Below are 115,343 nucleotides of genomic sequence, written 5' to 3' on the forward strand. Positions count from 1 at the left end.
ATTTATCTACCTGCGAGCGGTGCTGATTTCTGAAGGACTATCGTTTATAATTATAAATAATTATTTTGAATCTACAACCGACAATTTACGTATGAAATGTCGCTTAAACAACAATATAATACCAATATGTTGTTTAAGTATAGAAAATTAAACGAGGAGAAGAAAAATGTCTATTAAAAATACAAATGATCCACGTGTAAAGCGAACGAGACAACTCATTCAGGATGCTTTTGTCGCTTTAGTAGGCGAAAAAGGCTTTGAAAATGTAACTGTTCAACATATTGCAGAACGCGCTCCTGTAAATCGCGCTACATTTTATAGCCATTACCATGATAAATATGACCTATTAGACAAAAGTATTGAAGAAATGTTAGAGAAGCTAGCAGAAGTAATTAAACCGAAAAATAGAAATAAAGAAGATTTTCAACTTACATTCGATTCACCTCACCCTACATTTTTGGCTTTATTCGAACATATCGCAGAAAATGTAAACTTTTATAACGTTATGCTTGGGGATAAAGCTGCCGGAAACTACTCTTATAAAATGATGAAAACAATACAAGTGCATTTAACATTAAGCTTGTCTATTTCACAACCAGATGATGAAGATCTTATGGTTCCTCGTGATATTTTGATTAGTTATGTGACAGGGGCTCACATCGGAATGATTATGTCATGGTTAAAAAGAGGAATGATATATACTCCGCATTTTATGGCGATGCAATTAACTCGTTTAATTATTTTAGGCGCTCATACTGCAGCAGGATTAGAACGGCCTTTTTAAAACATAAAAAAGCGAAGGAGAATCTCCTTCGCTTTTTCTATTAATTAAATGTAATGTTATGTACAGCCTCTTTATCAAGACGTTTAATAACTTCTACAATTAACTTCACTGCATTTTCATAATCATCACGGTGTAACATTGCCGCATGAGAATGGATATAGCGCGTTGCAATTGTAATTGCCATAGAAGGAATACCATTTATAGCAATGTGAATCGCACCCGCATCCGTTCCTCCGCCCGCTACCGAATCATATTGATACGGGATTTGTAATTCATCAGCAACATCAACTACGAAATCACGTAAACCTGTATGTCCAATAACAGAAGCATCATATAAAATGATTTGTGGTCCATCGCCCATTTTACTTTGCGCTTCTTTTGACGTTACACCTGGTGTATCTCCAGCGATACCAACATCTACTGCGAACGCGATATCTGGTTTAATATAATTCGCAGATGTTTTTGCGCCACGAAGACCGACTTCTTCTTGTACAGTTCCAACGCCGTATACAACGTTTGGATGCTTTTCATCTTTTAATTGTTTTAATACGTCAATTGCAATTGCACAACCGATTCGGTTATCCCATGCTTTTGCAAGTAACATTTTTTCATTCTTCATCACTTGGAATTCAAAGTAAGGTACAACTTGATCTCCTGGTCGTACGCCCCACTCCATCGCTTCTTCTTGGCTAGAAGCACCGATATCGATGAACATGTCTTTAATTTCAACTGGCTTTTTACGAGCTTCTGGAGGTAAGATGTGCGGTGGTTTTGAACCAATTACACCTGTTACATCTCCTTTACGCGTTACAATCGTCACGCGTTGCGCAAGCATAACTTGTGACCACCAGCCACCAACCGTTTGGAAGCGAAGGAAACCTTTGTCATCGATTTGTGTAATCATAAATCCAACTTCATCTAAATGACCTGCAACCATAATTTTCGGGCCGTTTTCTTCCCCTACTTTTTTCGCAACTAAACTCCCTAAATTATCAGTAGAAAGTTCGTCCGCAAACGGCTCGATATATTTCTTCATTACTTCACGTGGTTCACGTTCGTTACCAGCAATACCACGTGCATCCGTTAATTCTTTTAGCATTGTCAATGTCGCGTCTAATTTTGTCATTGCCAACACCCTCCTTTTTCTTCAGTCAATTCATTATACAATAATTAAATTGAAATATTCAAAAATTAAATTAGTATCCTTGTGTTTGACGCTGATGATTTACTTCATTTTTATCTAAATATGCTTTTTCAATCTCTTCTTGCTCAAATTCAAGTGCTTGTCCGAGTCGAAGGTAGCTCGTAAATAATTCAATATAGTTTGTAATAGATGGTTGATCTGTAAAACGAATTACTTTCGCATATGTGTCTAAGAAAATTTCCACTTGTGTTTTATTCGTTTGTGCACATTTATAGAATAGGAAGTTTTTATCAATACCTAAATCAATGCCGATTGATAAAATAAAATGCAAACCATCTACGTATTCTTCTAATATTACTTCACGTTCCGAAGCTGGTTTGTTGCTCCAATATTTAAAACAACGTGTTTCATTTGCAAGTTCTCCAATTTCTACAAGAAGAGCTAACATTTTTTCTTTTAACAATTTTTTCGGTTGTAAGTCATGTTCTTTTGCAATACGGTCATCTAATTCTTTTTGTAATTTAAATAGTTGTAGTAAGTCCATTCTATTGTCCTCCTCCAACATCGCATTTTACGCAACAATGTTGTTTCATCTCAAAGTTCATTATTATGTTTCAGTTCTTATGAATAAGTCAGCTATCTACCTCTTTATAAAATAGCTTGTCCTTAATTTACAAATACGTTTCAGTCATCACTCTTAAATTGTTCATCTGATGAAAGTTCCATATCATCTTTCCATTATAGCAGTGTCGTTTCGGCTAGGAAAGATACTCTTCTTTCCAAACGAGCAGAATTGAAAAAAGCCAGGAGTATTCTCCTGACTTCATATGTATATTCTTCTATACTGCTATAACTTTTATATTGATTTTGTCATATTGATAACGACATAGCCGTTAATCTTTAGAATTTCTTTCACTTCTAACTTCTATTTGAATACAAATAAAAAAACCTTAGAAGAAAATTCTTCTAAGGTTTCAACTAATTAATTAGTTAATGTTGTTTTTTGCAACTGTTGCTAATTCAGCGAAAGCTTTTTCGTCATGAACAGCTAAGTCAGCAAGCATCTTGCGGTTAACTTCGATGCCAGCATTTTTAAGACCGTGCATTAAGCGGCTGTAAGAAAGACCATTCATACGAGCTGCTGCGTTGATACGTGTAATCCATAATTTACGGAAGTCACGTTTCTTTTGACGGCGGTCACGGAATGCATACATTAGAGATTTCATAACCTGTTGGTTAGCAACCTTGAATAATGTATTTTTTGAACCGTAGTAACCTTTTGCTAATTTAATTACTTTTTTACGACGTTGACGAGTAACTGTACCACCTTTTACTCTTGGCATAATATTACCTCCTAATTGTTCTATATATCAGCCGAACTTATTTTAAGTTGTCAAGCATTTGACGAATGCGTTTGAAGTCACCAGCGCTTACTACACCAGCTTTACGTAGTTTACGTTTAGCTTTTGTAGATTTGTTAGCGAATAAATGGCTTGTGTAAGCGTGAGAACGTTTCAGTTTACCTGATCCAGTCTTTTTGAAACGCTTTGCAGCGCCGCGATGAGTTTTTTGTTTAGGCATAGGTATTTCCTCCTCTATCTATTACTTATCGTTTTTCGGTGCTAAAACTAAGAACATACTGCGTCCTTCCATTTTAGGCTTAGATTCAACTGTACTAACTTCAGCACAAGCTTCTGAGAAGCGATCTAAAACACGTTGACCGATTTCTTTATGAGTAATGGCACGTCCTTTAAAGCGAATTGACGCTTTAACCTTGTCGCCTTTCTCTAAAAACTTGATAGCATTACGAAGTTTTGTGTTAAAGTCGTGTTCATCAATTGTTGGACTTAAACGAACTTCTTTCATGCTAATTACTTTTTGATTTTTGCGCTGCTCTTTTTCTTTCTTCTGTTGCTCAAAGCGGAATTTACCGTAGTCCATAATGCGGCATACTGGCGGTTTCGCATTTGGAGCAACTAATACTAAATCAAGATTAAGATTTGCAGCTAAGTCTAAAGCGTCATTACGAGACTTGATTCCAAGTTGATCGCCATTTGCGCCAACTAAACGTACTTCACGTGCACGAATTTGCTCGTTAATCATCATATCCTTGCTAATAGTAAGCCACCTCCAAGGTTTTCTCAGAACATATTTTGTAGTCATAGAACCCGAACAAAAAAAGTGCGGGCATACGACACCCACACTTGTAAAATCTTAAGTAAGAAATACATTTACCTGTTAACTGCGAATGCGTCCATCAGGTGAGAAGCGGGTGCTTCTACTTGTTCCACAAAACAATATTCTATTATCCTTGATGAGTTTATCATAGGACATGACGTCTGTCAAGAAGACGCGATGTGTTTTACTAACAACAAGAAACATTGTAACAAACAACTAACATACTTGCAATACTTTTTTATGATAAGTGTTACATGGTTATTTTTTCTAATTTTTCTCAAGTATATTACATAAAAAAGCCGCGGTATACCGCGGCTTTTTCTTATCGTTTTCCTTCTACTTTAATCATGTCAACAAAAGCATCTAATGCGATTGTTTCTGATTTTTGTTCACCATATTTACGTACGTTTACGCCGTTTTCAGTTACTTCATTGTCACCTACTACAAGCATGTACGGAATTTTTTGCATTTGTGCTTCACGGATTTTGTAACCGATCTTCTCTTCACGAGTGTCTAATTCAACACGGATACCAGCACGACGCAATTCGTCTTGTACTTTCTTCGCATAGTCTAAATGTACTTGCGGAGAAACTGGAATTACTTGTACTTGAACTGGAGCTAACCATGTTGGGAATGCACCTTTGTATTCTTCAATTAAGAAGGCTACAAAACGTTCCATAGTTGATACAACACCACGGTGAATTACAACTGGACGATGTTGTTTACCGTCTTCACCAACGTATGATAATTCAAAGCGTTCTGGAAGTAAGAAGTCTAATTGTACAGTTGAAAGTGTTTCGTCTTTTCCAAGAGCAGTACGAACTTGAACATCAAGTTTTGGACCGTAGAATGCCGCTTCACCTTCAGCTTCATAGTAATCAAGACCCATTTCATCCATAGCTTCTTTTAACATACCTTGTGCTTTTTCCCACATCTCATCATCCGCATAATACTTTTTAGTATCTGCTGGGTCGCGGTAAGATAGACGGAATGAGTAGTTCTCTAAACCGAAATCTTTGTACACTTCTAGAGTTAAGTTTACAACACGTTTTAACTCTTCTTTAATTTGATCTGGACGAACGAAAATGTGCGCATCGTTTAAAGTCATTCCGCGTACACGTTGCAATCCAGATAACGCACCTGACATTTCATAACGGTGCATTGTTCCAAGTTCTGCAATACGGATTGGTAATTCACGGTAGCTGTGAATATCATTTTTATAAACCATCATATGATGAGGACAGTTCATTGGACGAAGAACTAATTCTTCGTTATCCATTTCCATTGATGGGAACATGCCATCACGGTAGTGGTTCCAGTGACCAGAAGTTTCATAAAGCTCTCTGCTTCCTAGTACTGGAGTATATACGTGATCATAGCCTAAGCTTGCTTCTTTATCAACGATGTAACGCTCGATAATGCGGCGGATTGTTGCACCTTTTGGTAACCAAAGTGGTAAACCTTGTCCTACTTTTTGGCTATTAGTAAATAGTTTTAATTCTTTACCTAATTTACGGTGATCGCGCTCTTTCGCTTCTTCAAGCATACGTAAGTGCTCATCTAATTCTGCTTTCTTAACGAATGCAGTACCGTAAATACGTTGTAGCATTTTATTATTGCTATCGCCGCGCCAGTAAGCACCTGCAACGCTTAATAATTTAAACACTTTAATTTTTCCTGTAGATGGAAGGTGAACACCACGACAAAGGTCGAAGAATTCGCCTTGCTCATAGATTGAAATAACTGCATCTTCTGGAAGATCGTTAATTAAATCTAATTTTAACTCATCGCCGATTTCTTCAAAGCGACGAATTGCTTCTGCACGTGGTACTTCATGACGAACGATTTCTAAGTTCTCGTTCACGATTTTTTGCATTTCTTTTTCGATTTTCTTGAAGTCTTCAACTGTAATTGCTTCTTCCATATCAATATCGTAGTAGAAGCCATTTTCAATTACTGGACCAATGCCAAGCTCAACCTTAACATCTTTATATAAACGTTTTAACGCTTGTGCTAAAAGGTGGGCTGTTGAATGGCGTAAAATATATAGGCCATCTTCAGAATCTAATGTAATGATAGAAACTGCACCATCTTCTTCGATTGGTGTAACAAGATCGATCATCTCATCATTTAATTTTCCAGCTACAGCTTTTTTCTTTAAGCCTGGGCTAATAGAAGCTGCGATTTCTTCAGTTGTTACGCCTTTTGGAAACTCCTTCACAGCTCCATCAGGGAAAGTAATTTTAACTACATCTGCCATCACTGGTCACTCCTCTTTTTCTCAAAATAAAAAACACTCATCCCGTAAAAAGGGACGAGTGTTGAATTCGTGGTTCCACCCTTGTTCCAATTAACATAATTGTTAATTGCTCAAGTTCAACATAACGGTGTTGTCCGTTAGCAATTACTAGAAAAACCGTTCACTGCTAAAGTTTAGAGGTGGTAAGTAATAATCCCGTACTAGGAAGCTCACACCCTAAGGCTTCCCTCTCTGAAAATCGTAGAAAACTACTCATGTCCTCATCATGACATTTCAATATATTTCATTTATGTAGGTAATTATATGCTCAAAAACTTAGAAAATCAAGGGCGTTACCTTTATTTTTTAAATTTTTCACATTGCGCTCAAAATCATGTAATCCATGTAATTGGACCCGTTCTTGGAACACATTTCGCAAAGTAATAATCATATTATGATCTTGTTCTTTCGTATATAAATAAATCTTTTTGGGCGAAATAGAAAGAAGCGGCGCAATTACTTTCGTATCAATATATACATCATTTTGCTTTAACAATTCCTCATCTATATATTGGACCAACTTCTCCTGTTTTAAACGTCTACCTTTATCATCATAAAAGATAAAGCTTTCATCAAAAATAAGATGCACACAAGACAAACGTGATTTACGGCTGCTTACTTGTTGCCGAAGCGTCTCAATGAACATTTGGTATTCTTGCTCCATCTTATATTCATCAATTGCCACTTCCGCAAGTTTAGCCACCATTTCCCTATATGTACGAAGACGAAAACGGATATATGATGAAAACGAGAATGAGAGCGGATCACAAAGCCAATTGTTTAAAGAAGACTTAATATATGACTCAAATGCGTTACGCGTTAAATCCTGAGCTACACCTTTTCTTCTTCCCTTTAAAATCTCATGTGCCATGTGCAATATTTGATGACACTCTTCTTGTTCTTCATAAAAAAACTTTTCTTTTAAAATCGTATAAATCCACTCATTTTGTTTCACATTCACAATGAAATACACCATTACTGGCAATAAGATCTTTTCAATATAATTCGATTCACGTACTGGTATGTGAATCACCACTTTTTGCTCCTGTAAATACACACTCGTTTCCTTATATAATACTTCCGCTCTTTTCAGCAATTGTCTATATACGTGCATAGCATCATTTTTTTCTTCGAAGCAAATTTCAATCACTTTTGTCCCCCCTTTTATCCCCGCTCTAAAGGACTGTATCTATACGTTACAAATCCTATAAGAGTCCGTCCCGCGTGAAGTTCACTCTTAGTAGAATCACATTTCCTATTGTTAGAAAATCCACTCAATATGGCTTGCTAATTTTATATATATTAAGGGAGGGAGAAAAAAATGATACAAGCTACTATGAATTTTTATTGTATACTTTACTTATCAATAAAATTATGCATCTGAATGATTGAATATAAATTCGTAAAAGTCGAATTACATTGGGGGCACTCGCTCAAAACCAGCTGAAGACTACCAAGAAATTATTCAAGAACATGCTAGAGATGGCTGGAGGTTCGTACAGATTGTTGCCCCTACGATTGGCAGTTCTGGACAACCTGAATATTTCGACCTCATATTTGAAAAGAAAATATCACTATAATACAAAAGAGCAAGCTTCTCAGCTTGCTCTTTTACTTATGACGACGGTTTTTCCCACCAATTGGAATTGGTTTCGCTAAATATTTAATTCGCTCCATAATACGTGCTGCCTTCATTTCTTCAGCCTCACCACGCTGCGTATACGTTAAATGGTGTTCCAGTTGTTTAAAATCAAAATTAGACGTAAAGAACGTCGGTAAGTTTTCTAACATACGGAATTGCAAGATTGCACCAAGCACATCGTCACGCACAAAGCTTGACATCGCTTCTGCCCCGATATCGTCTAACATTAAAACTTGTACGCGTTTAACCGCATCAATCTTTTCACCAATCGAATTATCTTGAATTGAACTTTTAATTTCACGTAAAAATTCCGGGAAGTATACGAGCATCGAACTTATTTTCTTTCGAGCAAGCTCGTTCGCTATTGCTCCTAAAAGGTACGTTTTTCCTACACCAAATTTACCGTACAAATATAAACCTTGTGCTTTTTTACCTGGTTCATATGTACTTAAAAATTCATTCGCTGCACCAATCGCATCGATACGTGCATTTAAATCAGAAGGGTCTAAGTTTTCCATAGTTGCCTGTAAAATATCCGTTGGCATATATACACTTTGAACGAGTTTTTCATATTTCTTTCTCTCGTCATGCGCTACTTTTCTAACGCAGCGATCGTATTGAATATCAATCATCTTCCCTTGAATAACAAGCTTTGGCTCGTAACCTTGCAGCATATTTTTACATGAACCTAAATCCGGACAATCCACGCAACCTACACTTTGTCCAATATATTCATATAACTTCACAAGACTGCGCTCAATCATAGAAGTCGTTACTTCACCCTTATGTTCGTCTATAAATTCTTTCACACGCGGATGCGCCATTACTTCTGCCTTTAATACTTCATATCTATTTTTAAAGTTTTCATTTTCCATTAATTTTGCAAATGAATTTTGAATATGCTCCATTTTCTCACCTCAAAGAGCGTTCATTCTCTTCTATTAATCACGCTTATATTTTTTTAACACTTCTTCTAGTCGTTTTCGTTCATCTTCTAGCGTACTTGCATCTTTTTCTACACTTACATCTTTCTTCACTGTTTCTTTCTCTTGTTCTTTCGGCTCTTCTTCCTTAAGCCAATCTGGTACCATTTCTTTCCGCACCGTTTTCTTCACCGTACGGCCTTTTTTCTTCGTCTCAGCCCACTCTTGATATTGACGGTTCTCTTCTTTCGCTAACGCCATCGCTTCCGCTACTGTCCCGACCTTTTTACGTGCCCAATGCCCAGCAATCTTCTCGACATACGTTTTCGCAAGTTTCATATCTGAGCGTAGCATAACGTAATAAATAAGTACATTCACAACTCCTGGTGTCAATTTTTGATTAATCATGACATCTTCAACGATCTGCAAATCCGCTTTCGTTGCCTCTGCACCACCAGAAATCTCTTTCAATAGTTGTTTTGGCGAGATTTCCTCTAGCTGCTTTATTAGCATCTCCTCTTGCGATGAAGGCTCTTTCTCTTTCATCGTACGTGCAGCATGAGGCTGTACTCTTTCACTTAATACCGGTAATGCTTGACCATTTTCAAATTGATACCAATCGCGCGCTCCTTTTCTAAGCCTTTCCATATCAATTGTTTGCATCTCTGTCACTGCACCAAGAACGATATTTTGCATCGATAACACATCTACACCATACACGTAAGCAAGTGTTATAACGCAGTCTCTCACTTGATCTGTAATCGCCTTTTTAGGAACAAGAGCGGACAATCCATCTACAAATAAAGAGAAATCAAAGAAATCATTCCAAACTTTCGGAGCGTCTCCCTTCTCGTTACTTGGCATAGTTGTCGTTTTTGGAATACGAAGGTCTTCTTGCGCATGCTCAAGCTGTCCTGGATTAAACGAACCAAACACATCATTGAAAGAACGCGTAACATTTTCATAAGAAGCAAAATCAAATTCTTCTTCTAAGAAATATTGCTTTACTTGATTATATTTTGTCCGGCTCAATCGATTATATAAAAAGATACTTAAAACAATATCATCAAAAAACTGCTTCGGAGATAAAGGTGGTTGCAACTCATATATGAACATTCGAATATCTTTTTCTTTCTTAATATAAACCTTCAATAGCCCAATTGCCTCTAACTTTACTCGTTCCTCATATATTTCAGGAAGTTGCATTTGCATAGTCACCATAAGGGAATGATGCGTATTCTCTTTTCCAAATACACGATCTTGCTCTAGCTCTCCCCATAGTGTCATGTATAAGCTAAAAGCTCTACTACCTATTAACGGCTGATACAACATCGTTAACACTTTTCGGTCGTAATTGTGCAGTAGCCCTTTCGCACTTACTTTATAACGATCAATCGGCAATAGCTCCATCCATGACTGTTTTTCCATTCTTGCTTTTCCTTTCTCTCATCCAATCTATCCTCTACTTCATTCGTTCTATCTTCATTATATAAATTCTTAGTGAAAAAGAGCTATTAGCTTGCGCTTCTAGCTCTCTTATCCTATTACTTACGGTATGTAAAGAGAATAAAATACAACTTCTACTCTCTTTCTTTTTGCAGTATATCTTTTAATTCTTCAATAAATACATTTAAATCTTTAAATTGACGATATACAGAAGCAAAACGTACGTAAGCAACATCATCAATATCGCGCAGTTCTTCCATAACAATTTCACCAATCATATCACTTTTCACTTCTGATATACCTAAATTACGCAGTTCACGTTCCACGCTTTGTGTTACTTCTTCTAATTGTCTTAAAGATACTGGTCTTTTTTCACACGCTTTAATTAAACCGCGTAAAATCTTTTCTTTATTAAACTCTTCTCGTGTGCCTTCTTTTTTTACAACGATAAGAGGTGACTCTTCTACCCTTTCAAAGGTCGTAAAGCGACTTAAGCAGCTTTCACACTCTCTCCTTCTTCGAATAGAGCGCCCCTCGTCTACCGGACGCGAATCTAACACTCTTGTACCATTATGAGAACAGGATGGACAACGCAATTCATTCACTCCTTTACACTATACTCTTTATTTTTCTCTACTCACTTCACCTAAAATATATATACAATATTATATAACTCATTCTAACTCTCTTACCACTTTAAGTTTCAGCGCATCATTTTATCATCTCATCCTTAAAAATAAGATGGTATATAGAGAGCACTACCTCATTTGCAAGAGTCCAATTTATTCAACTAACGATTACGTTATATTTTTCCTTTTTTATAAACTAAAAAAGAGGTGCATTATACACCTCTTTACATTTTAAATCAATTATGTTCTTTTTTAAAGAGCTTTTGTTTCTCTCTGCTTAATTTCGAAGCTACCAGTGCCTCGAGGAAGCTCGATGCTCTCACGCGTTTTCGCGTTTAAACCTTCTGCAATATATTCTGCAGCAACATTTGGATCAATACGATCCCCACAAGTATAAACATCAATACTCGCGTAACCGTGCTCCGGAAAGCTATGAATTGTTAAATGTGATTCTGAGATAATTACTACTCCACTTACACCTTGTGGTGCAAATTTATGGAAAGCAACCTCACGCACTTCAGCACCAGCTCTTAGTGCTGCATCCACAAATAATTGTTCAATATACGGCATGTCATTAAGCTTGTCGAAATCGCAATCCCAAAGTTCAGCGATCACGTGACGACCCATCGTATCCATAGTATCCATTCTACAGTTCCCCCTTGTAAATTTATTCTAACTGTTCGAATTGAAAACTAATTTGCAATTTGGCTTGCTCCACTACCACGGGGGAAAGTTAGTCCAGAGAGGTCCTAACCCTTTAAGTAGTGACTACGTACCTCAGCTCTTAAGTTTACGAGTGTTAGTATACTTTGTTTATTTTCATTTTGCAACAACAGTTTTTTCGATTTTCTGTCATATTTTCCTCTTTACTTTTCCCTAAAAAAAATAAACGATTCACAAATGCAGTAATCACAACGTTTCGTGGTATGTCCACTTTTTAAAATATACTCATATAATTTTTTTCCTTTTCAGAAAAAAATAAAAAAAGAGGGCAAATATTGCCTTGCCCTCTCCTCCCTTATTCACTTAAATGTGTTGCACATTTTCTTGTTTCGCTAACTCTTCAACAACTAACGTTACAAGATCTACAACACGACGAGAGTAGCCCCACTCGTTATCATACCAAGCAAGTACTTTCACTTTACGATCACCCATTACCATTGTAGATAAACCATCGATAATAGCTGAATGCGTATTTGTATTAAAGTCGATAGATACTAAAGGCTCTTCGCTGAATTCTACAATACCTTTTAAAGCACCGTTTGCAACAGTTTTGAATGCATCGTTAATAGCTTCAACTGTCACATCGCGTTTTACATCTACTACTAAGTCAACAAGAGACACGTTTGGTGTTGGTACACGAAGTGCCATACCATGAAGTTTTCCGTTTAAATGCGGAAGAACTTTTGCTAGCGCTTTCGCAGCACCTGTCGTTGTCGGAATGATTGATTGTCCGCAAGCACGTGCTCTTCTTAAATCTTTATGTGGGTTATCAATATTTTTTTGGTCATTTGTATAAGCGTGAACTGTCGTCATTAAACCGTTTTCAATTCCAAACTGCTCATCTAACACCTTCACAACAGGCGCTAAACAGTTTGTTGTACAAGATGCATTTGAAATAACAGTATGTTTTGTAATATCTAATTGGTCTTCGTTCACACCAACTACAATTGTTACATCTTCATTTTTACCAGGCGCCGTTAAAATAACTTTTTTCGCTCCAGCTTCAACGTGAAGAATTGCTTTTTCTTTTGAATTAAATTTACCAGTTGCTTCAATTACAACTTCAACACCTAAATCTGTCCAAGGCAATTCCTTTGGATCGCGGTTGTTTAAAAGGCGAATCATTTTTCCATCAACTAATAAGTGATCTTCAAATGCTTCTACTGTTCCGTCAAACTTGCCATGAACTGTATCATATTTAATTAAGTGTGCTAACGTTTCAGATGGATAGCTTGCATTGATTGCTACAATTTCGAATGCGCTTTCTTTTATTGCTTGACGAAATACCATTCTCCCAATACGTCCAAATCCATTAATTGCCACACGAGTCATAATATGTTATCCCCCTTGAATGCGTTATACTATTTATCTCCAATCCCAATAATAGTATAACACAAAAAGGAGATATGTCACTAAGCATTTTCATTAATTTCACAATTTTTTAGTCAATAATGTTCCACTTCTTTAAAATTACCTGCAATTGTGTTTTCGTTCCCATAATTGTGCCATCATTATTTATCACTTCATCTGCATTTTTCACTTTTTCTTCTAACGGCATTTGAGATTGAATACGAACTGTTGCTTCTTCTTCTGAAAAGTTATTTCGTTTCATTAAACGCTCTAATTGCGTATGCGGCTTAACCGCTACAACTAAAATGCGGTCAACGAGACTTGTTAATTTACTTTCAAATAAGAGAGGAATATCTAACACAACCGCTTGCATACCTTCTTCTATGTACATTTCCTTTTTCCTATTCATTTCCTCACGCACTGCAGGATGAACAATTTTATTTAACTGCAATCGTTTTTCTTCATTATAGAAAACGACACTTCCTATTTTTGGACGATTTAGTTCTCCATCTTCTTGTAAAACTTCCGTTCCAAATACTTCTACTATTTTGTTATATGCTGGTTTTCCTCGCTCTACAACTTCTCGTGCAATAATATCTGCATCAATAACTGGTATACTGAGCTCGCGAAACATTTGAGATACTGTACTTTTTCCGCTTGCAATGCCTCCTGTTAATCCAATTACTACTGTCATCATAATCCTCCTCATAATAAAAGGCGCGAAACTAATGTTCCACGCCCATACTTACATTTTCCAAATTCCAATAATAATGAGTAATACTCCAGGCAGGAATGTAAATTTTTGTAACCACTTCATATTCGATAAAACCGTTCCAAGTTTCATTCCAATAAATAAAAACAAAGAACTCATAACTGCAACTAATATCGCCATCATAGCGGGTGCATACCCTAATAAAGATGCACCAATTCCGGCACCAAATGAGTCTACAGAAAGAGCGATACCAAGAAGCAATGCTTCTCCTGCAGAAATGGTGCCTGATTTATCAAAATCTGCTACAGTCGGTTTCCGTAAAATTTGAATCACTAGCCCTAGCGAGGCAATCTCTAATTTCCAGACCTTCTCCTCTTGCTTCGGTTCTTCTTTTTTCTCACTTCGAAAAAATTGATATAATACCCAAATCCCTATTCCAATAAGAACAAGCCCACCGATACGCGTTGCGATAACAGGTGAAAATACTTTCGCGATCATATGTCCAATTCCCATTGAAACAAGCATAACAGCCGCTGAACACATTCCGATAATTATTATTGATCTTAGTGGTATTCTTACGCTTCTTAAACCATATGTTAGCCCTACACTACAGCTGTCTAAGCTTAATGTAAAAGCTAATAAAATAAGAGATAAATAAAGGTACATCGGTAAGCTCCTCCCTTATACATAGCTCTGCTGTATGTATATGACAAATGCCTATCCGATGTTATCTCTTTTCTATATTCTAGGCTGACAAATCGGGCAGTAATGCGTTCCTCGCCCGCCAACAACTGTTTTTTCTAATATCGTGCCACAAGTTACGCACGGCTCTCCTTTTTTCCCATATACATTTAGGAGTTCTTGGAACGAACCAATTTGCCCTTGTGAGTTGATATACGTCCGAATTGTACTTCCGCCACGCTTTACTGCTTCACCTAGCGTGGTAACTGTAGCCTCATAAATTCGCTCAATTTCTTCTACTGTTAAAGACGAAGCTTCTCGTTCCGGATGAATTTGAGAACGGAATAAAACTTCATCTACATATATGTTTCCAAGCCCTACTAAAAGACGCTGGTCCAGTAGCACAACTTTTATTTTACGATTTGTCTTTTGCAATCTTTCTTGCAAATACTGCGGTGTCATTTCAGCATCAAATGGCTCCGGACCTAAGTCAGCAAGAGGCATTTGGTTCATTTCTTCACCTTTCTTAAAGAGATGCATCGTACCAAACTTTCTCACATCTTTATAATGTAATTCCGTTCCATCTGTAAATAAGAAACGGACGTGCGTATGTTTATCAATTGGCTCATCCTCTTGATGTAGTAAAAACTTACCTTCCATACGCAAATGTGAAACAATGACATAATTCGTTACATATAAAAGCAAAAACTTTCCTCTTCGCTTTATATTTTCAATCTTCTCGCCTTTTAGCGTTTCTTTAAAGATTTCTGCATCATCCGGTCTTTTCACTATTTTTGGATAAGTAACAATAACATCTTCAATCGTTTTTCCTGTTACAAGATTTTCAAGTGTCCGTCTGACGTTTTCAACCTCTGGTAATTCAGGCATTTCATCACTTCCTTATTTTGCGTCGTACCAAGTTGGACCGTAAGAATAATCAACTTTCAGCGGAACTGCAAGTTCAATTGCATGTTCCATTACTTCAGGTACAAGCTGCTCTAATTTTTGAATCTCTTCTTTTGGTGCTTCAAATATTAATTCATCGTGTACTTGCAGAAGAAGACGCGCTTGTAATCCTTCTTCTTCTAAACGATCTGCCATAATAATCATCGCTTTTTTAATAATATCTGCTGCAGTACCTTGAATTGGTGTATTCATCGCTGTACGTTCAGCGAAGCTACGCAAGTTGAAATTACGACTCGTAATTTCTGGAATATAACGGCGACGATTTAATAATGTAGCCACATACCCTTTTTGTTTCGCATCTTTTACGATGTCCTCCATGTATTCTTGTACACCAGGGAAACTTTCTAAATACTTTTCAATAAATTCCGCTGCTGCTTTTCTTGTAATTCCTAAGTTTTGCGAAAGACCATAATCACTAATACCATACACAATTCCGAAGTTAACAGCTTTCGCTTGTCGTCTCATATTTGAAGTTACTTCATCTTTTTCAACGCCAAATACATCCATAGCTGTTTTCGTATGAATATCCATGTCATGTTGGAACGCTTCAACTAGCCCTTTATCATTTGCAATATGAGCTAATACACGCAGTTCGATTTGTGAATAATCAGCTGCATACATAATCCATCCTTCTTCTGATGGAACAAATGCCTGACGAATCTTTCTTCCTTCTTCTAATCGAATCGGGATATTTTGCAAGTTCGGATCCGTTGAACTTAATCGACCTGTTTGCGTTAACACTTGATTAAAGCGCGTATGAATTTTAGATGAATCTTCATGTACAACTTTCAGTAAACCTTCAATGTAAGTTGAATTTAGCTTCCCTAATTGACGATAATGTAAAATATTTGGAATAATTTCATGGTGATTCATAAGCTTATCTAGTACATCAGCTGACGTAGAATAGCCTGTTTTCGTCTTTTTAATAACCGGTAAGTTTAAGTTCTCAAACAAAATAACACCAAGCTGTTTCGGTGAATTAATATTAAATTCTGTTCCCGCAAGCTTATAAATTTCCTGTTCCATTTCCTTTAATCTACCCGCAAGTTCTTCCCCCATATTACGAAGACGATCTGTATCAACTTTTACACCCTTTACTTCCATATCAGCTAATACACGCGCAAGCGGCAATTCTAACTCTGTAAACAGTTCATATTGCTCATTCTTCTTTAACTCTTCCACAAATGTTTGCTTTATATCATATAATACATGCACTTTACGAGCCACATGCTCCGCTACTACCTCTAACTCTGGAACAGCACGCTTCGCACCTTTTCCGTAAACTTCTTCATCTGATTTCACAGCATGCGTTTCTTTCATTTTCGCTACAGTACGGAAATCTTTATCTGTATCAGCCGGGTCAAGTAAATAAGCAGCGATTAATAGATCGAAGTCAATCCCTTGCATATCTATCCCATTCCATTTCAGTGCAACGATTGCACGCTTCGCATCAAATGTATGCTTTCTCATTTCTCCATCTGCAAGCCACTCTTTAAAAGCATCTGACTTAAGAGCAATGTCTGTCTGAATAAAGTAACATCCATTTTCATTTTGAATACCGAAACCTTGAATGTCTGCTTTATGATAATTATCTTCTTGTACTTCAACGATAAGCGCACTATCTTGCTGAAGCATTTCTTCTGTAACTTCTTCCACAATATCAAATGTAATATCATCTAATTCAGCTGGAGCTGTTTCTTCTGGCGTAACGCCTAATTTATTTAAAAGAGATGTAAATCCTAAACTCTCGAACATTGGAATGACATCACTTGCTTCATATCCTTTATACGCCATATCATCCACATGAACTGTAATCGGCGCATCTGTAATAATAGTTGCAAGATCCTTACTCATAAGAGCTTGTTCTTTATTTTCTTCCAGTTTTTCTTTTAATTTCTTCCCACTTACTTGATCTATATTTTCATACACCGCTTCAACCGTTCCAAACTGTGTTAACAATTTAATTGCCGTTTTTTCACCAACTCCTGGTACACCCGGTATATTATCTGACTGGTCTCCCATTAAACCTTTCATATCGATAATTTGCTTTGGTGATAAGCTGTATTTTTCAAATAAAGCTTCTTTCGTATATTCATCCACTTCTGTAATCCCTTTTCGCGGAATACATACAAGCGTGTTATCAGAAACGAGTTGAAGTAAATCTTTATCTCCTGAAATAACTTTTACACTTGCCCCTTGCTCACTTGCTTCTTTCGCTAACGTTCCCATGATGTCATCCGCTTCATAATTTTCTAATTCATAACGCGGTACATTGAACGCATCCAGCATCTCACGAATAAACGGGAACTGCTCTGATAATTCAGGTGGAGTCTTTTGACGTCCTCCTTTATACTCACTATACGTTTTATGACGGAACGTTGTTTTGCCTGCATCAAATGCCACTAACATATGAGTTGGCTTTTCTTCCTCTAATATTCTCATTAACATCATTGTAAAACCGTAAATTGCGTTCGTATGTATACCTTTGTCGTTATTTAAAAGCGGTAGTGCAAAGAAAGCACGATACGCGATATTATTACCATCTACTAATACGACCTTTTTTTCCAAAATTGAAACCTCCCCATACAAATTTGAAATGATTTTTTTCACAGAAAAAAACCGTTCCTTTCCTCTCTCTATATTAACATGACTAATAGAGAGAAGAAAAATAACGGCTATTTTCTTTCATATATAAAACAGACTTATATTGGCATAAAGGGAAGTGACGAGAACAGCTTAACTATTCTCGTCCAAAATTACTCCTTGGATGAAGGGGTTTTCATGTATTATATTAACAGAGCTTTATTAATATTTAATTAAGCCATTGTTAATATATTGTAAACATCCTTCATCCTATTTTTCAGTTGCTGATTTCGGTAAAACAACTGTAAACGTTGTCCCTTCTCCAACTTCACTATCTACTGTAATCGTACCTTGATGCGCCTCAACTAAATGCTTTACGATCGACAATCCAAGGCCGGTACCACCAGTATTTCTACTTCTTGCTTTATCCACCCGGTAGAAACGTTCAAAAATACGCGGAATTTCCTCTTTACTAATACCAATTCCAGTATCCGATACTTTTATATAAGCATTATATTTATCTTCCGCTAACTCTACTGAAACAACGCCTCCAGCCGGTGTATATACGATTGCGTTATTAATTAAATTAATAAAGATTTGTTTCAAACGACTTGGATCTCCAATAACAGAGGCTCGTTTTAATACATTCACTTGTAAAGAGATTTCTTTCTCTCCCGCTTTATTATCAAGCACCATATGAATATCTTCAAGCAGCCCCTTCATGTCAACAGTTCCCATATTTAATTTAAATCCTTGTTGTTCGATCTTTGACAAATCTAATAAATCTTCTATTAATCCTTGCATGCGCTCACTTTCTTTTAAAATAATGTGCAAGAAATGTTCGCAGAATTTTTTATTATCCATCGCTCCGTCTAAGAGTGTTTCTGAAAAACCTTTAATAGAAGTAATCGGTGTCTTTAATTCATGAGAAACATTCGCTAAAAAGTCTTTTCTCATTTGTTCTAATTTCTTTAACTCTGTTATATCATGGAATACGAGAACAATCCCTTTCCATTCATGGTTTGTCCCGATAATAGGCGCTCCATATACTTCGAAATGCTTCCGTTCAATTCCAAGTGGCAATAACATTTGTTTACGCACTTTCACTTCTGTCATAAAGATTTCTTCTACAAGCTCAATAATTTCTGTATGATGAAACGATTCATAATATAAGCGATCTAAATATTCTTCATCTGTTACGTGGAAGGTTTCCTTATAAGAGCGGTTTACAAGGTTTATATATCCTCGGCTATCAATTAAAATCATTCCGCTTCCCATATTTTCAATTAACGTATGCAGACGATCTTGCTGCATTTCTTGTTCAAGTGTCATCTCTTGTAAATTTCGAGCTAAAATATTAATCGCTTTACTCAGCATTCCTGTTTCATCCGAATGACTTTCGTATGCACGTGCTTTATAATTACCCTTTGCCAATTCAATTGCAACTTTCGTAACCGATTCAATTGGCCTAATATATTGCCCTGTAATTTTCATACCTAAAAATACAACTACGAGACAAGCAATGACAAATCCGATAATTAATAATCCCCACGTTTTTTGGTGAACATCTTTCAAAGGCTCAATTGTGCTTTTCACCAAAATGTATCCTTGTTTTCCTTCTACATCTTGAACGAACACCGCATGATAAAATTCATTCTTTCGATCCGTTTCTTTCGTAATCACTTTACTTCGTTGTTTTGCCACTTCCGAAGAAAGTTCTTTAATCGTCTCTGGACTAAATGCCAATTCTTGTCCTTTTCTATATTGAACTTTCTTTTTTTCATCCAAAAATACGATAGAAGCTGGTATTTTTTCTTCTATCTTTTCAAATACGTATGGATTCTTTAAGACATTATCAAAACCTTGCTCTTCTGCTAACGTCGCAACATACTCCGTCTCTTTTACCATTCTCTCTTTAGCATGATCTATATAGTAGTTTTCAAACACAGTTTCTAGTAATAAACCTAGTCCAACTAAAATAAATACAATAAGAGAAACAAATGTAAAAAGAAGCCTGGAACGAAATTTATTCATTCCCTTTTGGCTCCTCTAATTTATATCCTAAACCACGTATCGTTTTAATGTACGTCGGTTTTTTCGTATTTTGTTCAATTTTATCGCGCAAATGGCTAATATGAACATCAACAATTCGTGTATCACCAGCAAAATCGTAATTCCATACAGCACTTAATAATTGATCACGTGTCAACACGCGACTTTTATTTTTCGCAAGATACACAAGTAGTTCAAATTCTTTTGGTGTTAATTCAAGCTTTCTTCCTTGGAAATAAGCCTCATAAAACTCCGGTAAAATTTTAAGTTCTGCAATTGTGATGCTATCTTCATCTGGCGCTTCTGCAACTTGTTCTTCTTGTTGTAATTTCGTACGGCGCAAAATCGCCTTCACACGAGCAACAACTTCTCTTGGACTAAATGGCTTCGTCATATAATCATCTGCCCCAAGTTCAAGGCCTAGCACCTTATCAAACTCATCATCTTTTGCCGTTAACATTAAAATCGGCGTCATAACGCGCTGCAATCGTAATTCTTTACACACTTCCATACCATCCATTTTCGGAAGCATTAAATCTAATATAATTAAATCTGGGCGTTCTGTTGTCGCTTTTTGAAGCGCCATTTCTCCATCCATCGCTGTTATAACTTCAAACCCAGCTTGTTGTAAATTAAATTCAATTAAAGTTAAGATAAATTCCTCATCATCAACTACTAAAATACGATTGTTCATTCTTTTCCTCCAAGTTATAGACTTGAAACCTTCTTCATCCTAGTATTTTCCCCGTTATTCTCATCATACTAGAAAATAAGGTCCCTCTCAATATAATTGTCTATTCATGGAGATCGTTTGTGTAGAATTGAGAAAATAGACGTAATTACGCTTCACCTGCAACTACACAGGATTTTGCCAAACTTTATAGATTGCTCTCTCTTCTTTAAAGCTCACTTCCGTATGAACTATAAAATCTTGATTTTGTGCTAGAAAAAACGAAAGAGCATACGCTATTTTATAATCTGGTGTTTCATATCCATCAAATACTCTCCCGTACATTTCATTCGCAACCCCGTCTGCCCACACTTCAGCTTCTCTTACCGTTTCAAAGATCACACCTTCTCTTTTCCACCTCATCTTAAAGAATCACTCCTTCCATTGACTTAAATTATCAAATTATAATATAGTGAATATTGTTAATTTGATAATTCGAATATAAAAGATAAGGAGTTTCTATTATGCGACTATTACTACCTATTTTAACTTTAGTAGTAACATGTTTCCTTACTTTTAACGTACCGAGCTGGGATACGATTAAAACGGGGTGCTCAGAATTTGCTGAAGGGTTCAAAGAAGGATTCTTCAACTAAAAATAGCGCTATCATCCTTATTAAAGGTATGCTAGCGCTATTCATACTTTCATCTTTTAAAAATTATCTAATGCTTTTTCCATAATAGAGACTGATTTAAAAGGTGGCGTTACTGTTAATGAACCTTTCACAACAGTTTCTCCTTTTTCATCATGAGCAGATACAAGCATATCAATTGTATGTTCCTCCTCAGAAACAGCCACAACTTCAAAGTGGATTTGTAACGTTTCATAATGGTGAACATGTTTCACGAATGTAAGGTCCTTTCTCGTAATATGACTTCCTGGACCCGGTAAATATTTCGTAACCGCCGTTGTAATCATTCCCGTTAGCATAATGCTTGGTACAATCGGCTTTTCATACGGAGTTTGGGATGCGTAATCATGCTGAATATATAATGGATTGGCATCATTCGTTAACCCTAAGTACAATAACAAATCTTTATCCTCAATTTTTTCAGTGATAGATAATTTCTCTCCTACTGTAATTTCATCCATTTTACGACCAATTTGAACTTTTTTCTTTAACATGTTACAACCCCCTCCGATTTTTTCACCTTATTATCCTACTAAAAGCGATACCTTATCCGAAATTTACTATGATGAGGGCAATGTATAGTATAAATCTACAGTTTCATTATAGGATATTACAAATGATAGCGTTTTCATATTATTTCAAAAAAACAATTCGGTAAATAGTAGAAAAAGATTCGGAATCCCGAATCTTTTTCACTACTATTCAATTATTAAACAAGAACTTTCATTACGTTACGTACAGATTCTACAGAGCGATCTAACGCTTCTTTTTCATCTGCAAGAAGTTCTAATTCAATAATTTTTTCAATTCCGTTACCACCTAGAATTACTGGTACCCCTAAGTAAAGGTCACTATAACCATACTCACCTTCAAGGTACGCAATAGCTGGTAATACACGGCGTTGATCTTTTAAAATCGCTTCTGTCATTTCAACTAAAGAAGCTGCTGGTGCGTAATATGCACTACCGTTTCCTAATAAGCCTACAATCTCACCGCCACCTTTACGTGTACGTTCTACAATTGCTTCTAAACGCTCTTTCGGAATTAACGTTTCTAACGGAATACCGCCTGCATAAGAATAACGCACAAGAGGTACCATGTCGTCACCGTGTCCGCCAAGAACAAATCCTGTAATGTCTTTTACAGAAAGATTTAATTCTTGTGCGATGAATGTACGGAAACGAGCTGTATCTAATACACCCGATTGGCCGATTACACGCTCTTTCGGGAATCCTGCTTCTTTAAATACAGAATATGTCATTGCATCAACTGGATTTGTTAACACAACAATAATTGCATTTGGTGAATGTTTTGCAATGTCGCGCGTAATACTTTTCATAATTTTAGAGTTTGTTGCTACTAAGTCATCACGGCTCATACCAGGCTTACGTGCAATACCTGCTGTAATAACGACAACGTCAGAATCAGCAGTATCTGCGTAATCAGATGTTCCAATAATGTTAGCATCAAAACCTTGTACTGGGCTCGCTTCTAACATATCTAACGCTTTCCCTTTTGTTGGATTTTCCAGTTGTGGAATGTCCACTAATACAACATCTGCAAGTTCTTTTTGTGCTAATAAGAACGCCGTTGTTGCTCCTGTAAATCCCGCACCGATGACTGAAACCTTCTTGCGTTTGATTGTCATAATTTACCCCCCCTTTAATTATGCGTTTTTGATTATCGCTACATCCATGTTTTTAATAAGTTCATTAGCGAACTCAGAACATTTCACTTCTGTTGCACCTTCCATTAAGCGTGCGAAATCATAAGTTACTACTTTTGAAGCAATTGTTTTCTCAACAGAAGCAGTTACTAATTTCGCAGCTTCGTTCCATCCTAAGTGTTCTAATAATAATACACCTGAAAGAAGAACAGAAGATGGGTTTACTTTATCTAAACCTGCATATTTTGGAGCTGTACCGTGTGTAGCTTCAAAGATAGCATGTCCAGTCACATAGTTAATGTTTGCACCAGGTGCAATACCAATTCCACCTACTTGTGCAGCAAGTGCATCAGAGATATAGTCACCATTTAAGTTCATTGTTGCAACAACATCGAACTCACGTGGACGAGTTAAAATTTGTTGTAAGAAGATGTCTGCAATAGAATCTTTTACGATGATTTTTCCAGCCACTTCAGCGTCTGCCATCGCTTTATTCGCTGCATCTTTACCATCTTTTTCAACAATACGATCGTATTCAGCCCAAGTAAATACTTTGTCGCCGAATTCTTGTTCCGCTACTTCGTAACCCCAGTTTTTGAAAGCACCTTCTGTAAATTTCATAATGTTTCCTTTATGAACTAATGTAACAGAAGAGCGTTTTTCGTTAATTGCATATTGAATTGCAGCACGAACAAGACGCTTTGTCCCTTCTTCTGAAATCGGCTTAATACCAATACCAGATGTTTCTGGGAAGCGGATTTTATTAACACCCATTGCTTCTTTTAAGAAAGCAAGAATTTTTTCTGCTTCTGGAGATCCTTGTGCATATTCAATTCCAGCATAAATGTCTTCTGTATTTTCACGGAAAATAACCATATCAGTATCTTCCGGACGTTTTACAGGTGAAGGAACACCTTCAAAATAACGAACTGGACGTAGACATACATATAAATCTAATTCTTGACGAAGTGCTACGTTTAGAGAACGAATACCACCGCCAACTGGAGTTGTAAGTGGACCTTTAATCGCGATTAAATATTCACGAATTAAGTTTAAAGTTTCTTCTGGTAACCACTCGCCTGTTTGGTTGAATGCTTTTTCCCCTGCAAGCACTTCTTTCCAAACGATTTTCTTCTCACCATCATAAGCTTTTTCAACTGCTGCTTCTAGTACGCGAGATGCAGCTGCCCAAATATCAGGACCAATTCCATCTCCCTCGATAAATGGAATAATCGGATTGTTTGGTACATTCATAACACCATTAGTTACAGTAATTTTTTCACCTGTCGTCAATGTGATAACCCCCATGTTTGAAATTTCATATGTATGAAACTGAGGGAATAACCCCTCAGTTCAAACCGTTAGTCAAATTAAAATATTCTAATCATTACATCTTTCCGAAAAAATCAGACTTTTGAAAGCGTATTTTCACTATCAAAATAGTGTTATTCGCTTATCGTTGTGCAATTGGAACATACACTTGATGCGTTGGTCCATTATAATCAGCACGCGGACGAATTAAACGGTTGTTTTCATATTGTTCTAGAATATGAGCTAACCAGCCTGACATACGGCTAATTGCAAAAATAGGTGTAAATAAGTCATGGTCAATTCCTAAACAATGGTATACAGAAGCTGAATAGAAATCAACATTTGGTGGAAGACCTTTTTCTTTTGTTACAATGTCTTCAATTTTGATAGACATATTATACCATTTCTCTTCTCCTAAAAGCACGCATAATCTCTTAGACATTTCACGTAAGTGTTTTGCACGTGGATCACCCTGCTCATACACACGGTGGCCAAAGCCCATGATTTTCACTTTATTTTGAAGAGCATTATGAATATATGACTCTACATTTTCTTCTTCACCAATCTCAGTTAACATCTTCATTACATTTTCATTTGCCCCACCGTGAAGAGGACCTTTTAATGCACCGATTGCTGCTGTAATACCAGAATATACATCTGAAAGTGTAGCTACGCAAACACGTGCAGTAAATGTAGAAGCGTTTAACTCATGATCTGCATGAAGTACAAGCGCCTTATCAAAAGCTTCAATTTCAACTTCATTTGGCTCGCGATCATTTAACATGTACAAGAAGTTTGCAGCTAATGATAAATCCTTTCTTGGCTCAACAATATCTAAACCTTTACGGATTCTCGCGTAAGCAGCAACTAAAGTTCCGACTTGCGCCTGTAATTTAACCGCTTTCAAATAATTGGACTTTTCATCCATAATTTCAGCGCTCTCATCGTATAATGATAGCATGGAAATTGCAGTTCGTAAAACAGACATCGGATGTGCAACTTTTAAATCTACTTGTTTTAAATATGTTAAAATCTCACTTGGAACTTTATAGTATTCAGATACAATTTCATTAAATTCCGCTAGTTCTTTTTCATTAGGAAGCTTGCGGTGCCATAATAAGTACACTACTTCTTCAAACGTAGCATTCTCAGCTAAATCATCAATATTATACCCAACATAAGTTAATGTATCATCAATAATAGAGCTCACAGATGATGTTGTTGCTACTACCCCTTCTAAACCTCGAATAACAGTCATGACATTCTCTCCTTTTCCTGAAAATTCTCCCAACCTTGCTCCTTATATCTATTTGCTCCCCCTATGAATTATGAACGCCCGTTCACTCTTTAGGCAAGCAAAATGCACGATCATGCAAATTTGTTGCGATGTTCCCCTCTTATTGTCCATTGTCTACATGGAAAGCATGAGCGTGAATGTCTCCCCGAATCCTCACGCTCAAAACAACAAGTTAGTGAGGAAAATACATTCCGAAGAGTTTTATGATAAAAACAACATAAAACAATATCATTATAAAATTGTTTTATGTTGTTTTTATTTTATCTGGTGTAAAGTCTCTGCTGTTATGTAACTTTTCAAAGTTTCTAATCCTATTATAAACAATTATCTGACTTTTGTGAACAGAAAGAATTCAAAAATTTTATATTACTATAAAATTCCTTATTTAAACATTTGTATAATACTCATAACCGCATAGGCAATTCCAGCCCCAATTAACGGACCAACAGCAACCCCATTAAATAGCGCAACCGCTATAATTGTCCCAAAAACAAGCGCAGTTGTAATGTGAGGATCCGTTGTCAACAATTGTACGCCGCCTTTCGCTAACAAAGCGACTGCTACACCTGAAGCTAAAGCAATCCACGCATAATAAGATTTCGCCGCTTCTCCAAGTTGTTTAAAACCTATTTCCCCCGTCGCAATCGGTACGAGCACCGCTATTGTAATGACCGTTACACCTAGATTAATTCCTTTCGTTTGTAAATAAGGAAAGACCTTATCTCCTAAAAATGTAAACTTCAATAAAAATAACACACCAATAGCTACAGTAAGCGATTGGTTTTTAGCAATAAGTCCGATAATAAGTAGTATGAATAAAAATAACGTTGACTGACTAATCATGTTTGCACTTCCTTTCTGAAAATAATGAACTCATTTCCAAACAAAAATACCTTTAAACCTATCGTTATACATGATATATCGATGCCTATTCAACATGAATCACTTCATTTTTTATGTATTTTAAAATGACAAACTGAGACTTTCACCATCAAAATTTAAGCATGTATACATTTTTAAAAACGGGCGTCTCTTCTTTCTTTTCTAATTAGAAACAGGTAAAATAAAAAGAAGAGAAAATGAAGTTTTTACCATATAGTAGAAGCATCAACACCAAGCTTTCACAGTCACTCACATACTGAAAAAGCAGGAAAAATCCATCATTCCACTATAACATAAAGTGAAACTTTAATCAGTGGGGCATTTTCCACTGATTATTAGTTGAACCAATCGGGCTTTTACGGGCAGTTTATCGCCATCTAACTCCTTTGATCCAGCCGCACTTTTGATAGGAGCTTTACTGCCCGTTAATGCGGGGTAAAGTGAAACTTTAATCAGTGGGGCACACTCGTTATAAGTTGAACGAATTAGGATAATCCAAATCGGAATGGGAGGTATACATCTTTGAACCGAAACTTACTATATATGATATTACGACTCATATTTGTCATTGTAGCAACGGTAGCTGGGTTCTATGTATTACTATACATATCAGGGCTTATCTATCCTTTTATTATCGCTTTTGCATTTGCTTATTTGATTAATCCTGTCGTCAATTTCCTTAATCAAAAACTACAATTTCCTCGCGCACTAGCAGTACTCGTTAGCTTAATTCTCGTATTTGGAGCTATCGTTGGACTTGTTACATATCTTGTGACTGAAGCAATATCTGCCACAACATACTTACTACAACTTGTTACAGTAAAGTTTCCAGATATCGTTACATTCGCTCAGCAATTTGCACTTAATCATATTATGCCTCTCTACGATGATTTAATCTCTAAATTTAATCATCTTGGAGAACCACAGCGCTATACAATTACACAAAACATTCAAAACTTAGGAACAGAAGCGACAACACAAATGAAAGAACTTTTAACCACCATTATAAGCGGGTTAACGAATTTCATTAGTGCACTGCCAACAACTTTAACTGTCCTTGTATTCATTTTATTAGCCACTTTCTTCATTAGTTACGATTGGCACCGTCTTGCTCAGAAAGCAAGAAAATTGCTACCGAATCGTGTACATGGCTATGGAAAAACTATTTTTGTCGACTTAAGAAAAGCTTTGTTTGGTTTTGTGAAAGCACAACTTACACTCGTATCTATGACAACTGTCATTGTACTAATCGGGCTTTTAATATTACGCGTACCATACGCCATTACTATCGCGATTATTACAGGGGTTGTAGATTTACTACCATATTTAGGAACAGGCGCAGTCTTTGTTCCATGGGTTATATACGTATTTTTCACTGGCGATACCGCATTCGCCATTGGTCTTCTCATTTTATACATCGTCGTGATTGTCCAAAGACAAATTATGGAGCCGAAAGTACTTTCATCTAACATCGGTCTCGATCCATTAGCAACACTCGTCGCTCTATTTGTCGGCTTTAAACTTTTTGGCTTTTTAGGGTTAATCATCGGTCCAGTCACCTTAGTACTACTTAATACATTACACAAAGCTAATGTCTTCCATGACTTGTGGAAATATATTAAAGGTTCACCTTCAAAATAATAGTTTCTAATTCATACACAACAAAAAACTTACATGTAATCAGTGGGAAATTCCCACTGATTATTCCTTGTACTTATTTTTCATACTCATTACATAAAACAAGAGAATTGCACTCAAAAAAGATAATTCTCTTATTTTTTTGCATAAAAAACGCATATTTCGTGGTGTTTTTACATATTTATTCTATTTATTTTATAATTATTATTTACATTTATTACCTTTTATGTAAATGAATAAATATACAAAACAGCATAAAATAAGAATTCAACTAACAATTTACGCCTTTTTATATGAATTCTTTACACCAATCGTCCCTTTATATACAAAAGCAAAACTTTAATTTAACAGCACTCCCCTCCATCTTATTCATCTAAATAAATAGCACTAAAAAATCACAAGTTTAATCGAAGTACAACAAGAGTTCAAACGAAAATTATATAACAAATATAATAAGCGGACGTTTTGTTCATCCCCACTCATCATTCACCCCACATCAGACACTTACAAGCAGCCCAGCTTTGAGGTAGAAATCCCCCACAAATAGCGAGGTAAAGCAAAGCTTCAATCAAAAAGTTCTTCTCCTCTTACAAGACAAGAAATAGCACTTAGATTTCTACAATCTAAGTGCTATTTCTGAATGATAATAGTAGAGTTCTTTCTAAATTTCCATTCCATCCACTTCATAACAAGAGGCTTCAATAAAGCTCTCGTAATAGGAATCACGCAGATAAACCCTAGCACATCTGTCACATACCCAGGAAGCACCAAGAGAACGCCTCCTACAAATACAAAAATACCATCTAGTACTGCCTCACCTGGCATTTCCCCTCTATTCAACTTAGATTGAATCTCTCTAAGCACTTTAAACCCTTGTCTTTTCGCCAAATACACACCTACAACACCTGTAAATACAATCATAGCGAACGTAGACCATAAACCTATTACATGGCTTGATCCAATTAAGACCGTAATCTCAATCGCCGGTATTAAAATAAACAAGAATAGTAACCACTTCATAGTTCTACACCTCTCTCACAACTCACTTTTAATGCCCTCACAACGCCTACATACATCATATGAAATATAGATACCCTTTCATATTAAAACCCATAACAAACAGCTTTTAAAAGCAATCCTAGGCGCTTTAAGCTAATTCTATCTCGTTTTTGTGTAAAAAAAAGAGAAGGACTCCGATCCTTCTCTCTGTATTACTTATAGCACTTCCGCATGTCCATTATAAACAATTCCGCGTGCTGCATCAACTGTTACTTCTTGGCCATTTTTTAAAGTTGCTGTTACGCCGTTTACACCAACGATAACAGGAATACCGATTGATACGCCTACAACAGCTGCATGGCTTGTTAAGCCACCTTCTTCTACAACTAAAGCCGCAGCTTTTTCGATGGCAGGAATCATATCTTTATCAGTGCTTGTTGTAACAAGGATATCACCTTCGTTTACGTTCGCTACAGCTTCAGCAGCTGTTTTTGCTACAACCACTTTACCTTTTGCAGCTTTACGACCGATTCCTTGTCCTTTAGCAATTTCTTCACCAACAACGTGGATTTTCATTAAGTTTGTTGTACCAGTTTCAGCAACTGGTACACCAGCAGTAATCACTACAGTATCTCCAAGTCCGATTAGACCTGCATCCATACCTGTTTGAATTGCTGTATCTAACATTTCGTCAGTTGAAGCCGCGCGCTCCTCAGCCATAAATGCTTGTACACCCCAAACAAGTGCAAGACGACGTCCTACTTGCTCGTCAGATGTTACAGCTACGATTGGAGATTTTGGACGGTATTTAGAGATCATTTTTGCAGTATATCCACTTTCTGTTGGAGCTACGATTGCAGCTACATCAAGAGCAAGTGCTGTATGCGCAACAGATTGGCTAATTGCATCTGTAATTGTTGGAGTGAACTCTTTAATACGTTTTTTGAACATATCTTCATATTGTAATGATTTTTCAACACGTACCGCAATGTTAGCCATCATTGTTACTGCTTCTACTGGGTATTGTCCAGCAGCTGTTTCACCTGAAAGCATGATTGCATCTGTACCATCAAAGATTGCGTTAGCTACGTCACTTGCTTCCGCACGAGTTGGACGTGGGTTACGTTGCATAGAATCTAACATTTGTGTTGCAGTAATAACCGGTTTACCTAACACGTTACATTTTTTAATTAGACGTTTTTGTACTAATGGTACTTCTTCTGGTGGAATTTCCACACCCATGTCACCACGAGCTACCATTAAACCGTCAGAAACTTCTAAGATTGAATCGATGTTGTCGATACCTTCTTGGTTTTCGATTTTTGGTACGATTTGGATGTATTGAGCGTTATGCTCTTCTAATAATTCACGGATTTCTAATACGTCAGACGCTTTACGTACGAATGAAGCTGCGATGAAATCAACTTTTTGCTCGATACCGAAGATGATATCTTTTACGTCTTTTTCAGTGATACCAGGAAGCTTAATGCTTACGTTTGGTACGTTAACACCTTTTTTATTTTTTACAGTTCCGCTGTTAAGAACTTTTGTACGGATGTTTCCGTCAGCTTTTTCGATTACTTCTAGTTCGATAAGACCGTCATCGATTAGAATGCGAGAACCTGGGTCTACATCGTCATAAAGACCAGCATAAGATACAGAGAACTTCTCTGCAGTACCTAATACTTGCTCAGTAGAAAGAACTACTTCTGCACCTGTTACAAGCTCAGCTTGTCCGTCTACGAAGTCGTGAGTACGGATTTCTGGACCTTTTGTATCAAGTAAGATACCAACTGTTTTACCAGTTTTCTTTGAAGCTTCACGAATGTTTTTAATACGAGCTCCGTGCTCTTCATGGCTACCATGAGAGAAGTTTAAACGAGCAACGTTCATACCTGCTTCGATTAATTGCTCTAATTTTTCAATACTTTCACTAGCAGGACCTATAGTACATACAATTTTAGTTTTACGCATATTGCACCTCCGAAAATTATGAAACCGTTCCCAAATATCTGACATTACGCCGATTAGATGGATAATTCTTTAGATAATTGATACATATCTTTATCGATTGTATGCTTTTGAGCTAACGCTTCGATAATGTCATGATCAACAAGTTTGTTATCTTGAATACCTACACAACGTCCGCCTTTACCAGCAATCAATAATTCAACTGCTCTTGCGCCAAGACGACTTGCTAATACACGGTCTTGTGCACTTGGCGATCCACCACGTTGTACGTGACCTAATACAGTTACACGAGTATCAAAGTTTGTTGCTTCTTCAATGTGCTTACCGATGTCAATTGCACTTCCAACACCCTCAGCTACAACGATAATACTGTGTTTTTTACCACGTTCACTACCACGCTTCAGACGAGCGATAACATCATCCATGTCATACTCTTCTTCTGGAATTAAGATTGTTTCCGCACCATCAGCTAAACCAGCCCATAATGCAATATCACCAGCATGACGTCCCATTACTTCGATAACATATGTACGTTCATGAGATGTAGCTGTGTCACGAATTTTATCAATTGCATCAATAACAGTGTTTAAAGCTGTATCGAAACCAATTGTGAAGTCTGTTCCAGGGATATCATTGTCGATTGTACCTGGTACACCAACACATGGGAATCCTTGTTCAGTTAATTTTTTAGCGCCTTGGTAAGAACCATCTCCACCAATAACAACAAGTCCTTCGATACCGTGTTTCTTTAATTGCTCGATACCTTTTAGTCGTACTTCTGGATCTTTAAACTCAGGACATCTTGCTGTATATAATTTTGTACCACCGCGGTGGATAATATCGCCAACAGAACCAAGTTCTAATTTTTCAATGTGACCAGAAATTAATCCAGCGTATCCATGGTAAATACCATATACTTCAATATCATGGAAAATCGCTTTACGAACAACTGCACGAATGGCAGCATTCATACCAGGTGAATCTCCACCACTTGTTAATACACCAATACGTTTCATTTGTACTCACCTCATAAAGATTATTTGCCTTATAATAAAATAACACGAAAAAATATAAAAATACAATGGAGAAGATGTGTCTTTTCATAATAAAAACGTGCATTCGCGAAGTGGAACGCACGCTTTTCTTATTTTATCCAAATGGAAGCGTTTGAAAACGAAACTTGCCCAATTTTCATATATTTTTCATAACGTTTCTCGATTAATTCATCTTTCGAAATTCCGTTTAATTGTTCAAAAGTTTTCCGAATCATTAAGTCTATATTTTCTGACTGTTTCAAAATATTACGGTGAGCTCCACCTCTTGTTTCTGGAATAATTTCGTCAATTACACCTAATTCTTTCAAATCTGCTGCTGTAATTTTCATTGCCTCTGCAGCTTCCTTTGCTTTTCCTGCATCTTTCCAAAGAATTGCCGCTGCACCCTCTGGTGTAATAACAGAATAAGTGGAATTTTCTAGCATATGAATGTAATCTCCAACTCCAAGGCCTAACGCACCACCACTACCACCTTCGCCGATAACGATACAAATAACAGGTACCGTTAAACCTGCCATTTCAAATAAATTGCGGGCGATAGCTTCACTTTGACCACGTTCTTCAGCAGCCTTACCAGGATAAGCTCCTTTTGTATCAATAAAACAAATAATAGGACGATTGAACTTTTCCGCCTGCTTCATTAAACGTAATGCTTTTCGATATCCTTCTGGATGAGGCATTCCAAAGTTACGGCGAATATTTTCTTTCGTATCTTTTCCGCGCTGATGCCCAATTACAGTTACAGGCATCCCTTTATATTTCGCAATGCCGCCGACAATCGCTGCATCATCGCCAAATAGACGATCTCCATGACATTCGAAAAAATCAGTAAATAAGTGCTCAATATAATCGAGCGTTGTCGGTCGTTCTGCATGACGAGCAATTTGAACACGGTCCCATACTTTCAGATTGCCGTATATATCTTCCTCTAAATTTTCTAGCTTTTCTTCCAAAATACGAATCTCCTCACTGAAGTCCATCTGGCTGTTTTTCGTATAGTCTTTCAGTTCACGAATCTTATTTCTTAGCTCAACAACTGGTTTTTCAAATTCTAGCTCTGCCATACAGCCATTTCCCCTCCTTGATGAACTTCTAAAATCTTGCGAAGTGATTCTCTCATATCATCACGATGCACCACCGCATCTAATTGACCATGATCTAGTAAGAATTCTGCTGTTTGGAAATCTTCTGGTAGTTTCTCACGCACCGTTTGTTCAATTACACGTCTACCAGCAAATCCGATAAGTGCACCTGGTTCTGCAAGATTATAATCACCAAGTGAAGCGAAACTCGCTGAAACCCCGCCCGTCGTTGGGTGAGTCATAACAGAAATAAATAATCCTCCTGCATTACTATGCTTTTTCAAAGCTACGCTTGTTTTTGCCATTTGCATTAAACTTAATATACCTTCTTGCATACGGGCACCACCCGAAGCAGTAAAGATAATAAATGGAACTTGTAAGTCGTACGCCTTTTCAACCGCACGGGCGATTTTTTCTCCTACCACAGAGCCCATGCTCCCCATTCGAAAACGAGAATCCATTACTGCAACAACAACAAGCATGTCATCAATTGTTCCTTCACCAGTTACAACCGCTTCGTTCAATTCAGTCTTCTTACGATCGCTCTCTAGTTTCTCTTCATAACCTGGAAACTCGAGTGGATTTAATGAAACCATTTCTTTGTCATACTCACGGAATGACCCTTCGTCCAATATACTATCAAGACGTTCCCATGCATTCATAGGATGATGATATCCACAATTCACACATACTTTTAAATTTTTTAGAAGTTCTTTCGTATACATGATTTTTTTACATTCCGGACATTTTGTCATAACGCCATCTGGTACATCTTTTCGTACTTGTTCTGAAGGTATTGCAGCGTACTTTTTCTTTTTCACGAATAAATCTCTTAGCACAATTTGACCCCCTTCGTTGAGAGCTAAGGTTAGCGTAAGAAGAAAATGGGGCTAACACCAAAGTTTGATGTTAGCCTTATCTTCTCAATCTGTCTAATAACCTCACTCTTTACGTTTAACTTTAACCGCTATGCGGTAGAATGTTTGTCATAACGTGTCATGGTCATTTCGACAAATTTTATACATTACGAGTGAAACTGTATATTCTCTACTAATTCATCGTAAATTTTTAGTGCATCATTTTCTTGTTTTTCTTCCAAAGTAGCATAAAGCTTTCTATACATATTGATAGAATCTCTTGAAACTTTACAAGAAAGAGTTGCTACGTAATCATTTACGATCATCCAAATGCGATATAGTAAATAATTATCGACTTGTTCAATAAGGGTTTTAAAGAACGTTTGATGAAGCGTTGGGATTGAGCTTTCATTTCCTTCAAGTACTTGGTGTAATCTACTTAGTACTTTAGAAAACATTTCTTTCGGTAAATTACATACAATTCGAATCATATCTTTCTCAAGTAATCGTTTCGTTTGTAATAGATCACGAATTGTTTTCTCATCTTGCAATAAGAACGGAGCAATTAATTGTACAAGACCGTTATCATAAAAGTTTCGAATAAACGTCCCTTCACCACGTCTCGTTTCAATCAATCCTACCAGTTCTAAAGCACGCAATGCTTCTCTTACAGAGGAACGTCCTACGTTTAAGCGTGAACTTAACTCACGCTCAGACGGCAAACGATCCCCCGCTACCAAACCATCCTCTTCCATAATGGAACGGATTTTTTTTACAATTTCGAGATATACTTTTGTATTTGATGATGTCAATGGAAATTCCTCGCTTATTCTTTACCAATCAGCGCTAATTGTTTTGTTTTTTCAGCGATCTCATTTGGATCTACTTGACGGCGAGCTACTCCTGTCTCCATTGCTGCTTTTGCAACGTAAGCCGCTACTTGAGGCGCTACACGCGCGTCAAATGGCGCCGGAATGATATAGTCTGCATTTAACTCATCTTCTGCTACAAGCTCAGCAATAGCCTGTACAGCTGCCATCTTCATTTCTTCGTTAATTTGTGTCGCATGTACGTCAAGTGCACCGCGGAAAATACCAGGGAACGCTAGTACATTATTTACTTGGTTCGGGAAGTCAGAACGACCTGTTCCAACAACAGCTGCGCCCGCTGCTTTTGCCAATTCTGGCATAATTTCTGGAACTGGATTCGCCATTGCAAAAATAATCGCATCGTCATTCATTGTACGAACCATCTCTTCTGTTAATGCACCTTCTGCAGACACACCAATGAATACGTCCGCACCTTGTACAACATCAGCTAAAGAACCTTCTATACGATTCTTATTTGTATATTTTGCAACTTCATCCTTCACCGGATTCATACCTGTAGGACGACCATCATAGATTGCGCCTTTACGGTCACACATAATAATGTCGCGTACACCATAGCGATATAAAAGTTTAATAATTGCAATACCTGCTGCACCTGCGCCATTTGCGACAACTTTAATGTCAGACATTTTCTTTCCAACTAATTTCAGTGCATTTACAAGACCTGCTACTGTTACGATAGCTGTTCCGTGTTGATCATCATGGAAGATAGGAATATTTGTTTCTTTTTTCAAACGCTCTTCAATAATGAAGCAGTTTGGTGCTGCGATATCTTCTAAGTTAACGCCGCCAAAAGTTGGTTCCATTAATTTTACAGTTTCAACAATTTTATCTACATCGTTTGTATTTAAGGCAATTGGGAATGCATCTACACCAGCAAAGCTCTTGAATAATACAGCTTTACCTTCCATTACTGGAAGAGATGCTTCAGGTCCAATGTTACCAAGACCAAGTACAGCTGTTCCATCTGTCACAACTGCTACCATATTTCCCTTCATCGTATATTCATATACCTTACTTTTATCGTCATAAATTTCTTTACAAGGTTCTGCAACCCCTGGAGAATATGCAAGACTTAAATCTTTTGCATTTTCTACTTTTACTTTTGATACAGTTTCTAATTTTCCTTGATGCACTTTATGCATGTGAAGTGCTTCTTCACGAAGTGTTGACAAACTATCCACTCTCCTCAAATTATTCTTGCTGATATCAATTTCTCCAAGTGGTCTGACCACGAACACTACTACTATAATAATCGAAGTGTAGGGAAATTGTCCATTATATTTTCACAACTACATTTTCTTCCCCGACAATTTCACGAAGTGCTCCTAAACATTCTTCACTTGGATGAATCGATAAACTCCGAGATAATTGTACCATTTTATGTTCCTTTTCATAATAAATTAGTACTTTCGCAAAACCTGAATAGTCGAACAATATTTTCGTAACCTGATTTAAAAGCTTTTTCTCATACTGAGATGGCAATTTCACGTAAACAGATGCGTCTTTCTTTTCTTCATAAACATCCATTTCCTCTAGCGGATATAGTCCATTTACAATCCATTGCAGCTTATGATTTCTTAGCTCAATCGTACCGTCAACTAAAACAATTGCTCCTTCTTGCAACTTATCCGAGAAATGTATATACGTTTCCGGGAAGAGGACCGCTTCCATTTCATCATTTTGATCACAGAATGTAATAAATGCCATCTTTTGAAACTTTTTCGTACGAATCACTCTCACACTTGTTATATACACAATCGCTCTTTGTACTTTTTTCTTGTTTCGCATCGCCTGAGCGAGAGATGGAATTTCTAATTCTTTTGCTAACTTCACATACTGCGCTGTTGGATAACTTGATAAATAAAAGCCAAGTGCTTCCTTCTCTTTATTTAGTTGTTCAATAAAAGATAACTCTTCTCCTTGTACATATTTCGATTTTGGAACAGCATCTCCTAAATCACGTGCGAGATTCGCGTACTCTAACGCCCCTTTAATACTTTTCCATAAATTCGTTCTCGAAACACCAAAATCGTCAAAACATCCCGACCAGACGAAAGCTTCTAAATTACGCTCCGTTACGAACTTTGACGGCATACGGAGACAAAACTCAAATAAATCTTCGAACATTTTTTTCTCTCGTTCTTCTAATAATGCCGTCACTGTAGCCATTCCAATATTTCGGATTGAAAGTAAACTGTAACGTATCGCATTCCCTTCTATTTGGAAGTTGTAACCACTCCTCTGAAGAGACGGCGGCAAAACGTGAAAACCTTTCCGCTTCGTTTCTCGTATATACTGTACAATCTTATCTTCATTTCCAATTGCGCTTGATAATAATGCCGTCATAAATTCCAGCGTATAATTCGCTTTCAAATAGGCAAGCTGATATCCAATCATACTGTAAGCTACAGCGTGACTTCGGTTAAAACCGTAATTCGCAAATCTTACAATTAAATCATAAATTTTCTCTGCGGATGTCTCATCGTATCCATTTCGCAAACATCCTTGGACGAAATGCTTACGTTCCTGATCTAAAATATCACGATTTTTTTTACTCACCGCACGGCGCAGTAAATCTGCTTCTCCGAGCGAAAAACCTGCTAACTTCGATGCAATTTGCATAATTTGTTCTTGGTATACAATGACGCCGTATGTTCTTTCTAAAATTGGCTTTAAATCCGGATGTAAATATTCAATTTTTCTTTTTCCATGTTTCGATTCAATAAAAGTCGGTATCTGTTCCATCGGTCCTGGTCTGTATAACGAGTTAACAGCTACGATATCTTCAAACTCATTCGGTTTTAACCCGCGAAGTACATTTCGCATACCACCTGACTCAAGCTGGAATACACCTGTTGTATCCCCTCTCCCTAATAATTGGAACGTCTTTTCATCTTGAAGAGGTAAGTTTCTTATATCGATTTCTTTCCCTGTTTTGTTCGCGATAAATTTTATAATATTTTCAAGTAACGTTAAATTACGTAATCCTAAAAAGTCCATCTTAAGCAACCCAAGTTCTTCTAGCGCATCGGCTGGATATTGCGTAACATAAACATCGTTATGTCCTTCTTGAATTGCTACACTGCCTGTTAGCGGTTCTTGACTCATAATAACACCAGCCGCATGAATAGACGTATGACGTGGTAAACCTTCTACACGTTTTGCGATTTCAAACACACGCTCATGTAGAAGATTCCCTTGTATAAACTCACGAAGTGATTGTGATTCTTCATATGCATCTTTTAACGTTATACCGAGCTTTGATGGGATAAGTTTTGAAAATATATCAATATCTCGCGGCGGAAGCCCCATTACGCGGGCAATGTCTCTAATTGCCGCTTTTGCTGCAAGCGTACCAAACGTTACAATTTGCGCAACACGGAGCTGACCGTATTTATCTTTCACATAGCGAATCATCTCATCACGTCTTACGTCTGGAAAATCAATATCAATATCAGGAAGCGTCACACGTTCAGGATTTAAAAACCTTTCAAATAATAGATCGTATTCAATTGGATCAATATCTGTAATTTCTAATACGTATGAAACGAGTGAACCAGCTGCCGATCCACGACCTGGTCCTGTTAGAATATGATTTTCATGTGCATACTTCATAAAATCCCATACGATGAGGAAATAATCACTAAATCCCATACGAGAAATAACATTTAATTCATGATCCAAACGCTTTATATGCACTTCTTTCGGAGCACCATATCGTTTCCGCAAACCTTCTTCACAAACACGACGCAAGTATATATCACTCGTTTCATTAGACGGAACAGGAAACTTCGGAAGTTGATTTACATGGAACGGTATTTCTACTTGGCAACGCTCTGCAATTTTTATTGTATTTTTGATTGCTTCCGGCGCATGGGAAAATAGTGCTTCCATTTCATCCGATGACTTTAAATAATACTGATCTGTTTTCAGCCTCGGCCTATCTGGATCAGTCATTTTCGTTCCACTTTCAACAGATAGTAAACATTCATGAACAAGCGCGTCACTTTGATTGATATAGCGCACATCATTTGTTGCAACGACCGGAATATTAACCCTACTAATAAATTCAGGTAGTTTCTCTTGTAAAAGCAACTCATCTTGAATCGCATGATGCTGCAAACTCATATAAAAATGGCCGAACATATTTTGATATGTGCGAGCTACTTCTTCAGCCTGACTCTCATTGTCTTCTAGTAATAATTGCTCAATTTCGCCATCTTTACCTGGTGAAATTGCAATTAATCCTTTCGCATAATGCGCAAGCCACTTCTTAGGAATACCTTCTTTGGACTTTGTCATAATACTGCTAGAAATCTTTAATAAATTTTGGTAGCCTATTTCATTCTCAGCAAGTAATACAAGCGGATAAGACCTTTCTTCTTCTTCACTAAAAATAGAAGCGGTTAATCCAATAACAGGCTGTATACCATGTTTCTTACATGCTTTATAAAACGGAATAACGCCATACATAACATTTTCATCCGTAATAGCCAGCGATGAAAAACCGAGTTCTTTCGCCCTGACTACAAGCTCATCAATTTTACAAGCACTTTTTAATAAACTAAAAACGGTTTGACATTGTAAATGCACAAACTTCACTGTTGTACCCTCTCTTTACCTATTTGACTACTTTTATTATAGGTGATGAGGAAAGCGGAAATCAAAACATACTTCTTATACTTTGTCCATATATATGAAGAAGAAAGGGGAATGACGATGGATGTAAGAGAACATACTTTTTTCTCTCTGCTTATTATTAGTTATTTTATTGCCTTTGGGGTTATACTTGGCGGTTCATTAATTGGTGGATTTGGTGCGTTTCTTATCGGAAAACCAGCTCTAACTTACATTAATCAATTCGCCCAAAATTTAAGAATTTGGGCACTCGTTGCAGCAATCGGTGGAACATTCGATACCTTTTATAGCTTTGAAAGAAGTTTCTTTGGCGGAGATATGAAAGATATCGTAAAACAAATTCTCCTTATTTTTTTCGCAACTGGTGGTATGCAAACAGGTCTCATTATTATTAAATGGCTAACGCAGGAACATGTATGAGAGTACCAAGTGCCAATACAGCAAAAAGATGGTACTTAGTATTAGCTGGTGCTGCTGTTGGAGGCGTGTTGAGCTGGTTTATTTTTTTGTACATATACGGTGTTTTTCAAGAAGAACAAGCTAGTAAAATAGCAGAACAAAGAGAAATTATAGAAAAACAAGAAGCAAAGCTCCACGTCCTTCTCGAAGATCAAGAAAAATTGAACACTGAAAATAAACGACTCTTAACCATTCAAGAGATTAAAATAAAACTTATCAATCGAGAAAAATACGATTTAGACAATCTTACACTCGAAAATATGACTACATCTATCCATAATGATCTCCAGCATCTTTTAACGAAAAACATTCAAAGTATCGCAAAAAATAAAGACCTGCTAAAAAAGGTAATCGAAAATAAAACGTACAAACATTACGATCGGCTATACCGTTTTAAAGTCGATACAATATCTTTTGATACAGTGCTTGAAATTAGCATAACTATAGAGAAAGAAAAATAAAGAAGGAGGGCTTTAGCGCCGCTCCTTCTTTTCGTTCTAACATATAGTCTCTTATTTACAAATCTCACGTAAATCAGCAAAAAGACGATCCGCTTCTTCCCAAGAAGATGCCTTGGCACCAGAAGCCATCGGATGCCCTCCGCCGTTATATTGCATTGCCAATTTGTTTATAACTGGTCCTTTTGAACGAAGACGAACACGAATTACGTCGTCTTCCTCTAAAAATAGAACCCACGCCTTTAATCCATCAATATTGCCAAGCGCTCCAACAACACCAGATGCTTCAGAAGGAAGTACATCAAACTCTTCTAATACTTCTTTCGTTAATTTAATGTAAGCTGCTCCTTCTTCTACCATCGTAAAGTTTTGTAAAATATAACCGTTTAAACGAGCAATTTTTTCTTTTGTCTTATACATTTCATTGTATAAATCTGTGAATTTCACACCCATGTCAACAAGCTCACTTACGTAACGAAGTGTTTTTGCTGTCGTATTTGGGAATAAGAAACGACCTGTATCTCCAACAATTCCTGCTAAAATAAGGCGGGCTGCTTCTTTTGTTATTTTTAACCCCTTATCTTTTCCATAGTTATAAAACTCATAAATCATTTCACTTGTAGAACTCGCTGTCGTATCTACCCACGTAATATCTCCATATGGATCTTCGTTTGGATGATGATCAATTTTAATTAACATCTTCCCTTTTGTATAGCGTTGATCGTCAACACGTTCTTGATTCGCAGTATCACAAACAATAACAAGCGCATTTTCGTATACACTATCTTCAATATCATCCATTACTCGTAAGTATGCTAGTGACGGTTCATTGTACCCAATCGTATAAATATTTTTCTCTGGAAACGATTCTTGTAGAATTGTACCAAGACCACCCTGTGAACCTAACGCATCTGGATCCGGACGCACGTGGCGATGAATAATAATTGTATCAAACTCTTTAATTGCTCCTAAAATTTGCTCATGCATATGTATAATCTCCTTTTTAATCAACTTCTTCACTTTAACGTGCAGTAAAAGCCCAATGGATGGGGCTAATCATTAGCGCATGGAAACATCCCCACACTAATTAAAGTTTCACTTTATCCTCCATTATAACGGAAAGTATTTCATACATGCGAACAATTGCTTTATAATAAAAGTTAGAAAGTTTAGATATTTCTTTTTCTTTTCTATTATTTTTCACAAAGCGATGGGAGTGTTCATTATGCCAGTATTAGTCTTCTGTATTATCGTCTCATTTATGTTGTACATCTTTTACAAAACAAAATACTTTCGTACAAACCGCCCAATGGAAAAAGGTTGGCTCTCAGGAAAATCCGCAATGGCACTCGGTTCATTCGTTTTATTTTTCGGGATAAACCAATTCTTTTTAGAACTTTCAACCGCTCGTATTATCGTTGGTGTTTTATTCATTCTATTTGGTAGTGCAAGTGTATTTAATGGATTTCGCCAATACAAACATTTCTTGCCATTAGCAGTTAAAGAAGCCGAAGTCTATGAAGCAACATAAAAAAGCATCAATATTGTGATGCTTTTTTACGTCCCCTAACTTTCAAAATCATATATGCAACAAACGCAGATGGTATATTAAATGGGTTACCTTGTACGTGAAAATGTAATTGTTCTTCTCCAAAAGACATTTTTTCATATAGCTCTCGCTGAGATAATCCTGTCTTTTCCTTTTTTTCATGTAAACCTTGTAAGTATAAATATTGGATCGGTATCATTACAAGAAAGTAAAATAGTGCGATACTACAAAAAAAGAGTACGGCTGACGACATAATGCATACCACCTTTCAGAAATCCATTTTCTTACAATATAATCATAACACAATATACGACGGAATTGAATTACTATTCTGTCTTTTATCACGTTACTTTTCCACTCCATCCCATACATATTCCACTAAAACTCCCATCTAAAATCATGCCTTTCAAATGTAAAACAGCAAAAAAGATGGAACAAATCAAAACGATTTGTCCCATCTTTTTATTTATCGATTAACTGAACCATAAGTAATGCTTTTCCAACAACATTACCTTCATGATGCACCTCTACATCGACCTTACCAAATTTACGCCCAATTTCTAATACTTTCGGATGAACGGATACAACATTATCAATTTGAACCGGCTTTACGAAATAAATCGTTAAGTTTTCAACAATTAAATCGCTTTTCTTTTGCGCACGAATGACGCGATTTGTCGCTTCTGTCACAATTGTTGCAAATACACCGTACGATAACGTTCCGATTGAGTTCGTCATTTGTGGCGTCACCGAAAATTGATATAGATGCTCATTCCTCGCTTCTTTTGGCGTCATAAATTGATTCGTTACAATATCATCAATTGTTTCTCCAACTTGTGGCTGACGTTGAATCATTTGCAGTGCCTGAAGTACATCTTGACGGCTAATAATACCTTGCAGCTTATTTCCTTCCTCAACGACAGGAAGTAATTCAATTCCTTCCCACACCATCATACGTGCCGCAGCCGCGACAGACATTTTACCGTTCACTGTAATTGGGTGTTTTGTCATTACTTTATCAATTGGTGTTTCTTTCGCTACACCGATCATATCTTTTGAAGTTACGATTCCTAGCACTTTGTTATTTTCATCGACGATTGGATATCTTCCGTGCATTGTCTCTTCGTTATACGCATGCCATTGCTGTACTGTATCACTCGGCCTTAAATATAACGTTTCTTCAATTGGCGTTAAAATATCTTCAACGAGTACAATTTCTTTCTTAATAAGTTGGTCATAAATTGCACGGTTAATTAACGTTGCAACCGTAAATGTATCGTAGCTACTTGAAATAATCGGCAGCTTTAATTCGTCTGCTAATTTCTTTACATGATCTTCCGTATCAAACCCGCCCGTAATTAATACAGCAGCTCCAGTTTCTAGCGCTAATTCATGTGCATTCGTACGGTTACCAATAATGAGTAAATTCCCAGCTTCTGTATAGCGCATCATCGCTTCTAATTTCATAGCTCCGATTACGAATTTATTTAATGTTTTATGTAGTCCTTCTCTGCCCCCAAGTACTTGACCATCGACAATGTTAACGACTTCTGCATATGTCAGTTTTTCGATATTTTCTTTCTTCTTTTGTTCAATTCGAATTGTTCCGACACGTTCAATTGTACTAACATATCCTTTATTTTCTGCATCTTTAATTGCACGGTAAGCGGTCCCTTCACTTACACTCAAATCTTTCGCAATTTGTCTTACAGAAATTTTATGGCCTACTGGCAGGCTATTAATATGTTCTAAAATTTGGTTATGCTTGGTAGCCAAATGGTTTCACCATACTTTCTTTTCCCTAAATTCTTCATGTGTTGTACTTTTAGTATACTATATTTTCAAAACTGTTACACTCTCTCTTTGCATACCTGTACTATTTTTTTTATAACAAAATGACTCTTACATTCCACCAGTCATTCTATTACAACAATGTAATGCTATCGTCATCTCATTCGATAGTTCGTACACTTGATTACCTATACAATTAAGACAAGAAATAAAACAAAGGAGCGAACACATGATGAAAAAATTTTTAGAGGTTGTAGGTGCTGTATTTTTAGCTTTCGTAGATGGGAAAAAGGTTGCAATAGAATTGAATGAAACACCTGAACAACCACTTACCAAAAGAAAAGAATCACCAAAACAAATACAAGCATTAAAAGCTGTCCTACACACGTAAAAAACCCTTCACTTTTCTTTTCAAATGAAGGGTTTCTTTTCTATAGTGTAATACTTTCTCCAGCTTCTAATACTTTCCCTGTACAATTTTGTAGCTTTTCTACAAATTGATATGGATCTTGTTCAATAACTGGGAACGTATTGTAATGCATCGGTACAACAGTTTTCGCATTAATCCATTTTGCCGCTAGTACAGCATCTTCTGGTCCCATTGTGAAATTATCACCAATTGGTAAAAATGCTAGATCAACTTTATTTAATTCCCCAATTAACTTCATGTCAGAGAATAGTGCAGTATCTCCTGCGTGGTATACAGTTTTCTCTTCTGCTGTAAATAAAATACCTGCTGGCATACCTGTATATGTAATCGTCTTATTTTCTTCATCAATATAACTAGAGCCGTGGAATGCTTGTGTAAACTTCACTTTTCCGAAGTCAAATTCATGTGAACCACCAATATGCATCGGGTGTGTATTTACACCTTGCCAACTTAAAAATGTTGCTAATTCAAATGGCGCTACAACAACTGCATTATTTTTCTTCGCAAGCTCTACTGTATCTCCAACATGATCACCGTGTCCATGCGATAAAAGAATTGCATCCACTTTTACATCTTCAGCTTTTAAATCTGTTTTCGGATTACCTGTTAAAAACGGGTCAATTAAAATAACTTTTCCATTCGCCTCAATTTTCACAACTGAATGTCCATGATAAGATACTTTCATTATTACATTCCTCCCCTATTCACATTCTCACTTTTTATTCTACATGATTTTTGAATCCCCTGTCTTTTCTAACATCTATTTACTTGTCATAACGCTTTCTTCCGAGTTAAAGTTATATTTGTAATTAAATATCTCGGGGGTGCCAATCGATGAATGCTAGATTAGAAAATTTAATGCAATGGCTAAAAGAAAAAAACATAGAAGCTGCGTTCTTAACTTCTACACCGAACGTTTTCTACATGACAAACTTCCACTGTGAACCACATGAAAGATTACTTGGTATGTTTGTATTCCAAGAAAAAGAACCTATTTTAATTTGTCCTAAAATGGAAGAAGGTCAAGCTCGTAACGCTGGCTGGGCACATGAAATTATCGGATTCACTGACACTGATCGACCATGGGATATGATTGCAAAAGCAATTAAAGACCGCGGCATCAATGCAAATGCAGTTGCAATTGAAAAAGAACATTTAAACGTAGAACGCTACGAAGAATTAACAAAACTATTCCCAAATGCAGCTTTCAAATCAGCTGAAGAGAAAGTTCGTGAACTTCGTTTAATTAAAGATGAAAAAGAGCTTTCTATTTTACGCGAAGCAGCTAAAATGGCGGACTATGCTGTTGAAGTTGGTGTAAATGCAATTAAAGAAAACCGCAGCGAGCTAGAAGTATTAGCAATTATTGAACACGAATTAAAAACAAAAGGCATACATAAAATGTCATTTGATACGATGGTATTAGCAGGTGCGAACTCAGCTCTTCCACACGGTATTCCTGGCGCAAACAAAATGAAACGCGGCGATTTCGTACTATTTGATTTAGGCGTAATCATTGATGGTTATTGCTCTGATATTACACGTACAGTGGCATTCGGTGGGATTTCTGAAGAGCACACTCGTATTTACAACACTGTACTTGCTGGACAACTACAAGCAGTTGAAGCATGTAAACCAGGTGTTACACTTGGCGCAATCGACAATGCTGCTCGTTCTGTTATCGCAGATGCAGGTTACGGTGACTTCTTCCCGCACCGCCTTGGTCACGGACTTGGAATTAGCGTACACGAATATCCAGATGTAAAAGCTAGTAACGAGTCTCCATTAAAAGAAGGTATGGTCTTCACAATCGAGCCAGGTATTTACGTACCAAACGTAGGTGGCGTTCGTATTGAAGATGATATTTACATCACAAAAGACGGATCAGAAATTTTAACGAAGTTCCCGAAAGAATTACAATTTGTAAAATAAGAAAAAAGGCAGCTTGGTTGCTGCCTTTTTCTATTTCTCTACTATTTCAAATTTCTCTACAATCATTTTTGCTGGATAACTTTCAAGCATTTGAGAAGACCATAATTTTATTTTATCCCCTGTTTTTAATTGATTATATGCACGTTTATCCTTAAAGCTCAAAACTATATGTGATGGATACTCTTTATTCATTTGTTGTTCTATATAATTTTGTAACTCTATTTTTGTTTCAAACGTTTTATCACTGACGAAAAATACCGTGTCATTTCTTACTATGACATACCCTTCTTCAGGTACTTTTTTTACCTCTACTTGTTTTGTGGTGCACGCTGATAATATGATTAGAAATACATTTATAAACATTAATTTTTTCATATGCCTATTCATTTTTAACTCCTTACTCTAGGCTATTTCAAATTTAACACCATCTTCTCCTCATACTTATCATCCCATTTAATCACAACCTCTATCGGTTCATCTTTAGATAAAGGCGCACAACTTACACAAGATGATTTCATTTCAATCTTTGCTCCTTTATGACTTTCTGACGTTTGTGTCATTGTGCTAAAGGCTCCATTAATAGCAATCTCTAAATTTTTAAATTCTGTATTCCCATCTCCGCCTTTGTACTGAAACGTAAACACTCCATCTTCACTGTCGTCCTTAATATGGCCCTTATATTGTCCCGTCCAACTTTTGCTCTCGCTAGAAAAAGTAACATACCAAATCGAACAACTCCCTAAAAAGAAAATACTAATGAAAAAGAATAATGCTCTCTTCATCATGCCCCTCCATTCAAAAGCATTTATTTATTGTCTATTTCTTCCTCTTATTATACTATAAAAATACAGAATTTTCTAAAATAGGAGGTTTATATGTTACAACAACAGTTAGAAGAAATTTGTAATAATAATTACGTAATCAATAATGTCCTCAATATCGATCCTTTAAGTTCCAGTATGCTGGAGCATATTGGGGATACTGATAGTTATTTAAGAGATAAACTTATCTACTCTACTTTTTATCACCTAATCAAGAAGGACTATATTTCACACACACACTTACAGAAACTATTATCAGAAAGCATCAGTGACAAATATTTATTGTATAAAATTCATTCGGATGACGAAGATGCGGTATTTACCCGCGCCTTTACAACATTATTAATTACACTCATTATTGATGCCGATACAAACCATAATTTCTTATCACAGGCTGATCTTTTACATGTAAAAGATCAATTAGTTCTATATATGAACAACGAGCATGATTTCCGCGGATATGTGCAAGACCACGGCTGGGCACATAGTATCGCTCACGCTTCTGATACATTTGAGGCGCTTATTCGTAGTCCTAAACTGGAAACTTTATATTACGAGGAAATATTACAAACTTTATTAAACAAAGTTTGCGTCCATTCTATTTACTACAAATATGAGGAAGATGAACGTCTCGTTTATCCGATTGTCGCAATGCTCCAAAGTGGTCTAAAAGAAGAAGTACTCATATTAGCCCTTCATGATTTAGTAGCTCAATTACCCGTCAAAAAACAAACATTACATATTGAATCGTACGAGTATCTATACGGAAATATAAAATCTTTCTTACGTAGCTTATTTTTCAGATTACGTACAATGTCTATATGTAAAGAAACTGAATGCGAAATTGAAAAATTGCTACAAGAACTTCGAAAATATTATTAAAAAAAGAAGGCCACTTAGAAAGTGCCTTCTTCTATTTCACTAATATTTAATTGAAATTTCACGATCCAAACTGAGAAAAGGTGGACAAGAAGCGCAAACGCCATACATGCTCCGCTTAAAAAAGTTAGTATAGGATGCGAATACACGTGCCCTAATCCATAGGATATCGCCACGAAAAACATTGTTATGTAAATATAAATTGCTCCATGTATTTGCCTCATATAAACCTCCTTTTCACATAGTATACCATAAATTTTCTGATTATTCACATTAATAGACTGTAATTAATATTTCTCAACTGTTACACCTCTTACAGCAGCCTTAATATACGGTGACCCTTGTAAACTTTGTAAATCCTCTGTTTTCCCTGTTACGACTACACCGTATATTGGTAAGTCTTTTGGTTTGGTGTTTTTTATTTCTTTATAATATTGTTCAAAATAATCACTTGGTATACCTTCACTATTTTTTGCTAAATGCTTCATTTGGTACAGAAACTCTTTTGAGTTTATTGTTAAATCGTTTTTCACATCTTCTTTTACTTTTGCATAACTTCCTTCAAATCCAAAAACATTTCTAGCCATTTCCGCATTTAATATTGCGCCATTTTTAGGATCTTTTAACCCTACATAAGAATCACTTTTCTTTTCATTATATGTATCTACCCAAAACCAAACTGGCTGTACACTTTTCGGAAGCATATCAGTAATTTGTTCAGCTGTATACGATTTATCAAAAGATAAGGCTACTTCTGCAACTTTATTTTGCAAATCTCCAATATTTTTCAGGTCATCCACATAATTTTTATAAGTAACGAAAGGTAAATAAAACCTCATTTCCCTCTGCATTGTTTGCACATTATAATCTGGTATCGTAACAGCCTCTTCACCCCTTTTTTCCTCATCTAGACTAACAAGTTCACCATTGTAATGCTTCATACTATAACTCCATATACCAGATTCGTATATATCATTTACCCATTTCACTGGTTGACCAGCTATATTTTTATAAGAGTTATATATTACTGTACTTCCTGTCATACCAAGACTTAAATACATACTTCCGCTGAAACGGATATTAGGCCCTTGAACCATATGTAGTGCATTCATTTCTCTTTCCATTTTTCTAAATGTTTGCTGAGAAAAGTAAGCTGCACCCAAAAACAAAATTACTATAACCATAATGGACGCACAAATAGAAATAAGCCAGTTTCTCCAAAACTGCTTCCTCTTCGCTCTCTTCATCAAAGTCTTCACTTGCTTATCATTCATATTCAAATCAAAGTCCTTCCGACTCATCATTTCTCCTCCTATACAGTTTTTTAAATTGATTTCTTGCACGGTACAAGCTTGTTTTTACTGTATCTTCTTTCATACTTAATAAAATGGCAATTTCCTTATAAGATAGTTCATACTCATATTTCAACAGTAAAATATGACGATAATCCTCCGTCATCGTCTCCAATATTTCTTGTACTTCTCCTTGTAACTCACTTGTTAAAAGCACTTCATCTAATGACTTTTGCCCAATAAGAACGACAGATTCAATCGCAATGGGATTTAGCCTTTTTTCTTTTCGATGTAAATCTCGGTGCTGATTTATCGCAACTCTAAATAGCCACGGTGCTAAATGTCCTAACGGTATTTCCTCCATAAGCAATAAAGCTTTATACAACGTATCTTGCACAATATCTTCTGCTTCTTTTCTATCTGCTCCAATCTTAATTAAGTATCCAAACACAGCTTTTGATTTCTCTATTAATAACGATTCAAACGTATCATGACTCATTCGGCTCTCCTCTCTATATACTCAACGTTTGAGAGCGTAAAATGTATACAGCTTTTCTAAAAAAAATTCCATAATAAAAAGCACATCCATTTTGATGCGCTTCTATCTAAAATACTATTCTATTATTTCATCGCTTCCTTCACAACATCTTGAATCATAACAACTTCTGTTTTCATATCAACAGATGGTGCTTCTTCATCAATACATTCATACCAAAACGCTAAATGCTTTTTATCAATTTCATGATGCGAATTTTCGACAAAAATACCACCTTTTCCTTGCACAGAATACCAATATAAGTACTCTTCTCCATCTCTTATTTCCCGGAAAATTGTCTCAACGTACATTTTTTCGTCGTTTAGTGTCAACAGCACTTCTTTCATATTGTCATTCAGAAGCTGCATCCATTCATCTACACGACGACTTTTACCTTGTTTCACTTTGAATCTCGTTAACTCCACATTCATTTTTATTCCCCCGTTTTCTTACGTACAAGCAATCTATATTCTATTGGATGATAAAAACTTAATTTACTAGCTAATTTTTGCGAAGGAATATTGTCTACATAACAATCCCAGCACGGTGTAATATTATTTTTCATACAATGTTCAATGAACCGCATTGCAACAGCTTGGGCTAATCCTTTCCCTTGATATGCTTCATGCGTTACAATATCAATTTCAGCAAATCCATTCCCGTTAAATATCGAAACACATTCCGCTACAATTATCCCATCTTGTTCTATACAGAATCCAAAGCCATTATTTAAAAACACTTTAGTTGATCCCCAATATTCTTTATAATATTCCTCTGTAAATTCATTGCTTTGTGCTATATCTTTTCTATCAATACGCTTCACTTCATATGTATTTATGTTACAATCTTGTTTTTTCTCTTCAAAGGCTATGCTTTGAAATTTCATTCACGGAATGTTCCGAAGTATATTACTAAATCGCCCTTCTATCATCATTTCCCACTCTTCACTTGAAGTAAAGAGTGTAAATCTCTTCTCTGTTTTTTCAATAGCCATTTTTAAATATGCAAATAAACTTTCGTTATACTTGTGATCATCCGTATCACCAAATAAATAATAGATACCGTTACCTGTAATAATTAATCCTGCTGTTAACTGCCCGTTTGTAAAAACTTCACCATCTATCATTTGATCACATACCGCATAAGCAAACGTCGTCGTTTTTGTATGACTTTCTAAAATCGGAAGGATTTTTCTATACTCGGCTACAGATAATTTTTTCATAATTGCTCCACTATAATTGTATCCGCCTCTATATTTTCAAAACAAAGATTTACCGTTCTCTTTAATGCTCTCGTTCTATGAATCGTACATGCTGGAATTAAAATAGAATCATTTGGCTTTAATACCGCTGTTTCTCCATCCTCAAAATCAATAAGTAATTCTCCCTCTAATACAATGAATAATTCATCCGAATTAGAATGATAGTGCCAATCATATTCACCAGTAAATACAGCGATTCGTAAGCAATGACTATTTACATTTGAAACGACGAAGTTTTTATGTTGATCTTGAATGTCCTTTGTTAATTCTATTAAGTTCACAGTTTCCATCTTTCGTCTCATCCTTTCATTAGTCGTTCTTCTGAAAAACTAGCTTAGTCTCCACCACCTCCGCAATCTCCACCACCATCACTTGAGCTGCTACAATCATTGCTACTGTAGTCACCGAATCCACTTGATGAACTTGAAGCATATGAAGATTTTTTTCTCATTTTTCTTTGCTTATCTTTCTTACTTTCATGACTAGGCCATACTGTAGCAAAGAGTATAACAAATAAGGCTAATTCTATTACGACAAGTGTAACTTCTAGAATGCTCTCAATAATATTGGGGGTTATCTCAAAACTGTACAACACTCCAAATGAATACATACACAAAATCACATACAGAGCCATACAAATATACCGAAATGTTTTCTCTATCATAATGACCACTTTTTTTGAAAGAGGTATGTTCTGTTCCTGTTTTTTCTTTATATACTTTTGTCTTTTAGCTTGCTTTTTCTTCCTCTTTTTGCTCCCCATTGAATCCCCTCTTTTTGTTATATAATTCTAAATTATCATAATGAAAATCAATTTACACCAATAAATAACAATTATTCACATGTTATTTCTCCATAAAAAAAGACCCTCCTCATAAAGGAAGGTCTTGAATTTGTCTCTATTATGATAAAGCAGGAGCTTTTTCAAGAAGCTCTTTCGCATCAGCGTATTGTAAGCCGTGCGCTTCTGCAACTGCTTCGAATGTTACATATCCGTCTAATGTGTTAATACCTTTTAATAATGCAGTGTTGCCTAGGCAAGCATCTTTGTAGCCTTTGTTCGCAATTTGCACTGCATATGGTACTGTTACGTTTGTTAATGCAAGTGTTGACGTACGTGGAACCGCACCTGGCATATTAGCAACTGCATAATGAACAACGCCGTGTTTTTCGTAAGTTGGGTTATCATGAGTTGTAATACGATCAGTTGTTTCGAAAATACCACCTTGGTCAATCGCGATATCTACAACGACAGAACCTGGTTCCATTGATTGAATCATTTCTTCAGTTACAAGTTTTGGCGCTTTTGCACCTGGAATTAATACTGCACCAATAACAAGGTCAGATTCTTTTACAGCTTCTGCAATGTTGTATGGATTAGACATTAATGTTTTTACTTGGTTACCGAAAATGTCATCTAGTTGACGAAGACGTTCTGCGCTTAAGTCGATGATTGTTACATCTGCACCTAAACCTACTGCAATCTTCGCTGCGTTTGTACCAGCTTGACCACCGCCGATAATTGTTACTTTGCCGCGTTTTACCCCTGGAACGCCTGCAAGTAAAATACCTTTACCGCCTTTGTTTTTCTCAAGGAATTGTGCACCGATTTGTGCAGACATACGACCTGCTACTTCACTCATAGGTGCAAGTAATGGTAATGAACGATTATCTAATTGTACTGTTTCGTATGCAATTGATACAACTTTGTTATCAATTAATGCTTTCGTTAATTCTGGTTCTGGAGCTAAGTGTAAGTATGTGAATAAAATTAAACCTTCGCGAAAATAGCCGTATTCACTTGCTACTGGCTCTTTTACCTTCATAACCATATCTTGATTCCATGCTTCTTCAGCAGTTTCAACAAGTTTCGCACCAGCTTGTACGTATTCTTCATCCGTAAAGCCAGACCCTAAACCTGCTCCTTTTTGAACAAAAACTTCATGACCATTTTGCACTAAATGTACTGCTCCCGCTGGCGTCATTGCCACGCGGTTTTCATTGTTTTTAATTTCTGTTGGAATACCGATACGCATTATTAGTTCCCCCTTGAGTTATGAAATGACCCCTGAATCATTTTTTAAAGCGCTTTCTACGCTCTTATATTTTAACATAATATCTCAATATTTGACAAAAAATAATATAAGTTTTCCGATAGATTTAATTTTATATTAAAGGACAGTATTATCCGCACCTATCAGCATAAAGGATAAACTGTCCAATCATTCGAATCTTCACTTTATTTTTCTCTATCGATGTCTATGAATAACATCTACTGCACCAGTTACTTCAATAATTGTACCGGTAATCATATCGGAATCTTCCTCACATAAAAACGAAATCGTTCTTGCGATATCTTCGCCTGTTCCAGATCTACCAATTGGTGTTTTACGTTCTTTCAACTGACGTGCTTCTTGAATTGTCGCTTCTTTCATTTCACCAATAATATCACCAGGGCATACCATATTTGCAGTAATTCCATATTCTGCTTCTTCGTAAGCAACAGTTTTCGTTAATGAAACAAGTCCTACTTTCGCTGCTGCAAAAGCTGAACGATAAATCCATCCCGGTGCACTATCTGCCCCTTGGAATCCGTAATTAATAATACGGCCAAAGTTCTGTTTTCTCATAACCGGAACGACAAGTTTCAACAAATGAAATACCGCTGTTAAATTACCCTGAATCATTTCATTCCATTCATCTTCTTCATAATCGACTAACTTTTTTCGTTCAAATACATATGGACCAGCATTATTAATTAAGAAATCAATTTTGTCAAAACGGCTTATCGCTTCTTCTACCATTTTATGTAAATCTTCCTTTTTCGTGACATCCGCTTGCACGAATTGTAGACGCTCTTCTACGTTTTTATATGTTTCTTTCATCGTTTCCATAGCCGTTATATCGCTATGATATGTTACTGTTACTGAATAGCCTTTAGCCAATAACTTTTCTGTTACTTGCTTTCCTAAACCTTTCGTACCGGCTGTAATGAGCGCATGTCTCACAAAACTGCCCCCTTTTAAATTGCTATACTTCATATGTAACAAGTTCTCGCTCCAATTACAACTAAAATGAATTGAAACAGAGTTTTCAAAATTCTGTAACGTTTCTGGCAAGCACGTTACCAAAATTTGTTTTATAATTAAGTTGTAAACAGTTATAAAACAGATTGGGAGGAATTTACTATGAATAATACATATACAAATATTTTAATCGCGGTGGATGGTTCTAAAGAAGCAGAAAAAGCCTTTAAAAAAGCAATTCAAGTCGCAAAGCGCAATAATGCAACATTAACAATTGCTCATATCGTTGATGTAAAAGCGTACTCAGCAGTAGAGGCTTATAGCCGTGCAATTGCTGAACGTGCAAATCTATTTGCAGAAGACTTATTAGAAGACTACAAAAAAACTGCGCTTGAAGCTGGTCTTGAAAAAATTGAAACTGTATTAGAATTTGGTAACCCTAAATCTAAAATTTCAAAAGAAATCGCTCCAAACCATAAAGTAGATTTAATTATGTGTGGTGCGACTGGTTTAAATGCTGTTGAACGCTTCCTAATCGGTAGCGTCTCTGAACATATTATTCGCTATGCGAAATGCGATGTCCTTGTTGTTCGTGGTGATGAGGAGCAAGGTGATCTTTAATTTATAGATAAAACACCAAGTCCACATGGGCTTGGTGTTTTTCATTTCACATATTTCACTATAAATACAAGACAAGCTATAACAACAACGGTAATTGCCAATACATAAGGAGGTAAAAACTTCAAAGACCATAATGCCATCATAATCGTCGCAACCATTAAGTACGTTTGCTTTGCACCTTCTGTCATTTTTTTACGAAGAAAGAAAACATATAAATAACCAATTGGCGGCGTAATAAAGCAAAGAACGTATATGATTTTTGATTTTAAATACCACTTTTGTTCTCCAAGTTTCTTTATATCCCCTTCTATTCTCTTATGCTCTTGTTCTCTCGCTTCTTCTACAAGCTGGTCTTCCTCTTCTCCTCGCTTTTCTTTCATATAAGGAAGAAAGTGCATAAAAAAATAGTATGCAAATACGAACGCTCCAAATCCAATATTTAATCTTTCTAACGGAATATGCTCACTAAAAAAAGCAGCAGCAATTGCTAAAGAAAAGCAATACGTCGTCATCCAAAATGAACGTTTTCTCCTTTTCCGTTCCATTTCTTTTTTACCTTGTATATCTTTTCTTTTCGAAAGCCATATAGAAATAAAGCAATCTACTACAAATAGAGCAAAAATAAATATCGCAACGTGTACTGTTTCTAAATCCTCAAATGAAAAGATATTTGGGAATGCAACATGTAATACAACTAACGTATACAAAATTACCCCTATAAAATAAATACGCCTCATTTTCCATTCCTTTCTTATTTCCTAACATTACGTTAACATACATTTTTTAGAAATAGACGGACAAAATATATATGTTTAAAAAAGGAGGATGCTATATGGATGATTCTGAACGTATTATTTTAGATGTGAATGGAAAAGAAATTGAAATGTTAGATACAATTCGTACACATTTCAAAGAGAAACATGGTGTGGAACTAAGTAATGGTGCATTACTACGAGATTTGATGGATATTGAGTATATTCGAATTACGGAAGATCGACATAAGTATGATTAATCGATACATGAAAAACATCATTTTATGATTATGAAATGCTCGAGGCCCCTCTAAAAATACAAAAGACTGCTAATATTACCTATTAGCAGTCTCTCGTATCTATTTAAGTTCTTGATGCTTTCCGCCCATACCACCTGGCTCATTGCTATCTTGGTGTACAGTTACTTTATTTGTTTTCTTATCTTTCGAAACTCTATATGTATATGATTCGTTTGGTTCATCTTTAAACTGTACATTCATACCGTAAGAACCGATTTTACTATAAAAGGCCGGTTTTATGTACGAAATATCACTTTCTTTATATCCTTTTTCTTGCAAGTGCCACATCGTTGCAATAATCGCTGCTTCTCGATTTTCTTGTTCACCAACAAAGATATATTTGTCCAAGAGAAATACTTTAACATTTGCACTTAAGCTAATTAACAGTAAAACGATAAATATTATTTTTTTCATAGACTTCCCCTAAATTGTTATTTTTTACTATATCATAACTTAAATACTATTAAAAAAGAAAGTACGCCACACTTTAACAGATTGGCGTACTTCCCAACTCAATTCCTAATAACTTCTTTAGTTAACCCCTTCGCCTTCTCCAAAGCTTTTTCAATTTGCTCAAATCCAGTCCCGCCAGCACTGTTACGACGCTTTACAGCTGCATACGGTGAAAGAACTTCATACAAATCTTCCTCAAATAACGAGCTCATTTCTTTATACGTTTCAAGTGGTACATCTACTAAATAAATTCCTTTTTGTGTGCAGTGTAGCACTAGCTTCCCAACAATTTCATGAGCTTGACGAAACGGTAGTCCTTTACTTGCTAAGTAGTCAGCAATTTCTGTTGCGTTAGAGAAATCTTGCGTTACAGCTTGCCCCATTTTTTCTTTGTTGACAGTCATCGTTTCTAACATATCTGCCATAATATGAAGGCAGCCTTCTACTGTTTTTACTGTATCAAACATTCCTTCTTTATCTTCTTGCAAATCTTTATTGTAAGCGAGCGGTAATCCTTTCATGACTGTAAGTAAACTAAATAAATTACCGTACACTCTACCTGTTTTACCACGAATAAGTTCCGCCATATCTGGATTTTTCTTTTGCGGCATAATGCTGCTTCCCGTTGCGTATTGATCGCTCATTTCAATAAATTGAAACTCTTGGCTACTCCATAAAATAAGTTCTTCGCAAAAGCGTGATAAGTGCATCATAAGCATAGATGAGTTACTGAGGAACTCCAGTATGAAATCACGATCGCTTACTGCATCTAAACTATTTTCATAGATTCCATTAAATCCAAGAAGCTCCGCACTATATTCTCTGTCAATCGGGAATGTTGTCCCTGCTAACGCTCCTGCCCCTAACGGCGAAATATTAATACGCTTTAACGAATCTTCATAACGATTCACATCACGCTCTAACATCCAAAAATAAGCGAGAATATGATGAGCAAATGAAATTGGCTGAGCACGCTGCAAATGCGTATAGCCAGGCATAATCGTTTCAATATTATTTTCTGCTTGATGAACAAGAACCGTCTGCAATTGTTTTGTAGCTTTTATAATATGTTCTACTTTTTCTTTTAAATATAAGTGCATATCTGTCGCTACTTGATCATTACGGCTTCGGCCAGTATGAAGTTTCCCTCCCACTTCACCGATTTTTTCAATTAACATCTTTTCGATATTTAAATGAATGTCTTCCGCTTCAACTGAAAAATGCAATTTATTTTGTTTCGCTTCTTCTAATAAATATTGAAGACCTATCTTTATTTTCTCGGCTTCCTCTTTCGTAACGATGCCCTGCTTTGCTAGCATCGTTACGTGTGCAATACTTCCGTTTATATCTTGATTTACTAATTGTTGATCGAAGGAGATGGATGCTCCGAACTCTTCAACCCATGCTTCCGCTTCTTCTGTAAAACGTCCGCCCCAAAGTTTGCTCACGCTTCCACCTTCTTTTGATTCACTTGGCTGTATACTTTCGTCGGTAAACCGAATAATGAAATGAATCCAACTGCTGCATCATGATTAAATTCATCTTGAGCAGTATATGTTGCTAATTTTTCATCGTATAAAGAGTATTCAGATTTACGTCCTTCTACAATCGCATGACCTTTAAATAATTTCACACGCACTGTACCTGTTACATTCTTTTGCGTTTCTTGTAAAAATGCATGAAGCGCTTGTTTTAAAGGCGAGAACCATAAACCATTATAAATAAGTTCTGTTATTTTCTGTTCAATCACTGGTTTAAAATGCGCTACTTCTTTTACGTGTGTTAAATCTTCCAACTCTTTATGCGCAGTAATTAACGTCATTGCTGCTGGGCATTCGTATACTTCACGAGATTTAATACCGACAAGACGATTTTCTACGTGATCAATACGTCCAACGCCATGTTTTCCAGCAAGTGCATTTAGCGTTTTAATTAATTCTGCAAGTGAATATGCAGTACCATTTAAAGTCGTCGGTACGCCTGCTTCAAATCCGATTTCTACAAACTCTGGTTTATTCGGTGTATCTTCTAATGCCAGTGTCATCTCATATGCATCTTCTGGCGGTGCTGCCCATGGATCTTCTAAAATTCCACATTCGTTGCTGCGTCCCCATAAGTTTTGATCGATTGAAAATGGGCTATCTAAATTAATCGGAATTGGTACATCGTTTTCTTTTGCATAGGCAATTTCTTCTTCACGTGACCACTTCCATTCACGTACAGGTGCAATCACTTCTAAGTAAGGATTTAATGCTTGAATAGAAACTTCAAAACGAACTTGATCATTTCCTTTCCCTGTACATCCATGTGCAACTGCAGTCGCTCCTTCTTGCTCTGCAATTTCTACTAATTTCTTCGCGATAAGTGGGCGTGATAGCGCCGAAACAAGAGGATATTTCCCTTCGTATAATGTGTGTGCTTGCATCGCCATCAATGCATATTCGTTTGCAAATTCTTCTTGAACATCAATCATATATGATTTAATTGCACCTACTGAAAGTGCCTTTTCTTTTACAAATGCTAAGTCTTTGCCTTCCCCTAAGTCTAAACAAAGCGCGATAATATCATAATCCTTCTCTTGTAACCATTTAATTGCAACGGAAGTATCAAGACCTCCGGAATATGCTAATACAACTTTTTTCTTCTCCATTTTGCATCCCCCTAAAGAATAAATATTCATTTTCTTTTATAATAATTCACACTTTAACACCTTTTACAAAATGTATCAAGAGTCATTTTCAAATTTTTTCAAACAATTCCGTCGAACTTCTTTCTGTTTTTATGTACAATATAAGCAGGAAAACGGGGGTGAACTTATGGAAAAGTATTTCTTTTACGATGAACATCTCGGCATTGAAATTCCGCATTTACAAGAAGATTGGGAAGATATCCCCGAAAAAATGCAACACGCTATTTTATTAAAATGGGAACAAGTTCGCGGGAAAATTCCTGATCGTATAAAAGAACTTGAGCACTATATTAATACAAAACAACATTATTTAAATAACGAAGAAGACTTCGAAGTTTCTTGTAAACTAAATTCAGAAATTGCCGATCTTGCTTCCATCATTAATGACCTTTGGCTTTGGTATCGACTCACTCAAAATGTATCTGAGGGGAAAGCACACCAATGAAAAAAGCATGCCCCTCAATTACTTTGGGTCATGCTTTTTTTGTCGTAACATGATTTACAATATATTTCTTGTGCTGTTTTCGCCAAACATACATCGAATGGACCAACTAATATACTTCTTTCTTTCGGCAACTTTACAAAAGCGACGAGTTCTTCTTCATATTGAATTTTTTTCTGACATGAAATACATATTAATTCTTTTCTTTTGAACATTTCTTTTAGCATACCTTCACTCCCCCATCATCTATCTATATTAATATACTCTCATAACAGTTAAGACTTGTAAAAAAATGACACATTCCGAATCGAATGATTCATATACTATGTACAAAAGGAGGTCTAAAGCTTATGCGTGCTTTCGTTATTATCGCTTTAACTTTTTTAAGTGTGATTAGTTGGGATGCGTTTTTTAAAGATAAAAGTGATGAAAAGAATACAACGGAATAAAACCCTTTTTTTCTTACTTATTGGACAAACCGTTACAAACTGTCCAATAAGTAAGAAATAACTTAGGCTTTTCTACAAAAATATTTAAACATAACATTTTTTGTAGATTCCCTCCGTTTATTGTCGGTTTCCATCCGCATACATTTTTTAAAAGTATGATATAATAGTATAAATCTTGAAGGAAGGGATTTTGATATCATGATCGCTCGAAGGAGCATGTGGCATCGTATTGACGAATCATACACGTAGCGTATTTTTCAGCTCAGATACTTTAGTCTAGCGAAAAAAATACGAGAGTGGGGAAATTATGATTGCCCGAAGGATAATTTGGCAAAAAAAAGACTCTTCTTACACATAGCGTTTTGTTTAGGACTTAATTGTTACTAGCTAAACAAAACAAAGAAGAGCAGGATTGCTAAATGACGAATCCTACTCCACGTTTTGTTTAGTCGTTTTAAGACTTAAACTAAAACGAAGGTAGGGAGAATTGATGGACGAGAGGATTATTCGTTATTTCTTCAGCGACATATAGCGTAGTTAGTTTTTTTCGTAAACTAACTGAAAGCTACATGTGAGCTCGTAGTTAGTTTACAACACAAAAAGGACTACTAACTACGGAAAGAAGGAATAACGATGAGGAACATCCAAAGTCGACAAATTATTAAAGAAGTTTTTATGGTTTTAATCGGTTCATTTATTTTAGCAGCAGCGCTATATCACATTCACTTCCAAAACCACTTAACAGAAGGTGGCTTTGTAGGTATCGCACTATTCATCCAAAATTTTTATGATATTTCACCATCTATTTCAACTGTAATAATGGATATCCCAATTATTCTACTATGTGCTTCATTGTTAGGTAGAAAAATGGTTGGCTATTCATTCTTAGGTTCAATTTCATTCGGAGTATTTTATTCTCTTATGGAAAATTATTCTCCATTTACGGTCGATTTATCAAACAATTTATTTATAGCTGCAGTAGTTGGCGGTGCGTTAGCTGGTATTGGACTCGGTTTTATATTGCGATTTGGCGGTGCAACCGGTGGAGACGATATTTTAACAATTGTATTAAGTAAAAAAACACGTTTTACAATTGGGCAAATTTTCTTCGTCTTTGACGCGATTGTTCTTGCGCTTTCATTATATTATTTAAATTGGACAGAAATTGCTTTTACTATTCTTTCAATTGCCGTACAGGCAAAAACATTGGATTTAATTTATTATCCAAAAGCAGAAGAAAAGCAACCAGTATCTATTCCAATGTCCAAAAAGCATGCAACAAATTAAAAAAGCGAAAGGCTTCGGCCTCTCGCTTTTTTTATGCTCTTTTTTCTTTCTCGACTATGTGACGCACTTGATAAAATCTATTTGCAAATTCAGTAACGTTTCTTGTTAAACGATAATTCACTGTAGATCCAATTGCCATTCCAATTACCGGTATACCTTGGAATAATTTACGACGAAGAGCATAAATCAAAAATGTCTTCAAAATTTGTTTTAACACAACCTCAGTAGAAGCTGTTTGTAGCACTGCTTCGTCTCCTTCGTAGAAGAACGAATCTTCTTGTTCCAGCTCTTGCAATAAATTGTACCATGCGTATTGCTGAAGTCTTCCTGGTAGTAATGATGCATGAAACACCTTTAACGCAAGCATCATTTCATACGGCTTGTTCACATCATGTCCAAATGATGTGGCAATAAGTTGGACTGCCTTCACATTTAACGCGATCATAACCGGAAAATCCGCCGTTAATAATAATAAACCTCCAGCACCTGTTGCCCCGCCTTGTACAAATGAATATAGACGATGACGTGCTGTTTGCTGCTCTGCTATGTATGTTAATTGATCAATAGATAATGCTTTCAAATCTTCAAGCTGTTCAATCGATTCATCAAATAATCTTGATGTTCCTAAAATCCGATTACGTGCATCTAACTGTGCTTGTGAACTTTGAATAAATGCATGCAAATGAAAGAGCCATCCATCTGCTTTCGTGAAGAATTCTTTTCGCTTTTTCTCAGGTAATTTCGCAACTGCAGTATGTAACCATTTATCAAACACTTTTTGAAAATCGGTCGCTTCTTGCTCAACTAATTGCGCTTCCCATTCTTTTATATTGTCTAAAATGGCTTGTTCTCGCTTCGATCGCATCGTAACAACCACCTCGTTCGATTTTTTTCTATTGTAACATATTTCTGCTTATTCTTTACAAATATGCTTGTATATCTCTTTTCACATACCCTTTATAAGCGACATAAAATAATAGCAAAAAGGATGAGTTGCATCACATGAATCTATCCAATCTAAAACAAAATTATAACGCAGTATTCAGCTTAGGACAAAACTGCTGGCCTGCTTGGGCATTATATCAATTCGAATTATCACCTTTTTTTGGCGTTATTGATTTTATGCTAAGCCCCTCATTAGAAAAAGTGAATGTATTATTACAAAATCGATTTGACCGCTTTTTAAATTTCGAAAATTTATCCTTCATCTCATTTTGGGATGATGGTGCAAAATTAAGACTCCGTGATAATCTATATGAAATCGACTCTTGCCACGACTTTAAAACAGATGTAAACACACCAGCTTCTTGGCCTTCTTATACAGAAATTAAGTTAAACTATGAACATCGTATTAATCGTTTTCTAGCTACAATTGAAACAGCAGCATCCATATTATTTATTCGAACTGGAGGAACATATGAAGAAGCATGTTCCCTAGAACAAATTTTATCTCAAATCGTTACACATACATTCTCTGTCCTATTACTCATTCCTGAAGATGTACCAACCATCACCCAAGAAGATTGGGGATTACAAAATATTTGCGTTATAAAATGCCCTATTATGGATGTATACCAATACAATGAAGCATTTTGGAAAGACTTATTTGATGGAATTACAGTTAGACCGCACACTTAAATACACGATACTTTTATCACACCATACATTATAATCGTCCTTATACAAAACAAATAAGGAGTGATTGTATATGTATCCACGTGCAAAAGCTTTCGGTCTTGCTGTACATCAAGATCGCCTTCTCGTACAAGAATATTATACAGAAGGCGAAATATATTATCGTCCTCTTGGCGGTTCAATTGAACTTGGTGAAAAATCAGCACATACTGTTATTCGGGAGTTTAAAGAAGAGCTTCATACGGAGATAGAAATCACCAATTATTTAGGTTGTTTAGAAAATGTCTTTCATCTAGATCGAGAAATTGCTCATGAAATCATTCAACTATATTCTTTACGTTTATTAGACACGTCACTATATGAAATGGAAAAAGTGAATATACAAGATGAGCAAACAATATCGTATGCGAAATGGATTCCTATTACGGCATTCATTCAGAAAGAAAAAACATTATATCCGGATGGAGTTTTAAAATACATCCAAAAGAAAAAAGACGAAATCCTATAGGATCTCGTCTTTCTTTTCATATATTAACCAATATCTCCAAGACGTAGTACGTCACGAGCGATCATAACTTCTTCGTCAGTTGGAATTACGATAATTTTTACTGGAGAGTGTGGGAAGCTGATGAATGCTTCTTCACCGAATACGTTATTACGTTTTGCATCGAAGTATACGCCCATGTACTCAAGGCCTTCTAATACGCGCTCACGAATAATCGCACTGTTTTCACCTACACCAGCTGTGAAGATGATTGCGTCTACACCTTTCATACGAGCAGTGTAAGAACCGATGTATTTGTGGATACGGCTTACGAATACATCAAGTGCTACTTTCGCACGGTGGTCGCCTTCTTCTTCTTTCGCAATGATGTCACGTAGGTCACTAGAGTATCCAGTAAGACCTAACATACCACTTTTCTTGTTTAATACGTTAACTACTTCTTCTACTGTTTGGCCTGTTTTTTCCATGATGTATGGAATTAACGCAGGGTCAAGGTTACCAGAACGTGTACCCATTGTTACACCAGCAAGTGGAGTGAAGCCCATAGAAGTATCGATAGATTTACCGCCTTCTACTGCTGCGATACTTGCACCGTTACCTAAGTGACAAGAAAGTAAGCTTAAGCTTTCAATTGGACGACCTAATAATTCAGCCGCACGCTCAGTTACATATTTATGAGAAGTTCCGTGGAAACCGTATTTACGGATGCCGAATTTTTCATAGTACTCATATGGTAAGCTGTATAGGAATGCAGATTCCGGCATTGTTTGGTGGAATGCTGTATCGAATACTGCTACTGCTGGTACGTTTGGTAATACTTCTTGGAATGCTTTAATACCAACAACGTTTGCTGGGTTATGAAGTGGCGCTAAATCGCTTAATTCTTCGATATCAGCTAATACTTCATCAGTAATTAAAACAGAGTCAGCAAATTTTTCGCCGCCGTGAACAACACGGTGACCGATACCGCCAATCTCATCTAGAGATTTAACGATTCCGTTTTCAGTTAATTTTTTAAGAAGCATATTAACTGCTACTGCGTGATCTGGAATGTTTGTAATTTCTTTTTGTTTTTCGCCATCTACAGTAATAGTGAAGATACTATCTTCTAAACCGATACGTTCTACTAAACCTTTTGTTAATACTGTTTCACTTGGCATTTCAAATAATTGGAATTTTAAGGAAGAGCTTCCTGCGTTAATCGCGATGATTTTTGACATCTAGTCTTTCGCCCCTTTTTCTCTTGGTAGTTGTGTGGATGTTTCCACAAACCGCTCGATTTTATCTGATCAAATTCACCAAATATGAAAACGTTTCATCATTAGCAAATTTTATACTCACGATTTTAATTTAAACATCGTCCGACATATATTTCAAGTGAAAAAATTGTAACACCAAGAAAAAATATATATTACAGATTTCAAAAAAATTCAGTTAAATCTTGTATATATTTAAAAATATGACATATTATATAAAACTGTACTACATAAATCACTAATACTGTTACATATACCTAGCTTTATTTATGTGTTGCAAACCAAGTATTTAATTGATCCATAATGTCTTCCATTGCCTTCATGTTAGAGAATTTAGGCAATTCCACTAATAATGCCTGTTTTGGCATTGTTACATTAGCGCCTTTCTTTTGGAGAACAAATATACTTTTTGCATTTTTCTCGTTTTTAAACATGGAAACAGGAAGCTGTAATAACCCTTGAATAAAGCATGTTTCTTTAATAAATGCATGTAATTTTGGTGCCTGGTCACTTTCAAAAATGAAGTTTGGTACTAAGAAGAATAAGTACCCGCCCTCTTTCGTATGTTTCACACTTTGTTCAATAAATAAGTGATGGGCATACGACATTCCTTCATCTGCTTTTAATTTATATTCACTTGCACCGATTTCGTTTGGATAATAACCAACCGGTAAGTCTGAAACGACTGCATCAACTGGATCGATATAAAGTGGTGCTAGTCCATCTTGATGGAAGAATTCGATTGCATGCTTTTGTAAATTTGCATTTACTAAAGCAAGTTTAATTAGCACTTCATCCACTTCTACACCAAATCCACTCATTGTTAGTCCTTCTTTGGCGCTATTAAACACTGTAGTCATTAAATTTCCTGTTCCAATTGCAGGATCTAAAACTGTGATCTCGTTTTGACCTTGCATAAATTTATGGAATAAGTAACTCATGAACATACCAACTGCATCAGGTGTCATTTCGTGATTCGCTTGTACGCCTTCTTTCATTCCTTTTAAGATGGCTAACTGAAATGCTTTACGAATTTCTTCACCTTTATATGTTTCTTCATTAAACGTACTATATTCACGATTCAGCCTTTCAATTGCTGATTCGGATAATTCCTCTTGTAAAATCGCTCCCTCAAACAAGTTATCACCTGTTTCTACAAGCGCCTCTAAATATGTTACATCTAATTCTTTACGTAAAACTACCGCAGAAGAATCAAAAATAGAAAATAATGTTTCTACTGTCTGACTCACGTACATTCCTCCTTCTCTCTTTTACACATAACTTATATCATACCACAAAGTGATTTTTTCCAAAAAGAAAAAGCGACCTCCTGTAAAGAGCTCCCCTTTAGTTATATGTGATATAACGTTTTTTCTCATATATCGATGCCGTTACAGAGCAATATATGAGAAAAAACGACCTCTTTATAAGAGGTCATTTTCTTCACATTACTTCGCAGATTTAGCTGCTTCTAATGCTGCTTCATAGTTTGGATGGCTTGTACCTTCGCTTACGTACTCTACGTAAACTACTTTGTCATTGCTATCTACTACGAATACTGCACGAGCAAGTAAACGAAGTTCTTTCATTACTAAGCCGTAAGCTTCACCGAATGAAAGGTCACGGTGGTCAGAAAGTGTTACAACATTTTCTAAACCGTTTGCTGCACACCAGCGTTTTTGAGCGAATGGTAAATCAGCGCTAATTGTTAATACTTTTGCGTTTTCAATACCTGCTGCATCTTGGTTAAAACGACGTGTTTGTGCATCACACACACCTGTGTCGATTGAAGGTACAACACTAATTAATTTCACTTCGCCTTTGTATGTTTCTAAACTTACTGGAGATAAGTCGTTTGCTAATACTTGGAAGTTTGGCGCTTGATCGCCAACTTTAACTTCTGTTCCAACTAAAGTCATTGGATTACCTTTAAAAGTTACGTTTGCCACTTGAAAATCCTCCCTTATTTAAACAAAATATGTACAATGTAAATGATAGTTTGTCCCTATCGATAATGCAAATAAAATCGCTTTATTTACAAAAAAATTAAAGAAGCTAACCTATTGATTAGCTTCTTTATTCTTTAAATTTGAAATTCTGGATCATCTTCTTTTCGTTTATCCATCATTTCTTTCACTTTATCAACAGCTTGTGGCGCTAATTCAATTATTTTATCGATGACGTGTGTTTGTTTATCTAAATGCAATACTTTCACACCATCTCCATTTATAACAAGAAAGGCAACAGGATTAATAGAAACTCCTCCACCACTTCCCCCGCCAAATGGATGACGGCCTGAATGTTCTACTTTACCAAATTCACTTCCACCAGCAGCAAATCCGAAACTTACTTTCGAAACTGTAAGAATTACGCTTCCATCTGCCGCTTTAATTGGGTCACCAACAATTGTATTTACATCAGTCATTTGTTTTAAATGCTGCATTGCTGTTGTCATTAAACCTTGAATTGGATGGTCCATTCTATATCCCCCCTATGCTTGAACAGATTTTTCTGCCATACCAGATCTTTGTCTTCTCATAAAGACGAGTAATTTGACGCCAGTTTTTATAGCGCGGAATATACGAAAAGATGCTGTTAACTCGCATCTTGATGCAAATCCTTTCCCTTGAAAAACTGGGGTAATTTCAAATTCTGGTACGTCGACAATATGCATATATTGTCCGACAACTCCAGCAACCATACCTTTTGTCCCCCATGCATATCCAGTGACAATTCCAGTACTAGCTGCATCGCCTGCTCCAATTTGTGTATGCCATTTCCAACCATTGATTTTCACTCGTTTGAGAAAATCTTTAACAATAGTATGAACTTCTTGAAGCTTTTTTATCAGTTCACCAATGCTGTCAAGTTGCGCCATAATTTTATTATCGAGTCCGCCGTCTTCTTCAGCTTTTTCGATTTTCTGCCCTGTCTTTTTCTGCTGTTTTTCAATTCTTTCCAACACATCAAATGTATATCGAATCATCCATATTTTCACTTGAAGCAAACATTGCTTTTCCATTTCTGAATATAAAAATGTCACCTTAAGCTTTATTTTCGACAATAGTATAAACAAAATAAAAAGAAGAAGAATTATTATTCCAATTACGAGCCACTTCATACGTATCATCCTTTCACTCCGTACCCATTATCGACAACTTTATGCATCATTAAACAGAGTTCTATAAGATTGAATATAAAAATTTTTCTAAAAATAAAAAGGTGTTTTGACAATTTATATCGAAATATATTATTTGAACATATCATCAAGGAACAGACTCTAATGATATGTAGCACGAAAAACAGAAAATTTAACTGCAGTGGAGGGATACATAATGGCAGATCGTCGCAATTTATTTTTCTTTTATGGTGATGACAAAGCAACGCTCGTTGAAAAAATGAAACCAATCTATCGTATTTTAGAAGAGAATGGATTTACCATATTAGATCATCCAAAAAATGCAAACGCTATCGTCAGTGTTGGAGATGATGCAACTTTCTTACAAGCCGTTCGTAAAACTGGTTTTAGAGAAGATTGTTTATACGCAGGGATTTCTACGAAAGATGAAACTTCGTTCTACTGCGATTTCCATATTGATCACGTTGATACAGCCCTTCAAGAAATTACAAAAAATGAAATTGAAGTGCGAAAATATCCAACAATTCAGGTAGATGTAGATCATAGTACATCTTTCCATTGTTTAAATGAGTTCTCATTACGTTCTAGTATTATTAAAACATTCGTTGTAGATGTTCACGTTGATGATTTATACTTCGAAACATTTAGAGGGGACGGTTTAGTAGTTTCTACCCCAACAGGAAGTACTGCTTACAATAAATCATTGCATGGTGCAGTTGTTGACCCGCTTATCCCATGTTTCCAAGTAAGCGAACTAGCATCATTAAATAACAACACATATCGTACGCTCGGTTCACCGTTCATTTTAAATCACGAACGTACATTAACTTTAAAACTAAAACCAGACGGTAACGATTATCCTGTTATCGGCATGGATAACGAAGCGCTTAGCATTAAACAAGTAGAAAAAGCTGTTGTACGCTTAAGCGATAAACAAATTAAAACAGTTAAATTAAAAAACAATTCTTTCTGGGAAAAAGTACAAAGAACGTTTTTATAAGATTAAAATAACCGCAGAATTATGGAATTCCATAATTCTGCGGTTATTTATTTACCCCAATTGACGCGGACAATAATCTCTTACTATCCGGCCGTTATTCTTGTCAGTTTTTGTCGGTAAGTCGATATATTTTAATAATCGCTCATATATTTTTACTCATCTTTTCTATAGACAACTTGGCCATCTATTACGGTCATTTCTGCTTGCACTTCTTTTATTTCTTCTGCCTCAATTTCAAAAATATTGCGGTCTAATATTGTAAAATCTGCTTCATATCCTTTTGTAATTTGCCCTTGCTTCGCTTCTTTTCCGATTGCATAGGAACTTCCTGTTGTAAATAAAGAAACAGCCTCATAAATCGTTAATCTCTCCTCAGGCATATAGCATACACCGTCAATAAAACTTCTACGTGTAACAGCGCTATATATGCCTAAAAATGGATTCACTTGTTCAATGGGAGCATCTGAGCCACCGTTGCAGTGTAATCCTGCTTCCAATAACGTCTTCCAAGTGTACGCATAACGAAGACGACGCTCGCCTAGTTTTTCAATGACTGACGGAAAATCTGATGAAAGAAAGACTGGCTGTATATCGATAATGGCTTGCAAGTTTTTCATTCTTTCTATCAACTCTTCACGAGCAAGCTGACAATGAATAATACGGTCACGTAACCCTTTTGCTGGTGGATATAATTCGAGTGCATCAATGACATATTCAAGCGATAAATCACCGATAGTATGAATCGCAACTGGCATATGTAATTCTCGTGCTTTCTTCACTAATTCCGCAAGTTCTTCACGTGAGAAAATCGCAACCCCATTCGTTTCCTTCGCATCTTCATACGGTTCACTTAATAATGCTGTTCTTCCGCCAAAAGAACCGTCAGAGAAAATTTTCATTGCCCCAAATTCAATATAGTGTTCATTTTCATATTCTTTTCGTTCATGTGCTACTTCATGATGAACGAGCAAATGGGCTTTAAATGGCATTTCTTTTATAACGTGAGAAAACGCATTATATGTTTTTCTAAAACCACCATAATAATTTAAATCTTCCGTATGCCCGCCAACAAGTCCGTATTTCCAGCAATCTTTAATCGCTGTTTGCAGAGCTCTTTGCAAATAAGCTTCATCAATTTCTGGCTGAACGTGTTTAATTAATTCTTGCCCTTGTTCATATAAAAGCCCTGTTAACTTATTTGATGAATCCCTGCCAATTTTTCCGCCTTTTGGATCTTGCGTCGCTTCTGTTATGTTCGCTTCTTGCAGTATGTATGAATTAACCCATGTAACGTGACGACAAACTCTCTTTAATAAAATGGGATGGTCTTTCGAAATTTCATCTAAATCATGCGCGTGAACATCTTTCGTATCTGTAAAGTTATTTTCATTCCATCCTTCTCCAATAATCCAAGCGCCCTTTGGAGCTTCTTCCGCTTGCTTCTGAACGAGAGTAAGCACTTCACCATAAGATGTGCAATTTGATAAATCTAGACGAAGTAATCTCTCCCCATGTCCAATAAGGTGCATGTGGCTATCAACGAGACCTGGAATCATCGTTTTGCCTTTTAAATCGTGCAATGTAACCGCGGCATATTGGTTTTCTAACTCTTCTTTACTTCCAACATCAACGATCGTACCGTTTTCAACGTAAACTGCGTCCACTTTTTCATTTTCTTCTCTCATTGTGTAAATGGTGCCGCCATACCAAATTTCTCCCATATATCCCATCTCCTTTATTTTTTATTGTATAAAAAAAAGCACCATTTCAAAATATGGTGCTTTTCTTAAAATTACTTTTGTTCAGTAGTAGACGTTGTAACTTGCCATTCAATATTAAATTTATCTTTTACTTGTCCGTATGCTGGGCTCCAGAATGTTTCTTGAAGTGGCATGATAACTTCTCCACCTTCTTGTAACTTATCGAATACTTCTTTTGCTTTTTCTGCATTACTAATTTGAATTGCGATTGTTACTTGAGATCCGATTGCATGCTCTTGACCCGGGAATGTATCAGAAATCATAAGATCCGTATTACCAACTTTTAAAGTAGCGTGTAAAACGCGCTCTTTCGCTTCAGCTGGAACCGGGTATTCTGGATTTTCAGGCATATCACCAAAAGTTTGCATGACTTCTACTTTTGCATCTAAAGCCTCTTTATAAAACTGTACAGCTTCTTGCCCACTGCCATCTAAAACTAAGTACGGATTAATACCTAAAATCATACGGACACCTCTTTTTTTAGTTTATAAAATAGAACTTGTGTTCGGTTTTATTTTATCATTGTTTTGCATTTCATTCAACTATTTACTTCACTGTTTTCAAAATTATTTTGACGGAATCTCCATCTCTTGTTTTCTAAGTTCAATACGGCGAATTTTTCCAGAAATCGTTTTTGGTAGTTCATCTACAAATTCAATTTTGCGAGGGTATTTATATGGTGCAGTGAGTTCTTTGACGTGTTGTTGGAGTGTTGGAATTAATGTTTCTTCGTTCTTTTCTATATTCTCTCTTAATACGATAAATGCCTTCACGACACTTCCACGAATTTCATCAGGACTTGCGACAACTGCACATTCTCTTACGTACGGATGTTTTACAAGAGCATCCTCTACTTCAAATGGCCCGATTGTATAACCAGAACTAATAATGATATCATCACCGCGCCCTTCAAACCAGAAGTAGCCGTCTTCATCTTTCTTCGCTTTATCACCTGTAATATAATAATCACCGCGAAATTGCATCGCTGTACGTTCATTGTCTTTGTAATATTGTTTAAAGAGGGCCGGCGTTTCAATGTGAACTGCAATATCACCAACTTCGCCTACTTTAACTGGAGTACCTTCCTCATTTACGATATCGACGTGGTTACCTGGCGTTGGTTTCCCCATTGATCCTGGTCTAATATCCATCCCTTTCATTACACCAACAAGTAATGTATTTTCCGTTTGCCCATAGCCGTCTCTTACTGTAATATGAAAGTGCTTTTGGAACGTTTCAATGACTTCTCTATTTAACGGCTCTCCTGCGGATACAGCGCTATGTAATGCCTCTAAATTGTACTGGCTTAAATCTTCTACCTTTGCCATTAATCTATACTCAGTCGGTGTACAACAAAGCACATTCACCTTATTATCGTCTAATAAATTCAGGTACGTTTTCGGTTCAAACTTACCGTGATATACAAATCCTGTTGCCCCTGATCCTAGCGTTGCTAAAAACGGGCTCCAAATCCACTTTTGCCAGCCTGGACTAGCTGTTGCCCATACAATATCATTCTCTTCAATTCCGAGCCAATTTGGAGCGCTCGTACGTAAATGAGCGTATGCCCACGCATGTGTATGAACGACACCTTTTGGATTTCCTGTCGTTCCTGACGTGTAAGATAAAAAGACCATATCTTCTTTATCTGTCTTCGCCATTTCTAACATGTCACTCTCTGTTTCTAACGCTGTTTTCAAATTAACCCATCCATCTACTGATTGCTCGCTCAGGACAAATTTTCGAAGAGATTCCATCGCTTTTATATCATCAAATTGCCTAATATACGGCTCATAACTTACTATCGCTTTTACTTCTCCATGTCCAATTCGATATTCTATATCTTTTTTACGTAACATTTCCGAGCTTGGAATTACGACAAATCCTGCTTTAATAGCAGCAATATACGTCATGTACGCTTCAATTAAACGCGGCATCATAATGAGAAGCTTGTCCCCTTTTTGCAAACCACTTTTTATAAAAGCGTTTCCAATTTTATTCGCACCTTGCATTAATTCAGCGTATGTAACTTCCCTTCGATTCCCTTTATCATCTTGCCAAATTAAAGCTAACTTCCCTTTATCACCCGTATATTTCTCTATTTCAGAAACTAAATTATAAGACGGTGGCGCCAACAATTCTTCTCGCTTCATAAAATATCCTCCCTTTTCTTTATGCCTCCTTTATATAATAAAGAATTTTCTGTTAATTTTGAACCCTCTTCTTTTGACAAATTTTTCAGTTCTGTCGAATTAGCAAACGAAATTACATCGACTTACCCACAAATAGCGACACAACACAAAAAAGAAAGAGCGGGAGAACCCGCTCTTTCTAAGCCATCATATGGGATTATTTTTGGTAACCGCCTAATTGTTGCTCAGCTAGTGAAACTAGACGTTTAGTGATTTCACCACCAACAGAACCGTTAGCGCGAGCTGTTGCATCAGCTCCAAGTTGAACACCAAACTCTTGAGCGATTTCGTATTTCATTTGGTCTAATGCTGATTCAGCACCAGGAACCGCTAATTTATTTGTGCTACGTGACATGTTATATCACCTCCTTGTGAGTATAGAGTGTGATAAATAACATGACTTCATACACGTTTTAGATATGGTAATTTATGGTTTTAGAAAAGTTCTTCAAATTTTTCTTCTTCCGCCACTACTTCTACCGTTTGTAATACCATTGTTTCTTTGTTCCCTACAGCTTCATCGATTAATGGCGTGAAATCGTATTTCGCTTCAAAACGATTTGCTTTTTCACGTTTCGGCTTTGTCGCTGGGCTTGCTGGTGTGAATACAGTACAGCAATCTTCATATGGACGAATTGAAATATCATATGTGCCGATTTCTTCAGCGATTTTAATAATCTCTAATTTATCCATCGTAATAAGCGGACGAATAACTGGGTAGTTTGTTACTTCGTTAATCGTATGCATACTATCTAACGTTTGGCTTGCTACTTGTCCAAGACTTTCACCAGTCGTAATTGCAAGTGCGTTACGCTCCTCAGCAATACGTTCTGTAATACGCATCATCATACGGCGCATAACCGTCATTGAATAGCTAGATGGGATTTCTTTATTAATCGTTTTTTGCACTTCTGTAAACGGAACAAGGTGAAGCGTTACTCGTTTACAATACTTCGTTAACTCTTGCGCTAAATCGATTACTTTTTGTTTTGCACGCTCACTTGTGAAAGGTGGACTATGGAAGTGAACTGCTTCCACAGATACGCCGCGTTTCATCGTTAAGTACGCTGCTACTGGGCTATCAATACCACCAGAAAGAAGTACCATTACTTTTCCGCCAACGCCAACTGGTAAACCGCCAGCTCCCATACGCTCATCGCACATGATATAGCTATAGCCACTGCGGATCTCTACGCGTACATTTACATCTGGATTATGAACATCTACTGTAATATCTTCTGTGTTTTCTAGAATATGTCCGCCAATCTCAGGTAATAATTCCATCGTTCTCATTGGGAAATGCTTATAAGAACGGTGTACAGTAATTTTAAATGTTTTCACATCACCTTTTACTTGTAAGAAAGCTGCTAATGCACCTTCTTTAATGTCTTCTAATTCTGATGGTACTTTCATCGCTAAGTTAAATTTATGAATACCGAATACATCCTTCAATCTTTCAGAGACTGCTTCATGATCTTCACCATTTAACTGGATGTACATACGATCATGTGTTGCATCGATTTTAATATTTGGGAATTTTTTCAGTTTGAACTTCACGTTATCTTTTAATGTGCTTACAAACTTAGAACGGTTCTTACCTTTTGTCGTCATTTCTCCATAACGCACTAAAATATATTCATATTTCAACATAATTTCTTTACCTCATCACTTCATATAATTTTGGCATCGTCTCTTTTACAATACCTTCAAATTGTTTTACTTCTTCCATTGTGTTTTCTGGTGCCAAACTAATACGAATAGCGCTTGCAGCTGCTGCATGCGGCACTCCCATTGACACTAACACTCTGCTCACTTCATTTGCTTTTGAAGAACAAGCAGATTTCGTTGACACATATACACCGTGTTCTTCTAAAGCATGAACGACTACTTCTGGTTTTAAACCAACAAATGATACATTTAAAATGTGCGGTGCTGCATAGGCAAGCGACGTGTTAATCGTTACATCTTCCATCTCTTTAAAGAAACGAACAAGCTCTGCTTGTAAACTTTGCAAATGAGCTACCTTTTCTTTCACTTGTTCCATTGTCATGCGAAGTGCTTTCACCATCGCTACAATGCCAGGTAAATTCTCTGTACCAGAGCGATACTTAAGCTCTTGTTGACCACCTGATAAAATTGGATCTAATCTTACGCCATCGCGTACATAGAGAAGACCCGTTCCTTTTACACTGTGGAATTTATGTCCAGATATTGAGCAAAGATCAATATGAGAAGCATATAAATCAAGCGGTACTTTTCCTATCCCTTGCACATGATCTACATGGAATCTTATTTTCGGATGATTCGATAATAACGTTCCAATTTCAGCAACGGGCTGAATTGCTCCAGTTTCGTTGTTCACATGAATAATTGACACAAGAATCGTATCTTCACGAAGTGCTCGTTTCACATCTTCTACCGATACAACCCCATGCTCGTTAACCGGTAAATATGTTACATCAAACCCGAGTTCTTCTAATTGCTTATATGCCTCAAACACAGACGCGTGTTCAATATTTGTTGTAATGATATGTTTGCCGCGCGAACGATTCCTCATCGCTATCCCTTTAATCGCAAGGTTATTCCCTTCCGTTCCACCTGATGTGAAAATAATTTCAGAAGGTTTAACACGAAGAAGCTGCGCTGCAATCGTTCTTGATTGTGTTAATAGACGCTCTGCCTCTCCTCCAAGCGAATGAATAGAAGAAGGATTACCAAAATATTTCCCAGCAACCGTCACGTATGATTGAAGAGCTTCTGGATATGGCTTCGTCGTCGCACTATTATCAAAATAGATCATCGTTCTTCCCCTTTCAGCGCTATCACATCGTATAATCATATCATAAATACGTGTCATTACGCTAAGACTACGCAAAGGTTCCGTTTTATCTCGATTGGTGAAGACTAATAATTGGCGAGGATGCCCTCCTATTACAGTTTCACTTTATCCCGCGTTAACGGGCAATAAGACTCTCACCTCAAAATCCAGTTAGAGCAAAGAAGTTAGATGGGAGATTAACTGCCCGTAAATGCCCGATTGGTGAAGGCTAGTAATCAGTGGGGATGAATCCTCCCACCGATTACAGTTTCACTTTATTTTGAAACGAATAACCTTGCTGTATTCCGCTATTCATTATAGCAACATCGCCTGCAAAATTACATAAAAAAACAAACCCTTTTATGAAAGGGTTTGTTCATTGTCTACATATTCAGCTATTTTTTGAACAACGCCAGGTTCAAGTTGCTCTAATACTGAAGCCGCTTGTTCTAAAGCTGCATCGTATTGGTATTCACGGAATAATTTCTCAGCATAATTTAAACTTTCTGCTAGGTTTTCATCATGACTGCGGTAACGGTTACCGTACTGAATTAATTTTTCCACTAAATATGCTTGTCCAATTAACTCTTCTGTCATTTCAGCTACATCGTTCACAGTTGTATATGCTTCTTCTAAACTGCTATTTACAGCGTTCATATTTAACGGCTTCACTTCTAATTGTTCATATACAGCTTGCATTGCCATTTGCCCTCTTTTTAAATCTTCCATAATACTCTCTGGAAGACCTGGCAAATTCGACTTTTGCATAAAGCGTTTCGTTTCGAAAATAGTATTTCGCATTTCTTGTAACTTCTCACGCGCTTCAAATTCTTCTTTACGCATCGCTTGCAGCATTTCTTTATATTCTGCATGAAGTACTTTTAACGTTTCACATTGCTCATAAACCTCTTCTAGTTCCTCACGAATAATAGAGAAGGCAATATCTTGTTCAGCAACGCGTAATTGCAACATTTCAAAACGTTTCGTTAAAATGTGCATTTGCTTTTCAATTACTTTTTGAGACTCAATATCCTTATCTTGCAATTGATAGCTTTGTTTCACAAGTTGTGTTTCTGTTTTCGTTTCAATCGTTTCGATGCGCATTTCTTCTAAGTCATCATAAACAGAAAGTGTTTTTTGCTCCACATAATGTCTCGCATGTACTTCTTGTTCCAGTTGATCGTAGAACCCATCTAAACGTGTTTTTAAGTTTTCTACTTTTTCAGCCGCTTCTGTTATATGAAGCTCCTGTATATCCATTAAACATGTTTGTAGTTGTTTCGTCATATCGCGAACTTCTTTAGGGACTTCCAAATAATCTAATACATAACCTTGTCTTACCATATCATTATGTCCGTGTAATAAATCTTCCAGTTGAACTGGTAACGTCGCTTGACACTCTACCAATAAATCTGGAATTTGGTGAATAATGATTTCTAAATCTGCTAAACCTTCTTCCAAACTAATAACAATTTCTCTCGCTTTTAAATAGTCGCCATTGTTTGTTGCTTCTTCAAAGGTTTTAAATTTCTCAGATTCAGCGTCTAACATCTCTTCGATTTTCTGCTCTGCTGCTCCATACATATGTCTATGAGCAAGAACACTCTTTTTCATACTACGATATGTATCACGTAACCCTTCAATTTCCGAGCTATTTTTCTCATGGCTTTCTAACAATTGCTGTAATTCATTTAAAATGTCCGTAATACGATTATCAGCGTCATCTAAACCACTTATGGATTCGTTCATCGCATGCTTTGCTTTTCGGAAGGAGAATTGCGAGGCGAATTTTCGCGCTTGCGCTAAATCTTTGTCAGCTTTCGGAAGGGTTGTTGATACAATTTCATCCCATTCTTCACGCCATTTACCAAACAGTTCTTCTGTTTGACCCGTCATGTTTAAATCTTTTACCCGTTTTAGTTCATCTGCCACAGGTTTATCTTTTATCTCTTGTTTCCACTGCTCCAGTGCTTCAATATCTTTATATGAACGATTTCTTATCACAAGCTCTATCATGAGCAGCACTAGAATAGAGCTTACTACAATGATAACGATCGTCAGGATAGAATCCATGCAAAAAAGCCTCCTAGTTATATCTCTTTTTTTGTCCGTTCCGTTTATGAAATGGAAGGCATTATGTATAAAAAGGGAATTCCCCTATATTTAACAACTAACAATGTACTAATCATACCATGTAATGGTTTGTTTTTGACCTAGTTTTTTTTAAAATTTCATGTTTCTTTCAATGTGATTGTAATCTTTCTCAATATTCCGCCTACCTCACTACCTATCCTCAAATGATTGTAATAACAAACAATCTTTCGTATGGGATACGAAATAAATTTTCCGCATGAGTGGTGGTTCAACAGAAATTACATGTACATTTCCTTGCCTTACAGACTGCTCTACTGCCCTTTCTGGAAGTAACGTGATACCAAGGCCAGCTTTTACCATTGCAAGCATCGGTTCTGCGTAAGATGTTTCCACAGCTATAGTTGGTTTTACACCTATTTCATGAAACATGTTCATAATCATTTTCCTTACATCACATATTTCTGGATATACAATTAATTTTTCATTGTGCAGCTCTTCTATTTGAATGACTATCTTCTCTTTGTACGGATGATTAGTTGAAACGGCACAAACAATTTTCTCTTGTTGTACTTCTTTTATATACGTAGCCCCTTCTACTATTGAATCGATGAACATCGCGTCAATCTCCCGCGCTTTAAATAAATCTCTTAATACTTCCGTATGCCCGATTTGCCATTCCAATTCGAACTCATCACCTAATATATCTTTACATTCTGATATGTAATGCTCTGCTAAACTCGGTAGTATACCAATTGAAAATTTCTGGTTCTCTTGATATCCCCTCATTTCTGTTTTCACTTCATTTATTTGCTCCAAAATCGGTAGCATTCTTTTTATAAATAACTCTCCTGCCTCCGTTAACTCTACTCCTTGCGCAGAACGCTTAAGTAAAGTAACCTCTAAATCCGCTTCTAACTTTTGAATTTGTTTACTAAGCGCTGGTTGAGATATATGTAAAATCTTACTTGCCTTTGATAAACTTCGCGTATGCTTCACTTCAATAAACGATCGTACTGCCTCCAAATCCATCGTACACACCTCTAACAAAAAGTTATAACCGTTATAAGAAATCGCTATTTCCTCCTATAAACAATTACTCTTTATACTTATTTCATCAACTTACTATAACGAAATGTAAAGGGGAAAGATACTCTTGAACAAAAAACAAATGCTACTCGGATCCTTTCTATGCTTACTCGCCGTCACTGCCTGGGGATTTATGTTTCCTGTAATGGCAAATGCTCTGCAATTTATCGATCCGTTCTTCTTCACAACGATTCGCTATGGATCAGCAGCTATTATTTTTCTTATTTTGCTATTAATTACTGAAGGAAAGACTTCGCTCAGTTTAGAAAAAAGAACACTTTCTCTATTCTTTTACGGGACAGTCGGTTTCGCGGGGTATGGTTTTCTCGTTTTCTACGGACAACAACTTGCTGGACCTTCCGGAGCAATCCATGCAGCTATGATTCAATCCCTTATGCCACTGATTGCCTTATCACTGCAATGGATAACGAAAAATCGCCGCCCACAAAACTATACATTCCTTTGTATGTTCGTTGCATTACTTGGTGTTATGCTTGTCATTTCAAAAGGAAATATTCACTTATTATTTGGAGCTGCAAGCCACTTATCAACAAACATATTGATGCTATGCGGCGTTACTTGCTGGGTCATTTATACAAACGGGGGTGCTCGTTTTCAATCTTGGTCACCACTTAGGTACACGACATTAACTTGTTTATTTGGCTCCATTTCACTCATCGTTATTGTTACTTTCTTAACGTACACAAATATAGTTACTATGCCGTCACTGCGTACAGTTGTGAGCGTTCGTTTTGAGCTCTTTTATATGTCGATTATCGCAGGCGTTATCGCTGTATTTTGCTGGAATATGGGAAATCGCTATATTTCATCTATTAACGGCATATTATTTATGAATTTAGTTCCTATCCTTGCACTGATCGGTTCTATCTTTCGAGGTTATACAGTCGATAAAATTGAAATCGCTGGAGCAGCATTAACAATTATCGCGCTATTATGTAACAATTTATGGCAAAGAAAAGTAAACATAAAAATCCCCACCTCAGTTCGTTAGGTGGGGATTCTTCACATATGAACAGCTCTTGGCCATTCATGGTACATATTCGCTTTACATAATGCTTGTTCCATCCATTGCTCAATCTCTTTCGTATACATTTCTATGAAAAATGTCTCAGATGGGAAAGAATGCAGTACTTCTGATATATATTGTGGATATAAAAACGGCATATTTATCATACCTTTTAATTGCGTCATAAACATTGTAAATGATACTTTCTGAAATTCTTGTTTCATTTGTCCTTGTCTAATCATTTGTTCTATATAATATCTTTCTTTAGAAAAATAAACGGTCATCACTTCACGAATTAATGTCGTATCAAGCGAAAGCTCTCGGTAGAAGAAACGTGTTAGTTCTCTATTTTCAAATTGATATCGTAAAATCCCGCGCACCATTTGCACCATCACATCTTTAGCCGACAAATACTCTCTCTGTTCAAACGACATTTCAATCACATGAATATATCCTTCTAAAAAATCAGTAATAAGCTGTTCTAATAAACCTTGCTTCCCAGCAAAATAATATGAAATATTCGCTACATTCACATCCGCTCGCTTTGCAATGTCTCGCACCGACGTTCCATCATAACCTTTCGTATTAAACAACGATATTGCCGCATCAATTACTTTTTGTTTCGTCTGCTTCATGCGCTCACTTCCCCTCACTGAACAGCTATAGTTTAAATTTCTTGACTTTTAAGACAAATTCCTTTAATTTTCTATCGACAAAGTCATGTGAAATACATCGTATTTTGCCAATATTTTACACATCTCGATAAAAAAGGAGCTGTTTCCATGTTTACTAAAGAAAGTTATGCAGGATCTCGCGTGCAGCAATATGAGACAGTAATTAAACAACTGGATGCGTTATTAACTGGCGAATCAAACGTAGTCGCAAACTTATCAAATGCGTCCGCATTATTAAACCAATTTTTAGATCGCGTTAATTGGGTTGGCTTTTACGTAACAGAAGGAAATCAGCTTGTCCTTGGACCGTTCCAAGGAATGCCTGCTTGCGTACGCATTCCATTTGGACGAGGCGTTTGCGGCGTAGCAGCTGAAACGAAAACAACACAGCTTGTAGCAGACGTTCACCAATTCCCAGGTCACATCGCTTGCGATAGTGCTTCTAATTCAGAAATCGTTGTACCGATTGTGAAAGAAGGAGTTGTCATTGGTGTACTTGACATTGATAGTCCTGAAAAGAATCGTTTTGATGAAGTAGATCAGCGCTATTTAGAAAAGTTTGTGGAAACACTCCTAAAACATATGTAAAAAGAAAAGAGCGAGTTATCGGTTTAGTACGTCCTGTACAAAACCGATAGCTCACTCTTTTTTTATTGATTAACAGTAGATATTTTCTTTAATGCCTGCTCTAAATCAGAAGCGATATCCTCCCACGATTCTAAACCGACTGATAAGCGTATTAAATTATCGAAAATGCCCATTTCTTTTCTTAGTTCAGCTGGAATCGCAGCATGCGTCATCGTTGCTGGATGCTGAATTAACGTTTCTGTATCTCCTAAACTCACCGCAATTGTAATAAAGTGAAGATCATTAATAAACGCTTGCGTCTCTTCTTTTCCGCCTTTTACTGAAAAAGAAATAACACCGCCCCCGTGTTTCATTTGACGAGATGCTAACTCCCCTTCTGGATACCAAACACCTTCTACCGCATCATGTTTTCTTAAGAACGATACAATTTTTTCTGCATTATCACAATGACGATCCATTCTTACTGCTAACGTCTTTAACCCGCGTAATAATAACCACGCATCAAACGGCGCCATAATACCGCCGATATCCTTTCGCATCGGGCGAATCTTTTCAGCTAATGCTTTCGTTTTACAAATTGTTACGCCCGCTACAACGTCACCATGGCCTCCAATATATTTTGTCGCACTATGCACAACAGCGTCACAGCCAAGCTCAAGCGGTCTTTGTAAATAAGGTGAACAAAATGTATTATCAACAATAACAAGTAAGCCTTTTCGCTTCGCAACCCGAATCACTTGTTTTAAATCAATTAATTTCATTGTCGGATTAATTGGTGTTTCAACGAAAATAAGCTTTGTATTTGGGCGAATTTTATTTTCAATATCAACCTCTGTCTCCATATCACAAAACGAATGCGTAATCATAAATTTTTCTTCTAACACTTCTAAAAAACCGTACGTACACCCATATAATCCATTTGAACAAATAATATGATCTCCAGCCTTTAAAAAACCAATTAAAGTTGCTGAAATAGCTGCCATACCAGATCCGAAGGCAAGCGCCTCTTCTCCTCCTTCTAACACCGCCATACGTTCTTCAAATAATTTCACAGTTGGATTTCCAAGCCGTGAGTAAATATAAGATGGATCCACTCCCGCAAAACTCGCCTCTCCTTGCTGCGCAGTTTCAAATGTAAATGTAGAAGTTTGAAATAAAGGTGGTGTTAAACTTCCTTTATGTTCCTCAGGTATATAACCGTGGTGAATTAACGCTGTCTCCATATGCTTCTTTTTCATAAAAACATCCCCCTTATGTTTTTATTGCCGCATATTCATCCATAAAAATTTGATGAACGTTTTCCTTCATTTTATGTAAGCGTTTTATTTGTGTTTCTATCTCTTCTTCTATATTGTTTTAAATTCCTTCTTATATTAATTTCCAAAATTTTTATGCATAAAACAAAAACGTACTCGCTTGACGAAACTCTGGGTAAAAGATATAATAGCGTTTGTGTAAAATAAAAAGGCAGCCTTGTAATGTGAGTTTATCGTTTGTATTTTGTTCCTCTACGGAGGTGTATCTCGTAACTCCCTGCTGCTGGAGCGAAGGTACATGAAAACAAAATGCCCGTAAATATCGATTACGTCTGTTTTTATTTTACGTAAATAAAAACATTTTTAAAGGAGGAGTCAACTATGGCTCGTTATACAGGTCCAGCTTGGAAACTGTCTCGTCGTCTTGGAATCTCTCTAAGCGGCACAGGAAAAGAATTAGAAAAACGCCCTTACGCACCAGGTCCTCACGGTCCTAACCAACGTAAGAAACTTTCAGAATACGGTTTACAATTACAAGAGAAACAAAAACTTCGTCACATGTACGGCATGACTGAGCGTCAATTCCGTCGCACATTTGACCAAGCAGGTAAAATGCCTGGTAAGCACGGCGAAAACTTCATGATCCTTCTTGAAGCTCGTCTTGACAACTTAGTTTACCGTATGGGCTTAGCTCGCACTCGTCGTGCAGCTCGCCAATTAGTAAACCACGGTCACATCATGGTTGATGGCGCTCGCGTAGATATCCCATCTTACCGTGTAAAACCTGGTCAAACTATCAGCGTTCGCGAAAAATCTAACAGCCTTGTTGTTGTTAAAGAAGCGATCGAAGTTAACAACTTCGTACCAGAATACTTAACTTTCGATGCTGACAAATTAGAAGCTACTTACACTCGTCACGCTGAGCGTTCTGAGTTACCAGCTGAAATTAACGAAGCATTAATCGTAGAGTTCTACTCTCGTTAATGACAAAAGGCCAATCCTGTGGATTGGCTTTTTTCAATTCCCTCATTATTTTTATATCCTGCATAACATAAAAATCCCAATACCCTATACTCCCATCTAAAACAAAAAGAATAACCTCCCTGTTTCCATAAAGAACTCTGTTATATTATGAATTTTCACGGAATAACAATAATATTAAAGATTTTTAAACTTTATAACGAGGAGACATTGATATGGAATTCAGAAATGACATAAACAAAATAGCTAACCAAATTTTAGAACGAACAGAGTACATAACTAATGAAGAAATGACCAAGCAATCATTAATTATTCCTTTTCTTCAAAAACTAGGTTATGACGTTTTTAATCCTTTAGAAGTTAGACCTGAGTATGTTGCAGACTTCGGAACTAAGAAGGGAGAAAAAGTCGATTATGCGGTTTTTAAAAATGGGGTTCCAATTATTTTAATCGAGGCAAAATCTGTAACAGAAAATCTCCTTAAACACGATGCGCAACTATCTAGATATTTCAATGCCTTACCTGATGTCAAAGTAGGGGTACTAACTAATGGTGTAGAATACAAGTTTTATACTGATTTAACAAATGACAATGTGATGGATGAAAAACCTTTCTTCACATTCAGCATGGATAATTTAACTAATTTAGATATTGAAACGATTGAAACTTTTACAAAAGAAAATTTTGAAGCTGAAGAAATCGTAAAATATGCTGAAGAGCTTATTTATATGACCAATTTAAACTCTACAATTAAAGAACTATTTAAAAATCCTTCAGATGACTTCCTTCGTTTTCTAATTAGAGACTTTAGCTCAACTAGAATTACAAATAACGTTTTAGAGCGATTCCGACCAATCGTTAAAAAAGCAATTAATCGAACACTATTAGAAATAATCAGTGATGGTTTAACACCAAAAGAAACAAAAACATCGGAGAAAATAGAAACAAGCCTAGTTGCAGCTGCTTCTACCGAAATAATTGAAGACATTAACAAAGAAGACAAAACAGATAGAGTTTTCACTACAGAAAATGAACTAACCGCATTTAACATTGTTAAAGGGATTTTAACTGAGCATCAAAGAGATATCAATAACCTCAAATATAAAGATACCATTAGTTATTTTTGTATCATGAATCGTGTAATCACAAAATGGTTTATACGTCTCTTCCTTGATGGCGATGCAAAATCCTTAGTTGTAAGACTCGATTTAGAAGCTACTAAACAGCTATGTCCTAATTTTGTGGTTGAACAAGCCCCAAAATCACAGGGAGTGAGTAGAATTTTTATTGATAACGTTAATGACTTAAAAGATCTGGAAGCACTTATTACTTCGTGCTATGATCAAATTTTAGCTAATGTTTAAAAGAGAAAAATGTACGCTCTTTTTCCAACAACCTGACAAAAAGCCAATCCAATGGATTGGCTTTTGAAGTTTATATATAAAATAAAGTTATTTATTTTCCTCTTTTTGAACATATACATAAGCATCTTTCTGCTCTTTATGTATATCAACCTTCGAATTCTCTGCAAGTTGACCCGCGTTTAGCAAAGAAAAAATAATCAATGCTTCTAGTGACATTTCGTTTTACCACTCCTTTCTAATTGTTATACGTTTATCATACCGCTTACATGTGATTTCCGTATGAACTCGAAAAGGAGATTACAACAAAAAGGTTACAGGCATACGAATGCACGCTATAATAACCATAAAATAGGAGGTGGATTCTTTTTGACAATAAACCAAATGGTTCAACTCGGAAGTTCATTTATGTTGTTTATTACTTCAGCACTTATAAGTTGGTATCAGGGGAGTAATCTAATAGATTATCCTGATGAATGGAAATATAGCGCTAAGTTTACGAATTACTTTAAAGGTACCGTTTCAAATTACCAAGATATTTATCAAATCGATTTCTTTATATATGCGGCAAAATTTTATCCAACAGCATTTGTTGTTATGCTCATTAGCTTACTTTATATGCTCATATTAATTCTTCATATTCTATTTACAAGAAAAGATCAGGCAATCTAAATTCATACATAAAAACCCCGAATCATAGACTTTTCAGCCTACAATTCGGGGTACTATTTGTTTTATATTCGTTTCTGATTAGTAACGAATTAAGAAATATTTCTTCTTACCGCGGCGAATGATTGTGAATTTACCTTCGATGCGGTCGTTTTCTGTTACAACGTAGTCTAATGCTTGTGTACGCTCACCGTTTACGTAGATTGCGCCGTTCGTTACATCTTCACGTGCTTGACGTTTTGATGGAGAGATTTTGCTTTCTACAAGTAAGTCGATTAATACTGTATCTTCTGCAGTACGTTCTACAGATGGTACGTCTTTGAATCCTTGCTCGATTTCGCTTGCAGTCAGTTCTGCTACAGAACCGCTGAATAATGCAGCTGAAATTTTAATCGCTTGCTCTAATGCTTCTTCGCCGTGAACAAGTTTTGTCATTTCAGAACCTAACGCTTTTTGTGCTGCACGTTTTTCTGGCGCTTCAGCTACTTGCTTTTCAAGCTCAAGAATTTCTTCATGAGATAAGAATGTGAAGTATTTTAAGTATTTAACAACATCGCGGTCATCTGTGTTAATCCAGAATTGGTAGAACTCGTAAGGAGTTGTTTTCTCTGGGTCTAACCAAATTGCGCCGCCTTCTGTTTTACCAAACTTCGTACCGTCAGATTTTGTAACAAGTGGAATTGTTAAACCGAATGCTTTCGCATCTTCTTCTGATTTACGGATTAATTCAAGACCAGCTGTAATGTTCCCCCATTGGTCACTACCACCGATTTGCAGACGGCAATTATGTTGTTGGTATAAGTTTAAGAAGTCGTATGATTGTAAAATCATGTAACTGAACTCAGTGAATGAAATACCAGTTTCTAAACGAGATGCTACTGTATCTTTTGCTAACATATAGTTTAAACCGAAGTTTTTACCGATATCGCGTAAGAATGAAATTACATCTAAGCTACCAAGCCAGTCATAGTTGTTAGCCATCGTTGCTGGGTTGTCCACGTTTTCAAACTCTAAGAAGTTTGAAAGTTGGTTTTTAATGCTTTCTGTGTAGTAAGCAACTGTATCTTTCGTATTTAATGTACGTTCTGCTTTTTTACCACTCGGGTCACCGATCATACCAGTACCACCGCCAACAAGTGCGATTGGTTGGTGGCCAGCTAATTGGAAACGACGTAACATTAATACTGGTAACATATGACCAATATGTAAACTATCCGCTGTCGGGTCGAAACCACAGTATAATTTAACGCTTTCTTTTTCTAATAATTGCTCAAGGCCCTCAGCATCTGTTTGCTGATTAATTAGACCGCGAAATTCAAGATCTTGTAAAATACCCATATCCTACATACTCTCCTTTAAGTTCATTACTGGCGTGAAGGTTGAAAACATAAAAAAATCGCCCCTTCAAATAAGGGACGATTTTGATTATCGCGTTACCACCCTAGTTGCAGGCAAAAAAGCCTACCACCTTATTTACATAACGGCTTAGCACCGTCTTTTCCCTTTTGAATACAATTCAATCGAAAAAAGATGCTCTAGGGGCGTAATTCGCGATCATCTATGTGCTGATTTTCACCGGCCATCAGCTCTCTAAAACAGGGAAATGATCACTACTTCTCCCTTTCCACGCTCAATTATTCATATACTTTTCTTTATACCATCATTTATATAGGCGTGTCAAATAGAGGTCAGGTTTCCCTCCTTGCCAATCCTTTACAACGCCATAAAGAGTATCGTAATAAGAGAAAGAATTGGAACCCCAACTAATAACGATACATGAAACACAACCGATAAATCATTCCCAATGGTCGCCTCCACAGGATCTTTCGCTGGAGAACCAAGAAACCCGATTAATCGATCGAATTGACTTACCGTTTTTGGAAAGTCTGGTATTTCTACATGATCACTATCTAAATGTTGCTTTAATTTATATTCACTTTTAAAGAGATTTTCGCTCAATTTCATCCACCTCCAGCAATTGTTTCAATTTCTTTATCCCGTTATAGAGTCTCGATTTCACTGTTCCAATCGGAATGTTTAATATCTCTGCAATTTCTTTTTGCTGCATGTCATGATAATAAGAAAGGATTAGGACCGCTCTTTGCTCTTCTGGAACTTTCAAAATTGCTTCTCTTACTGTAAGCCGATCTTCGTGAGAAAATTCTTTTTCCGGAATCGGCACTAAAAATGGCAAAAGCGTACGCCACTTTTTTCTCCTATTTAACTTATTAATCATAAGACGATAACCAATTTGAAATAAATACGTTTTTATTTTACCTTTTTCAAGTTCATACATATGTTTCTTACGCTCTAGCGTCAAAAACGTATCTTGCACAAGATCGATACTTAATTGTTCATCTCGGTTAAATCGATATAAAAATGTGTATAGCGCTGGTTTGATTAAAACATATAGTCTTTCTCCCGCTTGTTTATCTCCACTTTGATACGCAAGCATGAGCTCCTCCTCAATCCCAATCTGCGCCATGATTTTTGATCTCCTTTATTCCTTTTAACGTTAATGAAATACGGGAAATTAAATATGCAATCGCAATAAAAATCCACAATTGTGATTGATTTGTAAAAAATTGCACATATGGGTTTTGAATCGTAAATCCCATTGCAACTAAAGTATTTAACGCTTGCACACATATGCATGCATACAATGCCAGACAAACAGAAATCGTATCAAATACATTCCAGCGAAAATAAACTTTTGTTTTTGTAAAATCGATTTTATTCCCTTTTTTTCGTACTATATGTTTTCTATCAAATGGAATAATGATTGAAAACATAACACCCATTATAACTCCAGCTGTAAGCATTGATACTCTATATCCAATTGGTATCGGTAAGAAAAGACCACAAGAAAATACAACTATAATCCCAATTAAAGCAAAAGTAAGAAGTAATTTATTAGACATATAAAAGCCTCCCTCATCTATTCTTTCATAAATGTATACAGACGAGGAAGGCACTTCGTTCAAATATTATTTTAGTTTTTTTATAATCTTTGCAGGATTCCCGCCAACTACTACATTATTAGGCACATCTTTCGTTACGACAGCACCAGATGCGATCACCACATTGTCTCCAATTGTTACACCTGGATTAATAATTGCTCTTCCGCCAATCCATACGTTATCGCCAATTGTAACTGGTTTTCCGTATTCTGATCCGCTTATACGCTCTACCGGATCAAGCGGGTGCGTTGCTGTATAAATGTGAACACCTGGAGCTAACATACAGTTCACTCCGATTGTTACCGGGCATACGTCTAAAATCGTACAGTCAAAGTTCGCGTAAAAATTTTCACCGACATGAATGTTATAGCCGTAATCACATCTAAAAGAAGATTCAAGATGAATATTATCTCCTGTCGTTCCGAATAATTCTTTTATGATTTCGCTACGCTCTTTCAATTGCTCTTCTGGCGTATCATTTAATTTTCTCGTTAATATACGTGCTTGCTCTCTTTCTTGTACTAAAACTGGATCAGCCGGTATATACATTTCTCCTAGTATCATCTTTTCCTTTTCTGGTTTCATTTTCCTCTCCCCTTTAACTCATATATATAAGTTTTCTTTTATTTTACATCAACAAATATCTTTTTCAACCATAACCTTTTATGTAAGCCAGTCCTTTTTATATAGTACATAATGGTTTTCCAAAAATATTTCATTGTATTTAGGGAATGAGCGTTTCACTTGTTTCTCTAATTTAAATCCTATTTTCTCCATAGACCTGCATGAATTGATATTTTTATCCCAAGCCTGTGCATGAACTTCATCCACATCTAAATTTAAAAATATATAATTATATATTAAATTTCTCGCCTCTCGATTAACACCTGTACGCCAAAACTTACGTGCAATCCGTTGAGCCTCTGCACTCACAATTAACTTTTTATTTTCATTCACAGTTGGCATAGAAATCCAATATGTCCCTATCATTTCCTTTGATTGTTTCATTATAATTGACCAAGCCATAATATCTTTCAAATTTTTATAAGTGTATAACAACTCTTTAATTTCATTACTATCTTTCGGGACTGTATTCCCCGTCCAACGATGCATATCGGCATTTTTCATTGCCTCATACCACTCGGTGTAATCTTTTTCAGGTTCTACAGAACGTAAACACACTATGTCTCCTTCTAATTTCGGTATCTTCATCTATATTAGCTCCTTTATTATTGACAAAAAAAAGGCCTGAACATTTTTCGTTCAGACCTTTCTCTCTTAATCTTCCATCGTTGATAAGTCACCTGTTGGTAAATTCAGCTCCCACGCTTTTAATACGCGGCGCATAATTTTACCACTTCTCGTTTTCGGTAATTTATCTCTAAATTCAATTTGTCGTGGCGCTGCATGAGCTGCTAGGCCTTTCTTTACAAATTGACGAATTTCTTCTTTTAATTCATCAGATGGTTCGTATCCTGCTCGAAGTGCGATAAATGCTTTAATAATTTCGCCGCGCACCGGATCAGGAATACCAATTACACCAGCTTCTGCAACAGCAGCATGCTCGATTAATTTACTTTCTACTTCAAACGGACCAACGCGCTCACCTGACGTCATAATTACATCGTCAATACGTCCTTGGAACCAGAAGTATCCATCTTCATCCATATAGGCAGAGTCGCCTGATACGTACCAATCTCCCGGCATGAAATAAGATTCATACTTTTGCTGGTTATTCCAGATCCCGCGCATCATAGATGGCCAACCTTTCGCAATTGCTAAGTTACCCATTGTGTAAGGAGGCACTTCATTTCCTTCATTATCAACAATCGCTGCTTTCACACCTGGAATTGGTTTACCCATTGAACCTGGACGAATTTCCATACAAGGGTAGTTACAAATAACTTGTCCACCTGTTTCTGTCATCCACCACGTATCATGAATACGAAGTCCAAATGCATTCATACCCCAGCGAATTACTTCTGGATTTAACGGCTCACCAACGCTTAGTACGTGACGAACTTGTGATAAGTCATATTTTTTAATTGCGTCTTGTCCAGCTCCCATTAACATACGGAACGCTGTTGGTGCACTATACCAAACTGTTACACCGTAATCTTGCAGTGCTTCATACCAAGCTTCTGGACTAAAGCGTCCACCTAAAATAACATTTGACGCTCCAACTAACCACGGTGCGAAAATACCGTAAGCTGTTCCAGTTACCCAGCCCGGGTCAGCAGTACACCAATATACATCGTCTTCTTTTAAATCTAATACCCACTTCGCCGTTTGATAGTGCTGAACCATTGCGTTTTGCGCATGAAGCACACCTTTTGGCTTACCAGTAGAGCCAGACGTGTAATGTAGAATCAAACCGTCTTCACGGCCTAACCATTCAATATGTAATTCTTTTGAAGCTTGTTCAAATAAAGGATTGAACGCTACCGTTTTACCGCCTTCTTCTACATTATCTCCAACAAGGAAAACTGTTTTTAAAGCCGGTAAATCATTTAATGGTACGCGCTCTAACAATTCAGGCGTTGTAATTAACACCTTTGCTTCGCTATCTTCTAAGCGATCGCGAACTGCGCCTTCCATAAATGCTTCAAATAGCGGTCCAACAATTGCTCCTAATTTCACTGCACCTAAAAGTGCGAAATATAACTCTGGAGAACGTGGCATAAAAATAAAAACGCGATCGCCTTTTTCTACATCGCCATAATTCTTAAGGACGTTTCCTGCTTTATTAGAAAAATCCTTCATTTCCTTAAATGTATATTTCTCTTTTCGCGATCCATCTTGATAATAAAGAGCTACTTTATTCTTTCGATCGGATTTCGCATGCTTATCAATTGCCTCATACGCCATATTTACTCGGCCTGTTTCATTCCAAGTAAAGTTTTTATTAACCTCTTCCCAGTTAAAATTCGCGTATGCCTCATCATAATTCGGCAAATTATTTTCTCCTTTAATGACAGGAAGCGTTTCTACTTTCATACTTTACATCCCCCTCCTATGTATTCTATTATCTATTATAATGACATTATTTAAAATTTTCAGTATATTTGTTGATTTTTAGACAAATTTTTAATGACAAAATTCGATTCACATCGCATATATTATAAAGTACGATATTAATAGATTCACAAACCCTCAAGGTGGTGAGCAATACATTGATTCATAAAAAAATATATAATGCTAGAAACTTAAAAACAGCGAAAGGCACTTTAATTATTGAAGGTCCTGTCTCTACACATAACTTAGAAATGTATGAGTTTCATCCAGACTTAATTGCGTTTCGTCCTGCCGAGCAACAATATAAAGCAATTGTCGAAATTTCTAAATTACCAGAAGCTCGACTCATTATTGCTAGACATGACCAGATGATTGTTGGATATGTTACATATTTATATCCTGATCCACTTGAACGATGGTCAGAAGGAAAAATAGAAAACTTAATTGAGCTTGGGGCAATTGAAGTAGTCCCAGCCTTCCGCGGGAGTTCTGTCGGAAAGAACTTACTAGAGGTTTCTATGATGGACGATTATATGGAAGATTACATTATATTGACGACTGAATATTATTGGCACTGGGATTTGAAACAAACAGGATTAAATGTTTGGGAATACCGAAAAGTAATGGAAAAGATGATGAATGCCGGCGGGTTACAATGGATGGCTACAGACGATCCTGAAATTTGTTCACATCCCGCCAACTGTTTAATGGTCCGCATCGGTAAACGCGTTGATACGGATTCTATTCAAGCTTTTGATCGTCTACGTTTTCACAATCGTTTTATGTATTAATAAAGGGGGCAACTGGAATGATTGTAGAAGAAATTATGAATCAAAATGTAGTTACACTACATCCAAACGATACAATCGAAACAGCAATCCGAACGATTCGCACGAAAGGCATTCGGCACATTCCAATTGTCGATCAAAATAATCACGTCGTAGGCATTATTTCTGATCGGGATGTAAGAGATGCAAGTCCGTCTATTCTAGATGAACAAGTTTCACTCGATATGCTACAGCAACCGCTTGAACTTATTATGAAACATCCTGTAATGACTTGCCACCCTCTCGATTTCGTTGAGGAAATTGCTACTTTATTTTTTGAAAATAAAATTGGCTGTCTTCCTGTTACAAAAGCTGGGAAGTTAGTTGGAATAATCTCAGAATCTACAGTACTGCACACGTTAGTAAAATTAACAGGAGCACATCAACCAAGTTCGCAAATTGAAATTCAAGTAAAAAATGAACCTGGTATTCTTGGAAAAGTCGTTGCTATTTTTAGTGATTTACAAATAAATATCGTGAGCGTTCTCGTCTACCCAGCAAAAGATGAGAATGATAAAGTACTCGTTTTCCGCATTCAAACGATGAATCCTCTAAAAGTGATTGATGCACTTGAAGCAGAAGGCTACCGCGTATTATGGCCAAACATCATGGGGATGCAAGCATGAGTAGCGCGTTTATTTATTCGGATGATTTTCTGGGCTATTCATTTAGCCCTGATCATCCTTTTAACCAACTGCGCGTCACACTTACGTATGATTTATTACAAAAGGGCGGTTTCATCTCTCCCTCTCAAATCATCTCACCACGGATGGCTACAGATGAAGAGATTGCCTACGTTCATACAGAGGAGTACATAAATGCGGTAAAACGTGCTGGAGAAGGAAAGTTAGAAAAATCAATTGCGATGACATATGGACTCGGAACAGAAGATACACCGATGTTCCCAAATATGCACGAAGCAAGCGCATTGCTCGTTGGCGGTACGTTAACAGCTGTCGATGCTGTTCTTTCCGGAAAAGTAAAACACGCACTTAATTTGGGCGGCGGCTTACATCACGGCTTTCGCGGCAAAGCATCTGGCTTTTGTATTTATAACGACAGTTCTATCGCAATGAAATATATTCAAAAGAAATACGGTTTACGCGTCTTATATATTGATACAGATGCTCATCACGGTGATGGCGTACAATGGTCGTTTTATGATGACCCTAACGTATGCACCATTTCACTGCATGAAACTGGTCGCTATTTATTCCCTGGAACTGGCGCTGTAAACGAACGTGGACAAGGTAATGGTTATAGTTATTCTTTTAACGTTCCACTCGATGCTTTTACAGAAGATGAATCGTTTTTAGAATCATATCGAACTGTTGTAAAAGAAGTTGCAGCGTACTTTAAACCGGATATTATTTTAACGCAAAATGGTGCTGACGCACATTACTACGACCCACTTACACATCTTTGTACGACAATGAATATTTACCGCGAAATACCGAAGCTCGCTCGCGAAATCGCTAACGAATATTGCGAAGGTCGCTGGATTGCTGTCGGCGGCGGTGGCTATGATCACTGGCGCGTCGTTCCAAGAGCTTGGGCACTCATTTGGCTCGAAATGAACAACATCCACAACATCTCAGGTTATCTCCCTCCAGAATGGATTGAAGCTTGGAAAGGACAAGCAGAAACAGAACTTCCCCTCACATGGGAAGATCCAGACAACATGTATAAACCTATCCCCCGTAAACCAGAAATTGAAGAAAAGAATGCATTAACTGTAGCGAAATCCCTTGAAATTATTCGGAATAATATGACAAAATCTTTATACTAAACGAAAAGGAGGCTCGTTTTTGAATAGCCTCCTTTTATTTAAAGCTTGCTATTATTGTCGTTTTCTGTCGGTAAGTCGATATATTTTAATAATCGCTGATATATTCCGAGTTGCGCCGATATATTTTGATAATCGCTGATATATTCCGAGTTGCGCCGATATATTCTAATAATCGCTGATATATTTTTATTTCATAACAGTCTGGCCCAACTTTTATGAGAAAAGGTCGTGATATTATGTGGACACAACAAATAATCAACACGAAACGCGGTACATTTGAACTCTTTACAAAAGGAAATGGCGAATCGCTTTGTATTACACATCACTATTCACAATTTAATGAAACTGGTGATTACTTTGCGGATGTTTTTACTGCTACGCATCGTGTATTTCTCATTAATTTACGAGATACTGGTCGCTCTGTAACCGCCCAGTCAGAAAACGAATTAAGCATGATTGAAACAATCCACGACTTAGAAGCCATACGAGAAGCATTACAACTTCCAACATGGCATTTCGCCGGTCATTCAACAGGTGGTATGCTTGGACTTTTATATGCAATTACCTATCCAAATTCCTTACAATCATTAGTACTCGTTGGAGCGGCAGCAAGCAACTACACCGAAACACCCTTTTGCATTTATCATCCAGAACATCCGCAGTTTCATTATATGCAAAAACTCATCGAAAACTTAAAAAACCCTCTCCTTACTAGTGAAGAACGGAAAGAGCTATCTACTAAGAGAACAAAATTATCATTATATAAACCGGAAAACTACAATTCTTATTTTTGTAAACCAATCCAAAAAACTATGTCCGCTAGCCGTATGAATGCTTTCACCAATGAATATCTTTCATTTGATTTAAGAAAGAATTTACCTTCCATCCAAACAAAGACCCTTATTATATGCGGAAGACACGATGTGCAGTGCCCGATTCAGTATTCTATCGATATGCATGAGGGCATACGTAATTCTATTTTTGTGACACTTGAAGAGAGTAATCATTATCCTTTTTTAGAAGAAGCTGCTCAGTTTACTTCTACTACTCAAACATTTTATAAATCATTACGCCAGTACCGTTATTATTAAGGAAAGCTCACAGCCTCTATGAGACTATGAGCTTTTTTCAAAAGAAGTATTTCAACTAGTAACAATTAAAAGAAGAACACACAAAACCACTAAACCTAAATCAATAAATACTGCCTTTTTATCTCCTTCTTTTAAACTTATTAGAAAACTAGAAACTATTTTAATTGCAAAAAAGACCATCATAAATAACCAACCAAAATGATCATTTGTATAATCTTCATCATAAAACATTTGTATTGCACCGATAATTAATAAGATAAGTATGATATTGGTTCCAATCTTTAAAGCCTTGTTTGATTTATTATCTTTTAATGTATCTCCCAAAATGTAGCACGCCCTCTCACACTCTCCTATGTTTTATCTCTCTTTATATTTTAACATAAATTACCTATTTTCCCCTTTTGATCACATAAAAAACCTGCCAAAACTTTGACAGGTTCCCTACACATTAAAACGATAACCAGCTCCCCATACCGTTTCAATGTATTGCGGGTGAGCAGGATCTCTTTCAATTTTTTCACGTAGTTTTCTAATGTGGACGACAACAGTGGCTAAATCACCAGCGGAATCTAATCCCCAAATGCGTTCAAATAACTGTTCTTTATTTAATACTTGGTTTGGATGCGTTACAAAGAATGTCAATAAATCAAATTCCTTCGTTGTAAACGCGATTTCTTCATTGTTTATAAAAACTTTCCTCGCTCGTTGATCAATAGAAATTCCGTGAATATATAGCGTATCACGTTGCTTACTCACATTTCCTAATAATCTTTCATAACGGGCAATATGTGCTTTTACTCTTGCGACTAATTCACTCGGGCTAAACGGTTTCGTTATATAATCATCCGCTCCTAATCCGAGTCCGCGAATTTTATCTATATCTTCTTTTTTTGCTGAAACAAGTAGAATCGGAATATCTTTTACAGCACGTATTTGTTTACAAATTTCGAATCCGTTCATTTTCGGAAGCATAATATCTAAAATAATTAAATCATAGTCTTCTTGCAGGGCTATTTGTAAACCTGTTTCTCCTGAATGCTCTACATCAACTTGGAAATCATTAATTTCTAAATAATCTCGCTGTAATTCTGCAATACTTACTTCATCTTCTATTAGTAAAATTCTTTTCAATTTACTCACCACATTCCTCTACTTTTTCCAATGAGAAGAAAATGCTTGTGCCTTTACCAAGCTCGCTTTCCGCCCAAATTTCCCCGCCATGTTCTTCAACAATTTGCTTCGCTATTGCTAAACCAAGTCCACTTCCACCTGTGCTAGAATTCCGCGATTGTTCTGCACGATAAAAACGTTCAAAGATATACGGCAATGTATCAGATTCTATACCTGATCCATTGTCCATCACTTTCACAATAACTTTATTATTATCACTCGATACTGTTACAGTAATTTTCTTCTCTTCTTTATCCATGTATTTCACACTATTATGAATTAAATTTGATATAACTCTATTGATCTTTTCGCAATCAGCCGTTACATATAGTGGTGATGCATGTAATTGTAAGTTAACTTCTATACCTTCTTTACTTAAATCCATTTGCATCTCTTCGATTAACTCTTGCATAAACATATTTAATTCAACCGTTTCAAACTGAAAGGGAACTCGATTCAAATCGAGCTTCGAAAACAAAAAGAGTTCATCAATTAGTGTGTCCATATGTTTTGCCTTCGTATGGATAGTTGTTAAATACTTATCCATTTTTTCTGGCGTATTTGCTACCCCGTCCTTTATTCCTTCTACATATCCGATAATTGATGTAATCGGTGTTTTTAAGTCATGAGAGATGTTTGAAATAAGCTCTTTTCTATTTTCTTCATACTGTGTTTGCATCTCTATCGATTCTTTTAATCTCTTCCTCATTTCCTCAAATCCTTGATTTAATTGCCCTATTTCATCGTGTGATGTAACTGGTATTTGAAAATCTAAATTTCCTTCTTTAATTTTCTCCGTTGCGCCTTTCAATACAAAAATTGGTTTTATTACACTTCTTGAAACGAGGTAACTTAATAATCCAATGAGTAAAATGGCTAGTAGTAAGAGAGATACGAATAAGATTGGAAATAATTTTTGTGTAAGATCTACAAATGAACTTTGCTTTTTTAGTACAAATATACTCCCTTCTTCTTTCTCTGGAAAATAAAAATCAAACTTTACATATCGATAAAATGTCTCGCCTAGTTCCGTTGTACCACGACTATTAATATTTGCCGCTTCAAATTTCGGAAGGGCTTCTTTTAAAGATACACTTTCAAATACGTTTGAAGCATATGAAAGTGTTTCTCCTTTTCTTACTACTATTTTCACACCCTCTTTTTCTATTGCTGAGACAAACGACTCATCTAACAATTGAGATTGATGCTGTTTAGCTGCTGACTTCAACTCAAGATAGGCATTCTCTTCTTCTGGTGTAAGTGGCTTTTGAATATAAGAACTTTTATAGAAATTTTTTACTGCTTCCAAGTCACCTGTTATCGAAAAAACGATTAAAAATCCCGCGACTAATATAAGCGTAATGGAAACGAGGATAACAGCAATATAAGAAAATAAAAACCTTGTTTTAATAGACATATCTTAAATCCTCACTTTATCAAACCTTATTATTTATAAGCATAAAAATATATGTTCAATTACTCAAGCAATTTTATAGTAATTTTAGCGTCAGTTTATAAAAATTTAATGTTCCTATTTTACAGTTGAAATTAGGAGGTTGAAATTCCATGTTCAAAAAAACATTCAGTATGATATGTTGCGTAATTTTTTTACAAGGATGCTCGCAAGAACAAGAAGTCAAAAAGGAGATGACAAACATGGAGACTGCACTACTAGCAGCTACTGAAAAAAATGAAACGAATACTGTTATATCTTTACTAAAACAAGGTGCAAATATAAATGCGACGGATAATCAAGGACGTACCCCTCTTATGATTGCTACATACAAAAATGATGTAAAAACCGCAAAAGCACTTATCGAAGCTGGTGCTGACGTAAATATCCAAGATGACATGAAAAACAATCCCTTTCTATACGCCGGTGCGGAAGGTTACTTAGACATTTTAAAACTAACAATTGATGCTGGTGCAGATCCTACGATTACAAATCTTTACGGCGGAACAGCTCTTATCCCAGCCTCAGAACATGGCTATATTGACGTTATAAAAGAACTCCTCACTCGAACAAATATTGATGTAAATCATGTAAATAACCTGGGATGGACAGCTTTAATGGAAGCCATCGTACTAAGTAACGGAAACGAAACACAGCAACAAGTCATTCGCCTTCTTATTGAGCACGGCGCAGATGTAACTATTCCAGACAACGATGGTGTTACCCCGCTAGAGCATGCTCGTGCTCATAACTTTGAAGAGATAGAGAAGATTTTGTTAGAAGGGAATAAGTAAAAAGCTATTTTTTGCCTTCCTCCCCCACCCTATGCTACATTTAACCCGTTACATTACTATTAATAGGGTGGGAATACACATGAACAAACCTAAAATTGGGATGATTGGACTTGGAAGTATTGCGCAAAAAGCCTACCTTCCAACACTTACAAAAGAAACAGATTGGAATTTTGTAGGGGCGTTTACACCTAACGCTGAGAAAAGAAAACAAGTTTGTCAGCAATACCGTATTCAAGACTTTCATTCTATTGAAATGTTAGCTTCGGAATGCGATGCAATCTTCGTTCATAGTTCAACTGCTTCACATTATGAAATCGTTTCTGAACTTCTGAAAAAGGGAATCGACGTTTATGTTGATAAGCCACTAGCAGCTACAGTGGAACAAGCTGAGCAACTAGTCGAGTTAAGCGAGAAGTATAACCGAAAATTAATGGTCGGATTTAATCGCAGATTCGTTCCTATGTATGTCGCTGCCAAAGAACAGGCTAATGATATTTCATGGATTCGAATTGAAAAGCATCGTACAAATAAAGTCGGGCCATATACGTACGACTTCACTATGTTAGATGATTATTTACACATTGTAGATACTGCTCGCTGGTTAGCTAATGATGACCTTAACGCCGTTCACAATATGATACAAATCAATGAAAAGAATGAACTTCTTTACGGACATCATACATATACAACTCCAAGTGGACTATTACTTTCTACTGCAATGCATCGCCATGCCGGTACTAATTTAGAACAAATTGAACTTGTAACGCCAGGGAAAATCATTCGCGTAAAAAATATGAATACATTTGAAATTGAACAGGAAAACTCAGTTTCACAAAGTGGTTCCCCATCATGGGATACGACGTTAAAACAACGTGGTTTTGAAGATGCTGTTCATCATTTTATTGAATGTGTACATGGAGATACAAAACCTGTTGTAGATGGATTAGAAGGATTAAAAACGCAGCAACTATTGCAATCTCTACTAGATAATGTAAGCAAAAATTAAAACGGATACATTTTTCAGAATTTACTTTCATTCCCATTCCCCCTTTATTTCTGTCACAAATTTCTATAGAATATGTTGATAGGAATTATAAATTTCATAATGAATCGTGGAAAGGATGGGATTAACACATGTGGAACGAGTTTAAAAAATTCGCCTTCAAAGGGAATGTAATCGATTTAGCTGTCGGGGTTGTAATCGGTGCTGCATTCGGTAAAATCGTTAGTTCTTTAGTAAAAGATATCATCACACCATTACTTGGTATGGTATTAGGTGGCGTTGACTTTACAGATTTAAAAATTACATTCGGTAAATCATCTATTATGTACGGTAACTTCATCCAAACTATTTTTGATTTCTTAATTATTGCAGCGGCTATCTTTATGTTCGTTAAAGTATTCAACAAACTAACATCTAAGAGAGAAGAAGAAAAAGAAGAGGCACTTCCGGAACCAACAAAAGAAGAAGAACTTCTTGGCGAAATTCGTGACTTATTAAAGCAACAAAATTCTTCTAAAGATAGAGCATAATTGAACGGATAAAAAGGCATGTCCCCAAGGGGACATGCCTTTTCTATATGCTATAACGTTTCCGAATTCATATGAATAAACAAAATAATACCAGCAACCATAAGTACCATAATGCTACCTGCAAATAGTGTAATACCAATAAACATTAAACTTTTGTTCATATCTACTGATACACTTTCAATAAAAATAGAAATTACATACGTGATAAGGGCAATTCCTGCAAGAATACTTCCTGGAACAAATCGCTTTAAACCATTTTGTTTTAACGTCATATATGCAAAAATAGCAGTCATACAAAGCGTAATTATCCAAAGAACGATCATCTCTTTTCCCCCCTCACAAGCCTTTTCTTTCTATTATACATGACATTGCCCTATAATAGTTATTTTTACACTTATGTGACATATAACAAGGAATCATACAATCTATAGAGAACTCTTCCAGGTAAGCTATATACTAGGGAGGATTTCAATTGGAAGATGATATTGTAGGATATTTTAAACGCACTTCACAAACATGCCTTGAACATAATTTACGAAGTCCTGAAGAACTTTTTGCATTTTGGAAAAGAAATTGTCCACTAGAAAAATATGGATATACCTCATGTAAATTGATATAATTACCATATACAAATATCCTTTGTAAGGGAGTGTTCATAATGATTTGGATTTCACTAATCGTATTAGCTTATTTCATCATTCTCGTCCCAATACAGTACAACTACATTAAAATGCTCAAAGAAAAACAGAAAAAAATGAATGTCTCACAAAACGAACTATATGACAATATGTCTTATGAAGAATCCCAAGTACATTACCATTATCAAAGTAACGTATTTACAATACCTGCTTCGCTTGTCGCAAGTATTATTTATAAAGTGAAACATGTAGCATAATATGTACGCTGTAAAATTATTGTTTGAGTCTGTTCATTCTAGTGAGCCTAATTCTACGAAAATTGATGGGCATTATGAAGAGAATCACAATACACTTTTTGAAGAAAGCATTATTCTTGTTAAAGCAAACAGTTTAGAGGATGCTCACGAACTTGGTAAAAAAATTGCTATGCAATCTGAAGATACGTACGATAATATGTACGATGAGCAAGTAACGTGGACGTTCCGAAAAGTGTTACATGTGTTTGAATTAGACGATACCCCCTTTAAAACTGGAAAAGAATTGTACGCAAGATTTTTACACGTTAAGAAAAATAAAGCGGTGGATACAGTCGTACAAAAATACTATCCTGAATCCGAATAAAAGCTCACAGCAAATGCTGTGAGCTTTTTTATACTTACTTGGTTGAATCTCTAAATTGGATACGGTGAGGTAAGATAACAGTGTGATCTTCCACTTTTTCTTTGTTCATATACTTTGTTAATAAACGCATTGCTACTGCACCGATATCATACATCGGTTGAACAACTGTTGAAAGCTGCGGACGAACCATTAATGCAAGACGTGTATTATCGAAACCAAGTACTTCTACGTCAGTTGGTACGTTTAATCCAGCGTCTTGTGCTGCATGGATTACACCTAGTGCCATTTCATCAGAAGACACGAAGATTGCTGTTGGCTTTTCATCATTGCTCCAAAGCTTTTCGAATGCTTCAATACCTGAATCATATGTGTAATCTCCATCGATTACAAGATTTTCATCATATGAAATACTTGCTTCTTCTAGAGCTTTTTTATAACCTTGTAACTTCTTCGCACTTCCTGCTTTATCAATGAAAGGACCAGAGACGAAACCGATACGCTTATGTCCTTGCTCAATAAAGTGCTTCATTGCATCATAAGCTGCTTGTGTATAATCAATATTTACTGATGGCGTTTCATTTTGCTCATCAAATGACGCTGCTAATACAATTGGTACTGGAGATTTTTTAAATTCTTCAATGTGAATGTCTGTAATATCTTCACCCATGAAAACAATTCCGTCCACTTGTTTTCCAAGCATCGTATTTAATAAATGGAACTCTTTCTCTTTGTTTTGATCAGAGTTACTTAAAATGATGTTATATTTGTACATTGTTGCGATATCTTCAATTCCACGTGCAAGTTCTGCATAAAACGTATTTGAGATATCAGGAATAATAACACCTACTGTAGTTGTCTTCTTACTTGCTAGTCCACGTGCTACCGCATTTGGGCGGTATCCTAAACGATCAATTGCTTCTAATACTTTCTTTCTTGTTGTAGGCTTTACATTTGGGTTACCGTTCACAACGCGTGATACGGTAGCCATTGAAACGTTTGCTTCGCGCGCTACATCATATATTGTTACGTTCATCTCATCGCACACTCCTTCTATTTTTGTTATCTATTTTTATGTATCGGTTACTTGAATGAAAAAAAGACATCAACTCTATTTGCAGATGCCACCAATCGTCCCGAGTTCTTCCTTTTACTAATGATACGATAAAAACGCAGGCTCATACAATATTTTCCCGCAAAAGTTTCGAAAAAATTCGCTTCTTTTCTCGTATTTTCGTATTTTTTATGAAAAAAGGGCATTTTTTGTAAAAAAATAGATGTTTCCTAAGTAGAAATCTTATTTTAAGCAGTACGATAGTAAATGAAATTTATATCGGCGATTTTTCGAATATATCGACTGTAACTCGAAATATATCAGCGATTTTCCAAATATATCGACCGCAACTCTAATTATATCAGCGATTTTTTAAATATATCAACTTACCAACAAAAATCGACAATGACAGTCGCTATCCAATAGGAGAAAGCTGTTCCAAAATGCCTTCTTGGAACAGCTCATTAAAAGTTTTTATAATTTACTTCCAAATGATTTTAATTCATTCATAAAATCATTGAACTGCGGTATATTCATTTGCTGCGCCGCATCTGATAAAGCTACAGCTGGATCTGGATGTACTTCAGCCATAATTGCGTCTGCACCAATTGCCATCGCTGCTTTTGCAGTTGGTAAGAGAAGGTCACGTCGCCCTGTAGAATGCGTTACATCGACAACGACAGGTAAATGTGTTTCTTTCTTTAAAATCGGCACAGCGGAAATATCAAGCGTATTACGCGTCGCTCTTTCATACGTGCGAATACCTCGTTCACATAAAATAATGTTTCCATTTCCCTTTGCCATAATATATTCTGCCGCATTAATGAATTCTTCAATCGTTGCTGATAGACCACGTTTTAATAATACTGGTTTATTTACAGCACCAGCTGCCCTGAGCAAATCAAAGTTTTGCATATTGCGAGCGCCAATTTGAATAACATCAACGTAATCTAATGACATCTCAATATCATTCGGATTTAAAATTTCACTAATAACAGCCAATTCATATTCATCTGCTACCTGGCGCAAAATTTGTAATCCCTCTAATCCAAGACCTTGAAAATCATACGGTGAAGTACGTGGTTTGAACGCACCACCACGCATTAATTTCAGACCTTGCTCTTTCATTGCTTCAGCAACTTGACGTACTTGTTCATAACTTTCCACTGCACACGGTCCCATAATAAAATGCTGATTTCCGTCACCAATTTTTTCACCATTAATTTCAACAATTGTATCTTCTGTTTTTTTCTTACGAGAAACAAGTAATGCTTTACGATGATCATCTTCTTGTAACTCTAAACCAGCTTGAAAAATTTGTTTGAAAATATGTTGTAAAGTCGAAGTTTCAAATGGACCATTATTATTCTCTGCAATTAAATCCAGCATATTTCTTTCACGTACAGGATCAAAACGTTTCACACCTTGTATTTCTTTTAAATTACCAACTTCTTGTACGAGACGACCTCTTTCGTTTAGTAACTCTAATATTTGTAAATTAAGTTGATCAATCTCAGAACGTAAACGACCTAATTGTTGTGATGCCATAAGAAAGCCACCTCTTTCAAATTCCTATATATTACTTTTTTAAGATAACTTATTATAGCTGATACATATACGATTGTCACACGATATACAGCAATGAATTACTATCAAAAAACATTGTATATTTTTATTTAAAATAAAAAAAAGACAGTTTACATACTGTCTTTTTTACAAGAAGGAAACAAACGGTTTATCACTGTTTTTCTCTTTTATAATAACGGCCTCAATTTTACTCTCGGACTTAATCTGTAATTGTACTTTCGCATCTTTAGGCAATTTGTCTAACATGCCTTGAGCAGCCAATTGGGTAAAAGCCATTAATTCTGTTTTACCGTTATATTTAATAACAATATTCATATTTAATGTATCCATTTGATCTTTCTTATAAGAAACTTTAGCGTTGACTGGAATAAAATCTCCATTAGAAAAACCTTTTATTTCCTTAGCAAAGTTATTTATTTTTGTATTATCTTCTCCATGTGCTTGTGTAAATTCATCAGAAGGATATGAATACGACTTTTCATCAATTGTACTCCAATTTCCAAGGTTCGTATCATTCTTTTGAACAGTAGCACTAGCAATATACGTACCATTTTTTAAAGAACTAGTACTTTCTTGCTTAAAGATAGCAAACGTAATTGGAGATTTGTTATACTTATCATTTTTGTTAATAGCTTCAATAAGTTGTTTAGCAACTTCAGACCCTTTAGACATAGCTTCTTCATTCGATACACTTGAAGACATAGCTAAGCCAATCATAACACCAGATAAACTTAATTCATTTGAATTCTGTTTTCCAAAATAGTCTTGTTCTATAATATTCGTCAAAACTGGCGCTTCTACTTTCGCAACTAGTTCATCAACTAGTTTCTCTGGAATATACTGATTTAATTGCAGTACGTGACTCTCTGTATCAAATTGTTGCGTTGCAATATTTATTAAACCATTTTCATACTCTGCTAAATCTAATTTAGAATTTGTTTTTATATTAGCTGTATTAATAACCTTTTGTTCTTTTAAAGGAATAACAGTTCTATAATAATCTTTAGAAACAGCAGTTCTCGGAATCATACTTTTTTCTTTTGTATCTTTTTGTATAACTTCATCCTTCTTACTAATCGTATTACTATCGTTACTACAAGCTCCCAGTAATAAACTTACGACCGCGAAGGATAATGCCATTTTCTTCATTACTTAAAACCTACTTTCAACAATCTAGTTATTTAATTTGAACTAATAACAGTGTACCATTAAATATATTTCAACAAAAACAAAAAAAAGAAGCAAGCACCTTTAGCTTGCTTCTTTTTACTTAATATTCTCTTCTAAAGCGTCTTTTTTAATGTTCCAATGAGACGTATTCCATACTACGATCCCATCTTTTATGTATAACACTTGCGGAGATTCATGTTTAATGCTGTACTGTTCTGCAACACGATTCGACACATCTCTCGCGTCTTGTACGTATAAGTAATACGCTGGTACCGCTCTTTCTTCACTGCAATACGCTTGAAATTCTGTGTATGCACCGTGACTAATCGGGCATGTCGTACTATGTTTAAAAAGAACATACGGCTCATTCTTTTCTACTAAGACTTCAAGCTCTTCAATTGTTTCAAGTTTTGTCATATTCATCACGATTCACCTCTCATACGAAATCTAGAGCGCTTCTCTTTCTTTTCAGCTTTTTTCTCAATTCTTTCTAATTTACGCTCTTCTTTTTCAACCTTCTTCTCTTGTCTCGACGCACGGTAATGATTGTATACTTCAATCGCCGCACTGCTCCACTGTACAACTTGCGCTACTTTATCAGCGTTATTTTCAATTTCATCCGTTACAGAGTCTGATACATTACGAAGCTTCGTATTTAAAGATTGGATTGTCGTTCCAATCCCATCTACACCCGCTACCACTTTATTTAATGACTGTGACTTCTGTTGAATATCATCAGCTAACGCATTCGTCTTATGTAATAATTGCTCTGTCTCTACGCTAATTCCTTGCATTTGTTTTTCTAAACCTTCTAACGTGCTTGCAACGTTTTCTAACGTCTTCTGAACCGATAACAACGTTCTGCATACATACACTACTAATACTGCGAAAGCAACCGCGATAATAGCCGCACTTACATATAAAAGAACTTGCATTTCATCACTTCCTTTATCTTTTTCATACTTTCCCCTATTATACAATCATTTTCCGTTTCATTCTAATCCCTATCTCATCATTAGAATTTTCATACTTATTCGTTAACTGTAACATAAATCATTCAACAAATTCCACTAAGTAGGTTACAATAGGAGAGGATACATAATTAGTAGGGAGGCTTTACATATGAAAGATCCACGTATTGAAAAGTTAGCATACAATTTAATTAACTACTCTATCCGCTTACAAAAAGGTGAAAAAGTATTAATTGAAAACTTTGGCTTACAAAAAGAACTTGTAACTGCACTTGTAAAAGAAGCATATGCAGCTGGTGGTTTCCCATTCGTCTCTTTAAAAGATCATCAAGTAGATCGCTCTTTATTAATGGGTGCTACTGAAGAACATTTCGAACAAATCGCTGCATATGAAGCAAGCGTAATGAAAGACATGGACGCTTATATCGGCCTTCGCTCTGGCGATAATATTAATGAACAAGCTGACGTTCCAAGTGAGCGTATGAAAGTTCATGGCCAAACAGTTGGTAAAAAAGTTCATAGAGACATTCGCGTTCCGAAAACGCGCTGGGTTGTTCTTCGCTACCCAAATGCTTCTATGGCACAGCTTGCTAAAATGAGTACAGAAGCTTTCGAAGACTTCTACTTCGAAGTTTGTAACTTAGACTACGGTAAAATGGATAAGGCGATGGATAGCCTTGTTACATTAATGAATAAAACAGATAAAGTTCGTTTAACTGGTCCCGGAACTGACTTAACATTCTCTATTAAAGACATTCCAGCAATTAAATGCTCAGGTCATTTAAACATTCCAGACGGTGAAGTATACTCTGCACCAGTTCGTGATTCTGTTAACGGTACAGTTTCTTACAACACACCATCTCCTTACAACGGTTATACATTTGAAAATGTACAACTTAAGTTTGAGAATGGTCAAATCGTTGAAGCAACTGCAAACGATACAGAGCGCATTAACAAAATCTTCGATACAGACGAAGGCGCACGCTACGTTGGTGAGTTCGCAATCGGCGTAAACCCATACATCTTACATCCAATGGGAGACATCCTATTCGATGAAAAAATCGATGGCAGCTTCCACTTCACTCCTGGACAAGCTTACGACGATGCATGGAACGGCAACAACTCGAACATTCACTGGGATTTAGTATGCATCCAGCGCCCTGAATACGGCGGTGGCGAAATTTACTTCGACGACGTACTAATCCGTAAAGACGGACGCTTCGTTGTACCTGAATTAGAAGCTTTAAACCCAGAGAACTTAAAATAATAATAAAAACGCTCGGAATTTTCTCCGAGCTTTTTTTTATTTCTTCTCTACCATTTCTATTTTCACATGTGGATTTTCTTTCTCGATAAGCGCCAAAAATTCATTCATATTTTGCGGCATCGCAACCATATGTACTTTGTATGCATTCGTCGTAATTTCAAGGTATTTCCCAACTTGACGAATGATTCTTATCTCTTTCAATACGATATCTTCATTTAAAATGCCGTACTTTAATACACCATTTTCTACTTTATGTTTTTTAATAAATACTTCCCAAACGAGTGGTACATTTACAAGGAAGCATAAACCCATCCCAATCAACGCTGACATCCAATGCGCTCTATTAGTGAAAAACATGACAATTGGATATATACACATAAAAGCTAACGTAAGACAAACGAAAATGACTACTGACTTACTTCTTTGAATTGGAAAGTTCATACCTACACCCCCTAATCCAAATTATACCACTATTTCCATTTTGGTTCATAGAAAAAGGCCATTTCTAAATGACCTTTTACACAATGTACCTATAAAATTTCTTATCTACTTGTAGCACCGGAAAGTTTTTCGGCAACTCATCTATACTCACACTTTGAAAACCATTCTTTTCATAAAAACGATGTGCCGCTAAAAATTTTACTGTTGTTCCTAAATAAATATCTTTCAACTTTTTATCCTCAGCCCATGAAATTGCTGTTTGAAGCAACATATATGACGCGCCCCATTCTTTTCCGCGAAACTCTTTCTTCACGAACATTTTTCTTAGCGCTACTTGATGATTCTCAATATCTAATAAAGCTACTGTTCCAACTACTTTACCATCATAAAGTGCTACCCAAAAGTTTCCGTGATCCTTTTGATAGAACGTTTTTATTTCAAGTAAATCAGGTTGCTCTTCTTTCGTAATGGGAACATTATACTCTTTTTGCTGAATATGAACGATAAGATCTACTATTTCCTCTTGAAACGTACCTTCATATGGAACAATACGAATCTTCTCGTTCATCGAATCTCTTTCCATTCTGAAGCTAGTAAACTATATACAGCGATATCATGAAAATGATCATATAGCCATTCTTCATCTCGTAAAATACCATCTAACTTAAATCCTAAACGCTCTGGAATTGCGCGACTCTTCGCATTTCCAACACCGCAACGAATTTCAATTTTATTCAGCTTTAAATTTTCAAATGCATAGTGAAGTACAGCCTTTACGCTACGCGTCATAATACCTTTCCCGCCAGCATCTTCTGCAAGATAATACCCAAGACTCGTCGCTTTCTTCCCCCAGCTCACTGGATGAATACCTACCATCCCAACGAGCTTTCCTTTGTAACGTATGCCACTTTCAAAACCATCTCCCTCTGCAAACTTCTTTAACCACATCGGAAAAATCTCATCATAAGCATCAGCAGATTTTGTCCCATCTACCCAAGGGAGCCATTTCCGTAAATGATTACGGTTTTGATCTAATAATTGATATAATTCCTCTTTATGATGTTTTTCTAATAATTGTAGTTCGATTTCGTCATCTACTCGGAGTGTGAACATGTTTTTTAGTCCCCTTTTTAGTTTTCTTATTATTCTAACACTTACATTTCAAAACGCGTACCAATATATCAACGATTTTTGAAATATATCGAACACAACTCCATATATATCGACGTTTCAACATTAATACACAACCACGACAACAAAAAAAGACGCACAGCCAAGCTATGCGTCTTTCCTATTACTTCTCTGCAACTTGAACTTCTTTTACATAAGCTGCTTCGAATTTTTGGATGTCACCTGCGCCCATGAAAATTAGAACGCCGTTTTTATGTTTCTTTAATACATCCGTTGTTGTATCTGTAATTAGTTCTGCACCGTCAATACGCTTTTGCAGATCTTCAATTGTTAATTCACCTTTGTTTTCACGTGCTGATCCGAAAATATCACATAAATATACTTGGTCAGCTTTGCTTAGGCTTTCTGCGAACTCATCTAAGAACTTTTCTGTACGTGAGAATGTGTGTGGCTGGAATACAGCGACAATTTCACGCTCTGGATGTTTTTGACGAGCAGCTTCAATCGTTGCATTAATCTCTGTCGGATGGTGTGCATAGTCATCGATGATTACTTGCTCTCCCATCGGCTTTTCATTAAAACGACGTTTTACGCCTTCAAAAGTTGTTAATTGATGTTTTACTGCTTCTACATCAACATTTTCATAATGGCAAAGCGCGATTACTGCTAACGCATTTAATACGCTGTGATTGCCGTATCCTGTAATTTTGAACGTATCATAGTACGTGTTACGAACGAATACATCGAATATCGTGCCATCTGTTCTCTTTTGGATGTTGCGTGCTTGGAAATCATTATCTTCTCCAAATCCATAGAAAATAACAGGTACTTTCGCTTGAATTTTTTGAAGTTCTTCATCATCTCCACATGCAATAATGCCTTTTTTCACTTGCAATGCCATCTCTTGGAATGCACTGAATACATCATTGATGTCTGCAAAATAATCTGGATGATCAAAATCAATATTCGTCATAATTGCATAGTCTGGATTATAAGACAAGAAATGACGACGATACTCACAAGCTTCAAATACAAAATACTTACTATTTTCTACCCCATGCCCTGTTCCATCTCCAATAAGGTAAGATGTAGGGTGTGCACCTTGCATTACATGGGCTAACAAACCAGTTGTTGATGTTTTTCCATGTGCACCAGTTACAGCAACACTTGTGTATTGGTTCATCAGGTCACCTAAGAAATGATGGTAACGATGGACTGGGATGTTTAATTCTTTTGCTGCTACGATTTCTTCATGCGTATCAGGAAATGCATTTCCTGCAATAATCACTTGTCCTTCTTCTACATTATTCTTATCAAAAGGAAGGATCGAGATACTACGCTTTTCCAACGCTGTTTGTGTAAAGAAACGCTTTTCATAATCAGACCCTTGAACAGTATGCTTCATATCATGAAGAATTTGCGCTAATGAACTCATTCCTGTTCCTTTAATTCCTACAAAATGGTAAACTGTCATCTTAAAGAACCTCCAACATTTCGAACTAATACAACGGCCTATCTATAAGACAGTATATGAATCTTTTCTTATTTTGGTAATCATCATACATTTTTGATGTAGTGAAGTTATTCTTTCCCTTCACTTATCAGGATAAACTCGTACGTACTTCTTTATATGTCTATAACAAGTCCATTATAGCAAAAAAGAAGCCGCTATACTATGATAACAGAAAAACTGATAGGGTCAATCACCTATCAGTTTTTCTCTCTTTTACATCTCTTCTCTTTTTTCTAATTGAACACGCTCTAAACGTGGGTTTGGACGATATTTACGACCAGCTTTCGCTTCTGGTTTTCCATTTAATTCTACGTTATCACCAGTAAAGCCAATATTCATTTTTAATAAGCTACTTCCTACCCCGTATATGTCAACAGGTACGTTTTGAGCTTCAAATTCACGAATACGCTTCTCATCAAATCCACCAGTTACAACGATGTCTACATGCTGGAATCCTTCTTCATCAAGTGCTTTACGAAGTGCGAATACAAGCGATGGGTTTACACCACGTGGATCGAATGTTCCAAGTACTTCTGGGTGGCGAATGAAGTATTGATCAATCATCGTGCGGGACGTATCTACACGTACACCTTTTAATGTTGATCCAAATTCACGCGCTACGCGAAGTGCATCTGTAATGACATCATTGTTGTAATCAATTAATACAACTAATTCATCTTCTGGGAATTTCTTATGATATGCTTTTGCAGCTTCTACAACATCACCATTAAACATTTGAATTAATGCGTGAGGCATCGTCCCCATACCACTTTTGCCCCACCATTCATTCATCGCATGCGTCGCTTGTGCGCTCATACCTCCGATGTATGCTGCATAACCGTCACCAGCTTGTTGTGTATAATGATCGTCACGATCTCCCATGAAAATAACTGGTTTTTCTTTATCTACGCTACGCGCAGCTTGGACAACGTTATATACGTTTGTCGCAACCGATGTACGACGAGCTAAAATCCCATCAATGACACCTTCTAAAAATCCGAAATTTTCATAAGGACCATGAATTGTTAACACTGTTTCAAATGGACTAATTTTATCGCCATCTTTTAAAGAGTTAATTTCAAGTTCCTCAGGATTTTTAGCGAATGTTTGTAGCAATGCAATTACTTCATCCGTTCCGCAAAGAACTGCATTTTCCTTTTGGAAAAATTGCATCGTTACAACACTTTTCGGGCGAAATTCTTCGATGATTTCTCTAGTTTTTAAAAAGTAAACGGCAGAGAACCAACCTTCTCCAACACGTTCGTCAAATTTAAATGTTTTATTTGTTAGTCTATTTATTTCACCTTTTAATTTTAATTCAATTTCTTTCATGTCGCTTTACTCCCTACTTTACTATCCAACATTTTCTCTTAGTATACAGCAAAACCTTTTACTATACATTTGTTTCCTGCATAGCGGCAAATTCATCCTCAGAAATAAGGACATCTCTCGGTTTCGTTCCTCTACCTTCAGAAATAATCCCTTGCGATTCCATCTCTTCAATGAGACGTGCCGCGCGATTATAACCGATGCGGAATTTTCGCTGTACAGAAGATGTGGACGCTCCCCCTTGTTCTACAACAAATTGACATGCATCAAGGAACAATTCGTCTTCTGACTCAGCTTGTTCTGTTTTCGCTAATAAATCCTCTTGCTTAAATAAGTAATTCGGCTTCATTTGCTTTTTCACATGATCAACTGTTTTTTCAATCTCATCATCCGATACATATACACCTTGTACACGAACTGGCTTAGATGTACCGTTCCCTAAGAATAACATATCACCACGGCCAAGTAATTTCTCCGCGCCCCCAATATCAATAATCGTACGCGAATCAACTTGAGATGATACAGTAAACGCAATACGCGTTGGAATGTTTGACTTAATTAAACCTGTAATAACATCTACAGATGGACGCTGCGTCGCTACTAATAAATGAATACCACAAGCACGTGCTTTTTGCGCAATGCGACAAATCGCTTCCTCAACATCACCAGGTGCTACCATCATTAAATCGGCTAACTCGTCAATGACAATAACGATATAAGGTAATGTCTCTCCTGGAATTTCTCGCTCACTTACAATCGTATTGTAGCGAGTTAAATCACGAGCACCTGCGTGTGCAAACAATTCATAACGGCGTTCCATTTCCTCAACTGCCCATTTTAATGCAGCTGTTGCTGCTTTTACATCCGTAATAACAGGTGCTACAAGATGCGGAACAGAATTGTATGGTGCAAGCTCAACCATCTTCGGATCGATTAACATTAACTTCACTTCATGTGGTTTCGCTTTATATAAAATGCTCGTTAAAATGGCGTTAATACACACACTTTTACCAGAACCGGTTGCACCCGCAATAAGTCCATGTGGCATTTTTCGAATATCCGTTACAATTGGATCCCCTGAAATATCAAGTCCAAGCGCAACAGTAAGCGGTGATTCACTCTTTGTGAATACAGGACTTCTTAAAATTTCGCGAAGAAATACCGGCTTACTTTCTTTATTTGGAACTTCAATTCCAATTGCACTCTTCCCTGGAATCGGCGCTTCAATACGAATATCTTTCGCAGCTAAACTTAACTTAATATCATCACTTAAGTTTGTAATTTTATTTACTTTCACACCTGGGTCTGGCTGTACTTCAAAACGAGTTACCGCTGGCCCTTGCGATACATTAATAACATGTGCTCCAACGTGAAAATTATTAAACGTTGTATCTAATAATTCTTTCTGCTCCTCTAACCATTCTGTATTATCTAACGCTGATTGCTGTGGAATCGACAACAGCGCTAATGGTGGAACAGTATATGTCGGTGGTGTATGCAATACATTTCGCATATCGTTCTCTCTTTGATTTACAACATATGCTTTCTCTTGTACTTCCGTACTTGAAATTGGCTTTTGTACTTGCTCTACCACTACTTGCTGTATTGGTTGTTCTTCCATTTGTGGCTCTGCTACTACTTGCTGCACTGGTTGCTCTTCCACTTGTGGTTCTGCTACCTCTTGTTGCACTGGGCGTTCTTCCATTTGTGGCTCTGCTACTACTTGCTGCACTGGGCGTTCTTCCACTTGTGGTTCTGCTACCTCTTGTTGTACTGGCTTATTCTCTACTCGTACATTAGCAGAAGGCTGCATTGCATTTGCTCTAGCTGCATGTCTTTCCATTAATCGTGTTCTATCTTGTTTCAACATAACAACATTAAATGGTACATGACGCTTTTTCTCACGTTTTGGTTCTTCTTTTTGTACAACTGGTTGTTCTTCTACGACCGGTGTTTCCTCGGCAGTTGGCTGTTCTTCTGCAATCCGTACTTCCTCTGCAACTGGCTGCTCTTCTACGACCGGTGCTTCTTCTGCAACTGGTTGTTCTTCTACGACCGGTGCTTCCTCGGCAACTGGTTGTTCTTCTACGACCAGTGCTTCTTCTACAACTGGTTGTTCTTCTGCAATTAAAACATCCGCAAAGCTTTGAACATCTTTCTTCGTTTGTTCATCAGCCTCAGCAACATGTATGAATTCATTCTTTTGTTCAATTGCTTCATCTTCTTGCTGAATGTCCTCAAGTGCTACAAATGTCTCTACTACAGGCGCGTTTATTTCTGCAATCACTTCTACTTCTTCTGACTCTTCTGCTTCCGCAATTACTTCCACTTCTTCTGACTCTTCTGCTTCTGTAATTACTTCAGCTTCTTCTGACTCTTCTGCTTCCGCAATTACTTCTACTTCTTCTGTTTCTTCTGCTTCTGCTTCCGCAATTACTTCTACTTCTTCTGTTTCTTCTGCTTCCGCTTCCGCAATTACTTCCACTTCCTCTGTTTCTTCCGTTTCCGCAATTACTTCCACTTCTTCTGTTTCTTCTGCTTCTGCTTCCGCAATTACTTCCACTTCTTCTGACTCTTCTGTTTCTGTAATTACTTCAGCTTCTTCTGACTCTTCTGTTTCCGCAATTACTTCCACTTCTTCAGGTGCCTCTGTTTCCATAACTACTTCTTCAAACTCTTCCGTTTCTGCAATTACTTCTACTTTTGACACTTCTTCTGGTATTTCCACAATGATTGTTTCTTCAAGTTTTTCTTCTGCTTTGACAATCACTGATTCTTCTGGAGCTTGCTTTTCTACTTCAATAGTAGGTTGTTTTATTTCTGTATTACGTTTAATTTCTTCTGATAATATTGTATCCTCGTGCTCTACTTTAGAAGCTACTAATTCTTCTTGTAGATTGTTTTCGTTTAACACCACTACATCTTTTTCTAGCTTAGCACTTTCCATCTGCTCAGCTACTGTTTTATGAAGTAATTCATCCGCTGAAACTTCCTGCGGTGTACTCATTTCTTGAATCACTTCTTTTTCTTCTACTAAAGGCACTTGGCGTTCAATTTCATAACCGTTTTTCTCTAGCCATTGATCAACTACTGACTTTTCTTCCTTTTTATTCTCTTCATATTGTTGCTCTCCATGCTGGTTAGCAGCTCTATGACTAGAAGAAGTTGGTGCTTGTCCTTCCGAGAAATCAGATAATGTATATCCTTTTTTCTCTAACCATGCATCAACGACTGATTTACCCTCTACAGATATTTCAAGGTCTTCTCTTTCCTTTACTTCCTCCTGCTTTTCTTTCTTTTTCTCTACTGAAGGACGATTATATCCATAAATTGGCGAAATCATTTCTGTTGGACGAAATGGTCTACGGTTACTCTCTTGCGAAGGTACAGATGCCTTTTTAACGACAGACTCCCGCACCGGTTCATATTGCACTTCCGGCTCTTCATATGTAGAAACTACCTTTTCCACATACGGTCGTCTGCTTCTTTCCACCTTTATTCCTCTTTGGGCAGTCGATTCTTCATATGTTACTCCTTGAACAGGTTGTTCTTCGAAGCGATTTACTTCGCTTTCATCCTCTTCATCGAACCCATTATCCGGTACTAAAGGAAAACGGCATTTACCTGCATTCCTACTTGCCATTTGTGCTTCTCTTGCTTCAGTGTAGTGGTTTACACGAGGAATTTTCGGCTGACTTTCAATTTGCTTTGGTACTTCTTTATTCATCGCTGTTTGTTCTTCCTCTTTGTTAAACAGCTTTTT

The 115,343-nt window shown here is 36.5% G+C and carries 122 protein-coding genes, 2 pseudogenes and 3 other annotated features (1 of these 127 cut by a window edge); of the genes and pseudogenes, 33 read left to right on the forward strand and 91 right to left on the reverse strand.

Annotation, left to right across the window (positions count from 1 at the left end):
* The first annotated feature begins 166 nt into the window (after positions 1–166).
* Positions 167–784 (forward strand): TetR/AcrR family transcriptional regulator, encoded by a 618-nt coding sequence (locus BAQ53_RS21600; protein WP_000023661.1) that lies wholly within the window; start codon positions 167–169, stop codon positions 782–784.
* 40 nt (positions 785–824) lie between these two features.
* On the opposite strand, the gene BAQ53_RS21605 is transcribed toward BAQ53_RS21600, so the two are convergent.
* The 7 genes from BAQ53_RS21605 to ytxC form a co-directional block, all read right to left on the reverse strand.
* Positions 825–1,910 carry a M42 family metallopeptidase gene (locus BAQ53_RS21605; RefSeq protein ID WP_000163552.1) on the reverse strand — a complete coding sequence of 362 codons (1,086 nt, stop codon included), beginning with the start codon at positions 1,908–1,910 and terminating at the stop codon, positions 825–827.
* A 70-nt stretch (positions 1,911–1,980) separates the two neighbouring features.
* Positions 1,981–2,472, reverse strand: a complete 492-nt coding sequence (locus tag BAQ53_RS21610; RefSeq protein ID WP_000365050.1) for a dUTP diphosphatase — start codon at positions 2,470–2,472, stop codon at positions 1,981–1,983.
* Positions 2,473–2,914: 442 nt separating this feature from the next.
* On the reverse strand, positions 2,915–3,271 hold the full coding sequence (gene rplT / locus BAQ53_RS21615) for a 50S ribosomal protein L20 (RefSeq protein WP_001138362.1): 357 nt from the start codon (positions 3,269–3,271) through the stop codon (positions 2,915–2,917).
* A gap of 37 nt (positions 3,272–3,308) precedes the next feature.
* The gene (gene rpmI, locus BAQ53_RS21620) at positions 3,309–3,509 is read right to left on the reverse strand and encodes a 50S ribosomal protein L35 (RefSeq protein ID WP_001125945.1); all 201 of its coding nucleotides are present in this window, start codon (positions 3,507–3,509) and stop codon (positions 3,309–3,311) included.
* Positions 3,510–3,530: 21 nt separating this feature from the next.
* Positions 3,531–4,034 carry a translation initiation factor IF-3 gene (gene infC, locus BAQ53_RS21625; protein WP_000973215.1) on the reverse strand — a complete coding sequence of 168 codons (504 nt, stop codon included), beginning with the start codon at positions 4,032–4,034 and terminating at the stop codon, positions 3,531–3,533.
* Between the two features lie 63 nt (positions 4,035–4,097).
* Positions 4,098–4,218 (reverse strand) — a sequence feature (ribosomal protein L20 leader region).
* Positions 4,219–4,428: 210 nt separating this feature from the next.
* Positions 4,429–6,366 carry a threonine--tRNA ligase gene (gene thrS, locus BAQ53_RS21630; protein WP_000786083.1) on the reverse strand — a complete coding sequence of 646 codons (1,938 nt, stop codon included), beginning with the start codon at positions 6,364–6,366 and terminating at the stop codon, positions 4,429–4,431.
* Positions 6,367–6,413: 47 nt separating this feature from the next.
* Positions 6,414–6,642, reverse strand: a binding site (T-box leader).
* 31 nt (positions 6,643–6,673) lie between these two features.
* On the reverse strand, positions 6,674–7,555 hold the full coding sequence (gene ytxC, locus BAQ53_RS21635; protein ID WP_000569629.1) for a putative sporulation protein YtxC: 882 nt from the start codon (positions 7,553–7,555) through the stop codon (positions 6,674–6,676).
* Positions 7,556–7,789: 234 nt separating this feature from the next.
* Between ytxC and BAQ53_RS21640 the strand changes: the two are divergent.
* Positions 7,790–7,985 (forward strand): annotated as a pseudogene (locus BAQ53_RS21640) (DUF4177 domain-containing protein).
* A 31-nt stretch (positions 7,986–8,016) separates the two neighbouring features.
* Here the strand turns inward: BAQ53_RS21640 and dnaI are convergent.
* The 12 genes from dnaI to BAQ53_RS21700 form a co-directional block, all read right to left on the reverse strand.
* Positions 8,017–8,955: a primosomal protein DnaI gene (gene dnaI / locus BAQ53_RS21645; RefSeq protein ID WP_000400104.1), complete on the reverse strand. Its 939-nt coding sequence runs from the start codon at positions 8,953–8,955 to the stop codon at positions 8,017–8,019.
* Between the two features lie 33 nt (positions 8,956–8,988).
* Positions 8,989–10,398, reverse strand: a complete 1,410-nt coding sequence (locus BAQ53_RS21650) for a replication initiation and membrane attachment family protein (RefSeq protein ID WP_000415027.1) — start codon at positions 10,396–10,398, stop codon at positions 8,989–8,991.
* 152 nt (positions 10,399–10,550) lie between these two features.
* Positions 10,551–11,012 (reverse strand): transcriptional regulator NrdR, encoded by a 462-nt coding sequence (gene nrdR / locus BAQ53_RS21655; RefSeq protein WP_001203687.1) that lies wholly within the window; start codon positions 11,010–11,012, stop codon positions 10,551–10,553.
* Positions 11,013–11,297: 285 nt separating this feature from the next.
* Complete coding sequence (gene speD / locus BAQ53_RS21660) at positions 11,298–11,681, reverse strand: adenosylmethionine decarboxylase (protein WP_002003660.1); 384 nt, start codon at positions 11,679–11,681, stop codon at positions 11,298–11,300.
* A 390-nt stretch (positions 11,682–12,071) separates the two neighbouring features.
* The gene (locus tag BAQ53_RS21665; RefSeq protein ID WP_000198974.1) at positions 12,072–13,100 is read right to left on the reverse strand and encodes a glyceraldehyde-3-phosphate dehydrogenase; all 1,029 of its coding nucleotides are present in this window, start codon (positions 13,098–13,100) and stop codon (positions 12,072–12,074) included.
* 109 nt (positions 13,101–13,209) lie between these two features.
* Positions 13,210–13,812 carry a dephospho-CoA kinase gene (coaE, locus tag BAQ53_RS21670; RefSeq protein WP_000219322.1) on the reverse strand — a complete coding sequence of 201 codons (603 nt, stop codon included), beginning with the start codon at positions 13,810–13,812 and terminating at the stop codon, positions 13,210–13,212.
* A gap of 51 nt (positions 13,813–13,863) precedes the next feature.
* A complete protein-coding gene (gene ytaF / locus BAQ53_RS21675; RefSeq protein WP_000281744.1) occupies positions 13,864–14,496 on the reverse strand; it encodes a sporulation membrane protein YtaF in 633 nt (210 codons plus the stop codon).
* Between the two features lie 72 nt (positions 14,497–14,568).
* On the reverse strand, positions 14,569–15,399 hold the full coding sequence (mutM, locus tag BAQ53_RS21680; protein ID WP_001114495.1) for a DNA-formamidopyrimidine glycosylase: 831 nt from the start codon (positions 15,397–15,399) through the stop codon (positions 14,569–14,571).
* Positions 15,400–15,411: 12 nt separating this feature from the next.
* On the reverse strand, positions 15,412–18,045 hold the full coding sequence (gene polA, locus BAQ53_RS21685) for a DNA polymerase I (RefSeq protein WP_000412800.1): 2,634 nt from the start codon (positions 18,043–18,045) through the stop codon (positions 15,412–15,414).
* Positions 18,046–18,330: 285 nt separating this feature from the next.
* Positions 18,331–20,094, reverse strand: a complete 1,764-nt coding sequence (gene phoR / locus BAQ53_RS21690) for a sensory box histidine kinase PhoR (protein ID WP_001032104.1) — start codon at positions 20,092–20,094, stop codon at positions 18,331–18,333.
* Positions 20,087–20,806: a two-component system response regulator PhoP gene (phoP, locus tag BAQ53_RS21695; RefSeq protein ID WP_001065220.1), complete on the reverse strand. Its 720-nt coding sequence runs from the start codon at positions 20,804–20,806 to the stop codon at positions 20,087–20,089. Before phoP ends, phoR begins: the two co-directional genes overlap by 8 nt.
* Positions 20,807–20,968: 162 nt before the next feature.
* Positions 20,969–21,205, reverse strand: a complete 237-nt coding sequence (locus BAQ53_RS21700; protein WP_001267386.1) for a hypothetical protein — start codon at positions 21,203–21,205, stop codon at positions 20,969–20,971.
* Positions 21,206–21,306: 101 nt separating this feature from the next.
* Between BAQ53_RS21700 and BAQ53_RS26395 the strand changes: the two genes are divergently transcribed.
* A complete protein-coding gene (locus BAQ53_RS26395; RefSeq protein WP_001238014.1) occupies positions 21,307–21,438 on the forward strand; it encodes a hypothetical protein in 132 nt (43 codons plus the stop codon).
* A 56-nt stretch (positions 21,439–21,494) separates the two neighbouring features.
* Here BAQ53_RS26395 and BAQ53_RS21705 read toward each other — a convergent pair whose 3' ends face one another.
* The 5 genes from BAQ53_RS21705 to BAQ53_RS21725 all read right to left on the reverse strand — a co-directional run bounded on the left by BAQ53_RS21705 (position 21,495) and on the right by BAQ53_RS21725 (position 26,591).
* A complete protein-coding gene (locus BAQ53_RS21705) occupies positions 21,495–21,968 on the reverse strand; it encodes a MaoC family dehydratase (protein ID WP_000914180.1) in 474 nt (157 codons plus the stop codon).
* Between the two features lie 215 nt (positions 21,969–22,183).
* Positions 22,184–23,122 (reverse strand): malate dehydrogenase, encoded by a 939-nt coding sequence (gene mdh, locus BAQ53_RS21710; RefSeq protein ID WP_000153232.1) that lies wholly within the window; start codon positions 23,120–23,122, stop codon positions 22,184–22,186.
* 18 nt (positions 23,123–23,140) lie between these two features.
* Complete coding sequence (gene icd / locus BAQ53_RS21715; protein ID WP_208906228.1) at positions 23,141–24,433, reverse strand: NADP-dependent isocitrate dehydrogenase; 1,293 nt, start codon at positions 24,431–24,433, stop codon at positions 23,141–23,143.
* Between the two features lie 160 nt (positions 24,434–24,593).
* A complete protein-coding gene (citZ, locus tag BAQ53_RS21720; RefSeq protein WP_208906229.1) occupies positions 24,594–25,742 on the reverse strand; it encodes a citrate synthase in 1,149 nt (382 codons plus the stop codon).
* Positions 25,743–26,129: 387 nt separating this feature from the next.
* Complete coding sequence (locus BAQ53_RS21725; protein ID WP_000625507.1) at positions 26,130–26,591, reverse strand: DUF441 domain-containing protein; 462 nt, start codon at positions 26,589–26,591, stop codon at positions 26,130–26,132.
* Between the two features lie 561 nt (positions 26,592–27,152).
* Between BAQ53_RS21725 and ytvI the strand changes: the two genes are divergently transcribed.
* A complete protein-coding gene (gene ytvI, locus BAQ53_RS21730; protein WP_001081382.1) occupies positions 27,153–28,271 on the forward strand; it encodes a sporulation integral membrane protein YtvI in 1,119 nt (372 codons plus the stop codon).
* Positions 28,272–28,898: 627 nt separating this feature from the next.
* On the opposite strand, the gene BAQ53_RS21735 is transcribed toward ytvI, so the two are convergent.
* The 8 genes from BAQ53_RS21735 to dnaE form a co-directional block, all read right to left on the reverse strand.
* The gene (locus tag BAQ53_RS21735) at positions 28,899–29,288 is read right to left on the reverse strand and encodes an FxsA family protein (RefSeq protein ID WP_000871639.1); all 390 of its coding nucleotides are present in this window, start codon (positions 29,286–29,288) and stop codon (positions 28,899–28,901) included.
* Positions 29,289–29,483: 195 nt separating this feature from the next.
* A complete protein-coding gene (gene pyk / locus BAQ53_RS21740) occupies positions 29,484–31,241 on the reverse strand; it encodes a pyruvate kinase (protein WP_001232670.1) in 1,758 nt (585 codons plus the stop codon).
* 53 nt (positions 31,242–31,294) lie between these two features.
* Positions 31,295–32,254, reverse strand: coding sequence for a 6-phosphofructokinase (gene pfkA / locus BAQ53_RS21745; protein WP_000821157.1), 960 nt, complete (start codon positions 32,252–32,254; stop codon positions 31,295–31,297).
* A 128-nt stretch (positions 32,255–32,382) separates the two neighbouring features.
* Complete coding sequence (gene accA, locus BAQ53_RS21750) at positions 32,383–33,357, reverse strand: acetyl-CoA carboxylase carboxyl transferase subunit alpha (protein WP_000818809.1); 975 nt, start codon at positions 33,355–33,357, stop codon at positions 32,383–32,385.
* Positions 33,345–34,214: an acetyl-CoA carboxylase, carboxyltransferase subunit beta gene (gene accD, locus BAQ53_RS21755; RefSeq protein ID WP_000942856.1), complete on the reverse strand. Its 870-nt coding sequence runs from the start codon at positions 34,212–34,214 to the stop codon at positions 33,345–33,347. Before accD ends, accA begins: the two co-directional genes overlap by 13 nt.
* A gap of 185 nt (positions 34,215–34,399) precedes the next feature.
* On the reverse strand, positions 34,400–35,044 hold the full coding sequence (locus BAQ53_RS21760; protein WP_000204432.1) for a FadR/GntR family transcriptional regulator: 645 nt from the start codon (positions 35,042–35,044) through the stop codon (positions 34,400–34,402).
* A gap of 14 nt (positions 35,045–35,058) precedes the next feature.
* Entirely contained in the window at positions 35,059–36,267 is a 1,209-nt protein-coding gene (gene ystJ / locus BAQ53_RS21765) for an NADP-dependent malic enzyme (protein WP_161508111.1), read from the reverse strand.
* Between the two features lie 133 nt (positions 36,268–36,400).
* Positions 36,401–39,727: a DNA polymerase III subunit alpha gene (gene dnaE, locus BAQ53_RS21770; protein WP_000673719.1), complete on the reverse strand. Its 3,327-nt coding sequence runs from the start codon at positions 39,725–39,727 to the stop codon at positions 36,401–36,403.
* A gap of 42 nt (positions 39,728–39,769) precedes the next feature.
* Here dnaE and BAQ53_RS21775 point away from each other — a divergent pair, with 42 nt between their 5' ends.
* Both BAQ53_RS21775 and ytrI read left to right on the forward strand, forming a co-directional pair.
* Positions 39,770–40,183, forward strand: coding sequence for a YtrH family sporulation protein (locus tag BAQ53_RS21775; RefSeq protein ID WP_002005839.1), 414 nt, complete (start codon positions 39,770–39,772; stop codon positions 40,181–40,183).
* Positions 40,180–40,683, forward strand: coding sequence for a sporulation membrane protein YtrI (ytrI, locus tag BAQ53_RS21780; protein ID WP_001265736.1), 504 nt, complete (start codon positions 40,180–40,182; stop codon positions 40,681–40,683). Before BAQ53_RS21775 ends, ytrI begins: the two co-directional genes overlap by 4 nt.
* A gap of 51 nt (positions 40,684–40,734) precedes the next feature.
* Here the strand turns inward: ytrI and BAQ53_RS21785 are convergent, their stop codons facing one another.
* The gene (locus tag BAQ53_RS21785) at positions 40,735–41,667 is read right to left on the reverse strand and encodes a DHH family phosphoesterase (protein ID WP_000545130.1); all 933 of its coding nucleotides are present in this window, start codon (positions 41,665–41,667) and stop codon (positions 40,735–40,737) included.
* Positions 41,668–41,905: 238 nt separating this feature from the next.
* Here BAQ53_RS21785 and BAQ53_RS21790 point away from each other — a divergent pair, with 238 nt between their 5' ends.
* Positions 41,906–42,211 (forward strand): YtpI family protein, encoded by a 306-nt coding sequence (locus BAQ53_RS21790; protein WP_001144757.1) that lies wholly within the window; start codon positions 41,906–41,908, stop codon positions 42,209–42,211.
* A gap of 7 nt (positions 42,212–42,218) precedes the next feature.
* Here the strand turns inward: BAQ53_RS21790 and BAQ53_RS21795 are convergent, their stop codons facing one another.
* Positions 42,219–42,482, reverse strand: a complete 264-nt coding sequence (locus BAQ53_RS21795; RefSeq protein ID WP_000093043.1) for a DUF3949 domain-containing protein — start codon at positions 42,480–42,482, stop codon at positions 42,219–42,221.
* Between the two features lie 209 nt (positions 42,483–42,691).
* Positions 42,692–44,005: a CBS domain-containing protein gene (locus BAQ53_RS21800; protein WP_000201574.1), complete on the reverse strand. Its 1,314-nt coding sequence runs from the start codon at positions 44,003–44,005 to the stop codon at positions 42,692–42,694.
* Positions 44,006–44,249: 244 nt separating this feature from the next.
* On the opposite strand from BAQ53_RS21800, the gene BAQ53_RS21805 reads away from it, so the two are divergent.
* Complete coding sequence (locus BAQ53_RS21805; protein ID WP_061884660.1) at positions 44,250–44,411, forward strand: hypothetical protein; 162 nt, start codon at positions 44,250–44,252, stop codon at positions 44,409–44,411.
* 40 nt (positions 44,412–44,451) lie between these two features.
* Here BAQ53_RS21805 and BAQ53_RS21810 read toward each other — a convergent pair whose 3' ends face one another.
* Entirely contained in the window at positions 44,452–45,135 is a 684-nt protein-coding gene (locus tag BAQ53_RS21810; protein WP_000868924.1) for a metal-dependent hydrolase, read from the reverse strand.
* Between the two features lie 149 nt (positions 45,136–45,284).
* Here BAQ53_RS21810 and pepQ point away from each other — a divergent pair, with 149 nt between their 5' ends.
* The gene (gene pepQ / locus BAQ53_RS21815) at positions 45,285–46,382 is read left to right on the forward strand and encodes a Xaa-Pro dipeptidase (RefSeq protein WP_208906230.1); all 1,098 of its coding nucleotides are present in this window, start codon (positions 45,285–45,287) and stop codon (positions 46,380–46,382) included.
* A gap of 30 nt (positions 46,383–46,412) precedes the next feature.
* Here the strand turns inward: pepQ and BAQ53_RS21820 are convergent, their stop codons facing one another.
* The gene (locus BAQ53_RS21820) at positions 46,413–46,769 is read right to left on the reverse strand and encodes a DUF3221 domain-containing protein (protein ID WP_001079381.1); all 357 of its coding nucleotides are present in this window, start codon (positions 46,767–46,769) and stop codon (positions 46,413–46,415) included.
* Between the two features lie 20 nt (positions 46,770–46,789).
* A complete protein-coding gene (locus tag BAQ53_RS21825) occupies positions 46,790–47,164 on the reverse strand; it encodes a hypothetical protein (RefSeq protein ID WP_000816729.1) in 375 nt (124 codons plus the stop codon).
* Positions 47,165–47,257: 93 nt separating this feature from the next.
* Here BAQ53_RS21825 and BAQ53_RS21830 point away from each other — a divergent pair, with 93 nt between their 5' ends.
* Positions 47,258–48,085 (forward strand): DUF2785 domain-containing protein, encoded by an 828-nt coding sequence (locus tag BAQ53_RS21830; protein WP_000941450.1) that lies wholly within the window; start codon positions 47,258–47,260, stop codon positions 48,083–48,085.
* A 14-nt stretch (positions 48,086–48,099) separates the two neighbouring features.
* Here the strand turns inward: BAQ53_RS21830 and BAQ53_RS21835 are convergent, their stop codons facing one another.
* From BAQ53_RS21835 to BAQ53_RS21875, 9 genes and pseudogenes are all read right to left on the reverse strand, one after another.
* Positions 48,100–48,306: a hypothetical protein gene (locus BAQ53_RS21835; RefSeq protein ID WP_001248905.1), complete on the reverse strand. Its 207-nt coding sequence runs from the start codon at positions 48,304–48,306 to the stop codon at positions 48,100–48,102.
* A 63-nt stretch (positions 48,307–48,369) separates the two neighbouring features.
* A complete protein-coding gene (locus tag BAQ53_RS21840; RefSeq protein ID WP_208906231.1) occupies positions 48,370–49,383 on the reverse strand; it encodes an anti sigma factor C-terminal domain-containing protein in 1,014 nt (337 codons plus the stop codon).
* Entirely contained in the window at positions 49,364–49,873 is a 510-nt protein-coding gene (locus BAQ53_RS21845) for an RNA polymerase sigma factor (protein ID WP_000017720.1), read from the reverse strand. The genes BAQ53_RS21840 and BAQ53_RS21845 overlap by 20 nt, the downstream gene beginning before the upstream one ends.
* Before the next feature lie 122 nt (positions 49,874–49,995).
* Positions 49,996–50,340 carry a DUF6176 family protein gene (locus tag BAQ53_RS21850; RefSeq protein ID WP_001100236.1) on the reverse strand — a complete coding sequence of 115 codons (345 nt, stop codon included), beginning with the start codon at positions 50,338–50,340 and terminating at the stop codon, positions 49,996–49,998.
* A 2-nt stretch (positions 50,341–50,342) separates the two neighbouring features.
* Positions 50,343–51,131, reverse strand: a pseudogene (locus tag BAQ53_RS21855) (GNAT family N-acetyltransferase).
* A complete protein-coding gene (locus tag BAQ53_RS21860) occupies positions 51,128–51,460 on the reverse strand; it encodes a cupin domain-containing protein (RefSeq protein WP_000450939.1) in 333 nt (110 codons plus the stop codon). Before BAQ53_RS21860 ends, BAQ53_RS21855 begins: the two are co-directional and overlap by 4 nt.
* Positions 51,461–51,504: 44 nt before the next feature.
* Positions 51,505–51,933 carry a hypothetical protein gene (locus tag BAQ53_RS21865; RefSeq protein ID WP_000534940.1) on the reverse strand — a complete coding sequence of 143 codons (429 nt, stop codon included), beginning with the start codon at positions 51,931–51,933 and terminating at the stop codon, positions 51,505–51,507.
* Between the two features lie 139 nt (positions 51,934–52,072).
* Positions 52,073–53,206 carry an alanine dehydrogenase gene (gene ald, locus BAQ53_RS21870; RefSeq protein ID WP_001219405.1) on the reverse strand — a complete coding sequence of 378 codons (1,134 nt, stop codon included), beginning with the start codon at positions 53,204–53,206 and terminating at the stop codon, positions 52,073–52,075.
* 213 nt (positions 53,207–53,419) lie between these two features.
* Complete coding sequence (locus BAQ53_RS21875) at positions 53,420–54,211, reverse strand: SDR family oxidoreductase (RefSeq protein ID WP_208906964.1); 792 nt, start codon at positions 54,209–54,211, stop codon at positions 53,420–53,422.
* Between the two features lie 147 nt (positions 54,212–54,358).
* Between BAQ53_RS21875 and BAQ53_RS21880 the strand changes: the two genes are divergently transcribed.
* A complete protein-coding gene (locus tag BAQ53_RS21880; protein ID WP_001066672.1) occupies positions 54,359–54,817 on the forward strand; it encodes a universal stress protein in 459 nt (152 codons plus the stop codon).
* Positions 54,818–54,858: 41 nt separating this feature from the next.
* Here BAQ53_RS21880 and BAQ53_RS21885 read toward each other — a convergent pair whose 3' ends face one another.
* Positions 54,859–55,554 (reverse strand): hypothetical protein, encoded by a 696-nt coding sequence (locus BAQ53_RS21885; RefSeq protein ID WP_151521738.1) that lies wholly within the window; start codon positions 55,552–55,554, stop codon positions 54,859–54,861.
* A 95-nt stretch (positions 55,555–55,649) separates the two neighbouring features.
* Between BAQ53_RS21885 and BAQ53_RS21890 the strand changes: the two genes are divergently transcribed.
* Positions 55,650–55,829, forward strand: coding sequence for a hypothetical protein (locus tag BAQ53_RS21890; RefSeq protein WP_000342760.1), 180 nt, complete (start codon positions 55,650–55,652; stop codon positions 55,827–55,829).
* Between the two features lie 99 nt (positions 55,830–55,928).
* Here the strand turns inward: BAQ53_RS21890 and BAQ53_RS21895 are convergent, their stop codons facing one another.
* The 3 genes from BAQ53_RS21895 to BAQ53_RS21905 all read right to left on the reverse strand — a co-directional run bounded on the left by BAQ53_RS21895 (position 55,929) and on the right by BAQ53_RS21905 (position 58,971).
* Positions 55,929–56,282: a DUF3139 domain-containing protein gene (locus tag BAQ53_RS21895; protein WP_208906232.1), complete on the reverse strand. Its 354-nt coding sequence runs from the start codon at positions 56,280–56,282 to the stop codon at positions 55,929–55,931.
* Positions 56,283–56,380: 98 nt separating this feature from the next.
* Positions 56,381–57,769, reverse strand: coding sequence for an argininosuccinate lyase (gene argH / locus BAQ53_RS21900; protein ID WP_208906233.1), 1,389 nt, complete (start codon positions 57,767–57,769; stop codon positions 56,381–56,383).
* On the reverse strand, positions 57,766–58,971 hold the full coding sequence (locus BAQ53_RS21905) for an argininosuccinate synthase (protein ID WP_000412307.1): 1,206 nt from the start codon (positions 58,969–58,971) through the stop codon (positions 57,766–57,768). The genes argH and BAQ53_RS21905 overlap by 4 nt, the downstream gene beginning before the upstream one ends.
* A 166-nt stretch (positions 58,972–59,137) precedes the next feature.
* Here BAQ53_RS21905 and BAQ53_RS21910 point away from each other — a divergent pair, with 166 nt between their 5' ends.
* Positions 59,138–59,455 carry a hypothetical protein gene (locus tag BAQ53_RS21910; protein ID WP_000417120.1) on the forward strand — a complete coding sequence of 106 codons (318 nt, stop codon included), beginning with the start codon at positions 59,138–59,140 and terminating at the stop codon, positions 59,453–59,455.
* Between the two features lie 14 nt (positions 59,456–59,469).
* On the opposite strand, the gene BAQ53_RS21915 is transcribed toward BAQ53_RS21910, so the two are convergent.
* A complete protein-coding gene (locus tag BAQ53_RS21915) occupies positions 59,470–59,679 on the reverse strand; it encodes a hypothetical protein (RefSeq protein ID WP_000910674.1) in 210 nt (69 codons plus the stop codon).
* Positions 59,680–60,534: 855 nt separating this feature from the next.
* On the opposite strand from BAQ53_RS21915, the gene BAQ53_RS21920 reads away from it, so the two are divergent.
* The gene (locus BAQ53_RS21920) at positions 60,535–61,188 is read left to right on the forward strand and encodes a YitT family protein (protein ID WP_001244525.1); all 654 of its coding nucleotides are present in this window, start codon (positions 60,535–60,537) and stop codon (positions 61,186–61,188) included.
* Between the two features lie 31 nt (positions 61,189–61,219).
* Here BAQ53_RS21920 and BAQ53_RS21925 read toward each other — a convergent pair whose 3' ends face one another.
* Complete coding sequence (locus BAQ53_RS21925) at positions 61,220–62,053, reverse strand: EcsC family protein (protein ID WP_208906234.1); 834 nt, start codon at positions 62,051–62,053, stop codon at positions 61,220–61,222.
* Between the two features lie 137 nt (positions 62,054–62,190).
* Between BAQ53_RS21925 and BAQ53_RS21930 the strand changes: the two genes are divergently transcribed.
* Both BAQ53_RS21930 and BAQ53_RS21935 read left to right on the forward strand, forming a co-directional pair.
* The gene (locus BAQ53_RS21930) at positions 62,191–62,826 is read left to right on the forward strand and encodes a DUF1796 family putative cysteine peptidase (RefSeq protein WP_001054295.1); all 636 of its coding nucleotides are present in this window, start codon (positions 62,191–62,193) and stop codon (positions 62,824–62,826) included.
* 70 nt (positions 62,827–62,896) lie between these two features.
* The gene (locus BAQ53_RS21935) at positions 62,897–63,331 is read left to right on the forward strand and encodes an NUDIX hydrolase (protein ID WP_000283502.1); all 435 of its coding nucleotides are present in this window, start codon (positions 62,897–62,899) and stop codon (positions 63,329–63,331) included.
* A 23-nt stretch (positions 63,332–63,354) separates the two neighbouring features.
* Here the strand turns inward: BAQ53_RS21935 and ackA are convergent, their stop codons facing one another.
* The 5 genes from ackA to BAQ53_RS21960 all read right to left on the reverse strand — a co-directional run bounded on the left by ackA (position 63,355) and on the right by BAQ53_RS21960 (position 67,714).
* Positions 63,355–64,548 (reverse strand): acetate kinase, encoded by a 1,194-nt coding sequence (gene ackA / locus BAQ53_RS21940; protein WP_000034575.1) that lies wholly within the window; start codon positions 64,546–64,548, stop codon positions 63,355–63,357.
* A 299-nt stretch (positions 64,549–64,847) separates the two neighbouring features.
* Positions 64,848–65,834, reverse strand: a complete 987-nt coding sequence (locus BAQ53_RS21945) for a class I SAM-dependent methyltransferase (RefSeq protein ID WP_000084367.1) — start codon at positions 65,832–65,834, stop codon at positions 64,848–64,850.
* A gap of 198 nt (positions 65,835–66,032) precedes the next feature.
* Positions 66,033–66,533, reverse strand: a complete 501-nt coding sequence (tpx, locus tag BAQ53_RS21950; RefSeq protein WP_000024529.1) for a thiol peroxidase — start codon at positions 66,531–66,533, stop codon at positions 66,033–66,035.
* Positions 66,534–66,667: 134 nt separating this feature from the next.
* Positions 66,668–67,063, reverse strand: coding sequence for a GerW family sporulation protein (gene ytfJ / locus BAQ53_RS21955; RefSeq protein ID WP_000350003.1), 396 nt, complete (start codon positions 67,061–67,063; stop codon positions 66,668–66,670).
* 12 nt (positions 67,064–67,075) lie between these two features.
* A complete protein-coding gene (locus BAQ53_RS21960) occupies positions 67,076–67,714 on the reverse strand; it encodes a DUF2953 domain-containing protein (protein ID WP_002164202.1) in 639 nt (212 codons plus the stop codon).
* 205 nt (positions 67,715–67,919) lie between these two features.
* On the opposite strand from BAQ53_RS21960, the gene BAQ53_RS21965 reads away from it, so the two are divergent.
* A complete protein-coding gene (locus tag BAQ53_RS21965) occupies positions 67,920–68,723 on the forward strand; it encodes an NAD kinase (protein ID WP_000785185.1) in 804 nt (267 codons plus the stop codon).
* Positions 68,724–68,875: 152 nt separating this feature from the next.
* On the opposite strand, the gene BAQ53_RS21970 is transcribed toward BAQ53_RS21965, so the two are convergent.
* The 8 genes from BAQ53_RS21970 to BAQ53_RS22005 form a co-directional block, all read right to left on the reverse strand.
* Positions 68,876–70,444, reverse strand: coding sequence for an amidohydrolase (locus BAQ53_RS21970; RefSeq protein ID WP_208906235.1), 1,569 nt, complete (start codon positions 70,442–70,444; stop codon positions 68,876–68,878).
* 71 nt (positions 70,445–70,515) lie between these two features.
* Positions 70,516–70,947: a VOC family protein gene (locus tag BAQ53_RS21975; protein WP_000600361.1), complete on the reverse strand. Its 432-nt coding sequence runs from the start codon at positions 70,945–70,947 to the stop codon at positions 70,516–70,518.
* 102 nt (positions 70,948–71,049) lie between these two features.
* Positions 71,050–72,636 (reverse strand): acyl-CoA synthetase MbcS, encoded by a 1,587-nt coding sequence (gene mbcS, locus BAQ53_RS21980; RefSeq protein ID WP_000817776.1) that lies wholly within the window; start codon positions 72,634–72,636, stop codon positions 71,050–71,052.
* Positions 72,637–72,832: 196 nt separating this feature from the next.
* Positions 72,833–73,030, reverse strand: coding sequence for an alpha/beta-type small acid-soluble spore protein (locus BAQ53_RS21985; RefSeq protein WP_000091640.1), 198 nt, complete (start codon positions 73,028–73,030; stop codon positions 72,833–72,835).
* An 80-nt stretch (positions 73,031–73,110) separates the two neighbouring features.
* Positions 73,111–74,325: a tRNA uracil 4-sulfurtransferase ThiI gene (gene thiI, locus BAQ53_RS21990; RefSeq protein ID WP_074593284.1), complete on the reverse strand. Its 1,215-nt coding sequence runs from the start codon at positions 74,323–74,325 to the stop codon at positions 73,111–73,113.
* Positions 74,326–74,332: 7 nt separating this feature from the next.
* Positions 74,333–75,475, reverse strand: a complete 1,143-nt coding sequence (locus BAQ53_RS21995) for a cysteine desulfurase family protein (protein WP_000638992.1) — start codon at positions 75,473–75,475, stop codon at positions 74,333–74,335.
* A gap of 378 nt (positions 75,476–75,853) precedes the next feature.
* Positions 75,854–77,566, reverse strand: a complete 1,713-nt coding sequence (gene ezrA, locus BAQ53_RS22000) for a septation ring formation regulator EzrA (RefSeq protein WP_000377300.1) — start codon at positions 77,564–77,566, stop codon at positions 75,854–75,856.
* A 210-nt stretch (positions 77,567–77,776) separates the two neighbouring features.
* Positions 77,777–78,616 carry a LysR family transcriptional regulator gene (locus tag BAQ53_RS22005; protein ID WP_000362521.1) on the reverse strand — a complete coding sequence of 280 codons (840 nt, stop codon included), beginning with the start codon at positions 78,614–78,616 and terminating at the stop codon, positions 77,777–77,779.
* 124 nt (positions 78,617–78,740) lie between these two features.
* On the opposite strand from BAQ53_RS22005, the gene BAQ53_RS22010 reads away from it, so the two are divergent.
* Entirely contained in the window at positions 78,741–79,685 is a 945-nt protein-coding gene (locus BAQ53_RS22010; protein ID WP_208906236.1) for a DMT family transporter, read from the forward strand.
* 11 nt (positions 79,686–79,696) lie between these two features.
* On the opposite strand, the gene refZ is transcribed toward BAQ53_RS22010, so the two are convergent.
* The gene (refZ, locus tag BAQ53_RS22015) at positions 79,697–80,335 is read right to left on the reverse strand and encodes a forespore capture DNA-binding protein RefZ (RefSeq protein ID WP_000814921.1); all 639 of its coding nucleotides are present in this window, start codon (positions 80,333–80,335) and stop codon (positions 79,697–79,699) included.
* A 147-nt stretch (positions 80,336–80,482) separates the two neighbouring features.
* Between refZ and BAQ53_RS22020 the strand changes: the two genes are divergently transcribed.
* Complete coding sequence (locus BAQ53_RS22020; protein ID WP_208906237.1) at positions 80,483–80,962, forward strand: GAF domain-containing protein; 480 nt, start codon at positions 80,483–80,485, stop codon at positions 80,960–80,962.
* 62 nt (positions 80,963–81,024) lie between these two features.
* On the opposite strand, the gene megL is transcribed toward BAQ53_RS22020, so the two are convergent.
* Complete coding sequence (gene megL, locus BAQ53_RS22025) at positions 81,025–82,200, reverse strand: methionine gamma-lyase (RefSeq protein WP_000726559.1); 1,176 nt, start codon at positions 82,198–82,200, stop codon at positions 81,025–81,027.
* Positions 82,201–82,599: 399 nt separating this feature from the next.
* On the opposite strand from megL, the gene rpsD reads away from it, so the two are divergent.
* Entirely contained in the window at positions 82,600–83,202 is a 603-nt protein-coding gene (rpsD, locus tag BAQ53_RS22030) for a 30S ribosomal protein S4 (protein WP_000135317.1), read from the forward strand.
* A gap of 212 nt (positions 83,203–83,414) precedes the next feature.
* Complete coding sequence (locus BAQ53_RS22035) at positions 83,415–84,563, forward strand: type I restriction endonuclease (RefSeq protein WP_046945887.1); 1,149 nt, start codon at positions 83,415–83,417, stop codon at positions 84,561–84,563.
* 87 nt (positions 84,564–84,650) lie between these two features.
* On the opposite strand, the gene BAQ53_RS22040 is transcribed toward BAQ53_RS22035, so the two are convergent.
* Positions 84,651–84,779: a hypothetical protein gene (locus BAQ53_RS22040; protein ID WP_000050940.1), complete on the reverse strand. Its 129-nt coding sequence runs from the start codon at positions 84,777–84,779 to the stop codon at positions 84,651–84,653.
* A gap of 63 nt (positions 84,780–84,842) precedes the next feature.
* Between BAQ53_RS22040 and BAQ53_RS22045 the strand changes: the two genes are divergently transcribed.
* Complete coding sequence (locus BAQ53_RS22045) at positions 84,843–85,232, forward strand: YjdJ family protein (protein WP_081114006.1); 390 nt, start codon at positions 84,843–84,845, stop codon at positions 85,230–85,232.
* 78 nt (positions 85,233–85,310) lie between these two features.
* Here the strand turns inward: BAQ53_RS22045 and tyrS are convergent, their stop codons facing one another.
* From tyrS to acsA, 7 genes are all read right to left on the reverse strand, one after another.
* On the reverse strand, positions 85,311–86,567 hold the full coding sequence (gene tyrS, locus BAQ53_RS22050) for a tyrosine--tRNA ligase (RefSeq protein WP_000512092.1): 1,257 nt from the start codon (positions 86,565–86,567) through the stop codon (positions 85,311–85,313).
* A 70-nt stretch (positions 86,568–86,637) separates the two neighbouring features.
* Positions 86,638–86,865 (reverse strand) — a binding site (T-box leader).
* 77 nt (positions 86,866–86,942) lie between these two features.
* Entirely contained in the window at positions 86,943–87,188 is a 246-nt protein-coding gene (locus BAQ53_RS22055; protein WP_001293698.1) for a hypothetical protein, read from the reverse strand.
* Complete coding sequence (locus tag BAQ53_RS22060; RefSeq protein ID WP_000057202.1) at positions 87,169–87,714, reverse strand: RNA polymerase sigma factor; 546 nt, start codon at positions 87,712–87,714, stop codon at positions 87,169–87,171. The genes BAQ53_RS22055 and BAQ53_RS22060 overlap by 20 nt, the downstream gene beginning before the upstream one ends.
* The gene (locus BAQ53_RS22065) at positions 87,695–88,150 is read right to left on the reverse strand and encodes a hypothetical protein (RefSeq protein WP_000066443.1); all 456 of its coding nucleotides are present in this window, start codon (positions 88,148–88,150) and stop codon (positions 87,695–87,697) included. Before BAQ53_RS22065 ends, BAQ53_RS22060 begins: the two co-directional genes overlap by 20 nt.
* A 66-nt stretch (positions 88,151–88,216) precedes the next feature.
* Positions 88,217–88,774, reverse strand: a complete 558-nt coding sequence (locus tag BAQ53_RS22070; protein ID WP_208906238.1) for a maltose acetyltransferase domain-containing protein — start codon at positions 88,772–88,774, stop codon at positions 88,217–88,219.
* A 78-nt stretch (positions 88,775–88,852) separates the two neighbouring features.
* Positions 88,853–89,401, reverse strand: a complete 549-nt coding sequence (locus BAQ53_RS22075) for a GNAT family N-acetyltransferase (protein ID WP_208906239.1) — start codon at positions 89,399–89,401, stop codon at positions 88,853–88,855.
* Positions 89,402–89,467: 66 nt separating this feature from the next.
* Complete coding sequence (gene acsA / locus BAQ53_RS22080) at positions 89,468–91,186, reverse strand: acetate--CoA ligase (protein ID WP_000862049.1); 1,719 nt, start codon at positions 91,184–91,186, stop codon at positions 89,468–89,470.
* A 176-nt stretch (positions 91,187–91,362) separates the two neighbouring features.
* On the opposite strand from acsA, the gene acuA reads away from it, so the two are divergent.
* The 4 genes from acuA to BAQ53_RS22100 all read left to right on the forward strand — a co-directional run bounded on the left by acuA (position 91,363) and on the right by BAQ53_RS22100 (position 94,911).
* Positions 91,363–91,995 carry an acetoin utilization protein acetyltransferase AcuA gene (gene acuA, locus BAQ53_RS22085; RefSeq protein ID WP_208906240.1) on the forward strand — a complete coding sequence of 211 codons (633 nt, stop codon included), beginning with the start codon at positions 91,363–91,365 and terminating at the stop codon, positions 91,993–91,995.
* Between the two features lie 17 nt (positions 91,996–92,012).
* On the forward strand, positions 92,013–92,657 hold the full coding sequence (locus tag BAQ53_RS22090; RefSeq protein WP_000634583.1) for an acetoin utilization AcuB family protein: 645 nt from the start codon (positions 92,013–92,015) through the stop codon (positions 92,655–92,657).
* Entirely contained in the window at positions 92,654–93,820 is a 1,167-nt protein-coding gene (gene acuC, locus BAQ53_RS22095; RefSeq protein WP_208906241.1) for an acetoin utilization protein AcuC, read from the forward strand. Before BAQ53_RS22090 ends, acuC begins: the two co-directional genes overlap by 4 nt.
* A 215-nt stretch (positions 93,821–94,035) precedes the next feature.
* On the forward strand, positions 94,036–94,911 hold the full coding sequence (locus BAQ53_RS22100) for an alpha/beta fold hydrolase (RefSeq protein WP_208906242.1): 876 nt from the start codon (positions 94,036–94,038) through the stop codon (positions 94,909–94,911).
* A gap of 51 nt (positions 94,912–94,962) precedes the next feature.
* On the opposite strand, the gene BAQ53_RS22105 is transcribed toward BAQ53_RS22100, so the two are convergent.
* The 3 genes from BAQ53_RS22105 to BAQ53_RS22115 all read right to left on the reverse strand — a co-directional run bounded on the left by BAQ53_RS22105 (position 94,963) and on the right by BAQ53_RS22115 (position 97,498).
* On the reverse strand, positions 94,963–95,235 hold the full coding sequence (locus tag BAQ53_RS22105) for a hypothetical protein (RefSeq protein WP_000502923.1): 273 nt from the start codon (positions 95,233–95,235) through the stop codon (positions 94,963–94,965).
* 117 nt (positions 95,236–95,352) lie between these two features.
* The gene (locus BAQ53_RS22110) at positions 95,353–96,042 is read right to left on the reverse strand and encodes a response regulator transcription factor (RefSeq protein ID WP_131251256.1); all 690 of its coding nucleotides are present in this window, start codon (positions 96,040–96,042) and stop codon (positions 95,353–95,355) included.
* A gap of 1 nt (position 96,043) precedes the next feature.
* Complete coding sequence (locus BAQ53_RS22115) at positions 96,044–97,498, reverse strand: sensor histidine kinase (RefSeq protein ID WP_208906243.1); 1,455 nt, start codon at positions 97,496–97,498, stop codon at positions 96,044–96,046.
* Positions 97,499–97,647: 149 nt separating this feature from the next.
* Here BAQ53_RS22115 and BAQ53_RS22120 point away from each other — a divergent pair, with 149 nt between their 5' ends.
* The 3 genes from BAQ53_RS22120 to mscL all read left to right on the forward strand — a co-directional run bounded on the left by BAQ53_RS22120 (position 97,648) and on the right by mscL (position 99,861).
* Entirely contained in the window at positions 97,648–98,328 is a 681-nt protein-coding gene (locus BAQ53_RS22120; protein WP_000475117.1) for an ankyrin repeat domain-containing protein, read from the forward strand.
* Between the two features lie 79 nt (positions 98,329–98,407).
* Positions 98,408–99,334, forward strand: a complete 927-nt coding sequence (locus BAQ53_RS22125; protein ID WP_208906244.1) for a Gfo/Idh/MocA family protein — start codon at positions 98,408–98,410, stop codon at positions 99,332–99,334.
* 128 nt (positions 99,335–99,462) lie between these two features.
* Positions 99,463–99,861: a large-conductance mechanosensitive channel protein MscL gene (mscL, locus tag BAQ53_RS22130; RefSeq protein ID WP_000266999.1), complete on the forward strand. Its 399-nt coding sequence runs from the start codon at positions 99,463–99,465 to the stop codon at positions 99,859–99,861.
* 50 nt (positions 99,862–99,911) lie between these two features.
* Here the strand turns inward: mscL and BAQ53_RS22135 are convergent, their stop codons facing one another.
* Positions 99,912–100,184, reverse strand: coding sequence for a DUF3917 domain-containing protein (locus BAQ53_RS22135; protein WP_208906245.1), 273 nt, complete (start codon positions 100,182–100,184; stop codon positions 99,912–99,914).
* A gap of 149 nt (positions 100,185–100,333) precedes the next feature.
* On the opposite strand from BAQ53_RS22135, the gene BAQ53_RS22140 reads away from it, so the two are divergent.
* From BAQ53_RS22140 to BAQ53_RS22150, 3 genes are read left to right on the forward strand one after another with little or no spacing between them, the layout of a single operon-like run.
* Complete coding sequence (locus BAQ53_RS22140; protein ID WP_208906246.1) at positions 100,334–100,480, forward strand: hypothetical protein; 147 nt, start codon at positions 100,334–100,336, stop codon at positions 100,478–100,480.
* A gap of 39 nt (positions 100,481–100,519) precedes the next feature.
* Positions 100,520–100,756: a DUF3949 domain-containing protein gene (locus BAQ53_RS22145; RefSeq protein ID WP_208906247.1), complete on the forward strand. Its 237-nt coding sequence runs from the start codon at positions 100,520–100,522 to the stop codon at positions 100,754–100,756.
* 1 nt (position 100,757) lies between these two features.
* A complete protein-coding gene (locus tag BAQ53_RS22150) occupies positions 100,758–101,120 on the forward strand; it encodes a DUF4288 domain-containing protein (RefSeq protein ID WP_003302999.1) in 363 nt (120 codons plus the stop codon).
* Between the two features lie 34 nt (positions 101,121–101,154).
* On the opposite strand, the gene ccpA is transcribed toward BAQ53_RS22150, so the two are convergent.
* From ccpA to BAQ53_RS22175, 5 genes are all read right to left on the reverse strand, one after another.
* Complete coding sequence (gene ccpA, locus BAQ53_RS22155; protein ID WP_001103300.1) at positions 101,155–102,153, reverse strand: catabolite control protein A; 999 nt, start codon at positions 102,151–102,153, stop codon at positions 101,155–101,157.
* A 492-nt stretch (positions 102,154–102,645) separates the two neighbouring features.
* Positions 102,646–103,719: a bifunctional 3-deoxy-7-phosphoheptulonate synthase/chorismate mutase gene (locus BAQ53_RS22160; protein ID WP_208906248.1), complete on the reverse strand. Its 1,074-nt coding sequence runs from the start codon at positions 103,717–103,719 to the stop codon at positions 102,646–102,648.
* Positions 103,720–103,884: 165 nt separating this feature from the next.
* Positions 103,885–104,907: a CamS family sex pheromone protein gene (locus BAQ53_RS22165; protein ID WP_000737999.1), complete on the reverse strand. Its 1,023-nt coding sequence runs from the start codon at positions 104,905–104,907 to the stop codon at positions 103,885–103,887.
* Between the two features lie 117 nt (positions 104,908–105,024).
* Entirely contained in the window at positions 105,025–105,351 is a 327-nt protein-coding gene (ytxJ, locus tag BAQ53_RS22170) for a bacillithiol system redox-active protein YtxJ (RefSeq protein ID WP_001057465.1), read from the reverse strand.
* Entirely contained in the window at positions 105,351–105,863 is a 513-nt protein-coding gene (locus BAQ53_RS22175) for a DUF948 domain-containing protein (RefSeq protein WP_001197720.1), read from the reverse strand. Before BAQ53_RS22175 ends, ytxJ begins: the two co-directional genes overlap by 1 nt.
* Before the next feature lie 187 nt (positions 105,864–106,050).
* Here BAQ53_RS22175 and BAQ53_RS22180 point away from each other — a divergent pair, with 187 nt between their 5' ends.
* Complete coding sequence (locus BAQ53_RS22180; protein WP_000654731.1) at positions 106,051–107,166, forward strand: aminopeptidase; 1,116 nt, start codon at positions 106,051–106,053, stop codon at positions 107,164–107,166.
* A 36-nt stretch (positions 107,167–107,202) separates the two neighbouring features.
* Here BAQ53_RS22180 and BAQ53_RS22185 read toward each other — a convergent pair whose 3' ends face one another.
* The 6 genes from BAQ53_RS22185 to BAQ53_RS22210 all read right to left on the reverse strand — a co-directional run.
* Positions 107,203–107,607 carry a PH domain-containing protein gene (locus BAQ53_RS22185; protein ID WP_208906249.1) on the reverse strand — a complete coding sequence of 135 codons (405 nt, stop codon included), beginning with the start codon at positions 107,605–107,607 and terminating at the stop codon, positions 107,203–107,205.
* A 76-nt stretch (positions 107,608–107,683) separates the two neighbouring features.
* On the reverse strand, positions 107,684–108,175 hold the full coding sequence (locus BAQ53_RS22190; protein ID WP_208906250.1) for a GNAT family N-acetyltransferase: 492 nt from the start codon (positions 108,173–108,175) through the stop codon (positions 107,684–107,686).
* Positions 108,172–108,720, reverse strand: a complete 549-nt coding sequence (locus BAQ53_RS22195) for a GNAT family N-acetyltransferase (RefSeq protein WP_000494681.1) — start codon at positions 108,718–108,720, stop codon at positions 108,172–108,174. The genes BAQ53_RS22190 and BAQ53_RS22195 overlap by 4 nt, the downstream gene beginning before the upstream one ends.
* A gap of 181 nt (positions 108,721–108,901) precedes the next feature.
* Positions 108,902–110,212 (reverse strand): UDP-N-acetylmuramate--L-alanine ligase, encoded by a 1,311-nt coding sequence (murC, locus tag BAQ53_RS22200; RefSeq protein ID WP_000219467.1) that lies wholly within the window; start codon positions 110,210–110,212, stop codon positions 108,902–108,904.
* Between the two features lie 252 nt (positions 110,213–110,464).
* Positions 110,465–111,583 carry a nicotinate phosphoribosyltransferase gene (locus tag BAQ53_RS22205; protein WP_000658370.1) on the reverse strand — a complete coding sequence of 373 codons (1,119 nt, stop codon included), beginning with the start codon at positions 111,581–111,583 and terminating at the stop codon, positions 110,465–110,467.
* A gap of 61 nt (positions 111,584–111,644) precedes the next feature.
* Positions 111,645–115,343: the 3' portion of a DNA translocase FtsK gene (locus BAQ53_RS22210; RefSeq protein ID WP_208906251.1), read on the reverse strand. It continues 15 nt past the right edge of the window; the window shows 3,699 of its 3,714 coding nt (coding positions 16–3,714); its start codon lies beyond the right edge, outside the window; it ends in the stop codon at positions 111,645–111,647.

Source organism: Bacillus sp. B25(2016b), assembly GCF_001679765.1.
GTDB lineage: Bacteria > Bacillota > Bacilli > Bacillales > Bacillaceae_G > Bacillus_A > Bacillus_A thuringiensis_K.

Excerpts from the sequence above, each read along its gene's own strand:
- thrS (WP_000786083.1), bottom strand. The coding sequence starts at position 6,366 with ATGGCAGATGTAGTTAAAATTACTTTCCCTGATGGAGCTGTGAAGGAG.
- phoR (WP_001032104.1), bottom strand. The coding sequence starts at position 20,094 with ATGAATAAATTTCGTTCCAGGCTTCTTTTTACATTTGTTTCTCTTATT.
- rpsD (WP_000135317.1), top strand. The coding sequence starts at position 82,600 with ATGGCTCGTTATACAGGTCCAGCTTGGAAACTGTCTCGTCGTCTTGGA.
- BAQ53_RS22115 (WP_208906243.1), bottom strand. The coding sequence starts at position 97,498 with ATGTCTATTAAAACAAGGTTTTTATTTTCTTATATTGCTGTTATCCTC.
- ezrA (WP_000377300.1), bottom strand. The coding sequence starts at position 77,566 with ATGGATTCTATCCTGACGATCGTTATCATTGTAGTAAGCTCTATTCTA.
- BAQ53_RS22005 (WP_000362521.1), bottom strand. The coding sequence starts at position 78,616 with ATGGATTTGGAGGCAGTACGATCGTTTATTGAAGTGAAGCATACGCGA.
- BAQ53_RS22075 (WP_208906239.1), bottom strand. The coding sequence starts at position 89,401 with ATGAAGATACCGAAATTAGAAGGAGACATAGTGTGTTTACGTTCTGTA.
- mscL (WP_000266999.1), top strand. The coding sequence starts at position 99,463 with ATGTGGAACGAGTTTAAAAAATTCGCCTTCAAAGGGAATGTAATCGAT.
- coaE (WP_000219322.1), bottom strand. The coding sequence starts at position 13,812 with ATGACAGTAGTAATTGGATTAACAGGAGGCATTGCAAGCGGAAAAAGT.
- BAQ53_RS21890 (WP_000342760.1), top strand. The coding sequence starts at position 55,650 with ATGGATGATTCTGAACGTATTATTTTAGATGTGAATGGAAAAGAAATT.
- ystJ (WP_161508111.1), bottom strand. The coding sequence starts at position 36,267 with ATGCATAAAGTGCATCAAGGAAAATTAGAAACTGTATCAAAAGTAAAA.
- BAQ53_RS22175 (WP_001197720.1), bottom strand. The coding sequence starts at position 105,863 with ATGCAAGTTCTTTTATATGTAAGTGCGGCTATTATCGCGGTTGCTTTC.
- acuC (WP_208906241.1), top strand. The coding sequence starts at position 92,654 with ATGAGTAGCGCGTTTATTTATTCGGATGATTTTCTGGGCTATTCATTT.
- BAQ53_RS21665 (WP_000198974.1), bottom strand. The coding sequence starts at position 13,100 with ATGACTCGTGTGGCAATTAATGGATTTGGACGTATTGGGAGAATGGTA.
- murC (WP_000219467.1), bottom strand. The coding sequence starts at position 110,212 with ATGACAGTTTACCATTTTGTAGGAATTAAAGGAACAGGAATGAGTTCA.
- BAQ53_RS21995 (WP_000638992.1), bottom strand. The coding sequence starts at position 75,475 with ATGATCTATTTTGATAATAGTGCGACGACGAAGCCATATCCAGAAGCT.
- BAQ53_RS21935 (WP_000283502.1), top strand. The coding sequence starts at position 62,897 with ATGTATCCACGTGCAAAAGCTTTCGGTCTTGCTGTACATCAAGATCGC.
- infC (WP_000973215.1), bottom strand. The coding sequence starts at position 4,034 with ATGATGATTAACGAGCAAATTCGTGCACGTGAAGTACGTTTAGTTGGC.
- BAQ53_RS21785 (WP_000545130.1), bottom strand. The coding sequence starts at position 41,667 with ATGCATGAGCAAATTTTAGGAGCAATTAAAGAGTTTGATACAATTATT.
- BAQ53_RS22065 (WP_000066443.1), bottom strand. The coding sequence starts at position 88,150 with ATGTCTAATAAATTACTTCTTACTTTTGCTTTAATTGGGATTATAGTT.
- mdh (WP_000153232.1), bottom strand. The coding sequence starts at position 23,122 with ATGACAATCAAACGCAAGAAGGTTTCAGTCATCGGTGCGGGATTTACA.
- BAQ53_RS21820 (WP_001079381.1), bottom strand. The coding sequence starts at position 46,769 with ATGAATAGGCATATGAAAAAATTAATGTTTATAAATGTATTTCTAATC.
- BAQ53_RS21840 (WP_208906231.1), bottom strand. The coding sequence starts at position 49,383 with ATGAGTCGGAAGGACTTTGATTTGAATATGAATGATAAGCAAGTGAAG.
- BAQ53_RS21975 (WP_000600361.1), bottom strand. The coding sequence starts at position 70,947 with ATGATTTTAGGTATTAATCCGTACTTAGTTTTAGATGGCAGTGGGCAA.
- ackA (WP_000034575.1), bottom strand. The coding sequence starts at position 64,548 with ATGTCAAAAATCATCGCGATTAACGCAGGAAGCTCTTCCTTAAAATTC.
- BAQ53_RS21930 (WP_001054295.1), top strand. The coding sequence starts at position 62,191 with ATGAATCTATCCAATCTAAAACAAAATTATAACGCAGTATTCAGCTTA.
- BAQ53_RS22180 (WP_000654731.1), top strand. The coding sequence starts at position 106,051 with ATGAAAGATCCACGTATTGAAAAGTTAGCATACAATTTAATTAACTAC.
- BAQ53_RS21910 (WP_000417120.1), top strand. The coding sequence starts at position 59,138 with ATGGAAAAGTATTTCTTTTACGATGAACATCTCGGCATTGAAATTCCG.
- BAQ53_RS21725 (WP_000625507.1), bottom strand. The coding sequence starts at position 26,591 with ATGATTAGTCAGTCAACGTTATTTTTATTCATACTACTTATTATCGGA.
- BAQ53_RS21650 (WP_000415027.1), bottom strand. The coding sequence starts at position 10,398 with ATGGAAAAACAGTCATGGATGGAGCTATTGCCGATTGATCGTTATAAA.
- phoP (WP_001065220.1), bottom strand. The coding sequence starts at position 20,806 with ATGAACAATCGTATTTTAGTAGTTGATGATGAGGAATTTATCTTAACT.
- BAQ53_RS22090 (WP_000634583.1), top strand. The coding sequence starts at position 92,013 with ATGATTGTAGAAGAAATTATGAATCAAAATGTAGTTACACTACATCCA.
- BAQ53_RS21860 (WP_000450939.1), bottom strand. The coding sequence starts at position 51,460 with ATGGAAACTGTGAACTTAATAGAATTAACAAAGGACATTCAAGATCAA.
- BAQ53_RS22205 (WP_000658370.1), bottom strand. The coding sequence starts at position 111,583 with ATGAAAGAAATTGAATTAAAATTAAAAGGTGAAATAAATAGACTAACA.
- BAQ53_RS22150 (WP_003302999.1), top strand. The coding sequence starts at position 100,758 with ATGTACGCTGTAAAATTATTGTTTGAGTCTGTTCATTCTAGTGAGCCT.
- pepQ (WP_208906230.1), top strand. The coding sequence starts at position 45,285 with ATGAATGCTAGATTAGAAAATTTAATGCAATGGCTAAAAGAAAAAAAC.
- mutM (WP_001114495.1), bottom strand. The coding sequence starts at position 15,399 with ATGCCTGAATTACCAGAGGTTGAAAACGTCAGACGGACACTTGAAAAT.
- BAQ53_RS21925 (WP_208906234.1), bottom strand. The coding sequence starts at position 62,053 with ATGCGATCGAAGCGAGAACAAGCCATTTTAGACAATATAAAAGAATGG.
- BAQ53_RS22100 (WP_208906242.1), top strand. The coding sequence starts at position 94,036 with ATGAGAAAAGGTCGTGATATTATGTGGACACAACAAATAATCAACACG.
- rpmI (WP_001125945.1), bottom strand. The coding sequence starts at position 3,509 with ATGCCTAAACAAAAAACTCATCGCGGCGCTGCAAAGCGTTTCAAAAAG.
- BAQ53_RS21600 (WP_000023661.1), top strand. The coding sequence starts at position 167 with ATGTCTATTAAAAATACAAATGATCCACGTGTAAAGCGAACGAGACAA.
- BAQ53_RS21700 (WP_001267386.1), bottom strand. The coding sequence starts at position 21,205 with ATGAGGTGGAAAAGAGAAGGTGTGATCTTTGAAACGGTAAGAGAAGCT.
- pfkA (WP_000821157.1), bottom strand. The coding sequence starts at position 32,254 with ATGAAACGTATTGGTGTATTAACAAGTGGTGGAGATTCACCTGGTATG.
- BAQ53_RS22165 (WP_000737999.1), bottom strand. The coding sequence starts at position 104,907 with ATGAAGAAAATGGCATTATCCTTCGCGGTCGTAAGTTTATTACTGGGA.
- BAQ53_RS22045 (WP_081114006.1), top strand. The coding sequence starts at position 84,843 with ATGAACTCGAAAAGGAGATTACAACAAAAAGGTTACAGGCATACGAAT.
- ytfJ (WP_000350003.1), bottom strand. The coding sequence starts at position 67,063 with ATGGACCATCCAATTCAAGGTTTAATGACAACAGCAATGCAGCATTTA.
- BAQ53_RS21605 (WP_000163552.1), bottom strand. The coding sequence starts at position 1,910 with ATGACAAAATTAGACGCGACATTGACAATGCTAAAAGAATTAACGGAT.
- BAQ53_RS21915 (WP_000910674.1), bottom strand. The coding sequence starts at position 59,679 with ATGCTAAAAGAAATGTTCAAAAGAAAAGAATTAATATGTATTTCATGT.
- BAQ53_RS22135 (WP_208906245.1), bottom strand. The coding sequence starts at position 100,184 with ATGATCGTTCTTTGGATAATTACGCTTTGTATGACTGCTATTTTTGCA.
- BAQ53_RS22070 (WP_208906238.1), bottom strand. The coding sequence starts at position 88,774 with ATGAAACCAGAAAAGGAAAAGATGATACTAGGAGAAATGTATATACCG.
- thiI (WP_074593284.1), bottom strand. The coding sequence starts at position 74,325 with ATGTTGAAATATGAATATATTTTAGTGCGTTATGGAGAAATGACGACA.
- ald (WP_001219405.1), bottom strand. The coding sequence starts at position 53,206 with ATGCGTATCGGTATTCCAACAGAAATTAAAAACAATGAAAACCGCGTG.
- BAQ53_RS21875 (WP_208906964.1), bottom strand. The coding sequence starts at position 54,211 with ATGAAGTATAGCAATTTAAAAGGGGGCAGTTTTGTGAGACATGCGCTC.
- BAQ53_RS21825 (WP_000816729.1), bottom strand. The coding sequence starts at position 47,164 with ATGAAGAGAGCATTATTCTTTTTCATTAGTATTTTCTTTTTAGGGAGT.
- BAQ53_RS22125 (WP_208906244.1), top strand. The coding sequence starts at position 98,408 with ATGAACAAACCTAAAATTGGGATGATTGGACTTGGAAGTATTGCGCAA.
- BAQ53_RS21610 (WP_000365050.1), bottom strand. The coding sequence starts at position 2,472 with ATGGACTTACTACAACTATTTAAATTACAAAAAGAATTAGATGACCGT.
- BAQ53_RS21845 (WP_000017720.1), bottom strand. The coding sequence starts at position 49,873 with ATGAGTCATGATACGTTTGAATCGTTATTAATAGAGAAATCAAAAGCT.
- ytaF (WP_000281744.1), bottom strand. The coding sequence starts at position 14,496 with ATGTACCTTTATTTATCTCTTATTTTATTAGCTTTTACATTAAGCTTA.
- speD (WP_002003660.1), bottom strand. The coding sequence starts at position 11,681 with ATGGATACGATGGGTCGTCACGTGATCGCTGAACTTTGGGATTGCGAT.
- pyk (WP_001232670.1), bottom strand. The coding sequence starts at position 31,241 with ATGCGTAAAACTAAAATTGTATGTACTATAGGTCCTGCTAGTGAAAGT.
- BAQ53_RS22160 (WP_208906248.1), bottom strand. The coding sequence starts at position 103,719 with ATGGCATCACAACAATTAGGTCGTTTACGTTCTGAGATTGATCAACTT.
- BAQ53_RS22190 (WP_208906250.1), bottom strand. The coding sequence starts at position 108,175 with ATGAACGAGAAGATTCGTATTGTTCCATATGAAGGTACGTTTCAAGAG.
- BAQ53_RS26395 (WP_001238014.1), top strand. The coding sequence starts at position 21,307 with ATGCGACTATTACTACCTATTTTAACTTTAGTAGTAACATGTTTCCTT.
- BAQ53_RS22060 (WP_000057202.1), bottom strand. The coding sequence starts at position 87,714 with ATGGCGCAGATTGGGATTGAGGAGGAGCTCATGCTTGCGTATCAAAGT.
- ytrI (WP_001265736.1), top strand. The coding sequence starts at position 40,180 with ATGAGAGTACCAAGTGCCAATACAGCAAAAAGATGGTACTTAGTATTA.
- ytxJ (WP_001057465.1), bottom strand. The coding sequence starts at position 105,351 with ATGAATATGACAAAACTTGAAACAATTGAAGAGCTTGAAGTCTTAGTA.
- BAQ53_RS21895 (WP_208906232.1), bottom strand. The coding sequence starts at position 56,282 with ATGAAAAAAATAATATTTATCGTTTTACTGTTAATTAGCTTAAGTGCA.
- BAQ53_RS21835 (WP_001248905.1), bottom strand. The coding sequence starts at position 48,306 with ATGAGGCAAATACATGGAGCAATTTATATTTACATAACAATGTTTTTC.
- BAQ53_RS21865 (WP_000534940.1), bottom strand. The coding sequence starts at position 51,933 with ATGGGGAGCAAAAAGAGGAAGAAAAAGCAAGCTAAAAGACAAAAGTAT.
- refZ (WP_000814921.1), bottom strand. The coding sequence starts at position 80,335 with ATGAAGCAGACGAAACAAAAAGTAATTGATGCGGCAATATCGTTGTTT.
- BAQ53_RS21905 (WP_000412307.1), bottom strand. The coding sequence starts at position 58,971 with ATGGAGAAGAAAAAAGTTGTATTAGCATATTCCGGAGGTCTTGATACT.
- BAQ53_RS21790 (WP_001144757.1), top strand. The coding sequence starts at position 41,906 with ATGCCAGTATTAGTCTTCTGTATTATCGTCTCATTTATGTTGTACATC.
- BAQ53_RS21805 (WP_061884660.1), top strand. The coding sequence starts at position 44,250 with ATGATGAAAAAATTTTTAGAGGTTGTAGGTGCTGTATTTTTAGCTTTC.
- acsA (WP_000862049.1), bottom strand. The coding sequence starts at position 91,186 with ATGAAAGTAGAAACGCTTCCTGTCATTAAAGGAGAAAATAATTTGCCG.
- rplT (WP_001138362.1), bottom strand. The coding sequence starts at position 3,271 with ATGCCAAGAGTAAAAGGTGGTACAGTTACTCGTCAACGTCGTAAAAAA.
- BAQ53_RS22195 (WP_000494681.1), bottom strand. The coding sequence starts at position 108,720 with ATGTTCACACTCCGAGTAGATGACGAAATCGAACTACAATTATTAGAA.
- BAQ53_RS21920 (WP_001244525.1), top strand. The coding sequence starts at position 60,535 with ATGAGGAACATCCAAAGTCGACAAATTATTAAAGAAGTTTTTATGGTT.
- mbcS (WP_000817776.1), bottom strand. The coding sequence starts at position 72,636 with ATGAAGCGAGAAGAATTGTTGGCGCCACCGTCTTATAATTTAGTTTCT.
- BAQ53_RS22040 (WP_000050940.1), bottom strand. The coding sequence starts at position 84,779 with ATGTCACTAGAAGCATTGATTATTTTTTCTTTGCTAAACGCGGGTCAA.
- BAQ53_RS21810 (WP_000868924.1), bottom strand. The coding sequence starts at position 45,135 with ATGAAAGTATCTTATCATGGACATTCAGTTGTGAAAATTGAGGCGAAT.
- dnaI (WP_000400104.1), bottom strand. The coding sequence starts at position 8,955 with ATGGAGCATATTCAAAATTCATTTGCAAAATTAATGGAAAATGAAAAC.
- BAQ53_RS22185 (WP_208906249.1), bottom strand. The coding sequence starts at position 107,607 with ATGAACTTTCCAATTCAAAGAAGTAAGTCAGTAGTCATTTTCGTTTGT.
- BAQ53_RS22145 (WP_208906247.1), top strand. The coding sequence starts at position 100,520 with ATGATTTGGATTTCACTAATCGTATTAGCTTATTTCATCATTCTCGTC.
- accA (WP_000818809.1), bottom strand. The coding sequence starts at position 33,357 with ATGGCAGAGCTAGAATTTGAAAAACCAGTTGTTGAGCTAAGAAATAAG.
- BAQ53_RS22035 (WP_046945887.1), top strand. The coding sequence starts at position 83,415 with ATGGAATTCAGAAATGACATAAACAAAATAGCTAACCAAATTTTAGAA.
- BAQ53_RS21880 (WP_001066672.1), top strand. The coding sequence starts at position 54,359 with ATGAATAATACATATACAAATATTTTAATCGCGGTGGATGGTTCTAAA.
- BAQ53_RS22120 (WP_000475117.1), top strand. The coding sequence starts at position 97,648 with ATGTTCAAAAAAACATTCAGTATGATATGTTGCGTAATTTTTTTACAA.
- BAQ53_RS21970 (WP_208906235.1), bottom strand. The coding sequence starts at position 70,444 with ATGGGAGAAATTTGGTATGGCGGCACCATTTACACAATGAGAGAAGAA.
- BAQ53_RS21885 (WP_151521738.1), bottom strand. The coding sequence starts at position 55,554 with ATGAGGCGTATTTATTTTATAGGGGTAATTTTGTATACGTTAGTTGTA.
- BAQ53_RS21795 (WP_000093043.1), bottom strand. The coding sequence starts at position 42,482 with ATGTCGTCAGCCGTACTCTTTTTTTGTAGTATCGCACTATTTTACTTT.
- BAQ53_RS21985 (WP_000091640.1), bottom strand. The coding sequence starts at position 73,030 with ATGTCACGTAGCACAAATAAATTAGCGGTTCCTGGTGCTGAATCAGCA.
- BAQ53_RS21705 (WP_000914180.1), bottom strand. The coding sequence starts at position 21,968 with ATGTTAAAGAAAAAAGTTCAAATTGGTCGTAAAATGGATGAAATTACA.
- BAQ53_RS21965 (WP_000785185.1), top strand. The coding sequence starts at position 67,920 with ATGGCAGATCGTCGCAATTTATTTTTCTTTTATGGTGATGACAAAGCA.
- ccpA (WP_001103300.1), bottom strand. The coding sequence starts at position 102,153 with ATGAACGTAACAATATATGATGTAGCGCGCGAAGCAAACGTTTCAATG.
- megL (WP_000726559.1), bottom strand. The coding sequence starts at position 82,200 with ATGAAAAAGAAGCATATGGAGACAGCGTTAATTCACCACGGTTATATA.
- BAQ53_RS22020 (WP_208906237.1), top strand. The coding sequence starts at position 80,483 with ATGTTTACTAAAGAAAGTTATGCAGGATCTCGCGTGCAGCAATATGAG.
- BAQ53_RS21960 (WP_002164202.1), bottom strand. The coding sequence starts at position 67,714 with ATGATACGTATGAAGTGGCTCGTAATTGGAATAATAATTCTTCTTCTT.
- BAQ53_RS21850 (WP_001100236.1), bottom strand. The coding sequence starts at position 50,340 with ATGAATGTGGAGTTAACGAGATTCAAAGTGAAACAAGGTAAAAGTCGT.
- BAQ53_RS21735 (WP_000871639.1), bottom strand. The coding sequence starts at position 29,288 with ATGAAGTGGTTACTATTCTTGTTTATTTTAATACCGGCGATTGAGATT.
- tyrS (WP_000512092.1), bottom strand. The coding sequence starts at position 86,567 with ATGGGTATTTTACAAGATCTTGAATTTCGCGGTCTAATTAATCAGCAA.
- BAQ53_RS21830 (WP_000941450.1), top strand. The coding sequence starts at position 47,258 with ATGTTACAACAACAGTTAGAAGAAATTTGTAATAATAATTACGTAATC.